Annotated in this window: 104 protein-coding genes (2 of these 104 cut by a window edge); 48 read left to right on the top strand and 56 right to left on the bottom strand. The window is 61.1% G+C overall.

Annotated features, from left to right (window positions below):
* Positions 1–1,020 carry the 5' portion of a pyridoxal phosphate-dependent aminotransferase gene (locus HER32_RS19530; protein ID WP_168683081.1) on the bottom strand. 237 nt of this gene lie to the left of the window's left edge, so 1,020 of the gene's 1,257 nt are visible here — the first part of the coding sequence; it begins with the start codon at positions 1,018–1,020; its stop codon lies beyond the left edge, outside the window.
* Between the two features lie 206 nt (positions 1,021–1,226).
* Here HER32_RS19530 and tsaE point away from each other — a divergent pair, with 206 nt between their 5' ends.
* Both tsaE and HER32_RS19540 read left to right on the top strand, forming a co-directional pair.
* Complete coding sequence (gene tsaE / locus HER32_RS19535) at positions 1,227–1,646, top strand: tRNA (adenosine(37)-N6)-threonylcarbamoyltransferase complex ATPase subunit type 1 TsaE (RefSeq protein ID WP_168683082.1); 420 nt, start codon at positions 1,227–1,229, stop codon at positions 1,644–1,646.
* A gap of 89 nt (positions 1,647–1,735) precedes the next feature.
* Positions 1,736–2,962 carry an alanine dehydrogenase gene (locus tag HER32_RS19540; protein WP_149071535.1) on the top strand — a complete coding sequence of 409 codons (1,227 nt, stop codon included), beginning with the start codon at positions 1,736–1,738 and terminating at the stop codon, positions 2,960–2,962.
* A gap of 240 nt (positions 2,963–3,202) precedes the next feature.
* Here HER32_RS19540 and HER32_RS19545 read toward each other — a convergent pair whose 3' ends face one another.
* The gene (locus HER32_RS19545; RefSeq protein WP_168683083.1) at positions 3,203–4,126 is read right to left on the bottom strand and encodes a flavin reductase family protein; all 924 of its coding nucleotides are present in this window, start codon (positions 4,124–4,126) and stop codon (positions 3,203–3,205) included.
* A 194-nt stretch (positions 4,127–4,320) separates the two neighbouring features.
* Between HER32_RS19545 and HER32_RS19550 the strand changes: the two genes are divergently transcribed.
* From HER32_RS19550 to HER32_RS19565, 4 genes are all read left to right on the top strand, one after another.
* A complete protein-coding gene (locus HER32_RS19550) occupies positions 4,321–5,352 on the top strand; it encodes an SPFH domain-containing protein (protein ID WP_149071537.1) in 1,032 nt (343 codons plus the stop codon).
* The gene (locus tag HER32_RS19555) at positions 5,349–6,275 is read left to right on the top strand and encodes an NAD(+)/NADH kinase (protein ID WP_168683084.1); all 927 of its coding nucleotides are present in this window, start codon (positions 5,349–5,351) and stop codon (positions 6,273–6,275) included. Before HER32_RS19550 ends, HER32_RS19555 begins: the two co-directional genes overlap by 4 nt.
* Before the next feature lie 168 nt (positions 6,276–6,443).
* Positions 6,444–6,995 (top strand): RNA 2'-phosphotransferase, encoded by a 552-nt coding sequence (locus HER32_RS19560; RefSeq protein WP_168683085.1) that lies wholly within the window; start codon positions 6,444–6,446, stop codon positions 6,993–6,995.
* Positions 6,992–7,921 (top strand): M28 family peptidase, encoded by a 930-nt coding sequence (locus HER32_RS19565; RefSeq protein ID WP_168683086.1) that lies wholly within the window; start codon positions 6,992–6,994, stop codon positions 7,919–7,921. Before HER32_RS19560 ends, HER32_RS19565 begins: the two co-directional genes overlap by 4 nt.
* Positions 7,922–8,117: 196 nt before the next feature.
* On the opposite strand, the gene HER32_RS19570 is transcribed toward HER32_RS19565, so the two are convergent.
* Positions 8,118–9,866: a sensor histidine kinase gene (locus tag HER32_RS19570; RefSeq protein WP_168683087.1), complete on the bottom strand. Its 1,749-nt coding sequence runs from the start codon at positions 9,864–9,866 to the stop codon at positions 8,118–8,120.
* Between the two features lie 320 nt (positions 9,867–10,186).
* Positions 10,187–10,789 carry a hypothetical protein gene (locus HER32_RS19575; protein WP_168683088.1) on the bottom strand — a complete coding sequence of 201 codons (603 nt, stop codon included), beginning with the start codon at positions 10,787–10,789 and terminating at the stop codon, positions 10,187–10,189.
* An 88-nt stretch (positions 10,790–10,877) separates the two neighbouring features.
* On the opposite strand from HER32_RS19575, the gene HER32_RS19580 reads away from it, so the two are divergent.
* The 7 genes from HER32_RS19580 (at position 10,878) to acs (ending at position 20,287) form a co-directional block, all read left to right on the top strand.
* Positions 10,878–11,300, top strand: coding sequence for an IS1 family transposase (locus tag HER32_RS19580; protein ID WP_168683089.1), 423 nt, complete (start codon positions 10,878–10,880; stop codon positions 11,298–11,300).
* A 138-nt stretch (positions 11,301–11,438) separates the two neighbouring features.
* Positions 11,439–12,965, top strand: coding sequence for a hypothetical protein (locus HER32_RS19585; protein WP_232066319.1), 1,527 nt, complete (start codon positions 11,439–11,441; stop codon positions 12,963–12,965).
* A 51-nt stretch (positions 12,966–13,016) separates the two neighbouring features.
* A complete protein-coding gene (locus tag HER32_RS19590; RefSeq protein WP_168683090.1) occupies positions 13,017–14,522 on the top strand; it encodes an MFS transporter in 1,506 nt (501 codons plus the stop codon).
* Between the two features lie 168 nt (positions 14,523–14,690).
* Complete coding sequence (locus HER32_RS19595) at positions 14,691–14,915, top strand: hypothetical protein (RefSeq protein WP_149071544.1); 225 nt, start codon at positions 14,691–14,693, stop codon at positions 14,913–14,915.
* A gap of 117 nt (positions 14,916–15,032) precedes the next feature.
* Positions 15,033–17,792, top strand: coding sequence for a sensor histidine kinase (locus tag HER32_RS19600; protein WP_168683091.1), 2,760 nt, complete (start codon positions 15,033–15,035; stop codon positions 17,790–17,792).
* Positions 17,793–17,917: 125 nt separating this feature from the next.
* Positions 17,918–18,313: a response regulator transcription factor gene (locus tag HER32_RS19605; protein ID WP_149071546.1), complete on the top strand. Its 396-nt coding sequence runs from the start codon at positions 17,918–17,920 to the stop codon at positions 18,311–18,313.
* A gap of 48 nt (positions 18,314–18,361) precedes the next feature.
* Entirely contained in the window at positions 18,362–20,287 is a 1,926-nt protein-coding gene (gene acs, locus HER32_RS19610; protein ID WP_168683092.1) for an acetate--CoA ligase, read from the top strand.
* Between the two features lie 82 nt (positions 20,288–20,369).
* Here the strand turns inward: acs and HER32_RS19615 are convergent, their stop codons facing one another.
* From HER32_RS19615 to fahA, 4 genes are all read right to left on the bottom strand, one after another.
* Positions 20,370–20,912 (bottom strand): hypothetical protein, encoded by a 543-nt coding sequence (locus tag HER32_RS19615; RefSeq protein ID WP_149071548.1) that lies wholly within the window; start codon positions 20,910–20,912, stop codon positions 20,370–20,372.
* Between the two features lie 29 nt (positions 20,913–20,941).
* A complete protein-coding gene (locus tag HER32_RS19620; protein WP_168683093.1) occupies positions 20,942–22,081 on the bottom strand; it encodes a zinc-dependent alcohol dehydrogenase in 1,140 nt (379 codons plus the stop codon).
* A gap of 322 nt (positions 22,082–22,403) precedes the next feature.
* Complete coding sequence (locus HER32_RS19625) at positions 22,404–23,171, bottom strand: hypothetical protein (RefSeq protein ID WP_149071550.1); 768 nt, start codon at positions 23,169–23,171, stop codon at positions 22,404–22,406.
* A gap of 467 nt (positions 23,172–23,638) precedes the next feature.
* On the bottom strand, positions 23,639–24,922 hold the full coding sequence (gene fahA / locus HER32_RS19630; protein WP_168683094.1) for a fumarylacetoacetase: 1,284 nt from the start codon (positions 24,920–24,922) through the stop codon (positions 23,639–23,641).
* Between the two features lie 225 nt (positions 24,923–25,147).
* On the opposite strand from fahA, the gene HER32_RS19635 reads away from it, so the two are divergent.
* A complete protein-coding gene (locus HER32_RS19635) occupies positions 25,148–25,702 on the top strand; it encodes a hypothetical protein (RefSeq protein WP_149071552.1) in 555 nt (184 codons plus the stop codon).
* A gap of 277 nt (positions 25,703–25,979) precedes the next feature.
* Here HER32_RS19635 and HER32_RS19640 read toward each other — a convergent pair whose 3' ends face one another.
* Positions 25,980–26,651 carry a MarR family winged helix-turn-helix transcriptional regulator gene (locus HER32_RS19640; RefSeq protein WP_149071553.1) on the bottom strand — a complete coding sequence of 224 codons (672 nt, stop codon included), beginning with the start codon at positions 26,649–26,651 and terminating at the stop codon, positions 25,980–25,982.
* 114 nt (positions 26,652–26,765) lie between these two features.
* Here HER32_RS19640 and HER32_RS19645 point away from each other — a divergent pair, with 114 nt between their 5' ends.
* Positions 26,766–29,219: a TonB-dependent receptor gene (locus HER32_RS19645; RefSeq protein ID WP_168683095.1), complete on the top strand. Its 2,454-nt coding sequence runs from the start codon at positions 26,766–26,768 to the stop codon at positions 29,217–29,219.
* Positions 29,220–29,364: 145 nt separating this feature from the next.
* Here the strand turns inward: HER32_RS19645 and adhP are convergent, their stop codons facing one another.
* On the bottom strand, positions 29,365–30,396 hold the full coding sequence (gene adhP / locus HER32_RS19650) for an alcohol dehydrogenase AdhP (protein WP_197748852.1): 1,032 nt from the start codon (positions 30,394–30,396) through the stop codon (positions 29,365–29,367).
* Between the two features lie 52 nt (positions 30,397–30,448).
* Positions 30,449–31,276 carry a universal stress protein gene (locus HER32_RS19655; RefSeq protein WP_168683096.1) on the bottom strand — a complete coding sequence of 276 codons (828 nt, stop codon included), beginning with the start codon at positions 31,274–31,276 and terminating at the stop codon, positions 30,449–30,451.
* A gap of 339 nt (positions 31,277–31,615) precedes the next feature.
* Between HER32_RS19655 and HER32_RS19660 the strand changes: the two genes are divergently transcribed.
* The 3 genes from HER32_RS19660 to HER32_RS19670 all read left to right on the top strand — a co-directional run bounded on the left by HER32_RS19660 (position 31,616) and on the right by HER32_RS19670 (position 35,339).
* Positions 31,616–32,599 carry a 2-hydroxyacid dehydrogenase gene (locus HER32_RS19660; RefSeq protein ID WP_168683097.1) on the top strand — a complete coding sequence of 328 codons (984 nt, stop codon included), beginning with the start codon at positions 31,616–31,618 and terminating at the stop codon, positions 32,597–32,599.
* 115 nt (positions 32,600–32,714) lie between these two features.
* Complete coding sequence (locus HER32_RS19665; RefSeq protein ID WP_149071557.1) at positions 32,715–34,145, top strand: murein L,D-transpeptidase; 1,431 nt, start codon at positions 32,715–32,717, stop codon at positions 34,143–34,145.
* A gap of 372 nt (positions 34,146–34,517) precedes the next feature.
* Positions 34,518–35,339 carry a universal stress protein gene (locus tag HER32_RS19670; protein WP_168683098.1) on the top strand — a complete coding sequence of 274 codons (822 nt, stop codon included), beginning with the start codon at positions 34,518–34,520 and terminating at the stop codon, positions 35,337–35,339.
* Between the two features lie 97 nt (positions 35,340–35,436).
* On the opposite strand, the gene HER32_RS19675 is transcribed toward HER32_RS19670, so the two are convergent.
* From HER32_RS19675 to HER32_RS19695, 5 genes are all read right to left on the bottom strand, one after another.
* Positions 35,437–35,772, bottom strand: a complete 336-nt coding sequence (locus HER32_RS19675; protein ID WP_149071559.1) for a NifU family protein — start codon at positions 35,770–35,772, stop codon at positions 35,437–35,439.
* A gap of 230 nt (positions 35,773–36,002) precedes the next feature.
* A complete protein-coding gene (locus HER32_RS19680; protein WP_149071560.1) occupies positions 36,003–37,106 on the bottom strand; it encodes an Mrp/NBP35 family ATP-binding protein in 1,104 nt (367 codons plus the stop codon).
* 147 nt (positions 37,107–37,253) lie between these two features.
* The gene (locus HER32_RS19685) at positions 37,254–37,952 is read right to left on the bottom strand and encodes a LytR/AlgR family response regulator transcription factor (protein ID WP_149071561.1); all 699 of its coding nucleotides are present in this window, start codon (positions 37,950–37,952) and stop codon (positions 37,254–37,256) included.
* The gene (locus HER32_RS19690; protein WP_168683099.1) at positions 37,949–39,121 is read right to left on the bottom strand and encodes a sensor histidine kinase; all 1,173 of its coding nucleotides are present in this window, start codon (positions 39,119–39,121) and stop codon (positions 37,949–37,951) included. The genes HER32_RS19685 and HER32_RS19690 overlap by 4 nt, the downstream gene beginning before the upstream one ends.
* Positions 39,102–40,232 (bottom strand): histidine kinase, encoded by a 1,131-nt coding sequence (locus HER32_RS19695; protein ID WP_168683100.1) that lies wholly within the window; start codon positions 40,230–40,232, stop codon positions 39,102–39,104. The genes HER32_RS19690 and HER32_RS19695 overlap by 20 nt, the downstream gene beginning before the upstream one ends.
* A 129-nt stretch (positions 40,233–40,361) precedes the next feature.
* Here HER32_RS19695 and HER32_RS19700 point away from each other — a divergent pair, with 129 nt between their 5' ends.
* From HER32_RS19700 to HER32_RS19715, 4 genes are all read left to right on the top strand, one after another.
* The gene (locus HER32_RS19700) at positions 40,362–41,657 is read left to right on the top strand and encodes a hypothetical protein (protein WP_168683101.1); all 1,296 of its coding nucleotides are present in this window, start codon (positions 40,362–40,364) and stop codon (positions 41,655–41,657) included.
* Positions 41,658–41,808: 151 nt separating this feature from the next.
* The gene (locus HER32_RS19705; RefSeq protein ID WP_168683102.1) at positions 41,809–42,822 is read left to right on the top strand and encodes an LLM class flavin-dependent oxidoreductase; all 1,014 of its coding nucleotides are present in this window, start codon (positions 41,809–41,811) and stop codon (positions 42,820–42,822) included.
* A 230-nt stretch (positions 42,823–43,052) separates the two neighbouring features.
* Positions 43,053–45,143, top strand: coding sequence for a DNA primase (gene dnaG / locus HER32_RS19710; protein ID WP_232066320.1), 2,091 nt, complete (start codon positions 43,053–43,055; stop codon positions 45,141–45,143).
* Between the two features lie 152 nt (positions 45,144–45,295).
* The gene (locus HER32_RS19715) at positions 45,296–46,315 is read left to right on the top strand and encodes a potassium channel family protein (RefSeq protein ID WP_149071566.1); all 1,020 of its coding nucleotides are present in this window, start codon (positions 45,296–45,298) and stop codon (positions 46,313–46,315) included.
* A gap of 4 nt (positions 46,316–46,319) precedes the next feature.
* Here the strand turns inward: HER32_RS19715 and HER32_RS19720 are convergent, their stop codons facing one another.
* Positions 46,320–47,051, bottom strand: coding sequence for a hypothetical protein (locus HER32_RS19720; protein WP_149071567.1), 732 nt, complete (start codon positions 47,049–47,051; stop codon positions 46,320–46,322).
* A 128-nt stretch (positions 47,052–47,179) separates the two neighbouring features.
* Here HER32_RS19720 and HER32_RS19725 point away from each other — a divergent pair, with 128 nt between their 5' ends.
* Both HER32_RS19725 and HER32_RS19730 read left to right on the top strand, forming a co-directional pair.
* Complete coding sequence (locus HER32_RS19725) at positions 47,180–48,400, top strand: glycosyltransferase family 4 protein (protein ID WP_168683103.1); 1,221 nt, start codon at positions 47,180–47,182, stop codon at positions 48,398–48,400.
* Positions 48,394–49,596, top strand: coding sequence for a glycosyltransferase (locus HER32_RS19730; RefSeq protein WP_168683104.1), 1,203 nt, complete (start codon positions 48,394–48,396; stop codon positions 49,594–49,596). Before HER32_RS19725 ends, HER32_RS19730 begins: the two co-directional genes overlap by 7 nt.
* Before the next feature lie 267 nt (positions 49,597–49,863).
* On the opposite strand, the gene HER32_RS19735 is transcribed toward HER32_RS19730, so the two are convergent.
* Entirely contained in the window at positions 49,864–50,490 is a 627-nt protein-coding gene (locus tag HER32_RS19735; RefSeq protein WP_149071570.1) for a hypothetical protein, read from the bottom strand.
* A 218-nt stretch (positions 50,491–50,708) separates the two neighbouring features.
* On the opposite strand from HER32_RS19735, the gene proC reads away from it, so the two are divergent.
* Together proC and HER32_RS19745 are read left to right on the top strand one after the other, a co-directional pair.
* On the top strand, positions 50,709–51,512 hold the full coding sequence (proC, locus tag HER32_RS19740; RefSeq protein ID WP_168683338.1) for a pyrroline-5-carboxylate reductase: 804 nt from the start codon (positions 50,709–50,711) through the stop codon (positions 51,510–51,512).
* A gap of 165 nt (positions 51,513–51,677) precedes the next feature.
* Positions 51,678–52,892 carry a bifunctional 3,4-dihydroxy-2-butanone-4-phosphate synthase/GTP cyclohydrolase II gene (locus HER32_RS19745; protein WP_168683105.1) on the top strand — a complete coding sequence of 405 codons (1,215 nt, stop codon included), beginning with the start codon at positions 51,678–51,680 and terminating at the stop codon, positions 52,890–52,892.
* Between the two features lie 166 nt (positions 52,893–53,058).
* On the opposite strand, the gene HER32_RS19750 is transcribed toward HER32_RS19745, so the two are convergent.
* The 6 genes from HER32_RS19750 to HER32_RS19775 all read right to left on the bottom strand — a co-directional run bounded on the left by HER32_RS19750 (position 53,059) and on the right by HER32_RS19775 (position 59,001).
* Positions 53,059–53,823, bottom strand: a complete 765-nt coding sequence (locus HER32_RS19750; protein ID WP_168683106.1) for an ABC transporter permease — start codon at positions 53,821–53,823, stop codon at positions 53,059–53,061.
* 96 nt (positions 53,824–53,919) lie between these two features.
* Positions 53,920–54,813, bottom strand: coding sequence for an ABC transporter ATP-binding protein (locus tag HER32_RS19755; RefSeq protein WP_149071573.1), 894 nt, complete (start codon positions 54,811–54,813; stop codon positions 53,920–53,922).
* A 50-nt stretch (positions 54,814–54,863) separates the two neighbouring features.
* Positions 54,864–55,760 carry a class I SAM-dependent methyltransferase gene (locus HER32_RS19760; protein ID WP_168683107.1) on the bottom strand — a complete coding sequence of 299 codons (897 nt, stop codon included), beginning with the start codon at positions 55,758–55,760 and terminating at the stop codon, positions 54,864–54,866.
* Between the two features lie 198 nt (positions 55,761–55,958).
* Positions 55,959–57,752, bottom strand: coding sequence for a M14 family metallopeptidase (locus HER32_RS19765; RefSeq protein ID WP_168683108.1), 1,794 nt, complete (start codon positions 57,750–57,752; stop codon positions 55,959–55,961).
* Between the two features lie 65 nt (positions 57,753–57,817).
* Positions 57,818–58,252: a DoxX family protein gene (locus HER32_RS19770; RefSeq protein ID WP_149071576.1), complete on the bottom strand. Its 435-nt coding sequence runs from the start codon at positions 58,250–58,252 to the stop codon at positions 57,818–57,820.
* Between the two features lie 101 nt (positions 58,253–58,353).
* On the bottom strand, positions 58,354–59,001 hold the full coding sequence (locus HER32_RS19775) for a hypothetical protein (protein WP_168683109.1): 648 nt from the start codon (positions 58,999–59,001) through the stop codon (positions 58,354–58,356).
* A 107-nt stretch (positions 59,002–59,108) separates the two neighbouring features.
* Between HER32_RS19775 and surE the strand changes: the two genes are divergently transcribed.
* The gene (surE, locus tag HER32_RS19780; RefSeq protein ID WP_373281620.1) at positions 59,109–59,972 is read left to right on the top strand and encodes a 5'/3'-nucleotidase SurE; all 864 of its coding nucleotides are present in this window, start codon (positions 59,109–59,111) and stop codon (positions 59,970–59,972) included.
* 23 nt (positions 59,973–59,995) lie between these two features.
* On the opposite strand, the gene HER32_RS19785 is transcribed toward surE, so the two are convergent.
* From HER32_RS19785 to HER32_RS19800, 4 genes are all read right to left on the bottom strand, one after another.
* A complete protein-coding gene (locus tag HER32_RS19785; RefSeq protein WP_168683110.1) occupies positions 59,996–60,205 on the bottom strand; it encodes a hypothetical protein in 210 nt (69 codons plus the stop codon).
* 70 nt (positions 60,206–60,275) lie between these two features.
* On the bottom strand, positions 60,276–61,619 hold the full coding sequence (locus HER32_RS19790; protein ID WP_168683111.1) for a sensor histidine kinase: 1,344 nt from the start codon (positions 61,617–61,619) through the stop codon (positions 60,276–60,278).
* 164 nt (positions 61,620–61,783) lie between these two features.
* Complete coding sequence (locus HER32_RS19795; RefSeq protein ID WP_168683112.1) at positions 61,784–63,382, bottom strand: serine hydrolase; 1,599 nt, start codon at positions 63,380–63,382, stop codon at positions 61,784–61,786.
* A gap of 205 nt (positions 63,383–63,587) precedes the next feature.
* Entirely contained in the window at positions 63,588–64,271 is a 684-nt protein-coding gene (locus HER32_RS19800; protein WP_168683113.1) for a response regulator transcription factor, read from the bottom strand.
* Positions 64,272–64,418: 147 nt separating this feature from the next.
* On the opposite strand from HER32_RS19800, the gene HER32_RS19805 reads away from it, so the two are divergent.
* From HER32_RS19805 to HER32_RS19820, 4 genes are all read left to right on the top strand, one after another.
* Positions 64,419–65,423: a DUF1028 domain-containing protein gene (locus tag HER32_RS19805; protein ID WP_168683114.1), complete on the top strand. Its 1,005-nt coding sequence runs from the start codon at positions 64,419–64,421 to the stop codon at positions 65,421–65,423.
* Positions 65,424–65,430: 7 nt separating this feature from the next.
* Complete coding sequence (locus HER32_RS19810; RefSeq protein WP_168683115.1) at positions 65,431–65,961, top strand: histidine phosphatase family protein; 531 nt, start codon at positions 65,431–65,433, stop codon at positions 65,959–65,961.
* Between the two features lie 90 nt (positions 65,962–66,051).
* Positions 66,052–67,443, top strand: a complete 1,392-nt coding sequence (locus tag HER32_RS19815; protein ID WP_168683116.1) for a M28 family peptidase — start codon at positions 66,052–66,054, stop codon at positions 67,441–67,443.
* Between the two features lie 105 nt (positions 67,444–67,548).
* On the top strand, positions 67,549–68,100 hold the full coding sequence (locus tag HER32_RS19820) for a 2'-5' RNA ligase family protein (protein WP_168683117.1): 552 nt from the start codon (positions 67,549–67,551) through the stop codon (positions 68,098–68,100).
* 131 nt (positions 68,101–68,231) lie between these two features.
* On the opposite strand, the gene HER32_RS19825 is transcribed toward HER32_RS19820, so the two are convergent.
* Positions 68,232–68,468, bottom strand: coding sequence for a hypothetical protein (locus HER32_RS19825; RefSeq protein ID WP_149071586.1), 237 nt, complete (start codon positions 68,466–68,468; stop codon positions 68,232–68,234).
* 469 nt (positions 68,469–68,937) lie between these two features.
* Here HER32_RS19825 and HER32_RS19830 point away from each other — a divergent pair, with 469 nt between their 5' ends.
* From HER32_RS19830 to HER32_RS19840, 3 genes are all read left to right on the top strand, one after another.
* A complete protein-coding gene (locus HER32_RS19830) occupies positions 68,938–70,641 on the top strand; it encodes a S8 family serine peptidase (protein WP_168683118.1) in 1,704 nt (567 codons plus the stop codon).
* A complete protein-coding gene (locus HER32_RS19835; RefSeq protein ID WP_168683119.1) occupies positions 70,638–71,348 on the top strand; it encodes a hypothetical protein in 711 nt (236 codons plus the stop codon). The genes HER32_RS19830 and HER32_RS19835 overlap by 4 nt, the downstream gene beginning before the upstream one ends.
* 173 nt (positions 71,349–71,521) lie before the next feature.
* Positions 71,522–72,121 carry a hypothetical protein gene (locus HER32_RS19840; RefSeq protein WP_168683120.1) on the top strand — a complete coding sequence of 200 codons (600 nt, stop codon included), beginning with the start codon at positions 71,522–71,524 and terminating at the stop codon, positions 72,119–72,121.
* Positions 72,122–72,318: 197 nt separating this feature from the next.
* On the opposite strand, the gene HER32_RS19845 is transcribed toward HER32_RS19840, so the two are convergent.
* Positions 72,319–73,668, bottom strand: a complete 1,350-nt coding sequence (locus HER32_RS19845; RefSeq protein WP_168683121.1) for a M23 family metallopeptidase — start codon at positions 73,666–73,668, stop codon at positions 72,319–72,321.
* A 164-nt stretch (positions 73,669–73,832) separates the two neighbouring features.
* On the opposite strand from HER32_RS19845, the gene HER32_RS19850 reads away from it, so the two are divergent.
* From HER32_RS19850 to HER32_RS19865, 4 genes are all read left to right on the top strand, one after another.
* A complete protein-coding gene (locus HER32_RS19850; RefSeq protein ID WP_168683122.1) occupies positions 73,833–74,594 on the top strand; it encodes a helix-turn-helix domain-containing protein in 762 nt (253 codons plus the stop codon).
* A 125-nt stretch (positions 74,595–74,719) separates the two neighbouring features.
* On the top strand, positions 74,720–75,697 hold the full coding sequence (locus HER32_RS19855) for a hypothetical protein (protein ID WP_168683123.1): 978 nt from the start codon (positions 74,720–74,722) through the stop codon (positions 75,695–75,697).
* A 128-nt stretch (positions 75,698–75,825) separates the two neighbouring features.
* Positions 75,826–76,677, top strand: a complete 852-nt coding sequence (locus HER32_RS19860) for a hydroxymethylglutaryl-CoA lyase (RefSeq protein ID WP_168683124.1) — start codon at positions 75,826–75,828, stop codon at positions 76,675–76,677.
* A 137-nt stretch (positions 76,678–76,814) separates the two neighbouring features.
* Positions 76,815–77,552 (top strand): (Fe-S)-binding protein, encoded by a 738-nt coding sequence (locus HER32_RS19865; protein WP_197748853.1) that lies wholly within the window; start codon positions 76,815–76,817, stop codon positions 77,550–77,552.
* A 128-nt stretch (positions 77,553–77,680) separates the two neighbouring features.
* On the opposite strand, the gene dapA is transcribed toward HER32_RS19865, so the two are convergent.
* A complete protein-coding gene (gene dapA, locus HER32_RS19870; RefSeq protein ID WP_168683125.1) occupies positions 77,681–78,547 on the bottom strand; it encodes a 4-hydroxy-tetrahydrodipicolinate synthase in 867 nt (288 codons plus the stop codon).
* 129 nt (positions 78,548–78,676) lie between these two features.
* Here dapA and HER32_RS19875 point away from each other — a divergent pair, with 129 nt between their 5' ends.
* Complete coding sequence (locus HER32_RS19875; RefSeq protein ID WP_168683126.1) at positions 78,677–79,591, top strand: polysaccharide deacetylase family protein; 915 nt, start codon at positions 78,677–78,679, stop codon at positions 79,589–79,591.
* Positions 79,592–79,827: 236 nt separating this feature from the next.
* On the opposite strand, the gene HER32_RS19880 is transcribed toward HER32_RS19875, so the two are convergent.
* The 4 genes from HER32_RS19880 to HER32_RS19895 all read right to left on the bottom strand — a co-directional run bounded on the left by HER32_RS19880 (position 79,828) and on the right by HER32_RS19895 (position 83,972).
* On the bottom strand, positions 79,828–80,229 hold the full coding sequence (locus tag HER32_RS19880; protein WP_168683127.1) for a rhodanese-like domain-containing protein: 402 nt from the start codon (positions 80,227–80,229) through the stop codon (positions 79,828–79,830).
* 51 nt (positions 80,230–80,280) lie between these two features.
* Positions 80,281–82,428 carry an NAD-dependent DNA ligase LigA gene (gene ligA / locus HER32_RS19885; RefSeq protein ID WP_168683128.1) on the bottom strand — a complete coding sequence of 716 codons (2,148 nt, stop codon included), beginning with the start codon at positions 82,426–82,428 and terminating at the stop codon, positions 80,281–80,283.
* Between the two features lie 125 nt (positions 82,429–82,553).
* Positions 82,554–83,060 carry a DUF4920 domain-containing protein gene (locus HER32_RS19890; protein ID WP_149071598.1) on the bottom strand — a complete coding sequence of 169 codons (507 nt, stop codon included), beginning with the start codon at positions 83,058–83,060 and terminating at the stop codon, positions 82,554–82,556.
* A 78-nt stretch (positions 83,061–83,138) separates the two neighbouring features.
* A complete protein-coding gene (locus HER32_RS19895; protein WP_149071599.1) occupies positions 83,139–83,972 on the bottom strand; it encodes a hypothetical protein in 834 nt (277 codons plus the stop codon).
* Positions 83,973–84,154: 182 nt separating this feature from the next.
* Between HER32_RS19895 and HER32_RS19900 the strand changes: the two genes are divergently transcribed.
* The 3 genes from HER32_RS19900 (at position 84,155) to HER32_RS19910 (ending at position 85,528) form a co-directional block, all read left to right on the top strand.
* The gene (locus HER32_RS19900; protein ID WP_149071600.1) at positions 84,155–84,403 is read left to right on the top strand and encodes a hypothetical protein; all 249 of its coding nucleotides are present in this window, start codon (positions 84,155–84,157) and stop codon (positions 84,401–84,403) included.
* Positions 84,396–84,737, top strand: coding sequence for a hypothetical protein (locus HER32_RS19905; RefSeq protein WP_168683129.1), 342 nt, complete (start codon positions 84,396–84,398; stop codon positions 84,735–84,737). The genes HER32_RS19900 and HER32_RS19905 overlap by 8 nt, the downstream gene beginning before the upstream one ends.
* A gap of 137 nt (positions 84,738–84,874) precedes the next feature.
* A complete protein-coding gene (locus HER32_RS19910; RefSeq protein ID WP_232066321.1) occupies positions 84,875–85,528 on the top strand; it encodes a heme-copper oxidase subunit III in 654 nt (217 codons plus the stop codon).
* Positions 85,529–85,608: 80 nt separating this feature from the next.
* Here the strand turns inward: HER32_RS19910 and HER32_RS19915 are convergent, their stop codons facing one another.
* On the bottom strand, positions 85,609–87,831 hold the full coding sequence (locus tag HER32_RS19915; protein WP_168683130.1) for a gliding motility-associated C-terminal domain-containing protein: 2,223 nt from the start codon (positions 87,829–87,831) through the stop codon (positions 85,609–85,611).
* 134 nt (positions 87,832–87,965) lie between these two features.
* Here HER32_RS19915 and HER32_RS19920 point away from each other — a divergent pair, with 134 nt between their 5' ends.
* Positions 87,966–89,975: a M1 family aminopeptidase gene (locus tag HER32_RS19920; RefSeq protein ID WP_168683131.1), complete on the top strand. Its 2,010-nt coding sequence runs from the start codon at positions 87,966–87,968 to the stop codon at positions 89,973–89,975.
* A 52-nt stretch (positions 89,976–90,027) separates the two neighbouring features.
* On the opposite strand, the gene HER32_RS19925 is transcribed toward HER32_RS19920, so the two are convergent.
* Positions 90,028–90,651 carry a hypothetical protein gene (locus tag HER32_RS19925; protein ID WP_168683132.1) on the bottom strand — a complete coding sequence of 208 codons (624 nt, stop codon included), beginning with the start codon at positions 90,649–90,651 and terminating at the stop codon, positions 90,028–90,030.
* Positions 90,652–90,768: 117 nt separating this feature from the next.
* On the opposite strand from HER32_RS19925, the gene HER32_RS19930 reads away from it, so the two are divergent.
* Positions 90,769–91,242 carry a hypothetical protein gene (locus HER32_RS19930; RefSeq protein ID WP_168683133.1) on the top strand — a complete coding sequence of 158 codons (474 nt, stop codon included), beginning with the start codon at positions 90,769–90,771 and terminating at the stop codon, positions 91,240–91,242.
* A 10-nt stretch (positions 91,243–91,252) separates the two neighbouring features.
* Here the strand turns inward: HER32_RS19930 and HER32_RS19935 are convergent, their stop codons facing one another.
* The 3 genes from HER32_RS19935 to HER32_RS19945 all read right to left on the bottom strand — a co-directional run bounded on the left by HER32_RS19935 (position 91,253) and on the right by HER32_RS19945 (position 93,476).
* Positions 91,253–91,687, bottom strand: a complete 435-nt coding sequence (locus HER32_RS19935; RefSeq protein WP_168683134.1) for a DUF2147 domain-containing protein — start codon at positions 91,685–91,687, stop codon at positions 91,253–91,255.
* 110 nt (positions 91,688–91,797) lie between these two features.
* Complete coding sequence (locus HER32_RS19940) at positions 91,798–92,238, bottom strand: DUF2147 domain-containing protein (protein WP_168683135.1); 441 nt, start codon at positions 92,236–92,238, stop codon at positions 91,798–91,800.
* Positions 92,239–92,873: 635 nt separating this feature from the next.
* Positions 92,874–93,476, bottom strand: a complete 603-nt coding sequence (locus HER32_RS19945; RefSeq protein WP_168683136.1) for a C40 family peptidase — start codon at positions 93,474–93,476, stop codon at positions 92,874–92,876.
* Positions 93,477–93,659: 183 nt separating this feature from the next.
* Between HER32_RS19945 and HER32_RS19950 the strand changes: the two genes are divergently transcribed.
* Complete coding sequence (locus HER32_RS19950) at positions 93,660–95,462, top strand: M61 family metallopeptidase (RefSeq protein WP_232066322.1); 1,803 nt, start codon at positions 93,660–93,662, stop codon at positions 95,460–95,462.
* A gap of 83 nt (positions 95,463–95,545) precedes the next feature.
* Here HER32_RS19950 and HER32_RS19955 read toward each other — a convergent pair whose 3' ends face one another.
* From HER32_RS19955 to HER32_RS19990, 8 genes are all read right to left on the bottom strand, one after another.
* Entirely contained in the window at positions 95,546–97,129 is a 1,584-nt protein-coding gene (locus HER32_RS19955) for a S8 family peptidase (protein WP_168683137.1), read from the bottom strand.
* Positions 97,130–97,313: 184 nt separating this feature from the next.
* Positions 97,314–99,248, bottom strand: a complete 1,935-nt coding sequence (locus HER32_RS19960) for a KUP/HAK/KT family potassium transporter (protein ID WP_149071610.1) — start codon at positions 99,246–99,248, stop codon at positions 97,314–97,316.
* 99 nt (positions 99,249–99,347) lie between these two features.
* A complete protein-coding gene (locus tag HER32_RS19965; protein ID WP_168683138.1) occupies positions 99,348–99,857 on the bottom strand; it encodes a hypothetical protein in 510 nt (169 codons plus the stop codon).
* An 83-nt stretch (positions 99,858–99,940) separates the two neighbouring features.
* The gene (locus tag HER32_RS19970) at positions 99,941–100,573 is read right to left on the bottom strand and encodes an FKBP-type peptidyl-prolyl cis-trans isomerase (RefSeq protein ID WP_168683139.1); all 633 of its coding nucleotides are present in this window, start codon (positions 100,571–100,573) and stop codon (positions 99,941–99,943) included.
* A 262-nt stretch (positions 100,574–100,835) separates the two neighbouring features.
* Positions 100,836–100,973 (bottom strand): hypothetical protein, encoded by a 138-nt coding sequence (locus HER32_RS19975; protein WP_168683140.1) that lies wholly within the window; start codon positions 100,971–100,973, stop codon positions 100,836–100,838.
* Positions 100,974–101,129: 156 nt separating this feature from the next.
* Complete coding sequence (locus tag HER32_RS19980; protein WP_149071613.1) at positions 101,130–101,843, bottom strand: class I SAM-dependent methyltransferase; 714 nt, start codon at positions 101,841–101,843, stop codon at positions 101,130–101,132.
* A gap of 120 nt (positions 101,844–101,963) precedes the next feature.
* Positions 101,964–103,055, bottom strand: a complete 1,092-nt coding sequence (locus tag HER32_RS19985; protein WP_168683141.1) for an OmpA family protein — start codon at positions 103,053–103,055, stop codon at positions 101,964–101,966.
* Positions 103,056–103,149: 94 nt separating this feature from the next.
* Positions 103,150–103,596, bottom strand: coding sequence for a DinB family protein (locus tag HER32_RS19990; RefSeq protein ID WP_168683142.1), 447 nt, complete (start codon positions 103,594–103,596; stop codon positions 103,150–103,152).
* 281 nt (positions 103,597–103,877) lie between these two features.
* Between HER32_RS19990 and HER32_RS19995 the strand changes: the two genes are divergently transcribed.
* Positions 103,878–104,375, top strand: coding sequence for a DoxX family protein (locus HER32_RS19995; protein WP_168683143.1), 498 nt, complete (start codon positions 103,878–103,880; stop codon positions 104,373–104,375).
* Entirely contained in the window at positions 104,362–104,742 is a 381-nt protein-coding gene (locus HER32_RS20000) for a hypothetical protein (protein WP_168683144.1), read from the top strand. The genes HER32_RS19995 and HER32_RS20000 overlap by 14 nt, the downstream gene beginning before the upstream one ends.
* A gap of 29 nt (positions 104,743–104,771) precedes the next feature.
* On the opposite strand, the gene HER32_RS20005 is transcribed toward HER32_RS20000, so the two are convergent.
* On the bottom strand, positions 104,772–106,595 hold the full coding sequence (locus tag HER32_RS20005; protein ID WP_168683145.1) for a peptidoglycan D,D-transpeptidase FtsI family protein: 1,824 nt from the start codon (positions 106,593–106,595) through the stop codon (positions 104,772–104,774).
* A 163-nt stretch (positions 106,596–106,758) separates the two neighbouring features.
* Here HER32_RS20005 and HER32_RS20010 point away from each other — a divergent pair, with 163 nt between their 5' ends.
* A complete protein-coding gene (locus tag HER32_RS20010) occupies positions 106,759–107,892 on the top strand; it encodes a M50 family metallopeptidase (protein WP_168683146.1) in 1,134 nt (377 codons plus the stop codon).
* 108 nt (positions 107,893–108,000) lie between these two features.
* On the opposite strand, the gene HER32_RS20015 is transcribed toward HER32_RS20010, so the two are convergent.
* The 7 genes from HER32_RS20015 to HER32_RS20045 all read right to left on the bottom strand — a co-directional run.
* A complete protein-coding gene (locus HER32_RS20015) occupies positions 108,001–109,071 on the bottom strand; it encodes a DUF3667 domain-containing protein (RefSeq protein WP_168683147.1) in 1,071 nt (356 codons plus the stop codon).
* An 87-nt stretch (positions 109,072–109,158) separates the two neighbouring features.
* Entirely contained in the window at positions 109,159–110,112 is a 954-nt protein-coding gene (locus tag HER32_RS20020; RefSeq protein WP_168683148.1) for a hypothetical protein, read from the bottom strand.
* A gap of 364 nt (positions 110,113–110,476) precedes the next feature.
* A complete protein-coding gene (locus tag HER32_RS20025; protein ID WP_168683149.1) occupies positions 110,477–111,010 on the bottom strand; it encodes a GNAT family N-acetyltransferase in 534 nt (177 codons plus the stop codon).
* Positions 111,011–111,291: 281 nt separating this feature from the next.
* A complete protein-coding gene (locus tag HER32_RS20030; RefSeq protein WP_168683150.1) occupies positions 111,292–111,759 on the bottom strand; it encodes a DUF6843 domain-containing protein in 468 nt (155 codons plus the stop codon).
* A gap of 315 nt (positions 111,760–112,074) precedes the next feature.
* Entirely contained in the window at positions 112,075–112,884 is an 810-nt protein-coding gene (locus HER32_RS20035; RefSeq protein ID WP_168683151.1) for a hypothetical protein, read from the bottom strand.
* A 284-nt stretch (positions 112,885–113,168) separates the two neighbouring features.
* A complete protein-coding gene (locus tag HER32_RS20040; RefSeq protein WP_168683152.1) occupies positions 113,169–113,744 on the bottom strand; it encodes a hypothetical protein in 576 nt (191 codons plus the stop codon).
* A gap of 181 nt (positions 113,745–113,925) precedes the next feature.
* Positions 113,926–113,968, bottom strand: partial view of a DUF1493 family protein gene (locus HER32_RS20045; RefSeq protein ID WP_168683153.1) — the 3' portion only. The gene runs 455 nt beyond the window's last position; the window shows 43 of its 498 coding nt (coding positions 456–498); its start codon lies off the right edge, out of view; it ends in the stop codon at positions 113,926–113,928.

Genomic DNA, 113,968 nt, shown 5'->3' on the forward strand with positions numbered 1-113,968 from the left:
GTAAATAGCGCCCATGGGCACCACGGCCTGCACGGGGTAGCCCTGCTGCTGCAGGTCCTGAAAGCCCTGGTAAAGTGCCTCCAGGCTGGCCTGCACGCGCTGGCGGAAGTCCCCGAGGAAGGCATCCACCTCGGGCTGCCGGGGCAGATAGGCGGCGGTAGCCACCTGCTCGGCCTTGGGCGCCCAGGCGCCCACGTGACCCAGAATGGCCTTCATCTTGTCAATAATAACCGACGGACCAAACGCGTAACCTACCCGTACGCCCGTAGCCGCGAGGCACTTGGAAATACCGTCGATGTAGATGACGTAGTCGCGCAGCTCGGGGCGCAGGTTCACGGGGTCGTAGTGGGCGGTGTTGCCGAAGGTCAGCAGCCAGTAAATTTGGTCGTACATAATGTACAAGGGCTTTTCGTCGGGGCCCCGCCGCTTATTTTCGGCAATTACCAGGTCGCAGATTTCCTCCAGGTCGGTTTTGGAGAAAACGGTGCCGGTGGGATTAAGCGGGGAGCAGAGGGCCAGCAGGGTAGCCCCGGCCAAATGAGGTGCCACTTCGGCCGCCGAGGGCATGAAGTTGTTTTCGGGGGAGGTAGCCACCATCAGCCCTTCAGCGCCGGAGAGGTGGCAGTAGTGGTTGTTGTTCCAGGAGGGCACCGGAAACACCACTTTATCGCCGGGGTCGATGAGGGCCAGGTAGGTGGCGTAGATAAGCGGGCGGGAGCCGCCGGCCACCAGAATGTCGTTGGGCGAGTACTGCAGGCCCAGGCGGGCTTCCAGGAAGCGGCTCACGCTCTGGCGCAGCTCGGCCACGCCGTTGGCGGGTGGGTAGTTGGTGTTGTGGGCGGCGTAGGCTCCGGTGATTTCGGCGGCCAGCGCGTCGGGAATGGGGAAAATACCGGGGTCGAAGTCGCCAATGGTGAGGTTGCAGATCTGCTCCCCCTTGCGAATCATGTCGTTTACTTCGTTGCCGATTTTGATGATTTCGGAGCCGATAAGGCTGCCCGCCATCCGGGAAACTTGCATGGGTTGGTGTGGTTATGGTCGGCTAAAGGTAATAGGTGAGGCGGTGATAGGTGACTAGGTGACACGGCGTGGTACCGCATGGCCGCTGGGGCGGCCGCCAGGTGGGAAGCTGGCTTCTATCCGTCGGCGGGCAGACGCACCCGCGGCGCGGGCTAAGTCTGCCGCCAGGTAGCACCTGTCACCTGTCACTCATTACCTTTGCCCGTATGTTGAGAGTTGACATTCCAGATGTAGCGGCGCTACCCGCGGCGGCGGCGCAGGTGCGGGCATTCCTGGCGGGGCACTCTATCGTCTGCTTCGAGGGCGAGATGGGCGCGGGCAAAACCACGTTCATTAAAGCCCTGTGCGCCAGCCTGGGCGTGCGGGAAGAAGTAAGCAGCCCCACGTTTTCCTTGGTGAATGAGTACCGCGACGCCCAGGACCGGCCCATCTACCACTTCGACTTCTACCGGCTGAATTCCCCCGAAGAGGCCCTGGAAATAGGCGCGTTGGAGTACTTTGATTCTGGCTATCTTTGCCTGATCGAGTGGCCCAGCCGCATCGAGCCGTTGCTGCCGAACGACCGGCTGCTTCTTACGCTTTCCGTCACCGGACCCTCTGCGAGGGAATTAATAATTACTAATTAAGAATGAAGAATTGCCCTGCACTTACGGACTGTGGGCGGGGCAATGCGTTCATAAGTAATTACTAATTGTTAATTACTAATTACTACAAGATGCCCGAAGCAGTACCCCCTGGATTTGAGGCGTTGGCCGCGAGCCGCGCGTATTTCACGCAGGAATCCATGCTGGCCGTGGAAACGCGCAAGCGCCGGCTGTTTATCGGGCTTCCCCGCGAAACGTCTCTGCAGGAAAACCGCATCTGCCTCACGCCCGAGGCCGTGAAGCACCTGGTGGAGGAAGGCCACGAGGTCGTCATCGAAAGCGGGGCCGGGGAGCCCAGCAAGTATTCCGACCACAACTACTCCGAAGCCGGGGCCTCCATTGCCTACACCCCCAAGGAAGTGTATGAGGCGGACTTGGTGCTGAAAGTGGCCCCGCCCACCGCCGAGGAAATAGACTTGCTCCGGCCCAACCAGACGCTGATTTCGGCCCTGCAGTTTGGCTCCCTCTCGGCGGAGTACATTACCGGTATCCTGCGCAAGAAAGTCAACGCTATCAGCTTTGAGCTGATCAAAGACCCCTCCGGGGCCCGGCCCGTGGTGCGGGCCATGTCGGAAATTGCGGGCTCTACCGTGATGCTGGTGGCCGCCGAGTACCTGGCCCGCTCCAATGAGGGCAAGGGCGTGATTCTGGGCGGTATCACGGGCGTACCGCCTTCGCAAGTGGTCATTCTGGGGGCGGGCACCGTGGCCGAGTACGCCGCCCGCGCCGCTACGGGTCTGGGTGCTGAGGTGAAGGTGTTCGATAATCACCTCTACAAGCTGCGTCGCCTCAAGCAAAACCTGGGTATTCAGCTGTACACCAGCACCCTGGATACCTACACGCTCAATCAGCAGATCCGCCGCGCCGACGTGGTGATTGGGGCGCTGAATGCCGAGGAAGGCCGCATTCCCTTCATGGTGCCGGAGGATGTGGTTGCTAGCATGTCGCCGGGCTCCGTCATCATCGACGTGAGCATCGACCAGGGTGGCTGCTTCGAAACCTCCGAAATGACCAGCCATAGTAAGCCGGTGTACCGCAAGTACGACGTGGTGCACTACTGCGTGCCCAACATTGCCTCCCGCGTGCCCCGCACGGCTACCAACGCCCTGAGCAACATTTTCACGCCCATTCTGCAGGAAATCAGCCAGCACGGCGGCATCAACGAGGTGCTGTTTACGAACGAGCATTTCCGCTCCGGCGTGTACGCCTACAAAGGCTCCCTCACCAACTCCGTTATTGCCAAGAAATTCAATATGCGCTATAAGGAGCTGGGTCTGATGATTGCCGTGCGGAATTAGAACCACGGATTCGGGCGGATTTTTCGGATTTCACGGATTTTGTGGACGGCACGGCGGGTGTCCGGTAGCGGCTGCCATGCAGCCATTGCTCCGCTCGGGTCGTGCGCCTGCTCCGCTCAGGCCGTGCGGAGCAAGCGCACGACCCGAGCGGAGCAACGAGGATAGGCCCCTGATTGCTTCAGTCGTCGCACCTGAAGCAATCAGGGGCCTATCCTGAAGCAATGGGTATGGTAAGTCTACCTATTCTGCCGAGGCAGCCACCAGCAGCACCTTCCACGCATCCAGCACCTGGCCAGCTTCCAGCAACTGCTTTCCGAGTTTCATTAGGGCGGCTTGTTGCGCGGCAGCATCCGGCAAATGCAGAATGGCCTGCACCAGTGGCTCCTGGCGGTAGGCTTGCACTTCCTCGGGGGTAGGCAGGGCGTGGGCTTCGATGTTGGCGAGGCGGCCCAGGTTGTTGCCGGTGAGGATATCGGAGTGGCGGATATGGGCCGGGAGCTGGTCGAAGCCGATGCCGAGGTTGCGGTTGGGCTTAGGTACTTCAAACAGGGTCTGGGCCGAGCGGCTGTACCAGTCGCCGCCGAGGCGGGCCACCGCGTCGAGCTTTACGGGGTCGATGCCGATGCCGGAGGGCAGGATGATGTCTTCGCGGAAGTGCGCCAGCACTACCCGGCACAGCACCAGGTTGCCGGCCCCGTTATTTTGGCCCAGCTCAATCACCTGCTCCACTACGCACTCGAAGGCGGCCGGGGCTTCCAGCACCCGGGGCGGGCGCACCTGCTGGCTCGCCACTTCGGTAAAGCCGGCCTTTACAAATTCATTTACGCCCTTGGCGTACTCCGTACTGGCCAGTGACATTTGCTCCACCATGGCGTAGTCGCAGATGTGTACCACGCACTCGGCTACCTCGCGCACGTTCTGCAGGGTATGCTTCTGGGAGTTGTCGCGCACCCGGTTGGCGGGCGAGAAGGCCAGGATGGGCGGGTTGGAGCCAAAGCAGTTAAAGAAGCTATAGGGGCTCAGGTTTACGCGGCCTTCGGCATCTACGGTACTCACAAACGCCACCGGACGCGGGGCTACGGCGCCCACCATAAATGGGTGCCAGTCGGAGGGCGAGAGGTCGGAGGGCGTGATGCTGCGGAAAGGGGTGGGAGGGGTGGACATGGGGTGGAAGCAAGAATGAGATGCCAAAGGTCAGCGTTTGCGGGCAAACAGCGGGCAGGCGAAAAAGGAAATCCGGCGCACATGCCGAAGCGTGCCAGCGGAAAGATTTGCGGCGGTTGACGCCCGTCACACGGCAAGACTTCTGAACTATAGATACTTTTACCGCTGCGCCATCTGCACTAACCAGCCTCGCTATGTTCGGAATAAACCACATTAAGTTTGACTCCATGACCTATGCCATTCACTACAAGAATGGCCGGATAGCGAAAGAAGGGCGGGGGTTGTCGTTCTATTATTTCGGGCCCAACAGCTCCATCGTAGCCATTCCGATGGGCAGCAACGACCTGCCCTTTATCTTCAACGAAACCACCCACGACTACCAGACGGTTTCCATCCAGGGGCAGATTACCTACAAAGCCGGCAACCCCAAGCAACTGGCCGAGCAGCTCGACTTTACGGTGGACAGCCGCGGCGTGTACAAGAAAAACGACCTGGAAAAGCTGCACCAGCGCATCATCAACGAGGCCCAGACGGCTACTGCCACCTTCGTGCAGAGCCTGGGGCTGAAGGACGCCATGCGTGCCGCCAAAGCCATTGAAGTAAACATTGCCGAAGGACTGGCCGCATCCAAGGCCATTATGCTGCTCGGTATTGAGGTGCTGAGCGTGAATATTCTGGCCGTGAAAGCCACCCCGGAAATGGGCCGCGCCCTGGAAACCGAAACTCGCGAGAAGATTCAGCAGGAAGCCGACCAGGCCGTGTTTGAGCGCCGCAACTTTGCCGTGGAGCAGGAGCGCAAAATCCGGGAAAGTGAGCTGAACACCGAAATAGCGGTGGAGGAGAAGAACAAGCAGATTGCCGAGAAGAAAACCGAGGGCGAGATGCAGAAGGCCGAAAGCACCCGCAAGCTGCGCGAAATGCAAGTGCAGGCCGATATTTCGGTGGAGGAGCAGCGCAAGCTCCTGATTGAGCAGAACGCGGAAAACCAGCGCAAGGAAGCCGAAACCCGGGGCTACGTGCTGGAAACTACCCTGCGGCCCTACAAGGATATGGACTGGCGCCTGCTGGTGGCCCTCAGCAACAACCCCGACCCGAAGTTCAACATTGCCCTGGCCTTCCGCGAACTGGCCGAAAACGCGGGCAAAATCGGGAACCTCAACATCTCCCCCGATTTACTGGATTCCCTGCTGAACGATTCTGACAAGCCCCAGCCCGGCCGCCGATGAGCCTCGACTACGCCATTCTGGTACGCAACAAAACGCGCCTGGAGCAGCTCATGGAGCGTTTCAACACCAAGGCGCAGGCCAAGTTCTACATCGAAAGTGTGGGGGGCGAGTTTGCCGAGTACGAGGCCGAAAATGCCCGTTTCCAGGAGTCGTTTTCCCTGGTGCAGCGCCGCCTGTCGTCGGTAATCAAGAACAAGGTAGTCGACCGGGCCTACCTTCCGTCGTTTTTGTTTAACCCCAAGCAGCTGGTAGTAGTGGTGGGGCAGGACGGGCTGGTAGCCAACACGGCCAAGTACGTGGGCGGCATTCCCATCATTGCCGTCAACCCCGACCAGGAGCGCAACGATGGGGTGCTGCTGCCCTTCACGCCCCAGGACTTTCTGCCGGCCGTGGAGCGCGTCATGGCCAACCGGTTTCGGGTGCGGGAAGCTACGCTGGCCGAAGCCCGCCTCCACGATGGGCAGCGCCTGCTGGCTTTCAACGACCTGTTCATCGGGGCCGCCTCGCACGTGTCGGCCCGCTACCGCATTGCGTATGAAGAGGCGCAGGAGCAGCATTCTTCGTCGGGCATCATCGTGTCCACCAAATCGGGCTCGACGGGCTGGCTGAGCTCGGTATTCAACATGACGGCCGGTATGAGCCGCTTCCTGGAAGATGACGAAGAAGCCCTGCCGCGGCCGGTGCTGACGGAGGAAGAGCTGATGTTTGTGGTGCGGGAGCCATTTCAGAGCAAACGCACCCAGGCCGGGCTGACGGCGGGCCTGCTGGATACGACAACACCCCTACGCGTGGAATCGATGATGCCCACGAACGGCGTCATCTTCTCCGATGGCGTCGAAACCGACTTCTTGCAGTTCAATTCCGGCGCTATTGCCACTATCGGGGTGGCGCCGGAAAAAGCGCGGCTGGTTTTGAAGAGCTAACCGTTGCCAATTGCTTTACCTCCTGAGGTTACGCAGTAGCTGCCGAAGCCTCTGCTTCGGGTTTCGAGTTTCTGGTTTGTTCCTGACGTTCAACTAGAAACTCGAAACCAGAAACCCGAAACAGATACTGGATGCCTCACTGCGTAACCTCAGTTACTTCCATTCATTATGCAGAATACCCAGCTAAGCAAACTCCTGAGCTATGCCCTTCGCCACCGCCCCGACGAGCTGGGCCTCACCCTCGACGCCCAGGGCTGGGTGCCGGTAACTGACCTCCTGACAGCCCTGCAAACCCGCGATGCCCGCATTTCTCTGAGCCAGTTGCAGGCAGTAGTAGCCTCCAACGACAAAAAGCGGTTTGCCTTTTCCGGAGATGGCCAGTTGCTGCGGGCCAGCCAGGGCCACTCCGTGGAGGTTGACCTGGGGCTAGAACCCGTGGTGCCACCCGCAACCCTGTACCACGGCACCGCCACCCGGTTTGTAGCCAGCATCTTGGCCGAGGGGCTGCGGCCGGGCAGCCGCCAGCATGTGCACCTCTCTCCCGACCGCGCCACCGCCGAAGCCGTAGGCCGGCGGCACGGCAAGCCCGCTATTCTGCTGGTAGCGGCCGGGGCTATGCACGAGGCCGGAATACCGTTCTACCAATCAGCCAACGGCGTGTGGCTGACGGCCGCCGTGCCACCGCAGTATCTGCAGCCGGAGCCGCCTGAAAGCATATGAAGCGGCTACTGACGTTAGCCGGGCTAGGCCTGCTGGCTGCTTCGGCAGCGGCGCAGCCTTCTGCCGGTTCGGCGGCCGATACAGCCCGGCTGCGCCGCCACATTGTCGCGCTTACATCCACGCCCGAGCCGCGCAACTATCTGCACCTGGCTAGCCTCAACCAGGCTGCCGACTATATTAAAGCTGAGCTGACTGCCGCCGGGGCCCGCCCTGCCGAGCAGACGTACACCGTGCAAGGCCGCGTGTATCGCAATATCCTGGGTTCGTTTGGGCCAGCTGAGGGGCCGCGCCTCATCCTGGGGGCGCACTACGACGTGTTCGGGGAGCAGCCCGGCGCCGACGACAACGGCAGCGGGGTAGCGGCCCTGTTGGAAGTGGCCCACCTGCTGGGCCAGCAGGCGGCGCTGCCTTACCGGGTGGATGTAGTAGCCTATACCCTGGAAGAGCCACCGTTTTTTCGCACCAAGAACATGGGCAGCTACGTGCACGCTCAGGCTTTGCACGAAGCAGGCGTGGCGGTGCGGGGCATGGTGGCGCTGGAAACCCTCGGGTATTTCGACGACCAAAAGCATACCCAGGACTATCCACAGTCACCCCTGAAATGGCTATATGGCAACAGAGGTAACTACGTAACGGTAGCTCAGAAATTCGGGAACGGCCGGTTTGGGCGGCAGTTTGCCCGTCGTTACCGGGGAGCTGCTGCCTTGCCCGTGAAGCGCTTCAAAGCCCCGGCCTGGCTGCCCGGCATCGACTTCTCCGACCACCTCAACTACTGGCATTTCGGCTACCCGGCTGTACTGCTCACCGACACGGCTTTCTACCGCAACAAGCACTACCACCGGCGCAGTGATACGCTGGACCGACTGGATATGCGCCGCTTGGGTTTGGCCGTGGATGCTCTGCTGGCGGTGGTACTGCAACCTTAACTGCTAGGATGCGCCGACCAAACAACGAATGGCGCCGGTTAGCGGTAATAGGGCCAGTGGAAAATAGACCTGGGGCCGCCGGCACGCTGGGTATTCTAGCCTCAGTCTGCCAGCGGTGGGGGCTCCGCTCAGCCAGGTATAGGGCAGATGAAGCGGAGGAAACCGGGCCGTGGGTACTTCTTCAGGAGTCAGAAGCTCAAGCCGATGGCGCATTGGGTAGGCTTACCGTGAAGGTAGTGCCAACACCAGGGGTGCTACTTACATCCAGCTTCCCACCGCGCTGCTGAATAATACTTTGAATCATGTGCAGGCCTAGGCCCACCCCCTCGCCCTCGGCCGTGAGGCGGGTGAAGGGCTGAAACAGCCGGTCCCGGTCCCGGGCCAGGTCGATACCGCGGCCATTGTCGGTCACCGTAAGCACCACTAGGTTATCCTGCCGATGGGTGCGTACTTCAATTACCGGGCGCCGCTCCGGGGCGCGGTACTTCAGGGCGTTGTGAACCAGGTTTTTCAGGATGCTTTCCAGGTAAATGCGCGGGTAATAGATGCTGGGTGCAGCCTGGAAATCGGCCGTGAGCTGCCCATATTGCTGGTGCAGGAGCTCGGCTACTTCGGCTTGCACCGTGGCAAATACGTCGGCAAAGGCCACGCCTTCCGGGGCGGAGGCCGCCGCCCCGTGCTGGGTGTGCAGCACCTGCAGCAGGCCCTGCACCGTGTCGGCGAGGCGGGTAGCCTCCTGATCCAGCAAAGTCAGGACGTGGTCCCGCACCGGCTCCGATGACTCCTCGTGGTACACCTCCAGCAGGCTACGCAAATTCGTGGATGGCCCCTTCAGGTCGTGGGCCACGATGTGCACAAAAGAGTCCAGGGCCGTGTTGGCCTCGCGCAGGGCCTGGTTTAGGCGCTGGGCCTCGTAGGCAGCATCGGCTCGCGCCAGGGCCCGGCCGGCGTAGTCGGCTACCAGGTTGAAAAAGGCCCGGTATGCCTCGTCCAGGGGGCGGCGGGCGCTCAGGCCCACAATCAGCACGGTCGTAGCGGCGCTTCCCGGCAGGCCATTGTGCAAGGGCAGGAGCAGGGCACCCGAAGGCTGCTCGGGCCACTCCCCCGTAGGCCAGGAGCCAAAACGCTCGGTCAGGTTCTCGACCAGCAGAGGCGCACTGCGGCGCACGGCTTCGGCCAGTGGCCAGCCCGGGGAAGAAAAGTCGGGCACCAGCGGGAGGGCGGCCGGGGCCGCGGGCTCCCCGGCAGGCAGGCCAAACCAGGCCCGCAGCTGGGCATGGGAAGCGGCGGGCTCGTGCGTATAGAGCAGGGCAAAAGGTATGTCGGCCGCGTTGGTGGCCAGGGCACCAATGACGTGCTGGGCCGCTTCGGCCGGCAGAGCCGACAAAGCCGTTTGGGCCGTGAGGTGGCTAAGGAGCGCCAGGCGCCGGTGCTGAAGCACGGTAGCAGTGGTTTCCAGCGCCGTTACGAAAATACCGGCCACTACGCCGGCTTCGTTGTAAATGGGGCTGTGGGAGAAGGTGAAGTACGCCTCCTCGACCGTGCCCCGGCGGTTGGGCAATACCAGGCTGTTTTCGAAGTAGGTAGTCTGCCCGGCCAGCACGGGCTGGAAAATATCCAGCAGAAAGGGCCACATCTCCCGCCACCACGGCTCGGCAGGCTGGCCTAGGGCGCCAGGGTGCTTGCCTTGCAGAATGGTAGCGTACCCATCATTATAGAAGTGCACAAGCTGGGGGCCCCAGTGCACCATCATCGGAAACTGCGAGCCAAGCATAATGCTCACGGCCGTGCGCAGACTTTGAGGCCAGGTGCGCACGGGGCCAAGCAGCGTCTGGGACCAATCCAGCTGCCGAATACGGGCGCCCATTTCCCCGCCGCCGGGAAACAGGCGCGCTAGTAGCTCCGCTTCCGGTAGCAGTTCGTTGGACTCAGCTGACAAAGGCATAAGGCTAGTACGCGAAGCGTCGCATGGATGAGTGCCGCCCCGTGGGCGCGGTAGCTCAAATATACCCCAACTATTTTTTGCCTGGGGTTTCCGCAGTCGGGAAAGCCCTTGGCATATGGTTCCCAGGCAGAGTTCCGAGTTGCGTTGGGGGTAGGTAACGCCCCAGGTTCACCCAGCTAAGCAGCACCCCGGACGAAGAAAAACTACTCTTGGTACTCAGTTGCGGTGGCCCCGCCGGCTTTGCGCCGCTGCGCCGCTGAATAGCGCCTAAGGTCCTCCACTGCCTGCAACTACCCCGGTGGCCACGCTGCACCAGCCGCTTAAGCGGGGTGGCTGGGTGTGGGTAGCGTACCCACCCATACCCAGCCGGTTTGCACTAGTAGGTACTCCTGCCCATCAGGGGTCTGGTAGGGCCGGTGCGGCTTGCGAAGCACCCAGGCGGGCCAGCTGGTGGGGTAATCAAACCGGTCGAGCATGGCTTCCCAGTGGTGGGTGCGCCAGGAAAGCTGCCCGGCGCCGGGTAGCTGCTGGTACTCCGGTGGCAGGGGAGGGCCCTCCGGCACGGCGTCGCCGAAACCCGTAGCGTACCACCTGATGCGTTCCTGCACGCCGGCTACTACCTGGGAGCTGTGCGCAAAATCGGGCGAAACCAGCCAAACCGCCAGATAATAGGACTCGGGCTGGTTGTGAAGCTGTTGATTCCAGGCCAGGAAAGTGTCCAGTAAGTACTGCGCCGCTACCTGACGTACCGCTTTGGGCGGCTGCCGCTGGTGCCAGTGCCAGGGACCAAGGCCTAGTTTTTCATATTCATAATGCCAACGCTTCAGGCTGGCAGGATTCAACGCAGCGGTACCTTGCTGGTAGCGTTGCTCGAGCCCGGCAAAGCGGCGGCGCTTGCCACGGATCTTTTTAGAAGCCGGCATAGAAGGATGATTAGTAGATTATTTGCTAAAATACTATATCTTTACTAAATACCTATAGCTAGTAGGTAAGCCCTTACTCACCCGCCTCATGTCCCAACTGCGCTGCCCCAAATGCGAATCGATGGAAGCTACAAAAAGTGGCGTGGTAGGGGAGCGGCAGCGCTACAAGTGCAAGAATTGCGGCTACCACTACTCGGTAGCCAAGGCGGGCAAGGAAACCAATCCGTACTACGTGATTAAAGCCCTGCAGCTGTTTATAGAAGGCGTAAGCTACCGCGAAATCGAGCGGTTGCTGGGCGTGAGCCACGTATCGGTCATGAATTGGGTGAAGAAGTACGGGGTGAAGGCTCCCCGCCAGATCGGCTACTACCCCACGTATAAAATACTTAACCAGAAAGAGTTGGCGGAGTTTTTTCAGAAGCCCGAAAACCTGAAAAGCGCTGGCCTGATGGTAACGGAGCTGGGCGATAAGTACATGATGATCCGGTGGGAGCGGTTCCGGCAGGCCTAAGCCTATAGCGGTTAGCAGAACTATAGCTGGGGTGTGGCTTCCAGCGGGGGATTTTTCTACTTGGTGGTACCAGTCCGGCACCCCAAGGCGGTGGCGGTTGGCCCCGCCGAACTTTCCCTCACCGCAATTCCCCCAACCATGCAAAACGTCCGTTATGCGCTGGCTTTGAGCACCCTGCTCACGGCTACCGCCGCCACGGCTCAGATTCAGCCCGTGCCGCCGGCCCAGCCGGCCCCGCCCCCCGCCGCGCCGGCTGTGCCACCCACTCCGGCTGCCCCCACCGAATCGGTACCGTACGGGGCGGGCATGAAGGTGAACATCTCGCCCGATGGCTCGAAGTACGTGCGCTTTATCACCTGGCACCAGGTGTGGTCGCGCTGGACGAAGAACAACACCGGTACGCTGCGCGCCCCCGGCAAGCCCCAGGATAGTCAGGTGGACTTCGCGCTGCGCCGCTCGCGTTTTATTGTGCTTTCGCAGCTGAACCCGCGCTTTCTGGTGTACACGCACCTAGGGATTAATAACCAGACAGCCGTGAGTGGGGGCACCGCGCCCACCACCGACGGCAAGAAGCCGCAGCTGTTTGTGCACGAAGCCGTGGTGGAATACAAGGTAAACCAATACCTGAACCTGGGCGCCGGCATGCACTACCAGAACGGCCTCTCGCGCATGACGCGCTCCAGCACCATCAACTACCTCACGCTGGATGCCCCGCTCACCAACTGGCCCACCATCGAAACCATCGACCAGTTTGCCCGCGGCATTGGCGTGTACGGCAAAGGCCGCATCGGCAAGCTGGACTACGCGCTGTCAGTAAATGAGTCGTTTCTGACCAACCAGACGGGGGCCTTCAGCACTCCTCTGGGCCTGGGTACCACCGCCACCACCGGCACCGCCCCCGACCAGGTGACCACCAGCACCGGCAACAACACGGCTCAGTACAATCCCCAGGGAACCAACCACATTTACCAGGGCTATTTCAGCTACGAGTTTCTGGAGCAGGAAGGCAACCTGCTGCCCTTCAACGTGGGCACCTACCTGGGCGCCCGGCGCATATTCAACATTGGGGCCGGCTTCTTCTATAACAAAGACGGCATGGTGTCGCGCCCCACGGGCAGCGTAGTGAGCGTGCCCGGCACGGCTTTCACCCCGGCGCAGACTGCGGCTATTGGTACGGAAAAGCACGACATTGCCCTGTTCTCGGCGGACGTGTTTTTTGATACGCCCCTCAACAAGGAGACGGGCACGGCCTTCACGCTCTACGGCGTGTACTACAACTACAACATGGGCCCCAACCACGTGCGCTTTATCGGGGCGGCCAACCCCGGCTATGGGGCCGATGCCCGCCGCGGCAACGCCGTGCCACAGTCGGGCACGGGCAACGTGGGCTACGTGCAGGCCGGCTACCTGCTGCCCAAAAATCTGCTCGGCCCCAAGGTGCGCGTGCAGCCCTACGCTTCCCACCTGCTGGCTGGGTACGAGGGCCTGAAAACCAGCACCGGCGAGCAAAAGAACGTGAACATCTTCGATGCCGGCGCCAACTTCTACGTGGACGGGCACAACGCCAAGTTCACCCTCAACTACCGCCACCGCCCCGACTTCACGAACGTGAACGACGTGCAGTACCGGCCCGAAATCACCCTGCAGACGCAGGTTTCCTTGTAAGCCCCTCGGCCCAGCTGTCAACCGAACCTTTCACTCCAACCCGTAATTCCCATGAACCAGCACTTACCCCAGCGCGACGCGGCGGCCTACGCCGGTGCCGCGCCCGTGGGCAGCCCCGTCGCCGACGAGGCCGTGACCCACGACAACAACACCGTTTCGTCCAGCAAAATCTGGCAGGTGATTACCGCCTCGTCGGTGGGCACCGTCATCGAGTGGTACGACTTCTACATCTTCGGGTCGCTGGCCGCCATTATCGGGCCAGTGCTGTTTGGGCACCAGGGCAAGCTGGAAGATTCCCTGCTGGGGGCGCTGGCCGTGTTTGGGGCGGGCTTTGTGGTGCGGCCGTTCGGGGCCTTGTTTTTCGGCCGCATTGGCGACATGATCGGGCGCAAGTACACCTTCCTGGTCACGCTGCTGATTATGGGTGGGGCCACCTTCGTGACGGGTCTGATTCCCAGCTATGATTCCATTGGCATTGCCGCGCCCCTCATTGTGGTGGTGCTACGTTTGCTGCAGGGCCTGGCCCTGGGCGGCGAGTACGGCGGGGCCGCTACCTATGTGGCCGAGCACGCTCCCGACAAAAAGCGGGGCTACTTCACCAGCTTTATCCAGATTACGGCCACTGGCGGGCTGATCCTGAGCATTTCGGTGATTGTGATTACGCGCAAGATCATGGGCGAGGAGGCCTTCAAGGAGTGGGGCTGGCGCGTGCCCTTCCTGCTCTCGGGCCTGCTGGTTATTGCTTCTTACTACATCCGCCGCAAGCTGCACGAGTCGCCGCTGTTTGCCAAGGCCAAAGCCACTGGCACCACCAGCACCAATCCGCTGCGCGACTCCTTCGTGAACCCCGTAAACCGCCGCCTGGTGCTTATTGCCCTGTTCGGCGTGACCATGGGTCAGGGCGTCATTTTCTACACCAGCCAGTTTCAGGCCTATTCCTTCATGAATAATACCCTGAAGATGGACTTGGTAGACTCCAGCACCATTCTGGTAACGGCTATGCTGCTGGCTACGCCGCTGTTCGTGTACTTCGGCTCCCTGTCCGACCGCATCGGCCGCAAGCGCATCATCATGACGGGTATGATCTGCGGGGCGCTGTTCACCATTCCGCTGTTCTACGGCATCAAGGCCTTTGCCGGGCCGCTCACCGAAATTACCCCGGCCACCGTGGATGCCGCCGGCAAAGCCGTGCCCGCCGTGATGAAGGCCCTGACGCCCAACATCCCCGCCATGATTGCCCTGACGTTTATCCTCGTGCTGTTCGTGACGATGGTATACGGCCCGATTGCGGCTTATCTGGTAGAGCTGTTTCCCACCAAAGTGCGCTACACCAGCCTGTCGGTGCCTTACCACATTGGCAATGGCGTATTCGGGGGATTTGTGCCGCTGGTGGCCACCTGGATAGGCGTGTGGGCCACCACCCAGCCCGAGGGCACTTTCGCCAAGGACCACAGCAGCCTGATCGGGCTGGCCTACCCGGTGCTGGTGGCTTTCATCTGCTTCGTGATTGGCGTAATCTATATGCGCGATGTGCGCAACGTGCGCATCATGGACTAGCGGTGAAAAAGTGAATTTGTGAGAAAGTGAAGTCCGTCGTGTCGCTGGCCCGGCGGACTTCGCATGAATCGGATGCCGCGCTGCGGTTTGCCGAAACCCGATAGTACGGGATGATTGTGTAGTATAGCCTCCAAACCCGCGAGTCAGCAACGCTCAACCCCCCTACGTATGCCACCCATTTCTCCCCAGGAACAGCCGGAGCAGCGGCGCGGGCAGCGCCTGCTGTTTGTGGGGCTGCTGTTTGCGGTGCTGCTCAACTTTCCCTTCCTGGCGGTCTTCGACCACGATGGGCGGGTGGCGGGTATCCCGGTACTCTACCTCTACGTGCTGCTGGCCTGGAGTGCGCTGGTACTCGCTACAGCCTGGCTGGTAAGGGCGCCGAAGAATCAGTAATTCCTGATCAGTAAAACAGAATTCATCAGGGAATAGAAAAGGAATAATTTCTCTGGCCTGCCTGCTGCTCTTTGCTGAATTACTAATTGCTAATTACCCATTCCTAATTCTCACCACATGCCCACGCTGCTGGTTCTTGGCTTTTCCTTCGGTTACCTCGCCCTGCTGTTTGGGGTGGCGTACGCGGCGGAGCGCCGGTCGGCGGCCCGGCGCAGCCTGGTGAGCAACCCCTACGTGTACGCCCTGAGCATGGCCGTGTACTGCACCGCCTGGACGTACTACGGCTCGGTGGGGCGGGCCGCGCACTTCGGGCTGGAGTTTGTGGGTATTTACCTGGGGCCCACGCTCATGGCCCCGGCTACCTGGCTGGTGCTGCGCAAAATCATCCGCATCTGCCGGCGCCAGCGCCTCACCTCCATTGCCGATTTTATTTCCGCCCGCTACGGGAAAAGTGCCTCCCTGGGCGCCCTGGTGACGGTGGTGTGCGTGCTGGGGGTAGTGCCCTACATTGCCCTGCAAATCAAGGCCATTGCGGCTTCTTTCGACATTCTGACCCGGCCGGCTGCTAGCCTGAGCCAGCCCCTGCACACGGCGTCGGCGGTGGGCTCGGCCCTGTACACCACCGTGGCGCTGGCGTTTTTTACCATCATCTTCGGGGTGCGGTCCATTGAGGCCACCGAGCGGCACGAGGGCATGGTGCTGGCCGTGGCCCTGGAAAGCCTGGTGAAGCTGGTGGCTTTTCTGGCTGCCGGCTTGTTCGTCACCTACGGCCTGTTCGGGGGCTTTGCCGATGTGTTCGAGCGGGCCGCGGCCCTGCCCGAGCTGCGCCGCCTGTTTACGCTGGAAGGGGCCGGTACCACACCGGGACAGTGGTTTACCTTGCTGCTGCTGAGCATGGCCGCCATTCTGCTCTTACCGCGCCAGTTTCAGGTGTCGGTAGTAGAGAACGTAAACGAAAACCACCTGCGCAAAGCCATGTGGTTGTTTCCACTTTACCTGATCATCATCAACCTATTTGTGCTGCCCCTGGCGTTTGGGGGCCGCCTGCTCGACGGCGACGGGCACTTCGACGCCGATACGTTTGTACTGGCCCTGCCCCTGCAGGCGGGGCACCCCTGGCTGGCGCTGCTCATTTACCTGGGCGGGCTGTCGGCGGCCAGCAGCATGATTATCGTGGAAACCATTGCCCTGAGCGTGATGATGAGCAACCACCTGCTCATGCCCCTGCTGGTGCGCGTGCCCGCGGCCCGTGCCGAGGGCGCCCGGTGGTTTGCCTACTTGGGGCAGGTAGCCCTGCACAGCCGCCGCCTGGCCGTGGTGCTGGTGCTGCTGCTGGCCTACGGCTACTACGCCGTGGTGGGTCACCTGCTGCCGCTCGTCAACATTGGGCTGGTGTCGTTTGCGGCGGTGGCGCAGTTTGTGCCGGTGGTGCTGGGCGGGCTCTACTGGAAAGGCGGCACCCGCCAGGGGGCTACCGCCGGCATTCTGGCCGGGTTCATCATCTGGTTTTTTACTTTGGTATTGCCCACGCTGGTGGGGCCTGGCATGCTGCCCGCCGACCTGCTCAGCCGCGGCCTGCTGGGGCAAAGCTGGCTGCGGCCCTTTGCCTTGTTCGGGCTCGACGGCCTGGATTATCTCTCGCACGGCTTGTTCTGGAGCTGGTTTTTCAACCTGGGCCTCTACGTGGGCGTTTCCCTGGGGCGGCAGCCTTCGGCCCTGGAGCAGCGCCAGGCCGAGGTGTTCGTGGACGTTTTCCGGCACGGGGCCAGCTTCGAAGGCCCGGCTGGCTGGCACAGCGCCGCGCCCTTGCCCGACGTGCGGGAGCTGCTGGCCGGGTTCCTGGGTAAAAAGCGGGCTAACCAAGCCCTGAAGGCGTTTCAGGACCGGTTCCCCGGGGCGCATGCCACGGATACCGTAGCCCCACCCCAGGCCGACCCGCGCCTGCTGGCTTATGCCGAGCAGCTGCTGGCCGGCTCCATCGGCCCGGCCTCGGCCCGGCTGCTGCTGCGTTCTTCGGTGGGGGTGGAAGACATCAGCTTCGACAACGTAGTGGGCATTCTCAAGGAAAGCCAGCAGCTGCTGGAAGCCAACCGCCAGCTCCAAAAGCAGCAGCGCCAGCTCCAGCGCCTTACCCAGGAGTTGCAGGCGGCCTACGACCAGCTGCAGGAGCTGGACCAGCACAAGGATGAGTTTCTGTACACCGTTACCCACGAGCTGCGCACCCCGCTTACCAGCATCCGGGCCCTGGCCGAAATCCTGACCGACAACCCCGATCTGGACGAGGAGGAGCGGCAACGGTTTCTGCTCACCATCACCCGGGAGTCGGAGCGGCTGGGGCGTCTGATTACGCTGGTGCTGGATTTGGAAAAGTACGAGTCGGGCAAGGCTACGCTGGAGTTGGCACCCGTTGCTATGGCCGATGTGGTTACCGACGCCCTGGACGCCGTGGGTCAGCTGCTGCGCGACAAGCACATTCAACTGCGCGTGACCATCCCGCCCGATTTGCCCCCGCTGCCGGGCGACCAGGACCGGCTGATGCAGGTGCTGGTGAATCTGCTGAGCAACGCCGTGAAGTCCTGCCGGGCCGATGGCTCGGGTAGCATTGCGGTAGCCGTGGAGGCGGGGCCTGACTTGCTGCGCCTCTCGGTGCAGGACAACGGCAAGGGCATCGACCCGGAGTTTCACCAGCTTATCTTCGACAAGTTCTTCCAGGCCCGCCATCAAACTATGCGCAAGCCCGAAGGCTCGGGGCTGGGCCTGGCCATCACCAAAAAGATAGTGGAGCTGCACGCCGGCCGCATCTGGGTGGAAAGCCAGCCCGGCCACGGCGCCTGCTTTTCGGTGGAGCTGCCCGTTTCAATGAAAAATGAGGAATGAACAATGAACAATGAACAATAAACAATGAAGCAGCTGCTCTCACCACCTTCGGCCTCCGCGCCTTAACTTCTCGCTTCTAATTCTTCATTCCTCGCTCCTCATTCTTCATTCTTCACTCCCCGAAGATGGTTCCGCATATTCTCATTGTCGACGACGAGCCCAACATCGTCATGTCCCTGGAATTTCTGATGCGCAAAGCCGGCTATACCATCAGCATTGCCCGCAACGGCACCGAAGCCCTGGAGGCTATTGACCGAACGGCTTTCGACGTGGTGCTGCTGGATATTATGATGCCCGACGTGGATGGCTACCAGGTGTGCCGCACCCTGCGCCAGCGCCCCGACCGCACCGCCACCCGCGTTATCTTCCTCTCGGCCAAAAGCAAAGAGGCCGACATTCAAAAAGGCTACGATGCCGGCGCCGACCTGTATCTGCCCAAGCCCTTCAGCACCCGCCAGTTGATGGACAAAGTGAAGGACCTGCTAAACCCCGGAGCCGGCACCAAGCCGCTGAACCAGTAGCTGGCCTTGCTCACCCATTTCACTAACTCCTCACATTTCTTCTTTCCCATGCCCGACACCTCGCCCAAACACCCGCGCATCCGCAGCATCGAAGGCTACCACGAAGCCTACTACCTCAGCATTCATCACCCCGAAGAGTTCTGGGCCTCGGTGGCGGCGCCCTTTACCTGGCGCCGTAAGTGGGATAAGGTGTTCACCTCCGATATGCCAGCCGGCCGCAACGAGTGGTTTGCTGGGGCCCGCCTCAACATCACCGAAAACTGCCTGGACCGCCACCTGGCCACCCGCGGCAATAAGCTGGCCCTGATCTGGGAGCCCAACGACCCCAAGGAGCGTCACCTGCGCCTCACGTACCGGGAACTGCACCAGCGCGTGTGCCAGTTTGCCAACGTGCTGCACAACAACGGCGTGGAGAAGGGCGACCGGGTGTGCCTTTACATGCCCATGATTCCGGAACTGGCCGTTGCCGTACTGGCCTGCGCCCGTATTGGGGCAGTACACTCCGTCATCTTTGCCGGCTTCTCCGCCACGGCCATTGCCGACCGCGTGAATGATGCCCGGGCTTCGGTAGTCATTACGGCCGATGGCCTGAACCGCGGCACCAAGCAGATTCCGGTGAAGCGGGTGGTAGACGAAGCCCTGGAGCTATGCCCCTCCGTGCGCCGCGTGCTGGTAGTGGAGCACCTGGGCTGGCCCGTGCAGATGGAGGAGGGCCGCGACGTATGGTACCATGAGGAGGCCGAAGGTGTGGCCAAAACCTGCTCGGCCGAGGAAATGAGCGCCGAGGACCCGCTGTTTATCCTCTACACCTCGGGCAGCACCGGCAAGCCCAAGGGCGTGGTGCACAGCACTGCCGGCTACATGGTGTGGACGGACTACACCTTCCGCAACGTGTTCCAGATCGAGGAAAACGACATTTACTGGTGCACCGCCGATGTGGGCTGGGTGACGGGGCATTCGTACCTGCTCTACGGGCCGCTGCTGGCCGGCAGCACTTCCCTTATGTTCGAGGGTATTCCCACTTACCCCGACGCCGGCCGCTTCTGGGAAGTTATCGATAAGCACTCCGTCAGCATTTTTTACACGGCGCCCACAGCCATCCGCAGCCTGATGGCCGCCCCGCTTGACAACGTTCTGAGCTACTCCCTGGATTCGCTGCGGGTGCTGGGCTCGGTAGGGGAGCCCATCAACGAAGAAGCCTGGTACTGGTACTACCAGCACGTGGGCAAGGAGCGGTGCCCCATCGTGGATACCTGGTGGCAGACGGAAACCGGCGGCATTATGATTTCGGCCCTGGCCGGCATTACGCCCAGCAAGCCCACGCACGCCGGGTGGCCCATGCCGGGCGTATTGCCCGTGCTACTCACCCAGGAAGGCCAGGAAATTGAGGGCAACGACAAAGAGGGCTACCTCGCCATCAAGCAAAGCTGGCCGGCCATTATCCGTACCACCTACGGTGACCATGAGCGCGCCGTGCAAACCTATTTTACCCCATACCAGGGCTATTACTTTACCGGCGACGGCGCCCGGCGCGACGAGAACGGGCTGTACCGCATCATTGGGCGCGTGGATGACGTCATCAATGTGAGCGGGCACCGCTTCGGCACGGCGGAAATCGAGAATGCCATCAACCAGAACGCCAACGTGGTGGAAAGTGCCGTGGTAGGCTTTCCGCACGATGTAAAAGGTCAGGGCATTTACGCCTACGTCATCTGCCGCCCCGGCGCCTGCGACACCACCACGGACAAGTCGCACGTGGAGGCCAGCATCATCGAAACCATTGTGGCCGAAATCGGGAAGATTGCCAAGCCCGACAAAATTCAGATTGTAACGGGGCTGCCCAAAACCCGGTCGGGCAAAATCATGCGCCGCATTCTGCGTAAGGTGGCGGAGGGCGACACCAGCAACCTGGGCGACACGTCCACGCTGCTGGACCCTGCCGTGGTCGACGAAATTATCGGGGGAAGAAAGTAACCACCTGCCCAGCAAAAAGCCCGAGCGGAGGAATCCGTTCGGGCTTTTTCGGTTGTAGCGCCAAGGCTTGGCTAGCCACAGGTTACAGAGCGTTGTAGCCCCGCTGGTAGCCTTTGCGCTTAGCGGGCTTCTTGTCGCCGGAGCTTAGCAGCACCACCGTGCCCGCCGCCAGGGCAGCCACGGTAGCCAGCTTCAGAATCAGGCTGGTGCGGTTGTGCTTCCACTCGACGGGGTAACCTTTCTCGGCGTAGATGTTGGGCACGGTGCCGTGGATCAGGTCGTCGATAATGCCTTCCACTACGTTTACGCGGTCGGCCAGCACCAGGGGCAGCCAGTGCCGGTAGCGGTTTTCGCTGTAGTGAAAGGCCACCCGGCGAATCATGCCGCTAAGGCCGCTTGGCGGTACGGTAGTCCCATACACGGCCGATACGTTGGGCCGCTCAATGGAGCGTAGCTTCTCGGTATCATCGTGCTGCAGGGTGGGGCGGTGCTTGCTGTCAGGATCCTGGCCTACATTCATGCGGGTCCGCATGGGGTAGGTAGGGTCGTTTTTGGGGTCGGCATCCACACCCCAGCCCGGAATCTGCTTGGGGTCGATGGGGGTATTGATTACGTTGGTTTCCATGGGGTCAGTCGGCGTTTCGGGTTGGCAGATTAGGGTATCAGCACCGGTTTGATGCAGTTGTCCAGCTTAGCGGAGAACATGCGGTAGCCGTCGGCCACCTCAGCCAGCGGAATGCGGTGGGTAATCAGCCCTTTGGGGTTGAGCGTCCCGTTCTGCACGTGCTGAATCAGGCGGGGCAGCAGCCGCTTTACCGAGGCTTGGTTGGCCCGGATGGTGAGGCCCTTGTTGAGCACGTTGCCAATGGGAATGAGGTTGTCGGTAGGGCCGTAAACGCCCACAATCGACACCACGCCCCCTTTTTTCACCGAGTTGATGGCCCAGTGGACGGCCGTGGCCGAGCCGGCCTGCAGCAGGAGCTTGCGCCCGGTAATAGTTTGCATGGCGTTGCCGGCAGCTTCAGCGCCCACGGCGTCAATTACGCAGTCGGCCCCAATCCAGTCAGTAATCTTCTTGATGAACACCACCGGGTCGCCAATTTCCTCGAAGTTGTACGCCTCGCAGTAGGAATAATTGCGCGCAAACTCCAGGCGGTATTCTTCCTTGTCGATGATGATGACCCGACCAGCCCCAAACAGCCAGGCGCAGCGGGCCGCCATAATGCCCACCGGGCCGGCGCCAAACACCACCACCGTGTCGCCGGTCTGAATGCCGGCCATTTCCGCGGCCTGGTAGCCCGTGGGCACCACGTCGGTGAGCAGCACGGCATCGTCCAGGTCCATGCCCTCCGGAATGATGGTGGGCCCTACGTTGGAGTAAGGAACGCGGGCGTATTCCGCCTGGCCGCCGTCGTAGCCGCCGGCCGTATGCGAGTAGCCAAAAATGGCGCCTACGGCCGTAGCTTCGGTGTTGGACTCGTGGCAGTTGCCGAACATGCCCTGCCGACAAAAGTGACACTCGCCGCAGGCAATGTTGAAGGGCACAAGAACCCGGTCACCAACTTTCACTTTGGTGACTTCCGAGCCTACTTCTACTACTTCTCCCACAAACTCGTGGCCGAAGGTGGTACCTACCCGGGTATCGGGCACGTTGCCGTTGTAGAGGTGCAGGTCGGAGCCGCAGATGCAGGTACGCAGCACCTTAACGATGGAATCCTGGGGATGCTTGATTTCCGGCATGGGTTTCTGCACGGCGCGGACCCGCTTCGGGCCTCGGTAATCCATAGCTAACATATTTCTCCGGATTTAGGGTTTGGTTGGTGGGAGGGAAGGCCGGCTACCGGCAGTTTCGGGAGGAAATCTGCGCCGCGGCTGGCCCCAGATTAGTACTACCCTCCCAGCAGAAGGTTGCTACTGTTCAGCTTAGCAGGAAACGGATTAAGTGCGTTTCGAAGCCATAGTAAGTAGGAAGCTCTTTAAATAGTGTGTTGACTACTAGTTATATACTTGATAAGGCTTGCTGGGTCAACAGCAGGTGCTGCGCCCGGCAACCAAAAAAATGCCCCGCGCTGGCGGAGGCGCGGGGCGGGTACTACCTGGAATGGGGTGGGCCTTGCTACAGATTGTAGAGCAGCTCCCGGGCATTGTAGTCGGGCACGCCGCGCGTGTAAGGCGGATAAAACTGCCCGTGGCGGGAATACAGGCCGTACACGTAAAAGGACTTGCCGTTGTAGAACTCGTCGTAGCCGGGCTCGAGGCGCATAGCCCAGCGCACGTGCTGGCCAGCCTCCGACAGGGCCGCTAAATCCTCGAAAGAATAAGGCCGGCGCTGTTTATCCACGGCCAGCCAGGGAATGTTGGAGTCAACAATCATCCACCCTTTCGCCGTCAGCACTTCCAGCGTTGCGTGGCTTGGGGAGCCCGGCCGAAACAGCTCCTTCCAGAGAGGAGTGGAAGGAACATCGGCATAAACGGAGACATGGCGGGTTTTGAAGCCCAGGCTCATGTAGATCTTTTCCAGCACGCGGCTGCGCGAGTAGCAAAGGCCTTTTTGGCTGAGATATAAATCTTTGGGTTCCCGGGACTGGGCCACCGGAATGCTTTCGGCCAGCTCGGTGCGGGCCATTACCGCGTGCTGGACGCTTTGCAGCAGGCTGAGCTGCTCGGCGTACGACAGGCGCGCCGCTTTGGGCTCGGGTGAGGTGCGCAGGAATTTCTCAATGTAGGTGATGTCCTCGTGCGTGAGCGACTTATCCACGTTGTAGTAGTGAAAAGTGCCCACGGCTAGCACCACGGCCGCTACCAGCCCGGGCCAGTAGCGTTTCAGGCCTTTTTTCTTTACCCCCGAGGGCAGCGCACTTGGCTTAACCAGAAGAGATGTCATGAGAAACAGTACTTAAGTCAAGTGTAGAAAAGCTGCGCAAAGATATAGTTCTATTGCCGAATAAGCCGGCCAGGGTAAGAAAGGCGTAAATGCCTTAGCAAGGCTATTAGAAATGAACGTAGATAACTTTGAATATAATGAGATGAATATTTTATTTAATATTGAAATAAGCCAGCTGCCAGGCTGCGAATGAAGAGTGGTGACATGCCAACAAACCCCTTAGGGCATTGTTTGCCGGGGAAAGTCAAGTACCCGTATTTTACACCGGCCCCACTCGAATCAGCATGGGGCTGGTGTATATGTAGAAAAAGTGCAAAAACAGGTTTTGGTGACTCTGGCGCCGCGCACTCCCGCCCATGGCCTTCGGCCCGAGGCGCGACATCTTCTGGGTACAAGCAAATGGGCCAGGGAACGGGCTGGGATGGGATACCGAAGTAACTTCTACTCCCGATAGGCCTGGCAGGAGGTTACCCCTGCGCCGCCGGCAGCACCTTGCCCGTTACTTCGCCAAAGCCAATGCGCAGCCCGTCTTTTTCGCAGTAGCCGCGCATGGTTACCCGGTCGCCGTCCAGCAGGAACTTGCGCTCCGAGCCGTCAGCCAGGGGCACGGGGCGGGTACCGCGCCACCCCAGCTCCAGCATCGAGCCCAGGGAGTCGGGCGTGGGGCCCGAGATGGTGCCGGAGGCGTACAGGTCGCCCACTTCCAGGTTGCAGCCATTGGAAGCCTGGTGCGTGAGCTGCTGGGCCATGCTCCAGTACATCAGCCCGAAATTGGTGCGCGAAACGGTAGTCTCCGGGCCGTTTTCAGGCTGAATGGCGACTTCCAGGTGCACATCGAAGTTGTGCTTGTCCAGCTGGCGTAGGTAGAGCAGGGGCTCCGGCTCCTGCACGGGGCCCGCCACCCGGAAGGGCTCCAGGGCGTCTAATGTGACCACCCACGGCGACACGCTGCTGCCGAAGCTTTTCCCCAGGAACGGCCCCAGCGGCACGTATTCCCAGCTCTGAATATCGCGGGCGCTCCAGTCGTTGAATAGCACCAGCCCAAAGATGTGGTCTTCGGCGTACTGCACCGGCACCGTGTCGCCGAGCTGGGTGCTTTTGCCGACGATGAAGCCTACTTCCAGCTCAAAGTCCAGCTGCTGCGAGGGGCCAAACGTGGGCGCGGCGGCATCCGGAGCCTTGCGCTGGCCGTTGGGCCGCCGGATATCCGTGCCCGACACCACAATGGACGACGCCCGCCCGTGGTAGCCGATGGGAATGTGGCGCCAGTTGGGCAGCAGGGCGTTGGCCGGGTCGCGGAACATGATGCCCACGTTGGTGGCGTGCTCGATGCTGCTGTAGAAGTCGGTGTAGTTGTGCGGTTTGACGGGGCGTAGCATCTGCACTTCCTGCTGGCGCAACAGGCACTCCCGCATCACCTCATCCGAGCGCAGAGCGGTATTGTCGTGGCGCAGCAGCTCCGAAACGCGCTGGCGCACGGCCCGCCAGGCCGGCCGGCCCAGGGCAATAAACTGGTTGAGGGAACGGCGGCGAAACACCTTGGGCATTTTGGCCCCCAGCTCCAGGTCATCAAAAAAGCCGAACTGGGCTACGGCGTACAAATCCAGCACGTACTCGCCAATAGCTACCCCCAGCCGCGGGCCGCGCTCCTCGGTTTCGAACACGCCAAAGGGTAGGTTCTGAATGGGAAAGTCGCTGCCGGGCGCAATATCAATCCAGGAGTGCAGGGCGGGGTCGTTGGGGTTAGCCATTCGGGAAGGGTGGTTGGTAGTAGCAAGGGCAAAGGTAGTGGCGGCGGCGGAATGCAGCCGGGAGGTGGAATCCTATGAAGGCGCTATCTTACGGCCGTAGCTCCCGCCACGTATTGCTGCAGGCGTTACGGGAGGATTTGTTTCGGTTAGAGGATACCCGTTGGAGCTATTGCCGAAACCGGGAAGGGATTTGGTTTTGGGGATATAAATGTTAATGATAATAATATGATAACACATCCTACACATAACATATCAGCCGAAAAAGCGACTGACTTGCTAAAAGACGGACTAAATTTAATTGACTTTTATATTGACGGAGAAATTAAAATAGAAACAAATGATACTTGGGAGAAAGAAGTTGTATTTGAGAATTGTATTATAGAATATTTTTCGGGTAGTGTCACTCATTTCGACAAGCCTGTGAGACTTGTAAACTGCCATTTCAAAAAATGCCAATTCGTTTTTACATACTTTTTAGGCGGTCTGATAGTTGATAATTGCACATTTGACAATTATTTGGACTTTCAAGCTGGCGGACATAATAAGATAGGCAACCCTCTTATTATTACGAATAACGAATTCAAAGGCTTTGTAAACTTCTTTGATTGTTGGTATGAAAACGAAGTGATAATTAGCAACAATAAATTTCACAATGGGACAAACTTGTTTGGTAATCCATTTAACATCCCTGTGACGTTTGATAAAAAACCAATTGTCAAAGATAATTTTGGGCAACTTGACTTAGATAATGAGGGGGGAGTGAGTAACGAAATGACATAAACATTAACCGAGACAATAACTACTGCCGCTAACAGGCGTTGGCCAAAAAGCGGTTTCAGCGCTTAAATGAAGTTTTGTGATGGCAGATACTTAAATGCTTCGAATTCTGCTTCTTCGCCAAGCTGCAAACGGTTAACCAAACAAGTATAATGCCCCGTCCCAACCGGAAAACCGGCAGGAGCGGGGCGTTGCTGTATAGATTTAAGCGAACCTGCCGAACTGGGGCGGCTGGCTGATACAGGGAGCGGTTAGAAGCACTTAAACACAACGCGTCGCCTTAGGCCTCGGGCGGGGTGGGTAGCCACTGGAGCAGCTGATCGAAGCTTTCCGGGCGCGGAGCCGTGTAGATGGGGTGGTGAAAAGCGTGCAGCTTTTCCAGCAAGGCCAGCAGTTGCCGACGCTCTACGGGCGTAAGGTCGCCGGCAATGAGCTGGGAGGCCTGCTCCATGCGCCCAAATACCTGCCAGAGCACGCTCCGGCCCGCTTCGGTGAGCGTGAGCAGCTTGCGGCGGCGGTCGGTGGCGTGGGGCTGCTCCTGCACCAGGCCGCGGGCCAGCAGGCGCTTAATCACCTCGGTGCCCGAGGCTTTTTCATGCACGTTGAGGGCCACCATCTCGGTTTTCGTCAGGGGCTGGTGGCCGAGCACCGTGGCCAGGTAAGAAAAATCGTCGGCCGTGAGCAGGGGAGTGCCCGCCAGCCCCAGCCGGATGTAGGAGCGGGCGTAGCGGTTCAGGAAAATGAGCAAGCGGCCAATCTCGGCCTCTACCGACATGGCCGGTGCGCCCGTGACTGTAGCTCGAGGCGTAGGCGCCACGGGCGGCGTTCCGGCCGTTTGGGCCTGCAGCCAGGCACTGAAGTCGGCCAGCGTAGCGCGTTCCGGGGTAGCCGGTCTGGCTTGCTCGTACGCCGCTACCTGGTCCAGCAGCTCTTTAAGAAATGAATAATCCATCACACGCAAGCAACAAGGTAGTAAGGCAAAAAGTGTGAAGAAATCGGAAGTAGTATGAAAACATATCTGGCTGAGCGAAGTTAGGAGGATATCAAACAAATAAAGTCGGGTGTCATGCTAATTCGCTACTGTCTGTTTTTTCTTTTGTTGGCGGTGAGTACGGCCGGTTTCGGTCAGGCCACCGGCGTGCTGGGCGGCACCGTGCGCGACCGAAGCACCCAGCAGCTCCTGCCCGGGGTAACCTTGGTGCTGGAGGGTACCTCCCTGGGTACGGCCACCGACGCGGAGGGGCGTTTCCGGCTGACGGATATCCCCACGGGCAGCTATAACGTGCGGGCGTCTTTCCTGGGTTACGAGCCGCTGCTGCGCGCAAACGTGGTCATCAGCTCCGGTAACGCCAACATCCTGAGCCTGGAGCTGACGCCCGCGGCCCAGCAGCTGGGCGAAGTGCAGGTAACGGCCAACCGCTCCGTGCGGGTGGCTACCGCCGAAACGCCCCTGAGCGTGCAGCGCCTGAGCGTGGAGGAAATCAAGAGCAACCCGGGCGGCAACTTCGACATTTCGAAGGTGGTGCAAACCCTGCCCGGCGTGGGCGGCGGGGGCGCGGGTGGCACCGCCGGCTTCCGCAACGACATCATCATCCGGGGTGGGGCGCCCAACGAAAACGTGTATTACCTCGACGGCATTGAAGTGCCCGTTATCAACCACTTCCAGACCCAGGGCTCCTCGGGCGGCCCCACAGGCCTACTCAACGTGTCGTTTATTGAGGAGGTAACGCTGAGCACCTCCGCCTTCGAGGCGCGCTACGACAATGCCTTGTCCTCGGTGCTGCAGTTTCGGCAGCGGGAGGGCAACCCCGAGCGGGTGCAGGGCAACGTGCGCCTGAGCGGCACCGAAGTGGCCGGCACGCTGGAAGGGCCCCTGGCCAAAAACACCACCTTCCTGGCCTCGGTGCGCCGCTCCTACCTGCAGTTGCTGTTCCAGGCCCTCGACCTGCCCATCCGGCCTAACTACTGGGATGCCCAGTTCAAGGTAAGCACCCGCCTCTCGCCCAAAACCACCCTCACGGCCCTGGGCGTAGGGGCCATCGACCATTTCGAACTGGCCGTGCCCAAAAAGGCGTCCCCCGAAAGTGAGTACACCCTGCGCAACACGCCCACCATCGACCAGTGGAACTATACCCTGGGCGTATCCCTGCGCCAGCTGCTGGACCGGGGCTACCTCAACGTGGCCTTAAGCCGCACCCAGCTCGACAACCAGTTGGACCGGTTTGAGGGCGGTACGGCCTTTGCCGGCGACGAAAGCCGGCGGGTGCTGCTCACGCGCTCCGGCGAAACCGAAACCAAGCTGCGCGCCGACGTGAACAAATCGGTGGGCAAGTGGCAGTACGCCTACGGGGCCGTGGGCCAGCTGATTCACTACGACTCCCGTTACTTCAACCGCCTGCGCCGGGCCGTGCTGGCTCCCGATGGCACCGAGCAACAGCCCGCCGTGGACGTGCGGTTTCAAACGGACCTCGACTTTGCCCGCTTCGGGGTGTTTGCCCAGCTCACGCGGCCCTTCCTGCCCGGCGACCGGCTCACCCTCTCGGCCGGGGTGCGCGCCGATGGCAACACCTTCACCGAGCAGGGCGCCAACCTGCTGCGCACGTTCTCGCCGCGCCTTTCGGCCTCCTACGCCCTGGCTCCGCGCTGGAACCTGAACGCCTCGGTGGGCCGCTACTACAAAATCCCGCCCTCCACGCTGCTGGGCTTCCGCGACGCCGCCGGCCGCCAGGTCAACCAATCGAACCGCTATATCGGCAGCACGCACTATGTAGCCGGGGCCGAGTGGCTGCCGGGCCCGGCTACCCGCTTCACGCTGGAAGGCTTCTGGAAGCAGTACGACCATTACCCCGTCAGCGTGCGGGACGGCATCAGCCTGGCCAACCTGGGCGGCGACTTTGCCGCCCTGGGCAACGAGGCCGTGACGAGCACCGGCCGGGGCCGGGCCTTTGGGGGGGAGTTCTTTTTCCAGCAGAAACTCACCAACAACCTGTTTGCCGTGGCTTCCTACACGCTGTTCCGCAGCGAGTTCAGCGGGGGCGATGGCCGCTACCGTCCCTCGGCCTGGGACACCCGCCACCTGGCCTCGGTGCTGCTGGGGCGCAAGTTTAAGCGGGGCTGGGAAATGGGCCTGAAGTACCGCTTCGCCGGCGGAGCGCCCTACACGCCCTTCGATGCGGCGGCCTCCCAGCAGAACTACCTCACCCTGGGCCAGGGCGTGCTCGATTATTCGCAGCTGAATACCCAGCGCCTGAAGAGCTTTCAGCAGTTTGATTTCCGCCTCGACAAGAAAATCAACTGGCGCCGCGTCACGCTCGACCTGTTCCTGGACGTGCAGAATGCCTTTGTGCTGCCCACGCCCGCCGCCGAGAGCTACACCTTCCAGCGCACCGCCGATAACTCCGGCTTCGTGACCACCGACGGCCAGCCCGTGCGCGAAGACGGCGCCAACGCCGTGCCCACGCTGCTCAACAACAGCGACGCGACCGTACTGCCTACCATCGGGTTTATCGTAGAGTTTTAACCCCTTCCGCAGCCGCCGGAGGCTGCCTTCCCGGCGGGACTAGTTTTCAAACCGACGGCTACGGGCTTTGCACAGAAGAATCCCCGAGTGAGATGGACCATGCGCTCCAAATCACTCGGGGATTTTTCACTTAGGGCCCGAAAAATCAGGCCTCCATGTCCAGCACAATCCGGCCGTTAATCCGGCCCGCGCTCAGGTCGGCCAGCACCTGGTTGATGTTCTCCAGCCGTTCGGTCTGAAAGTGCACCTGCACTTTGCCGGCTGCGGCAAACGCCAGACTTTCGACCAAATCCTGGCGGGTGCCCACAATGGAGCCCCGCACGGTTTTGCGGGCCAGCACCACGTCAAAAATATTCAGGTCGAAGCCGCCCGGGGGCAGGCCCACCAGGGCCAGGGTGCCGCGCCGGCGCAGCATGCCCACGCCCTGGGCAAAGGCCGCCTGCGACACGGCCGTCACCAGCACGCCGTGGGCCCCGCCCAGCTGCTGCTGCACAACCTCCACCGGGTCGTGGGTGGCGGCGTTGACCACCAGGTCGGCGCCCACGCTCTGGGCCAGGCGCAGCTTGTCTTCCTGCACATCCACGGCGGCTACCAGCATGCCCATGGCTTTGGCGTATTGCACCGCCAGATGGCCCAGGCCCCCGATACCGGAAATAACCACCCACTGCCCGGGCTTTACCTCGGTTTCCTTCAGGCCTTTGTACACCGTCACGCCCGCGCACAGAATGGGGGCCGCCTGCTGAAACGACAGGGAATCGGGAAGCAGGCCTACGTAGGCGGGGTCGGCCAGTACGTACTCCGCGTAGCTGCCCTGCACCGAGTAGCCCGTGTTCTGCTGGCTGGGGCACAGCGTTTCCCAGCCCGAGTAGCAGTGCTCACAGTGCCCGCAGGCCGTGTACAGCCACGGGATGCCCACCCGGTCGCCCTCTTTTACCTGGGTCACGCCTTCCCCCACGGCCACCACGGTGCCCACGCCTTCGTGCCCCGGAATCAGGGGGAGGGTGGCTTTCACGGGCCAGTCGCCGTTGAGGGCGTGCAAATCGGTATGGCAGACCCCGCAGGCTGCTACTTTTACCAAAATGCGGCCAGCCGTGACCTGAGGCACCGGCACTTGTTCGATTTGCAGCGGCTGGCCGTAGGCGCGGGCCACGGCGGCTTTCATGGTGAGAGGCAACATATGCGTGGGTTTTGGGGGAAAGGTGACGTCAGCAGGGGATAGGCGGGTGGAGCTATTCGGTGGCGGGCAGCACCAGCACCGGCAGGGCACTGTGCAGCAGCACGTGGGCCGTGACGCTGTGATGAAACAGCTGGCCCAAAAAGCTGCGGGGCCGGGCTACCACCATCACCAGGTCGAAATCCTCGGGCCGGGCCGCCTGCAGAATGCCCTCACCGGGGTGGTGGTGCACCACCGTGCGGGTGCGCACCGCCTTGGGCAGCTCCACGGCCAGGCCCGTTTGCACCGCCGAATCCCAGATGGCCGGGTCGGGCGCGGCTTCTGCGGCCGCTACGGGGGCTACGTGCACGATGGTCAGCTCCGCGTGCAAGGCCGCCAGCAGGTGGCGGATAGCCCCGGCGTGGGCTCCCAGGGAAAACGACTCCCCATCCACGGCCAGCAGCACCCGCCGCGGGGGCGTGGTTGTAACCAGGGTATGGGGCACCACCAGCATGGGGTAGGGGGCCGTGCGCAGAATATCCAGCGAAGTGGTCTGAATCAGCTCGTCGGGCAGGTCGGAATAATCGGGGCGGCCCAGGACCACCAGCGTAGGGTGGTGACGGCTCACGGCGTCGGCCAGGGCGTAGGCCACCTGGCCGTGGCCTACCTCGGCCACCACGGGCACGGCCAGGTTACCGGCTACGCTATTCAGGGCCAGGGCAATGGCTTCCTGGCTTAGGTTGGAAAGCTGTCCGGTGAACATTTCCGGGTCCAGCACCGAGTCGCGGCGCACGTGCAGGAGCACCAACCGGGCCCCGATTTCGCCCGCCAGGTTGCTAGCGTAGTCCAGGGCACGGTCGGCTGCCTGAAAGAAGTCGGTGAGGATGAGCAAGGAAGCAACCATGGCAGGGATAAGGTGAAGGTCTGCCACAAAGGACCATGCTTACCTCTTGCCGGAGCATGCCGAAGGTCAGCTTTGCGCATGACTTTTATCATGCCGCCCGCCTGCCCCGCCCCTTAGGCGCAGGCGGGTATTACTGTACTAGGAGTCATTCTGCTGAAATTCAGAAAGATATGATGCGTTTTGATGTTGAGCCGGGCCCCTATGCGAGCCGCAGGCTGCCGGAGCCGGGTTGGTTTAGCGGCAGACGGCTGGCGAAACGTCCTGCTATTTTCGGGGGCTGCCGGGTGGGGGTGGGTTTTTCGCACCCGGCCAACTGCCGCAGCCCTTACCTTTAGCGTCATGCAGGTTTCCATCTACAGCGTCCGGGGCTACGAGCTACCCTTTCTGAGCCAAGCCCTGGACGAAGACCACTCCGTCCGCTGGCTTACGGAGGCCCTGGGCCCGGCCACGGTGGAGCTGGCCCGGGGCACGGAGGCCGTGGTCCTGTTTACCAATGATACGGCCGATGCTGCCGTGCTCGAACAGCTGGCCGCCCTGGGTGTGCGCTACGTGGCCGTGCGGGCCGCTGGGCACGACCAGGTAGATGTGGAGGCGGCCCGCCGCCTGGGCTTGCGCGTGAGCTACGTGCCCGAGTATTCCCCTTATGCCATTGCCGAGCACGCCGTGGCTCTTATGCTGGCCCTGAACCGCCAGCTCCGCCGGGCAGATGCCCAGGCCCGCCAAGCCGACTTTCGTCTCGACTCGCTGGTAGGGTTTGATTTGCATGGCAAAACGGTGGGGCTGGTGGGCTGCGGCCGCATTGGCGGGGTGCTGGCCCGCATCCTGCACGGCTTCGGCTGCCACCTGCTGGCCCACGACCTGGCCCCCGACCCCGAGCTGATCCGGCGCTACCACCTGCGGTACGTGTCATTATCCGAGCTGTGTGCGGCCGCCGATATCATTAGCCTGCACGCGCCCCTGACGCCGGCCACGCACTACCTATTTTCCGCCTCGCAACTGGCCCTGCTCAAGCCGGGTGCCATGCTCATCAACACGGGCCGGGGTGGCCTGCTTGACACCCGCGCCGCCCTGGCGGCGCTGCAGTCCGGGCACCTGGGCTACCTGGGGCTGGATGTGTATGAGCACGAAAAAGGGCTGTTCTTCGCCGACCATTCCCGGGACGCGCCCGACCCGCTGCTGGCGGCGCTGCTCAACCACCCTAACGTGCTCATCACCGGGCACCAGGGGTTTCTCACGCGCGAGGCCCTCACCAACATTGCCACCACCACGGCCGCCAGCCTGGCGGCCTGGGCCCGTAACGAGCCCGCCGCGCACGAGCTGTAGTTGCCGCGTAGCACCCTAGTCATTTCACCGGTTTAATTTCCATCTGGCCGTGCTTGTTTCCGTTGTTTTGCGGTATTGCTGGTGTTTTTTGCCGCTCCTGAATTTGCCGCGTTGTGTGCCGGCCTCTTCTGGCGCCGGGGCGCCGGCCCGGCCCGGAGTAACCCGCCCGCTTTCCCCGGAGCCAGCCGTGTCGTCCCTCATCCAAGCCCTGCTCGACACCACCCGCAGCGGCACCGCGGGTGCCCGCGACCAAGGACTGAAGCTGCAGGCCGGCTCCCTGGTGCGCACGTTCTACGGCTCCACGTATCAGCCAGCCTGGACGGTGCCGGCCGATAGCACTACCCCAGGGGCACGGGCAGCCTTAACGGTGCTGGCCGGGGCCGCCGCGCATGGCCTGCCCCCGGAGGGGTACCACACGCCACTGCTGCGGGGCCTGCGCGACTCGCTTTTCCGCCGGGTGGTGCCGGAGCGGCGGCCCTGGCAGCAAGCCCGGCTGGAAGTATATCTGACTGATGCCGTGCTGCGCTTTATGCGGGACGTCAGCCGCGGGCGCCTGCGCCCATACACCCTTTCGGCGGCGGAAACCGCTGCGGGCCAGTCCCGCCAGCCGGCCCTGGAGCTGCGGGCCGCCCTGCAGGCGGCTAGTCCGACCGGGGCAGTACCCGCGGCTATGCTGGCCGGCCAGCCGGCCCACCGCGAATACCGGCAGCTACAGCAGGCGCTGGCCCGGTGGCTGGCCCGCCCTGTCGCGCCCGATTCGGTGAACGGGCACCGCCGGCAGTACGAGCAGGCAGCCCTCAACCTGGAGCGGTGGCGTTGGGATGCCTTGCCGGCCGACTCAGCCTACATCTTCATCAATATTCCGGCCTATGAGCTTCAGCTCGTCGCCCAGGACTCGGTACAGCGCCGGCATCGGGTGATAGTAGGCAAGCCCGAAACGCCCACGCCCACGCTCAGCAGCCGCATCAGCCACTTTACCCTGGCCCCCGACTGGTACGTGCCCCGCTCCATTGCCACCAGGGAAATGCTGCCCCACCTGTGGGCCGACCCGGGCTACCTGGCCCGCAACGGTCTTACCCTCTACGATGCCCGGGGCCGTCCGCTGGATGCCACCCGCATCAACTGGCATCAGGTCACGGCGCGCAACTTTTCCTACGTAATCCGCCAGTCGGCTGGGTGTGACAATGCGCTGGGCAACATTGTATTCCGGTTTGCCAATCCCTACGCGGTGTATCTGCACGATACGCCCCAGCGCCAGCTGTTCAACCGCTCCACCCGGGCCCTGAGCCACGGCTGCATCCGGGTGGAGCAGCCCCTGGTGCTGGCGGCCTACCTGCTGCGCCGCGAACACCGCCAGGTGGAGCTGCCGACCGAAGCCGAGTGCGCCCGCCAGCCGCGGCCGCACGACGTGCGCCTGCTCCGGCCCCTGCCCCTGCACGTGCGCTATGCCACCTGCGTGGCCGAAAACGGCCGCCTGCGCTTTCTGCCCGACATCTACCGCCGGGACGAAGCGCTGCGCCGGGCTCTGTTTCCCGCCGGAGGCTAGGGGTTCGGGCGCGGGCTGCTCAAGGCAAGGGTGATAAAAGTCATGTGATAAGCCAATGCTCATCAAGGCACTGGCCCATGGGCTAGGCGTTATTTGCTCCTGCTCTTCAGCCTGGCCGGCAGCGGCCTTCACCTAACCTTCCTTTCGTCATGCTCACGCCCTCGGTTTTGTTTCCAGTCCTTTTGCTGGCCGCGCTGGCCCTGGCCAGCGCTTACCTGCGCGGCACCCATCAGCGGCCCGCCCGCTAAGCTTTGCCCAACGCGCCGGTCTGGCTTCTGCCCACGCCGCCTGCGGGTTCAGCTAGTGTCCGGGCCGGCAGCCCCCGGAAAACTGGCCGCCTTTGGTCCTTTTTCTCCTCTCATCCCCATTGTCATGGCACCCTCGCTCGTTGTGCTCACCGATTTTTTTGCCGTTTCCAACCGTGCCCTTTCCTACGCGGCCGGGTTGGCCGTGCCCTTGCACGCCCAACTGGTGCTGCTGCACGTGCGCCATGACGGTCTGCTGGCCCCGGAAACGTACTCTTCCCTGCATACCTGGCAGGGAGAGCGTCAAACTACCCAGGCATTGCAGCAGTTGGCGGCAGAGCAGCCCGTGCCAGCTGAGGTCGACATTTCTGGGGAGCTGCTACCCGAGGCGGTGGCTGCCGCCGTGCGCCAGCACCAGCCGCTGTTGCTGGTGCTGGGCCAGCCCGGGGCCTCTACCGTGCCGCCGGAGGAAATTACTGCCACTGCCCTGGAGCTGTTGCGTCATGTTCCCTACCCGTTGTTGGTGGTGCCAACGGTAGGGTGGGACGTATTTCCACCCCGGCGCTTCCTGCTGGCCCTCGACGGGCAACCATTTCGGTTGTTTCCCCAGCCAGATGTACTGCGGCAGCTGCTGGCCGCTACTGCGGGCACCCTGGCGGCCGTGCAGGTAGCCGGCGCTGAGGCAGCATCCGCCGACCCGGGCGCGGTACTAGAGACCATCCGGGTAAATAGCCTGGTTGATGAACTGCCGGTAGGCAAGGTATATACGGTGGCGCAAAGCAACGTAGCCGAGGGTATACTGCAGGAAGCCAGCCGGCAGGCAGCCGATGTAGTGGTAGTAGTGGCGCGGCGTCACAGCTTGCTGGGTAGTCTGTTTCACCACAGCGTCACGGCCCAGCTGCTGCGGGAGTGCCCGGTGCCGGTGCTGCTGCTCCCGGCAGAAGACTAACCGCCCGGTGCCGCGCAGCGCTGCCAAACGACCGCGCCCCGCTCTTGCCGGGAAAACCGGTAGGAGCGGGGCGCGGCGGCAGAAACTGAACGCGGTTTTAGAACTGTGGAGTGGGCACCGGGGTGGGCGACACGGGGTGGCCGGTCTGGCCGGCGGGCTGCTCGCTCATGGGCGTAAGGTTCACGGCTTCCACGGCGCGGATTTCGGGCACGGCTTTCTTTACCGATTCCTCTACGCCGGCTTTCAGCGTCATCGGCGACATGGGGCAGGTACCGCAGGCGCCCAGCAGCTCCAGGCGGAGCACCATATCCGGGGTAATGTCCAGCACGCGCACGTTGCCCCCGTCGGCGGCCAGATAGGGCCGGATGGTATCCAGGGCCTGTTCGATGCGGGGCAGGAGCGGATGGGCTTCTACGGCGGCAGATAGTGTCATGAATCGATGAATTAAGCGAAATATAGGCTGAGGCCGCAGCTTTCGGAAGATCAGCAGCGGGGCTACGGCCACAAAGGTAGGGCATTCGGTTGACGCAAACAGTAAACCGGCCGGAACGCGCAGAAGTTCAGGGAAAGGCGTGAAGGGCAGCACGTGAGCAACAGACCGTCCTGCTTCATCTGGCGTCCGCGAAGGCGAAGCAGGACGGTCTGTTGCTCACGTGCTGCTGGCTACGACTTCATTTCCACAACATTGGTTTTCGGGGCCATGGCGTTGCGGATGCTTACCTGGCGGGCCAGGTCTTCGGCCAGCTGCGCGAACACTACCGCAGAGGGCGTGTTTTCCTGCAGGATGGCCGGCGTGCCCAGGTCGCCATTTTCGCGGATGCTCTGTACCAGCGGAATCTGGCCCAGCAGCGGCACCTGGTGCTTTTCGGCCAGGGCCACGCCGCCGCCTTCCCCAAAGATATAATACTTGTTATCGGGCAGCTCGGCGGGCGTAAACCAGGCCATGTTTTCCACAATGCCCAGCACCGGCACGTTGATCTGGGGCAGGCGGAACATCTGCAGGCCCTTCTCGGCGTCGGCCAGGGCTACGGCCTGCGGGGTAGTCACGATGAGTGAGCCGGTTACGGGTACCGTCTGCACCATGGTCAGGTGAATGTCGGAAGTTCCGGGAGGCATGTCCAGCAGCAGGTAGTCCAGCTCGCCCCAGTCTACTTCCGTGATAAACTGCTTGAGGGCCGAGGAAGCCATGGGGCCGCGCCACACAATAGCTGACTCGGCCGGAGCCAGGAAGCCAATGCTCATCAGCTTCACGCCGTGGGCCACCACGGGCTGAATAAAGTTTTTGCCGTCGGGGCCCTGGAACACGTGGGGCCGCTCGTTCATCACCCCGAACATGAGGGGCATGCTGGGGCCGCTGATATCCGCATCGACGAGGCCCACTTTGGCGCCGGTTTTCGCCAGGGCAATGGCCAGGTTGGCCGTGACGGTGCTTTTGCCCACGCCGCCCTTGCCCGAGGCAATGGCAATGATGTTTTTCACGCCGGGCAGCAGGTCGCGGTTCTGGCGCATAGTGGTCACGCGCGAGGTCATCACAATCACCACCTCCGCCTCGGCGTCCACCATCGTGTGGATGGCCCGCTCGCAGGCATCGTGGATGAGCTGTTTGAGGGGGCAGGCCGGGGTGGTAAGCACCACCGTGAAGGAAACGGTGCGGCCAGTAATCTGCACGTCCTCAATCATGTTGAGCGTGACGAGGTCTTTGCCCAGGTCGGGCTCCTCCACGTAGCTCAGGGCCTTGAGGACGGCTTCTTTGGTAATGGGTGCCATGGGATATAATCAGCGAAGAAAGTGCGGATGCAAAGCGCAAAGATAACCCGGAAACCGGGGCGGCGGTTGCACAACATGGTTTCCCTAGAATGTCATTCCGCACAGCCCGCGAGATTCCGCGGACTGCTCGGAACAACGAACGAACCTCTATAGCCCGAACTGCGCCAGCAGAGCCTCCTTGTACTGCTTGCCGACGGGCAGCTTTTCGGGCAGGTCGTACAGTTCTACCTCGTTGCCGCTGATGGCCCGGATGGCGTCGAGGCGCACGATGTAGGACTTCTGGATGCGGATGAAGCGGCTGGGCGGTAGCTGGTCTTCCACCCGGCTCATGCGCAGGTAAGTGATGATCATCTGATTTTTGAGCACGAGGCGGATGTAGTCCTTCATGCCCTCGATGTAGTAGATTTCCTCGAACAGCACCCGGCGCAGGGAGTGGCCCTCCTTCACGAACAGAAACTGCGGCGCGGCAGCCACCGGGGCGGGCGGGCGGCTGCCCACCACGGCCAGGGCCTTGTTCACGGCCTTCATAAAGCGCGGAAACGACACGGGCTTCACCACGTAATCGAGGGCGTCGAGCTCGTAGCCTTCCAGGGCGTGGTGGGGCGAGGCCGTGACGAAGATGACGTAGGGCGGATTGTGCAACGAGCGAATGAACTCCAGGCCGTTGACCTGGGGCATGTTGATGTCGGAAAACAGCAGGTCGATGCGCTGCTGCCGGAGCACCTCCAGGGCCTCGAAAACATGCTCGCAGCTGGCTACCAGGTGCAGGCCGGGCATCTGGGCCACGTAGCCCTGCAGCAGCTCGCGGGCAAAAGGCTCGTCGTCGATAATCAGGCAGTTAATCATAAAGTCGGGGAGATGGGCAGGAGGGAAGCCCCGGCGGAAACCGCGGCGGCGGCCGAAGCCAGGCGCAGGGCCAGCACTACGTGGTAGGTGTGGGTTTCGGGGTCCTGGACGAGGTGGAGCTGGTAGTCCTGGGGCAGATAGTGCAGAGCCAGGCGCTTCTGCACGTTGGCAATGCCCACGCCGCCCACCTCGCGGCGCGGGGCCTGAGGGCTGTAGCTGTTGCGCACCTCCAAGTGCAGCCAGCCCTCGGCGGCCGTGAGCGAAATGGCCACCCAGGAGGCATCGAGGCTGCTATCGACGCCGTGCTTGAAGGCGTTTTCCACGAAGGGAAAGAACAGCAGCGGCGTGACGCGGTAGGCCGCCAGCTGCCCGGTTTGCTGGTAGTCGATGCGCACCTTCTGGCCGTAGCGCAGCCGCTCCAGCTGCAGGTACGCTTCCAGAAACTCCACCTCCCGCGCCAGCGGCACCAGCGCCGCCTCCGATTCAAACACCGTGTAGTGCAGCAGTTGGGTGAGGTGCTGCACCATATCGGGGGCGCGCTTGTCCTGCTTCACCACCATCATGTACAGGTTGTTGAGGGTGTTGAACAGGAAGTGCGGATTCACCTGGGCTTTCAGGAAATTCACTTCCAGGTGCAGGTTTTCGCGCTCCAGGCGCAGGCTGTGGTTGCTGCTGTGGAGCACAAACCGCAGGAAGCGCAGCAGAATAGGCGGCACCACCGTCACGGCAAAATCGTTGAGGCCCATGCTCACGCTGCGCCACGAAAACACCCCGGCCCAGAAGCTGCCGTCGAGGAAGCGGTGCGCGTAGCTGTAGAGGTCCGCGGAAATCAGACCGGCGCGGTCCAGCAGGGCGTAGCAGGCGTAGGAGCACAGCGCCCAGAAGTAGTAAATGGCCACCAGCCCCAGAGCCGTGAGCAGCCAGCGCCGCCGCAGCAAAACGCGCGGCAGCAGTACCTCCGCGAAGAAGTAGTAGCTGCCCATGGTGGCCACCGTATCCTTCAGTACAAAGGCCCAGGTTACCACTGGCGGCTGCCCGAAGCTGCGGAACACGTAGTATTCAAAGCCCACAAACAGCAGCCACCAAGCCGCGTGCCGCAGCAGCCGGCCGCCCGGCGTGGCGAAAAACCGGCTGGCCCGGGCGCGGGTATCAGCGGGAAGCAGGCGCATCGGGCGGGAGCTGGAGGTGGAGGCGCAGGTGCACGCGGTGGGCATCTTCGGTGAGAGCCACGGTGTGCCGGCCAGGGTAGAGCAGGGCCAGGCGGCGCAGGGCGGCCTGCACGGCCGCATCGGGACGGTAAGTGAGGGGCAGGGCCGCGGCGCTGGTGCGGGTAAGAGTGAAGGTTACGGCCGCGGGCTGCACCGCTACGGTGCTGTGCAGGGTGACGGCGGTGCCGGGCGGGGCGGCGTCGAGGCCGGCGCAGAGGCGCTCCAGCAAGGGGTGCAGCAGCAGCGGCGCCAGCTGCTGCGGGCCGGGCAGGCCGGTGGTTTCGTGGGTGATGCGCACGGTAGCGGGGCGGCGCAGACGCTCCAGGGCCAGGTAATCGGCCAGGAATTCCAGCTCCCGGCTGAGCAGCACCCGCTCGGTATCGGTTTCGTAGAGCGTGTAGCGCATCAGGTCGGCCAGGTGCAGCACCATATCGGGGGCGCGGGCGTCGCGGGTGCGGGTGAGCTGGTGCAGGCTGCCGAGGGTGTGGAACAGAAACTGCGGGTTGATCTGCGACTTGAGGTAGCCCAGCTCCAGGCGCAGGTGGTTGCGCTCCAGCTGCAGCCGGCGGCGGTCTACCACCAGCGCGTAGGCCAGAAAGCTGATCAGCACCGGAAACAGACAGATGGCCAGCAGCCCGAAAAACACGTTCAGCTGCTGCCCAGGGCTGAGGAGCGCGGCCCGGAACCCTTCCACGTAAAACCCGTGCAGGGTGCGCCGCAACCCCGGCGAAATCGGCGCATACGCTTCGGCCAGTCGGGTGCCGGCATACATCCAGAACTGAAAGGCATAGAGCAGGGCTACCCCGCCCAGCAGGGCCCGGCCGTAGTGCCCGCGCAGCAGCCAGCGCGGAATAATCAGGTACACTAGGGCATTGAACAGCAGCACTGCGTAGCCCATCTGCAGCCCCACCAGCGGCCAGATGGGGCCGTCGAAATGGAAGTTGGGGCGGCGGTTCCAGGCCACGTAGAACCCGGCCAGCACCAGCCACAGCAGTGCCTGCAGCAGCAGGGTAGTGGTGCGGGCACCCAGGACCGGCCAGCGCCCGGCGGCCCCCAAATCAGATTCAGGCATAGCAAAACGGCAGACCAAGTCGGGCTTTGGTGGTGTGGGGGCCGCGCTTGGTCGAAGAAACTTCGGGAGCCTAAAGCTCCGGAATTTCTTTGTTCCAGAATCTACCGCTCGCCAACTAAATCTTCGCTCATGCGCTGCTCCTTCCGCCTCCCGCTCTGTTTCGTTCCTGCCGCCGCTACCACCCGTCGCCTACGCCTGGCCGCCGGCCTGACCCTGGCTGGCCTGCTCAGCCTGCCCGCCCAGGCCCAGACGGCTCCCGCCGCGCCCGATACCGCTTTCCAGCGTCTCTTGGTCAAAAACCAGTTTCCCCTTACCCCAACCGCCACCCAACTGAGCGGCTCCGGCTGGGAAAAGCTGCGCCAGGATATCGAGAAAAGTACGCTGGTGCTGGTGGGCGAAGGTCACGGCATGGCCCAGGTGCCGCTGTTTACCCAGGCCGTAGCCCAGGTGCTCAAGCCGAAGGTATACGTGGCCGAAATCGACAAGTACCAGGCCCGCGACCTGCACCGCCTGGCTGCCCAGCCCGGCCTGCCCACTGCCTTCACCCGGCAGCATCCCATGGAGTTGTCGTTCTACAGCTGGGTGGAGGAGTTTGAGCTGGCCCGGACGCTACGGGCGCAGAATGCCGCTTTCGTGGGGGTGGAGCAGGTGGGCGGGGCCACCCCCGGCCGCCTGTTCGGCCTTATGGCAGAGCAGGTGAGAAGCAAGAAGGCCAAAGCCTACCTGCTGCGCCTGGCCGCCAAGTTTCAGGCCCAGGACCGCGCCGATATGCTACTGGGCTCCTACGAGCACACCACCGTCAATACCATCCGCCCCGCCACCCTCGACAGCCTGCGCGCCTTCACCCGGACCGAAAGCCTGGAGGTGCGCCAGATGCTGCAGGATTTTGAAGCCAGTTCCGCCATTTTCAAAACCAACGCGGCGGGCCAGCCCGGCGCCCACCGGGCCCGCATCAACCTGATGAAGAGCAACTTGCTGCAGGAGCTGCAGCCCTACACCGCCACCGGGCAGCCGCTGCCGCCCATGCTGTTCAAGTTCGGCGCCTACCACGCCGGGCGGGGCCGCAGCATCTGGGGCGACATGTACGACGTGGGCAACCTGGCCATGAATCTGGCCGACGTACACGACCAAAAGAGCCTGCACATCTTTGTTATCGGCAAGCAGGGAATCCAGAACGGCGGCAGTAACCCCGACGATTTCAGCAAGAACGTGGCGCCGTATTCCTACGCCGAGGAAGACATGATCAAGCCCTTCGCCGCCGCTACCCCCGCCGCCGGGCCCTGGCAGGTGTTCGATGTGCGCCCCCTGCGCCGGGCCATCCTGCGCCAAGGCCTGAAAATAGCCAACCCGGAGCTCGAAGCCACCATCCTGGGCTACGACTACGTGGTTATCATTCCCGAAACCACGGCTAGCCACAACTTTTAGCCCCAGTAGCGCGAGCCGTGCGGTTTGCGCTACTGGCGTTGTGAGCAGATGCACGATGGCGAGACGCAATACTTAGTATCTCGACATCGTCCCGCGCATTGTCAGTTGCCAGGCAGTAGCTTTAGCGCTGACAATCGACAACTCCCTACCTATGCAGCTTGGTATCGACAGCTTCGCCGCGGCCCCTACGGGGGGTACCGCCTCCGACAACGCCACGGCCCTGGGCCAGCTCCTGGAGCGCATTGAGCGGGCCGACCAGGTAGGCCTGGATTTCTTCGGTATCGGGGAGCATCACCGCCGGGAGTTCCTCGACTCGGCCCCGGCCGTGATTCTGGGTGCGGCGGCGGCCCGCACCCGCCGCATCCGGCTGGGTAGCGCCGTGGCCGTGCTCAGCGCCGCCGACCCCGTGCGGGTGTTCCAGCAGTTTGCCACCCTCGATTTGCTCAGCCACGGCCGGGCCGAGCTGGTAGTGGGCCGCGGCTCCTTCACCGAAGCCTTCCCGCTCTTCGGCCTGAACCTGCACGACTACGACGCCTTGTTCGAAGAAAAGCTGGCGTTGCTGCTCCAGATCCGCGACCAGGAGCAGGTGAGTTGGAGCGGGCGGTTCCGGCCGGCCCTCACGGGGCAGGCCGTGTACCCGCGGCCCATGCAGGCGCAGCTGCCCATCTGGCGCGGGGTGGGCGGCACGCCCGAGTCGTTTGTGCGGGCCGGGGCCATGGGGCTGCCGCTGATGGTAGCCATTATTGGGGGCGAAACCCACCGCTTCCGCCCCCTCGTGGACCTCTACCGGGAGGCTGGCAAGCAGGCCGGCTTTGCGCCCGAGCAGCTGCAAGTGGGCCTGCACTCCCTGGGCTACGTGGCCGAAACCACCGAGCAGGCCGTGGCCGACTACTACCCCGGCTACGCCCGCACCTTCACCCGCATTGGCCGGGAGCGGGGCTGGCCGCCCGTCACGCCCGGCCACTTCGAAGCCCAGCGTGGCCCGCGCGGAGCCCTGCTGGTGGGCAACCCCGAGGAAGTAGCCGCCAAGATCCGGCGCCACGCCGAAGCCCTGGGCGGCGTAAGCCGCGTCACCTTTCAGATGGACAACGCCGACCTGGCCCCTGAAAAGCTCCTGCGCGCCATTGAGCTGCTGGGTGAGCGGGTGAAGCCGTTGTTGGGGTAAACGGGGGAAGGGTTGAACGATTACTCAGAACGTCATGCTGAGCCAGGCCGAAGCGTCTCGCTCGGCTGACTTTGCAGTGGTAATTCAGCCGAAGCGGTAAAGATGCTTCGGCTTTGCTCAGCATGACGTTAGGCTTGGTAGCAGGTCTTGCTCGGCACAACGGGTTATTTCTCTGCCACTCGGCCGCGGTTCCTGCCTACCTTTGGGGGTTCCGTTCTGCTGCTACCCTGTTGCCCCGTACTGCCTTGGCTCGTATCCCGAAAGAAACCGTTGATCAGATTATCCACCACGCCGACATCGTGGAAGTGGTGGGCGACTTTGTGAGCCTCAAGCGCAAGGGGCAGAACATGTGGGCCTGCTGCCCGTTTCACCACGAAAAGTCGCCGAGCTTCTCGGTGGCCCCGGCCAAGGGGTTGTACAAGTGCTTCGGGTGCGGCAAGGCCGGCGGGGTGGTACAGTTCATCATGGATATTGAGGGCACCAGCTACGTGGAGGCCCTGAAGTACCTGGCCAAGAAATACGGCATCGATGTAGAGGAGGAAGAAAAGACCCCCGAGCAGCAGCTGGCCCAAAACGATAAGGACTCCCAGTATATCGTCTCGAACTGGGCCAAGGACCACTACCACCGCCTCCTGCTCAACACCGACGAAGGCCAGGGTATTGGGCTGAGCTACCTGCGCCAGCGCGGCCTCAACCAGACCACCATCAAAACGTTCGAGCTGGGCTACTCGCTCGACCAGTGGGACGACCTGCTGAAATCGGCCACGGCGGCGGGCTTCGAGCAGAAATACCTGGAAAAGACCGGCCTCATCATCCGCCGCGACGACGACCAGGGCCAGGACACGGGCCGCCGCTACGACCGGTTCCGGGGCCGGGTGATGTTCCCGATTCACAACGTGTCGGGCCGCGTCATTGGCTTTGGGGCGCGCACGCTCAAGCCCAACGATAAGTCAGCCAAGTACTTGAACTCGCCGGAGTCGGACATCTACCACAAGTCCGATGTGCTGTACGGCCTTTACCAAGGGCGGCAGGCCATCCGCAGCGAGGAGCTGTGCTACCTGGTAGAAGGCTACCTCGACGTGCTGAGCCTGCACCAGGGCGACATCAAAAACGTGGTAGCCTCCTCGGGGACCTCCCTCACCGACGGGCAGATTCGCCTACTCAAGCGCTACACCGACAACGTGACGGTGCTCTACGACGGCGACGCGGCCGGCATCCGAGCTTCGCTGCGGGGCATCGACATGCTGCTGGAAGGCGGCCTGAACGTGCGCGTAGTGCTGTTCCCCGATGGCGACGACCCCGACTCCTATATTCGCAAAGTCGGGGACCAGCGTTTCCGGGAGCACCTGGAAGGGGCCAGCCAGGACTTCATTCAGTTCAAAACCGAGCTGGTAAGCCGCGAGGCCGCCCACGACCCAGTGAAGAAGGCCGAGGCCATCCGGGACGTGCTGCAAAGCATTGCTAAGGTGCCCGACCCCATTAAGCGGCAGGTGTTCCTGCAGCAGACGTCCCAGTCGTTCGGCATCGACGAGCAGGTGCTCATCACCGAGTACAACAAGCTGGTGCGCAACGCCAGCCAGAAGGCCCCCGGCGGCCAGAGCAGCAGTGGCGGGGCGGGCGGGTCCGCAAGCAATAGTGCTCAGCCAAGAGCCAGCAACCAATCAGCCTCCAGTCCTCGCCAGCTGAGCCCCGAGGAAGAAGCCGAAGCCCTCATGTACGGGGCCTCGCCGGACGACCTGATGGGCGGGGGCGGCGACCTGACGACGCTAACCCGGGAAGACCTGGAGCCCGTACCCGATGTGCTGCAGCAGTGCGAGCGGGAACTGGTGCGCCTGCTGGTGCTTTACGCCGCCCAGCCCTTGTCGCCGGACGTGGCGGTGGCCCAATACCTGCTGGCCCAGCTGGAGGAAACACCCTTGCGCACGCCCATCTACGCCGACGTGCTGCACGTGTGCCAGCAGGAAATGGAGCAGGGCCGCTGGCCCGAAGTGCGCACCCTCATCCAGCACAGCCGCTCCGATATCCGCGCCCTCATCGGCGACCTGGCCACGGAGCGCTACGAGCTCAGCCCAAACTGGACCACCCACCAGATTTACGTGCCCCGGGAGCTGGATCTGATTCAGGAAGCCTGCGACAACGCCATCCTGCGCCTGAAAAAGGAGATTGTGCAGCGGGAGCTGAACAGCTTGCAAAAGGAGCTGCGCGATGCCCGCGACCCGGCCGTCGTCGATAAAATTCTGGAAGCCCTCATGCTTTACAAGCGCCTCGACAACGAGCTGGCCGCTCACCTCGGTACCGTTATTCCGCGCAACGTGGGGTAAAGGTGAAGTTGTGAAATGGCTGGTGCCGGATATCGGTAGCCAATTTAGCCCGTCATGCTTCGGCTCTGCCTCTGCGTGACAGGCGTTATCTAACTTCACCCTTCAGTCATTAGCACTTCAGCACATTCTTCACACTAGCACACAGTAGATACATGTGGAAGCGCTTTAACCTGAGCCGATTTGTACTGGCAGTGACGCTGTCGATGTTCAGCCTGGCCAGCGGCGTGGTGGGTTTTATGCTGATTGAGGACTACGGGTTTCTCGATGCGGTGTACATGACGATGACCACCATTTCGACGGTGGGCTTTGGGGAAATACACCCTTTTTCGCCGGCAGGGCGGGCGTTTGTATCGGTTTACATTTTCTTCAACCTGCTGGTCATTGCCTACCTCGTATCGGTGCTGACAACCTATATCTTCGACGGCGAACTGCGCAACCTATTCAAGATGTTTAAAACCGACCAGGAAATCCGAAGCTACGCCGGCCACATCATCGTGTGCGGCTTTGGGCGCAACGGCAGCAAAGCCTACCACGATTTGCGGGCCAATGGGGCCCGGGTAGTCATTGTGGAGCAGGACGAGTCGTTGCTGAAAGCCGCCGCAGAAACCAGTCAGGAAGGCATTCCGGCCGTGTTTGGCGACGCTACCGCCGACGAAACCCTGCGCGCGGCGGGCATCAGCCGGGCCCGCGCCCTCATCACGGCCCTGCCCAAGGATGCCGACAACGTATTCGTGGCTCTCACGGCCCGGGAGCTGAACCCCAACATCAAAATCATTGCCCGCGCCTCCCTCAAAACCAGCGAGGCCAAGCTCCTGCGCGCCGGCGCCGACTCGGTGGTGATGCCCGACGAAATCGGGGGCTCGCACATGGCCAACCTGGTGGTGCGCCCCGAGGTTATCCGCTTCCTGGATATGATTTCGGGCCTCGGTCCCGACAAGCTGCGCCTGGAAGAAATGCGCTTCGACGAAATCCGGAGCGAGTTTCAGGGCCGCAGCATCCGGGAGCTGGACATTCGTTCCCGCAGCGGGGCCACCGTCATCGGCCTCAAGCAAAGCACCGGCGAGCTGCTGGTGAGCCCTAACGCCGACATCCGCCCTGCCCTGGGTGACGTGCTGCTCTTGCTAGGCACCGAGGAGCAAATTCACACGCTGATCGGGCAATTCCGGGCGTAGGGCCTTAGGATATCCAGGTTCCTATAGCTTGCTTGATGTGCCAGCGCCCGCCTAATTTTTCAACGAACAAAACCTCCCCGTAACCGCACTTGCTACCACAATGCCAACCATAAGCTAATAGGGCTTGGTTTTGGGTTTTACTGAATACGATTTTGGAAATCGTAAGCACTCCAACTCCTTTCTCTGGGCGATAAGGACGGTGCTCTTCGTACGAGAGGATTCTGGCAGTACATAGCTGAAAATTATCTGGCTGTATACTATTCTGTACACTATTGAGGCTATCTAACGCAGCTTGTTCCTGCTGTGGAGCAATGGCTTTTATCCAATTGCCGATTCTACTGCCCGGTGCATAAGCAGAGAAACGGTTGGGTAAATCGGCTATCTGATAGATACTCTGGGATGACGTGTTCAGATAATAGGTTTTAAACCGAGCAGAGTCCTGGAAAAGCCGGTTATGAAAAATAGCCTCCTGGTTATGTAGCCAGACTGAATCATGATGAGAAGGCTCATTGGGCCAGTTTCCGGCGTAGACTTCCTGAAAATGCCGCCAAACAAATTTTCTATCTTCATCAGGGAGATACCCACGTCCGAGTTGTTTTTCTATTATTTCAATCAGCACATCATTGTACAGCTGCTTGATCGGGTCGGTGTGCGTGGTAGGGCACTGGCGGAACTTCGGTTCACAACCGGCAAAACTCAGCAGCGCGAATAGCAGGAGGGTAGTAACAGGCCGCATACCGTTTGATGGGATACAAGGGTGTGACGGACTGGTAACGGGCAGCCTGTTGATTCTGGTGTGGCAACTAGCAAAAGTCGACCGTTGCCGCATATCTGCTAGCTTTGCCGGCCCCTTACCTTTGCCCCGTGCGTATCCTGCAGCTCTGTCCGCGCGTCCCGTTTCCGCCCCACGATGGGGGCGCCATTGCCATGTACGACGTGGCCGCGGGCCTTTCTCAGGCCGGTCACGAGGTTACGGTGCTGGCCGCTAACACGCCCAAGCACCGTCAGCCGGCTACTGCTCTCAGCCACTTGCCCGCGGTGTGCCTCGTCACCGTGGACGTAGATACGCGCCTTTCGCCCTGGAAAGCCCTGCGCAACTTGGCAGTGGGCAAAGTGCCCTACAACGTGGAGCGGTTCATCAGCCCGGCCCTCACGGAGAAGCTGCGCGAGCTGCTCACCACGGAATCCTTCGACGTAGTGCAGATTGAGGGCACCTTCGTGGCCTGGTACGTGGACGTGGTGCGCCAGGCTGCCCCGCAGGTACCGGTGGTGCTCCGGGCCCACAACCTGGAATACAATATCTGGGAAATGCTGGCCGGGCGGGAGCGAAACCCACTGAAAAAGTGGTACCTGCACCACCTGGCCCGCGGCCTGCGTACCTTCGAGCACCGCTACCTTCCGCGCTTCACGGCTGTAGCAGCCATCACCGAGCCCGACCAGCAGCGTCTGCGGGCCGTAGGCTGCCCGGAGCCGGTGGCGTTCGTACCCGCCGGCGTCGACCTAACCCGCTTTCAGCCCGAGCCCGCCGTGCTGCCCCAGCCGCGCACGTTGTGCATGATTGGCTCCCTGAACTGGCTGCCCAACCTCGAAGGCCTCGATTGGTTTCTAACCCACGTGTGGCCCCGCCTGACGGAGCGCCTGCCCGAGCTGGAGCTGCACGTAGCGGGCACCGGCATGCCTGAGCGCCTGCGTCAGCTGCGCCTGCCCGGCGTGACCATGCACGGCTTCGTGGAGTCGGCGGCCGACTTTATGCGGGCCTATGAGCTGATGCTGGTGCCGCTGCTTTCGGGTGGGGGCATGCGGGTGAAGATTATTGAGGGTATGGCCCTAGGAAAAGGCATCCTGAGCACGGCCCTGGGGGCCGAGGGCATCCACTGCCGCCCCGGCCACGACATCCTGCTGGCCGACGACCCCGAGGAATGGGTGCGCCTGCTGGAAGACTACTACCACGGCCGCCTCGATGTGGCCGGCATTGGCGCCCGGGCGGCCCAGGCCGCGGCCGAGCTGTACGACAACCGCCGGGTGGTAGCGCGGTTTGAGCAGCTGTACCAGCAAGTAGCCGCCCAGCGGCCGGTTTCATGCTAGACGCGGTGCTTATCGGTGCCTTCTGGCTGGCCCTGCTGCTGGTGGCCCATACCTACGTGCTGTTTCCGCTGCTGCTGAGCTGGCGGGCCCGGGGCCGGCACCACAACGTGCAGGTGTACACGCCCCACGACGAGGAGCTGCCCCAGGTGGACATCCTACTGGCTGCCCACAACGAGGAGCAGGTTATCGAAGAGAAAATCCGCTCCACCTTCGCCTCTACCTACCCACTCGATAAGCTCACCCTGCACATCGGCTCCGATAACTCCACGGACCGCACCCACGCGCTGGTGGAAAGACTGCAGGCCCAATACCCCGGCATGCGCCTGCGCGTGTTTGGGCAGCGCACCGGCAAGCCGGGCATCATCGAGGCGCTGGCCCAGGAAACCACCGCGCCGGTGCTGGTGCTTACGGATGCCAACGTGTTCTTCGTGCCCGATACCATTTACCAGCTAGTAAAGCACTTCCGGGCACCGCAGGTAGGTTTGGTAGGCGGCAATATCCTGAACCCCGAGCACCGGCAGGAAGGCATATCGGGCCAGGAAAAAGCGTACCTGGAGCGCGAAAACCTTATCAAATACCAGGAAGGCGTGGTGTGGGGCGCTATGATTGGCGCCTTCGGGGGCTGCTTTGCAGTGCGCCGCAGGTGCTTTCACGCTGCCCCAGCCTCGTTTCTGGTAGATGACTTCTACACCTCCATGGCTGTGCTGCGCGACGGATACCAGGCCCTCAACGAGCTGGACGCGGTGTGCTACGAAGATGTGTCGGACCGACTACCGGAGGAATTCCGGCGCAAGGCCCGCATTTCCACCGGCAACTTCCAGAACCTGCGCGAGTTCTGGCAGCTGCTCTGGCCGCCGTGGCGGGGGCTGAGCTATGCTTTCTGGTCGCACAAGGTGCTGCGCTGGCTCACGCCGCTGCTGTTGTTGCTGATGTTGCTTGCCAGCGCGGCGCTGGTGCTGCGCGGGGCGGGCTGGTTTTACCAGTTACTACTGCTGGGCCAGGTAGGGCTGCCGCTCCTGCTCCTGCTCGACGCGGGCCTGCGCCGCGGCAACCGTCATGCCCGCCTGCTGCGCTTTATCACGCACTTCTACAGCATGAACGCCGCCCTGCTGGTGGGTCTTTGGCGTTACCTGCGCGGGGCCGGCCCCGCTACCTGGCAGCCTACCCAACGCTTCCAGCAGGCGGGGGGTAAGTGAGTTATCAGGCGTAATCGAACGCTGTAGAGACGCATACTTGCGTCTTGCCGTTGAACGGCCGAAACGCGCCAGATAAGAAGTTTCCGAAATCGGATTGTCAACGGAGCTAACGACAAGACGCAAGTATGCGTCTCTACAGCGTTCATCTATCATTCAACGGCGGAGAATCCGGCTGTTACGGCAGTGCAGGAATACGCCACCAAAAAGCAGGGCGCAGATGGGAAACCCATCTGCGCCCTGCTTTTTGTTAGGCTTGGTCAACCAGCTTTACATTTTAGCCAATTTGTCCAGGGCAATCTGCTTGGCGACGGACTCAACCAGCGCCAAGTCTTTTTGCTTGTCGGCTTCAATCTTCACGAGGAAGCGCCCACCCAGCGTAAGCGTGAGTTCGGCCCGGCCATCTTTCTTGTGGAAGTTTTCCATGCCCGAAGCCCCCTCAATGCCCAGGGAGGTGGATTTAACCAGTTCTTCGTCGTTTTCGCTTTCCATGCCCAGCGCAAACATGGCTGCCGCGCCCTGGTACAGGTCGTGGGCGCCGTTGTAGTCCATCAGCTCAGTTTTGATGGTCACGCTGTCCTTGGTGAACTCGCGGCTGGCCGTTGAGAAAGCAATGCTGCCCATCTTCGTCGACTGGCCTTCAGGGTTGCCGGCGGTAAAGCCGCTGATGCTGGTGGGCAGGTAGGTTTGCAGCTCTTTGTAGGGCAGGGAAAGGGTGTCGCCGCGCTTTTCGCGCTCCTCGCGTTGGGCCTTGGCTGCATCCAGGGTGTTTTCGATGTTTTCGCCGGCGTCCTTGAGCTTGGCCAGGTTGTCGTAGGTTTCCTTGGTTTTCTGGGCCTGTTCGCAGGCCGAAGTCAGCAGGGCCCCGCCGAGCACGAGGTAGGTAAGTTTTTTCATAGGGGAAAGAAAGAGAAATCAGTACGGCTCAAAAGTAGCTGGTATTTCCAAACTATAGCAGGGCATGAATATACAGTTCAGCTCCGGCAGCTTGCTGCTTGGAAATCGTAGGGGCCGAACGGGCAAGGAGGGTGCTTTCCGGTTTCCTGCTTATGTTGTCGGCCGCAGCAGGGGCACATAGGCCGCTGCTTTATCCTAGTTCGAGCTTCATGAAAAACCTGCGAATAGCCATTCTGGGCTGCGGCAATATGGGCCTGGCCTTCGCCAAGTCGTTTCTCCACTACAACCTGGTGGAGCGCCAGGATTTGCTGCTGCTGGGCCGGCACGCCGACCACTGCCAGCGCCTGCGCGAAGCCCACCCCGGCCTGCCCACCGGGGAGCTGGATGCTCAGGTAGGTACCTACGACATGGTGCTGGTAGCCGTGAAGCCCCAGGATTTTGGCCGGGTGGCCGAGTCGCTTCGGGACGTGCTGCAGCCCGAGCAGGTGGTGCTGTCCATCATGGCCGGTATTCCCATTGCCCGCCTGCAGCGCCAGCTCCGGCACCAGGCCGTGATGCGCGCCATGCCCAACACGCCCGCGCTGCTGGGCATGGGCATCACTGGTTTTTCGGCCGCCCCGGAAATCGACCGGCTCCGCCTGCACCAGGTGGAGAACCTGCTGAACGCCACCGGCCGCTCCTTGTTTTTGGAAGATGAGAGCATGCTCGACGCTGTAACGGCCGTGAGCGGCAGCGGCCCGGCCTACTTCTTCTACATCGTGCAGGCCATGATTGACGCGGGGCGCCAGCTGGGCTTTTCCGATTCGGTGGCTTCGCTGCTGGTCAAGCAAACCATGCTGGGCGCCTACCACCTGCTCAACAACTCCGAAAAAAGCCTGCCCGAGCTAATTGCCAACGTAGCGTCGAAGGGTGGGACCACGGAGGCTGCCCTCCGGGCCTTTCAGGCGGGAAACCTCACCGAAACCCTGGCCGCCGGCATTCAGGCTGCCCAGGTGCGCGCCACCGAGCTGGCCCGGGAGTAAGCCGCGAAGGAATGAATTATATAGGGCGCCCATGTCACCCGTGCGCCATTTCGTAACTTCGCGGCGCCGATGCGGTTTGTAGCGGCAGCAGGCGTTTAGCGGGGCGCCGCGCGGTTCTACACCATCCGTAGAATCCGTTTAAAAAATCCGTAAAATCCGAGTTCCATGCTGGATTCTATTGAAGATGCCATTGCCGATATCCGGGCCGGCAAAGTAGTCGTGGTCGTTGACGACGAGGACCGCGAAAACGAGGGCGACTTTATTTGCGCGGCCCGCTGCGCCACGCCCGAGGTTATCAACTTCATGGCCACCCATGGCCGCGGCCTGGTGTGCGCCCCGCTCATCGAGCAGCGCTGCGAAGAGCTGGGCCTGGAGCTGATGGTAGGCCGCAACACGGCCCTGCACGCCACGCCCTTCACCGTGAGCATCGACCTGCTGAAAAACGGCGTGACCACCGGCATTTCGGCCTCCGACCGCAGCAAAACCATTCTGGCCCTTATCGACCCCGAAACCAAGCCCGAGGAGCTGGGCAAGCCCGGCCACATTTTCCCGCTGAAAGCCCGCAAGGAAGGCGTGCTGCGCCGCGCTGGCCACACCGAAGCCGCCATCGACCTGGCGCGGCTGGCGGGCTTCGAGCCGGCCGGGGTGCTGGTGGAGATTCTCAAGGAAGACGGCGAAATGGCCCGCCTCCCCGAGCTGCGCGAAGTAGCCAAGCGCTGGGACTTGAAGCTGATTTCGGTACAGGACCTGATCAAATACCGCCTCGAAAAGGAAAGCCTCATTCAGCGCGAGCTGTCCGTGAAGCTGCCCACTGAGCACGGTGACTTCGACCTGGTTGCCTACACCCAGCAGTCGACCAACGCCCAGCACCTGGCCCTGGTGAAGGGCGACATCTCGGGCCCCGAGCCGATGCTTGTGCGCGTGCACAGCTCCTGCGTGACGGGCGACATCTTCGGCTCCTGCCGCTGCGACTGTGGCCCCCAACTGCACCAGGCTATGGAGCAGATTGAGCGCGAAGGCCGCGGCGTGCTGGTGTACATGAACCAGGAAGGCCGGGGCATTGGCCTGCTCAACAAGCTGCGCGCCTACCAGCTGCAGGAGCAGGGCCGCGACACGGTGGAAGCCAACCTGGACCTGGGCTTCCAGATGGATGAGCGTGACTACGGCGTAGGAGCCCAGATCCTGCGCGACCTGGGCGTGAGCCAGATGCGGCTGCTCACCAACAACCCCCGCAAGCGCACCGGCCTCATCGGCTACGGCCTTGAAATAGTGGAAACCGTGCCCATCGAAATCGAAGCCAACGTGCACAACGAGCGGTACCTGACCACCAAGCGCGACAAGCTGGGCCACACCATCCTCAGCAAGCTACGTCCGGCCTAGTGCTTCGCTAAAGCCTGGGCCGACTTGTAGCACGCCGACGGCAAAGCTTGGTTGGCCGCTTACAGATAGGAACAGCCTGTTGAACCATACGAAAAGAGGGTTGCCCTATGCGGGCAACCCTCTTTTTATGCTTTTTGAATTAATTCTTTCGTCTAAGAACGGTTGCTTATAAGTCGCGGCGTAGCAGCAGGTAGCTCAGGCCCCAGAATAAGGCTATGTAAGCCAGGGCAAAGGGCAGGGCCTGCGTGGGAAGCAAAGTGCCGCTGGGGCCGGCCACGGTATCCAGCAGCTCCTGCCCGGGGGTAGGCGTGAGGCTGCCGAGCAGCTTGCCCGGAAAATAGCGGTCCAGTGAGTCCGGAACCTGGGACCGTACCAGGGGCTCGACTACCCAGCTATACAGCAGAAAGGCAATGATGGCCAAACCACTTTTGCGCAGGGCAAAGGCCAGCAGCGCGGCCAGGCTCAGATAGCCCAAAGCCTGCACCCCGTAGAGCCCCACGGCCCCCAGCTCGGCCGTGATGGCACCCGGGGCGGCCTCCGGTCCGCGGGTGAGGCCGAAGAATAAGCCCACGCCTAGCACCACCAGCGTGGCGTAGCCCGTCAGCCCCAGCGCCACGCCCATCTTGCTTTGCACCAGCTCGGCCCGGGAGGCTCCGTTGAGCACCTGCTGGCGAAACGTGCGGAACTGAAACTCGTCGGCAATGAGAATGATGAGCAGAATCCCCAGCAGCAGGTTGAAATAGCTGGCCACGTACGTGAGCTTGCCCCACACGCCTGGAAACGCATACAGCGTATTGCCCAGGGCCTGCCCATTGATGACGGTACCACTGCTCATACCCACAAAGCCCGCCAGCAGCACGGCATAAAGTGCCAGCAGAATCCAGACGGTGCGGTAGGGCAGGAGCTTGCGAAGTTCAGCGCGGAAAAGCATAAGGGAAAGAGAAAAACAGAAGAGCTGACGGGCCTGCTGGCTGAACAAACGGCAGCAGCTGTGCCTTAGCCGAAATGGTGTGTGGGAGTTGGTCTGCTAGCTCGTTAGAGCCAGGAACTGACTTTCCAGGCTGCGGTGGCGGAGTTCCAGCCCCGCCAGCACGATGCCCTGCCGGAAAAGGGCCTCATTCAGGGCCGCCGGGTCGTGGGCCGAATCCAGGACGACACTCACCCGGCCTTCGGCTTCGGCCTGCACATCCGATATCCAGGGTAGTTGGGCCAGGGCTTCGCGGAGAGCTTGCAGAGAACTGGCGGGGCCGGGGCGCAGCACTACCCGGTCGGCGCTGGTGAGAATGTCACGCACGGCCCCGGCGGCACGTAGCTGTCCGCGTTGCAGCACCGCCACGTGGGTGCACACTTTTTCTATCTCATCGAGCAGGTGGCTGGCCAGAATGATGGTTTTGCCCTCGGCGGCCAGGCGTTGCACCAGCGTCCGTACCTCGGCAATGCCCTGCGGGTCGAGGCCGTTGGTGGGTTCATCCAGCACCAGTACTTCGGGCTGGCCCAGGAGCGTGGAAGCCAGAGCCAGGCGCTGCTTCATGCCCAGGGAAAACCCCTGAAAAGCGTCGTGCTGGCGGTTGCGCAGCCCAACGGTTTCGAGCACTTCGTCTAGCTGGCTGGTTGGGGCACGCTTTACTTCAGCCACCACTTGCAGGTTCTGGCGGGCCGAGAGGTAGGGATAAAAATTGGGCGTTTCGAGCAGCACGCCCACGCGGCGCTTACTGGCCGCCGACAGCGCCTGCCCAAACCACCGTACCGCGCCGGCCGTGGGGTTCAGCACTCCCAGGGCCAACCCCAGCGTGGTAGTTTTACCCGAGCCATTGGGCCCCAGTAGGCCATACACGCTGCCCGCCGGTACGTGCAGGGTCAGGTCACGCAGGGCTTCGGTGCCGCCGTAGCGCTTGGAAAGGTGGTCGAGTTCAAGTACCATAAGGCTAATGGGTGGCGCTTCGCTAACGTGGAAAAGGTTCTGAAGCCCGCCTACATGCCCAGCCGCCGCTTCAGGGCCGGCAGCAAATGAGCCGGCCGGAAGCGCTGCGCCAGCTCGGCTATCAGCACCTGGTAAGGTAGCTTGGCTGCCTGGTCCTGGGGGGTAAGCTCTGCCGGCAAAAAAGGCGAGGAAGGAATGGACTGGTAAGTAATGGTGGCCGGTTGGGCTGGATTAGGCTGCGCCCGTCGGCCGCTGGCTAGGATAGCCTTGCGCGAAGGCCATTCAGGAGCGGGAACCGGAAAGCGCAGCAGCTCCAGGTGCTCGAAGTGGGGCGCCATGAGGCGCAGCAAGTGGTCAGGATGAGGGGAAATCAGCTGCTTGTGCAGCTGCCCGGTTTCGTACTCGTGCCAGTCCCATACGGAGGCAACCATCCGCGTCAGCCCGCCAAAGCCGATAACCACCTCCTCGTATTTGGGCATCGGCCGGCTCATGTCCTCCCCATCGATGACGGGCAGGTAGACGTGCCCACCGGGCTGGGTCCAGGCAATGAGGTTGGCCACTACCTGCTCGACTTCCGCCACGGAGTCGACGTAGATGTAGGCGCCCCACATGCAGGACACCAGGGACCAAGCCTCCCGCCATTCGGGGTGGGCATCACGAAAGTCGCCTTCTTGCAGAAACAGCGCGTCGGGGTTGGCGCGCTGGGCCTCGCCGAGCATCCCCGGCGACTTGTCGAGGCCCGCTCGGGGTACACCGGGAAACTGGCTGAGCATATAGCCCGTGCCACAGCCTACATCGAGCCAGCGGGCTCCTTCTCCCAGCAAAGGGCGCAGGGCGGCCAACTCGCCCTCTACGGTTTCTCGAGCGTACGAAGGCAGTATAAACCGTTCGTTGTAAGTAGCTGCATACGCAGCATCGTATACTTCCAGGAGGGCTTCAGGTTTCATGGGCAAGGAGAAACGTACAGGTTAAACAACGCGAAAGAGCGTCCAATACCGGATAGCGCTGGTTTGGCCAAGGTAGCGCCTTTCCTTGATGTTGTTGTCTGACCGGGCCGGTAAGCCAACCGGAAATGGCCGGTACAAGAAAAGCGGCCTGGCAAAGTCCGGCAGGCCGGGCGCCGGTAAGCGCGGGGGCCAGGCGGCTTAATCGCCCGTCGTGTTCAGGGCGCCGCCCTGCCAGCGCACCACCGGGTAGCGCAGGTGGGAAGGCTCGTAGTAGGGCGAGTGGCGATATACAAACTCCAACTGGGCACTGGCGCTTTTGGCGAAGGCCGGGTCAGCTTTCTTCCGCTCCTCCAGCTGCTGGCGCAGTTTAGGGTCGCGGCGGAGCAGGTCGGCGGCCACATCTTCGAATACGTAGTCGGAGAAGTGTTCTTTTTGCTGCAGCACGCTGTCGAAGAAGCCCCAGGCAAAAAACGAGTCGGTGGCCTGGGGCTCCAGCGTTTCGATGGCAAACCGGCGGTGGGGCTGGTCGAGGCTCACCACGTAGTCGCCGCGGTAAAAGCGCTGCTTCTGCTGCTCTTGGCGCACCTGTAGGCGGCTGTGCAGGTAGTGGCCCTCGTAGGGGCGGGGCACGGTGGCAAAGTCGCCTAAGTAATATACTTCGGCTGTAAGGGTGGTGTCGCGCGACAGGCGGCGCAGTTGCACGCCCCCGCGCCGCAGCCGCTCGGCTACTTCCCCCCAGGCCTGGGGCAGCACGTAGGCTTGCGGGGCCTGCACCTGCACGGCGGGCCGGAAGGTATTAAAGTACTTTACCGGTTTGGTGTACGGGGCCTTCTGGTCGTAGTAGAGGCGGGGCAGGCCGCTGACCTCACTGGCTTTGGTGCGGCCCTCATAGCCGCGGAACTGGAGGGTCTCGGCGCGGGTGGTGTCCAGCTGCCACACCAGCGGGAAGGTTTGCTGGGCGGCAGTCTGGCGGTTGGCCTCGGCCCGGGCCTTGCCCAGCTCCTCCGCGCTCAGGTGCAGCTGCTGGAGCAGCAGATACAGAAAGTCGTAGGTGGCTTTTACGCGGGGCCGGTAGGCCTTCAGCATATGGGTTTCGGTGATAAACCCAATGGTGTTGAACAGGGCCGCGTAGCCGGAAGAATAGCGCGGGGTTTCCAGAAAACCCTGCAGGCCCCGGGCATCGGGGGTGCGGCCCTCAAAGTCTACGTAGGGCGTCAGGGGCCATTGGCGCTGCTCCATGCCCTGGTAGAGGGAGGGCAGCAGGCGGCCGGTGAGGTAGGCACTCAAGGCCGGGTGCAGCTTGTCTTTCTGCGTGGCAATGAGCGTCATCGTATACTGGTAGTCGGCGCCGTTGGAGGTGTGCGTGTCCACGAACACCTCGGGCTGCCATTTCTGAATCAGGTCGGCAAACGACTGCGCATTGCGCGAGTCTTGCTTTACGTAGTCGCGGTTCAGGTCGAGGTTACGGGCATTGCCCCGGAAACCGAAGCTTTCCGGCCCGTTCTGGTTGGCGCGGGAAGTGGAGTTGCGGTTCAGGGCCCCATCCACGTTGTAAATAGGAATGATGACGACCGTGAGGTGGTCGAGCAGGGGCCGCAGCGCCGGCTCCCGCACCAGGTCGCGGGCCAGCATCATGGAAGCATCAATACCTTCTGGCTCGCCGGGGTGAATACCATTCTGAATAAGCACCACCTGGCGCTTGGCCGCCCGGGTGCCCACGGGGTCATTCTGGCCGTCGGCCGAAATAACGACTTCGTGCAGGGGCCGGCCCGAGTCAGTGGTGCCTGCCCGGCGCATGGTTACTTCCGCGTACCTGGTATCCAGGCGCTGGTAATAGTCGATGCACTCCTGGTAAGTAGCGGTGGTGTTGCCATTGCCTTTCTCGAAAGGTGTAAGCCAGTCAGCAGCTGCTACGGAACTAGTTGGTTGAGGAAAGGGAACGGTGGCAGTCGGGGAGCCCGCCAGCAGGGCGGCAAGTAATACTGAAAACATAGTGGAAGGGAAAGCGCCGAAAAAATTGAGCTTCGGCGCACAGCGGGGCAAAATACCCGGATAGGCTAGTAGCGGCGGCGGGGTGCCGGAAACAGGGCTTGGTCGAGGCTGTAGCGGCCGGGGCCCACAAAGAGCAGCCCCGCAAACACAAACGCCGACTCGAGGGCGTGGGAGTAGCCGGAAAACCCTTCGCCCTGGCTGAGGTGGCTAATGGTGGCCATGATCATGGTGCAGAGTAAGAGCAGGCAGGCCACCCGGAAAAACAACCCCAGCGCCAGCAGCTGCCCGCCCACGGCCTCCGCAACGGCCGCCAGGAAGCCCCAGAAAGCCGGCGCGAAATGGATACCCAGCGTCCCCATGGTTTCGCCCAGTGAAGTCCAGTTTTCCGGACCGCCGATGAGCTTGGGGTAGCCGTGGATGGTGAACATTACGCCCAGTCCTACCCGCAGCAGCAACAGCCCAAAATCCTGTAAGCGGTAGATGTTGGAAAAGAATTTCATAGGGAAATACGACCGGCGGAACGGTGGGAAGAGCGAGGTGGGAAGCCGGCGCGGCCAAAGTACACGTTTTAGGGCGGAATGCCGCGCCGTGCCCCACAAGCCTAGCGGAAAAGTAATACCCCGCGGATGGGCGTGGCGGGGGGCAGGTCGCGGGGCTGTCGGGGCACGCGGTCCAGGTCCTTGCCATCCAACTGCCAGGACATGCGCACCTCGTCGGAAACGGCTACCAGCCCGGCGTCGGCCAGCTCCACCGTGTTGATACCGTAGCGGGAGCGGGCCAACCCAACCGGGGAGCCCACGCCCACGCCCTCGGCCGTGCGGTAGTGGGGGCTGGTTACCTGCACGCGCCAGAGGCGGTAGCCTTCTTCCTCGTCGCCGACCAGCTCCAGCAGCAGGGGCGGGGCCGTGGGGTGCTCGGGGTCCTGCAGCTCATACCCGGGGTAATCGATGCCTTCCAGCTGCCGGGTAGAGCGGCGCAGCAGGTGGGCCGGAACCAACTCCCGCAGCACACTTTCCCGCATGTTGAGGCGCAACATACCCACCCGGCCGGGAGCCAGCAGGTGCAGAGAGTCGGGCGCGGGGGGCAGGGCGGCGGGGGCTGGGGTAGGCGTCGGCGGCATCTGCTGGGGCGTGACAACGCCGGGCTGGGTTGCCGTGGAGGCAGGGCGGCGGGAGGCAGATTCTTCGCAGCCGATGAGCAGCGCGCCCACCGCCAGCGCCGCGGCCAGGAAGGTCAGGGTAGATTTCACGCCCCAACATACGCACCGGTTGGCACGTTGTTGATACCAGGGTAGCGGACCAGGCCTGCCTGCGTTCTACCTTTGCTTCGTCTTTTTTGCCTTACCTACTGATGCTCATGCCTGACTCCGCCGCTAAGCCCCTGATTCTGATAACCAACGACGACGGCATCACGGCGCCCGGCATTGCTACTCTGGTGCGCGTGATGCGCCGCCTGGGCGAAGTGGTGGTGGTAGCGCCTAACTCCCCGCAGTCGGGCATGGGCCACGCCATCACCATCGGCCACCCGCTGCGCCTTGACCGCAGCACCATTTTTGCCGATATTGAGGCCTACGAATGCAGCGGCACTCCCGCCGACTGCGTGAAGCTGGCCAAGCACCACGTCCTGAAAGACCGGCGCCCCGACCTGGTGGTATCCGGTATCAACCACGGCTCCAACTCCTCGGTAAATGTGCTCTACTCGGGTACGATGTCGGCTGCCATTGAAGCCGCTATTGAAGGGCTGCCGGCCATTGGCTTTTCGCTGTGTGAGTATGGGCACAACGCCCGGTTTGCCCACACCGAGGAGTGGGTAGAGCACATAGCCCGGCAGGCGCTGGCCCAGGGCATTCCGGCGGGCGTGGCCCTGAACGTGAATATTCCCAAGGTTTCCGACACGCCCATTGCGGGTATCCGCCTTTGCCGGCAGGCCCGGGCCAAGTGGCAGGAAGAGTTTGACCTGCGCCACGACCCATATAACCGCCCCTACTACTGGCTGCGCGGCGCCTTCGTCAACCACGATCAGGGCGAAGACACCGATGAGTGGGCGCTGGCGCACAACTTCGTATCGGTGGTGCCCTGCCAGTTCGACCTGACGGCCTATCGGGGCCTGGCGCAGTTGGAGGAGCAGTGGCAGCTGCACCTGCCCGGTCACCCCGAGCCTGCTTCGTTGCCGCCGGCCCGGCCCATTCAGCCCGAGGACTACGGTGTGGTGAACCCCTGACACTGCCGGCCCGGGGCCGGTGGTTAGGAGGTGTGATGCGGCCGACCTACGTGCTTGCGGGGGTGGAGCGGGCCCGGGTGCTTGCGCACCATGGGAATATGGCGCACGAGGGGGCGCGGGAGATGCCCGGCCGTGGGGCGGGCGTATTCCAGGCTCAGGGCCAGCCCCAGCAGTGCTAGCAGGAGCAGGGCCGGGGCCAGCAGCAGGAAAGAAGATTTGGGGAAACGCGCCACGGGTGGGAGGCAGGAAAAGGCCAGAGGCCCGAATATGCAAGGGGCTCTATGAAATCAGCATGAAGCTGGTTTATAGCTCTTCCGAACCAAACGTCAGGACAAACGTGGTACCCTGGTCTACCATTGATTCTACGGTGAGCGTGGCTTCGTGGAAAGCCGCAATGGTGCGGGCAATGGGCAGCCCCAGGCCGTAGCCCTCGGGTGCCCCGGTACCGCCGGCAAAGCGCCGGAACCGGTCAAACAAGTGAGGCAGGTTTTCGGGCGCAATGCCCGGCCCCGTATCCTGCACGCGTACCGCGTAGCCCCCGTTGGCCGTGGGCCGCCCCAGCACCGCAATGCTACCACCGGTACGGTTGTACTTCACGGCGTTGCTGAGCAGGTTGAGCAGCAGCGTGAAAAGCAAGGTGCGGTTGGCCCGCGGCACTACGTACTCGGGCTGCAGGTCCACCGTCAGGCTGATGTCGCGCTGCTGCAGCCGGTCGTCCAGCTCTTCGGCTACTTCGGCCAGCACCGAGGCCAGGGGCACGGCCTCGTCGCGCAGGTAGCGGGCATTTTCAATGTTGGCAATCAGCAACAGGGTTTTTACCGTGTTACGCAGTCGGTACAACGTCCGCTGCGACTCCACAATCTTGAGCGAGTGGGCCTCAGGCAGCGTGGCGTCCTGCAGCATGTTCTCGAAGCGTGACTGCAGCACGCTCACCGGGGTGAGCAGCTCGTGGGAGACGTTCGACATAAACTCGCGCTCCTTGGCAAAGGCCGATTCCAGGGCCCGCATCATGGTGTTCAAGCTGTCGTCGAGCCGCCGGAAGTCGGTGGTGGATGTCGTAACCGGCTCAAATGTGAAAGCCGATGGATGACGTACCCCGCGTAGCTTTCGGGTTATCAGGTAGCGCAGGGGGCGCAGCAGGTAATGGGCAAATACCGCGTCGGTGCCAATGGTAAGCGCGGCCCCTACTACCAGCACCCACAGGGCCATGCGGCGCAGGGTGGCCGTGAGCAGCTCCACCGTAGCCAGGCTGCTGCCTATTTCAAGGCGGTACGTACGCTGGTCAGGTCCCAGAAAAGTGTAGCTCAGAATCCGGAAATCCTCGATTTCCTTTTCCACTTGGCGGGGCTCATCAAAAATCCGCTCGTTGGGTACGGCGGCCGTGGTTGTTTCGGGGGTGATGGAAATGTACTCCTGCTTCAGGATGTTGTAGTCGGCGTAGGCTTCGCTCTGCTTTTCGCGCACGAAGGCTACCAGCCCGTCGCGGCGGATAAGGGCCAGCATTTCCTCTTTTTTCTGGTGCAGGTGCTGGTCGGTGTGGGAGTTGGCCACACGCCCCACAATGGGCGGAATCACCAGGGCGCCCAGCACCACCAGCAGCAGCTTGGACAGGGCATTGAACAGGGCCAGCTTGGCTTCTAAGCGCACGGGAAAGAGAAAGTGAAGAGGTAGTGCTTTTCATCCGGCCGTCCTGTGGAGCGGAGTCGAAGCATTGCTCCCGCTTCGTTGTAGCGCTGTCTGATTTGCCAGAGGTAGCGCTGCTTCGACTTCGCTCAGCGGGACAGTGCACGGAGGAAATCAATCCAAAACTTCTACGGTTGCGTGGTAACTTCCACGCGCTGCAGATCCAGGTCCTGGAAGTCGTAGCTGAAATCGGTGAGCGGGGAAATGGGCTTCATCTTGAAGCCGGTGGCCCGGCCCTGCTCGTCGAAGGTAAAGGAGGCAAAGGCATCGGCGTTGAAGCTGCGCTCCTTCCAGCGCACCACGTAGGTATTGCCGCGGTAGGGCAGCACCTGGCCCAGCAGGCGCGGGGCGCGCACGGAGCGCAGCCACAGCTGGGGGCCCTGGGCCGTGAGGGTCACGTCGCCCAGCCAGGCATCGTGGTAGCGGCCGGCCAGCGGGGCGTAGTCGGGGCGCTTGGGGGCGGCTTTCTGGGCGGCGGCTACCTGCTTCCACACGGCGGCAGTAGCCAGCATGTCGGCGCCCTGCGCCTTGCTCATGCGGTCTGCCATTTCCTGCACGCGGTCCAGGCCCTGCACGCCCAGGTAGTGGTCTTCGATGTGGTTGCTGACGGCGGTGAAGGCCGCGCCGCTTTCCTGGTTGGTCAGCACAATGATGCCCAGCCGCAGTTCCGGTACCAGCAGCACTTTTGTTACCATCCCAATCTCGCCACCGGTGTGCGATACTTCCTTGTAGCCGCGCACGTCGCGCAGAAACCAGCCCAGGCCGTAAGCTGCGAAGTGCGTATTGTAGGGCGAAGGCGCCGCGCTGACGGGCAGAATCGTCTGGGGCGTCCACAGCTCGCGCTGGGTGGTGGGCTTGAGCAGCGAAGCCGGGGCGCCAGGGCCGCCGAGCAGCATCAGGGCCCACTTGCTCAAGTCATTTACGCTGCTGTACATGCCCCCGGCGGGCCCGATGAGCGTGTTCAGGTCGCGGCGCACTACCTGCACCTTGCCCTCCACCGGCCCGTGCCCGTCGATAACGTTGGTGCGGTCGGGCAGGCGGGCGTAGAGGGTGGCGCTGCGGCTCATGCCCAGGGGCTTGAGCAGGCGCGTTTCCACGAAATCGGTCCAGGGCTGCCCGGATACGCGGGCTACGATTTCGCCGGCTACCAGGTAGAGGTTGTTGTCGTAGTCGTACTTGCTGCGAAACGACGACACTGGCTTGAAGTAGCGCAGGTTATGAATGACGTCCTTGATGGTGAAGTCGGCCGAGTCGGGAAACATCATCAAATCCCCGGCGCCCAGGCCCAGGCCGCTGCGGTGCGTGAGCAGGTCGCGCACCGTAAACTCGGCCGTCACGTAGGGGTCGTACATGCGGAACTCCGGGATGTGGTCGGTCACCTTGTCGTCCCAGCGCAGCTTGCCTTCCTCCACCAGCAGCCCCAGGGCCGCCGCCGTAAAGGCCTTGGTATTGGAGGCAATGCCGAACAGCGTGTTGGCATCCATGGGCGCTTTGGTAGCCAGGGAGCTGACGCCGTAGCCCTTGGCCACCACCACCTGCCCGTCCTTTACCACCGCCACGGCTATGCCAGGCACATCAAAGGCCTTGAGGGTGCGGTTGACCACGGCATCCAGGGCGGCCTGGTCGAGGGGCGGAGTAGTGGCGGGCGAAGCAGGCGCCTGGGCGGCAACGGGCTGCGCAAGCAGGAGCAGGCCCAGCAAACTGCCGAGCAAGGAAAGTCGGTACATCAGGAAAAGCAAAAAGGATGGGCAAGACTCCGGCAGACCGGGCCGGCAAAGTAGCGGGTTTTTCGCCAGCGCAACAGTTTCCCGCACGATGTAGAGACGCGACACTTCACGTCTCCACGTTGAACGGTAATCGTTGGAACTGCTCGGACGACAAGACGCGAAGTGTCGCGTCTCCACATCAACCTGGCTGAACTCACCTATTCGCTCATTCACTCTTGGCCCGGTAGCCGATGCCGCGCACGGTTTCGAGGAAGTCGGCGGGGGAGTACTGGGCCAGCTTTTTGCGCAGGTTTTTGATGTGCACGTCGATGTAGTTGGAGTCGGAATCGTCTTCCAGCACGTTGCCCCACAGATGCTCCCCCAGCTGCAGGCGCGTGAGCACGCGGCCCCGGTGCAGCAGCAAGTAGTGCAGCAGGTCGAATTCCTTTTTGGTTAGGTTGATTTCCTGCTCCTGGTAGCGCAGGGTGCGCCCGGTGGCATCGAGCACGAAGCCGGGACCGAAGGTCAGCTCTTGGCGCTTGAGCCCGAACTTGCGGCGCACAATGGCCTGCATGCGGCTGGTGAGCTCCAGCAAAGAAAAGGGCTTGGGCAGGTAGTCATCGGCGCCCAGGTCGAGGCCCCGGATCCGGTCGTCGAGGGCACCACGGGCCGTGAGGATGATGAAGGCCGCTTCCTGCCGCTCATTCTGGCGGGCTTCGCGCAGCAGCTGCAGCCCGTCGCCGTCGGGCAGGCCCAGGTCCAGCAGCACGAAGTCGTAGCTGTTGACGTAGATTTTCTCCGAGGCCTCGGCGTAGGTGTAGGCCGAATCGACCAGGTATTGGGCCTCGCGCAAAAACTGGCGCACTTCGTTGTGGAGGCTTTTTTCGTCTTCGACGAGCAGAACGTGCATGGGGTACAGGCTAGGTGGGTGGGCGGGTAGCGGCCGGGCTACCCTTGCAACATACGCACCCCGTGCGTGAAATGTAGATGAAGCCCCCGGCCGAAAGTGCCGCCGAAGGCTTTATCTTCCCGCCGCACATTTATCTCTGTAAAGCTTATGCGCTTTTTTCGATGGGTTCTGGCCGCGGCCTTGCTGACCGGACCAGCAGCTTTCTGGCCCGCGGCCGCCCAGGTGTACACCCAATCCGACCCGCTGGCCCACACTTTTTCCATCGTGGCCCGCGACCCGAAAACCGGCGACCTGGCCGTGGCCGTGCAAAGCCACTGGTTTTCGGTGGGCACCAGCGTATCCTGGGCCGAGGCCGGGGTGGGGGCCATTGCCACCCAGTCGTTCACCAACAAATCCTTCGGCCCGCGCGGACTGGCGCTGCTGAAAAGCGGCAAAACGGCCCAGCAAACCCTGGATGAGCTGCTGCGCACCGACGAAGGCCGCGACGTGCGCCAGGTAGCCGTAGTGGATAGCAAAGGCAACGTAGCCGTGCACACCGGCGCCAAGTGCATTGATATGGCCGGGCAGCAAACCGGGGCGCAGTTCTCGGTACAGGCCAATATGATGCTCACCGACGAAGTGCCCGGCGCCATGGCCCGCGCCTACGAGCAGGGCGCCGCGCTGCCCTTTCCCGAGCGGGTGCTGGCGGCCCTCGACGCGGCCCAGGCCGCGGGCGGCGACGTGCGGGGGCGGCAGTCGGCGGCGTTGCTGGTGGTACGTGCCCAGACCAGCACCGCGCCTTGGGACGACCGGCTCATCGACCTTCGCGTGGACGATGCCGCCGACCCTCTGAAGGAGCTGCGCCGTCTTTTGCAGCTGCACCGCGCCTACGAGCACATGAATGCCGGCGACCTGGCCGTAGAGAAAAACGACGTGCCCGGCGCTATTCGCGAGTACGAAGCCGCCGAAAAGCTTTTCCCCGACAACCTGGAAATGCGCTACTGGCACGCCATCAGCCTGGCCAACAAGCAGCAGGTACCGGCTGCCCTCAAGCTGCTGCGTCCCATTTTCAAGCAGGACCCCAACTGGCGCACCCTCACCCAGCGCTTGCCCAAAGTAGGCCTGCTGACCGTGAGCGAGGCGGAGCTCCAGCAAATCCTGACCTTAAAATAGCCCCCGAATGCTACCCAAGAACGTTCTGACTTTGCTGGCGAGTCTGCTGATGCTGGCCGGCTGCGCCACCTCACACACCTCGCCTACCGTGGTGTACATCGTGCGCCACGCCGAAAAAGAACTTGCGCCCGGCCTCTCCAACCCGCCGCTGACCCCCGCCGGCCAACAGCGCGCCCAGGCCCTGCGCGACACGCTGGGCAAGCTGCCGCTCGCGGGTATCTTCTCCACGAACACCACGCGCACCTACACCACGGCCGAGCCACTGGCCGTTCTAAAGAAACAGCCGATTCTGCCCTACGATGCCAAACAGCTGCCCGCTCTGGCCGCCCGCATCCGGCGTGACTACCGGGGGCGTACCGTGCTGGTGGTTGGCCACTCCAATACCATTCTCGAAACTGCCGAAGCTCTGGGGGCCCGTCGCCCCGTACCCACCATCGGCGACGATGAGTACCACTACTTGCTGCAAGTCACCCTCCCCGCCGATACCACCCAAACTCCCAGCGCTGTAGCCCGGCGGTATGGGGCGGGCAGGCCCTAAAGCGTATGCCAGGTTGCCTTTTACGTGCAACAGTTGTCCTCGGCTGGTTACTTTAGGGCCACGACTTTTACTTTTCTTACTTCTCCTTTGATGCAATTTTTACGTGCTACCCTGGCCGCTGGCCTGCTGCTGGCGGGCCTCGCGCTGCCCGCCGCCGCTCAGTCCAGCACCGCCAAAACCGACTCCCTCAACATCCGCAAGCTCTACGATGAAGCCCTGCTGCGCGGGCAGAGCTACGAGAACCTGCGCTACCTCACCGGGCAGATTGGCGGCCGCCTGAGCGGCTCGCCCCAGGCCGAGCAGGCCGTACAATGGGGCAAGCAGGTGATGGAAAAAATGGGCCTCGACCGGGTATACCTGCAGGAGGTGATGGTGCCGCACTGGGAGCGGGGCGCCAAAGAAAAGGCCGAAGCCAAACCCGGCAAGGGCAAGCCCGTGAGTTTTAATGTGTGCGCCCTGGGCGGCTCGGTGGGCACCAACGGCAAGCTGAAGGCGCAGGTGGTGGAAGTGCAGAGCCTACAGGAGCTGCGCGCCTTGCCGGCCGAGCAGGTGAAGGGCAAAATCGTGTTCTTCAACCGGCCCATGAACCCCACCTATATCGAAACGGGCCGGGCCTACAGCGAAGCCGGCGACCAGCGCCGCAGTGGGGCCGCCGAAGCGGCCAAGCGCGGGGCCATTGGGGCGCTGGTACGCAGCCTCTCCCTGGCCCACGACGACTTCCCGCACACGGGCACCATGCGCTACGAAGACGGCGTGACCCGCGTGCCCGCCGCCGCCCTCAGCACCAACGGCGCCGACCAGCTAAGTGCTCTGCTGAAAGCCAACCCCACGCTCACCTTCGAGCTGGAAATGAGCTGCCGCGAGCTGCCCGACGTGAAAAGCTACAATGTGGTAGGCGAAATCAAAGGCTCGAAATACCCCAACGAAATCATTACCGTAGGTGGCCACCTCGACTCCTGGGACCTGGCCCAGGGCGCCCACGACGACGGCACGGGCTGCGTGCAAAGCATGGAAGTGCTGCGCCTGCTGAAAGCCACTGGTCTGCGACCCGAGCGCACGGTGCGCGCCGTACTCTTCATGAACGAGGAGAATGGCAACCGCGGCGGCCTGAAATACGCCGAGCTGGCCAAAGCGGCCGGGGAGCAGCACCTAGCCGCTATGGAGTCGGATGGAGGAGGGTTTACCCCGCGTGGCTTCGGCATTGAGGGGCCGGCAGCCACCGTGCGCCAGCTGCAGCAGTGGCAGCCGTTGTTTCAACCCTACGGCAGTGGCGAAATTGCCCCCGGCCATGGCGGTACGGACATCGGCCCCCTGAAAGACCAGGCCAAAGTGCTGATTGGCTACGAGTGCGACTCCCAACGCTACTTCGACATCCACCACACCGCCGCCGATACCTTCGATAAAGTAAACCGTCGGGAGCTGGAGCTCGGCAATGCCAGCATGGCGGCTTTGGTGTACCTGCTCAGTAAGTACGGGCTGTAAAAGGCAAAAGTCCGCCGTCCGAAAGGCCCGGTTCCCAACTATCCTTGCAACAGGACGTTGGCAACCGGGCCTTTCTCTTTTTTCATTACAACGTAACAAGCTGCTATGCCAATACCGGTCCTGTATTTATTGGCTATTGTGCCGCCCGAGCCAGTGCTGGGGCAGGTGTGGGCGCTCAAGCAGGAAGTACACCACCTGACCGGGAGCCGCAATGCCATTCGGTTACGCCCGCACATTACGCTCTGGCCGCCGCTGCACCGGCCCGCCACCTTTGCCCAGGAGGTGTACCCCGTCCTCAGCGCTTTTGCGGCGCAGCAGAAAGATTTTGCCGTGACGCTCAGAAACTTCGATTGGTTTGAAAACCGCACGCTGTTTGTCCGGGTTGAAACGAAAATTATTCTGCAGGAATTTAATGCGCGCCTGTCGAAATGGTGTCGAGACAAAGGCGTTGAAATTCCGCCGGAGAAACAACCGTTTACCCCGCACATGACCCTGGCTACCCGCGACCTGCCGGCTGATCAGATAAATACGCTCCGGCAACTTTTTGCCGCGCGGGTTTATTCAGCTACGTTTCCGGTAGCTGGTCTCACGCTATTCCGGCATTCAGGTACTGCCTGGGAAATTGCGGCAGAGTTTTCACTTACTCTCCAAAACTAATTTTGCCGCGCAGCTTATCCGGTCAAATTGCGGCGCTTAGCGCCATTTATATTCCTGCTGCGTTGCAGTGCAAACATGAAAAAACCTCGTACGGCCAGAGCAGTACGAGGTTTTTCTATGGGAGGCGTAAACTAAGCCGCTGCTTCCGACTTGCGTGGGCGGCCTGGGCGCTTGCCCGTGCCTGTAGAAGCCGCGCGGGGCTTACGCTCCTTCGTAGCGGGCTTGAAGCCGGGTTCCAGCATCGTATTGATTTCCGCAATCAGGTCCGCCACCTTGGCCATGTTCTTACGAATCTGGCCAAGTACAGCTTGGTTTTCCTCGGCGTTAGCCAGAATCTGTTGCAGCTTATTGAGGTCGGCAGTTGCCATGTGCTAGGGAGTTTTAAGAAGTAAACAAGGAAATGAAGAATTCTGGCTCAAAGGTGATGCAAAAATAACCATGAGACAACTACCTATTCGATAATACGGAAATTTGGTTTTGATTAAATCATTTTTAATGCAAATAAAACGTTGACTATCTGAAATACCGCTCAAAACTGCCAGTAAGTGGCTGCAACGCAGGCTTACAAATGTTCGGGTGGTTATGGAGGGTAAGAATAGATTATTGCTCGCATAATTTCCCGGGGTTACCCGACGGGCTATTTTATTTTGCGGGAAATTTAGCGGGGAAATACGGCGCATAGTCCGGCCGTTTTTGTTTTCGTGCATACAAAATCTAACCCAGACTGGTCGGGCCGGCGGCGCCAATTGGTACGCTGTCTACCGGTTGCGCTGCCCACCCCTAACGCGTACCTTCGCGGCCCCGCGCTCTACCAGGAGGCGGTAGGTCTTCCCGCTGATGCACCATTATCAGGCGTTTATCAGAAACGTAAAAAGAATAGCTGTTGCGCTGTGCCTGGCGTTAGTTGCGCGGCCCGCCAGCGCGCAACGCACTTCGGCGGCTGCCGAGCCCTATTGGGTGTTGCTGGGTGATAAAAAAGGGACTACCCTCGATGCCCGGCGTTATTTTACCCCGGCTGCCCAACGTCGGCGCCAGCGCCAGCACCTACCCGCCGCCGATAGCACCGACTTTCCCGTGCGGGCTGATTATGTGCAGGCCATCCGGCAGCGCGCAGATACCCTCACCTTTGTGAGCCGGTGGTTTAATGCCGTAGCGTGCCGGGCTACGCCAGCCCAGGTAGCTGCCCTGCAGCGGCTGCCCGGCGTGCGGGCCGTTGTTCGTCGCACGGTAAGCAACACCCCCGACGCTCAGCCTGCCGTGGTGGCCCCCGCTCCCCTGACCGGTCTCGACCTGCAGCTGGCCCGGCAGCAGACGGCTGCTCTGGGCCTGGGGGCCCTGCACCAGGCCCAGCTGACGGGCAAAGGCCTGCGCATTGCCATTTTCGACGTAGGCTTTTCCGGCACCGATACCCATGCGGCCTTTGCCCACCTGCGCAACAGCCAGCGGGTGGTAAGCACCTGGGATTTTATCCGGCAACGCCCTTTTGTGTATGACTACGGCACGCACGGCACGCAGGTGCTGTCGTGCCTGGCGGGGCAGCTGCCCGATGGCACCGGGCTGGGCGTCGCGCAGGATGCCGAGTTTCTGCTGGCCCGCACGGAGCGTGAGTACAGTGAGCGGTACAGTGAGGAGGAAGCCTGGCTGGCCGCCGTAGAGTGGGCCGACCGGAACGGGGCCGATATCATCAATTCGTCGTTGGGCTACACGGAGCGGCGCTATTTTCGGGAGCAGATGAATGGCCGAACCAGCCTGGTAGCCCGCGCCGCCGCGCTGGCCGTGCGCAAGGGCATGCTGGTGGTATGCGCCGCCGGCAACGACGGCGACGACCTCCGCTGGGGCATCGTAGGTACCCCGGCCGACCAGGACTCAGTGCTTTCCGTGGGCGGTATCGACCCGGCTACCTGGCTGCCCGAGTCCTTTTCTTCGCGGGGCCCCACCGCCAACCGGCACCTGAAGCCCAACGTGGTAGCCTTCGGGGAGGCCATTACGGCGGTGCCGGGCGGCTACGAGCGCACCGAAGGTACCTCTTTTGCCAGCCCGTTGGTAGCCGGGCTGGCCGCCTGCCTTTGGCAGCAGCAGCGTCAGCTCTCGGTGATGCAGCTTTTCCAGGCCCTGCAGCAGGCCGGTAGCCTATATCCGTACTTCGACTACGCCCAGGGCTACGGCTGCCCAACCGCTGCCCGCGCGTTGGCGCCGGCAGCCTCAGCCCCCAGCCCTACCTTTGACTTTGTGCGCACCGACTCAACGTTGCGGGTGGTGATACGGGAACAGCCAGCCGCAGGGCCGCTGCCCTATGAGGAAATAGCCGCCGCAGTGACTAGCACAGCAGTAGACGAAGAGCCGCTTTTGCCGGCTCAGGCAAAGGCACCTGCTTACCTCTACCTGCACGTAGCCGATGCCCGCGGCGTGCTGCGCACCTACGAGGTGCGGGAGGTTACCCAGCGCGTAGTGGCGCAGGTACAGCTGTCGGCACTGCTTCCTCAAGACGTGGTGCGCGTTGCCTTCAACGGCTACACTCATTCGTATACCGTGCAGCCATGAGAAGTATCTTTTTGCTGGCCCTTGGCTTGGGCCTGTGGAGTGCCCTGCCGGTGGCCGCTCAGCGGGTGCTGCTGCAGGGGAATGTGGCGGCGGATACGGCTGTTCAGCGCACGGGGCCTAACCGGGCCCGCTACGGACACCTGTACGTGGGCTACGCCGTGGCACTGGGCAGTAGTTCGGCCGCGGCGCCCGTTAGTCGGGCAAAATCCGGGGAGCTTTTTCTGGGCTGGCGGCAGAAATGGCGTCTCAGCCAAACGGCAGCCGTCGGTTTGGGCACTCAGTACAGCCGCCTGGCCTATCGGCTCACTCAGCAAGCCAGCAAGCAGGTGCCCACGGCTACCCTGCACAACCGGGAAAGCCTGGTGTGGCAACAACTGCAGGCCGAGCCCTTCGTGCGGCTGAACTTCGGGGCGCGGGGCAACGTCATTGGGCGCTACCTCGACCTGGGAGGCTGGGGAAGCTGGGCGTTTGCTACCCTGCATACTTACAAAGACAAACCCGGCGCTGCGGCCAAAACCGTGAAGGTGACCGAACAAGGCCTGCCTTATGCTGCGCGGTGGGCTTATGGCGCCAGCCTGCGCCTGGGTTCGGGGCGCTACGCCCTCGTGGCCCGGCGCCGCTTTTCCGAGCCGTGGCGCGGGACGGCCGTAGCTGCCTGGTCCGATCTTCCCCGCTGGACGGTAGGATTGGATTTTGGCTGGCTGTGATGCCAGGTACTTAGGTTAACTTCCCGCCCTCTTTACCGTATGTGCCCCTAGAATGCAGCGGGCGGGCTACTCTGCCGGCTGTTCAACTAGCTGCAGTCAGCACTTCCCGGGGCAAATTCCCCACATAGTACATTACCCGGTTATTCTTTGCCCGACGCCGTTTCGCTCTTCCCATGAAAAAACTGCTCCTTCCCGTGTCCTTCATCCTGTTGCTGCTGCAGGCTTCCTGCATCACCACGGAGCGTGAATCGGCCACGTCTAAAAATGCCGACCGGGTGTTTTCGCCTACGCCCGAAGGCCAGCGCGCCCGCCTGACGCCTACCAGCGTGCTCAACTCCGTGCGCACTGCCCACGAGTTTTCCGACCCCAAAGCCAAGGACCGGTTTGTGCTGCTCCTGCAGGGTACCAAAATTATCAGTAGCAAAGCCCGCTTCCTGATCATTTCCAGCAAAGGCGACACCCTCCGCAATGAGGTGATGCCGGCCCTGGCTCTACTCAATGAGCGGGATTTAGAAGACCCACAGGCTGCTACCGTTCGTGACAAGGAAATTGCCATTCTCAAATCGATGAACAATTTCTTTAGCGAGGATAAATTTACGTCCCCGGCCGTGCCCCGCACCATGGAAGCCGCCACAGTAGACGACCAGGAAGCCTGGCAGGCCGTGCGCGAAGACAACCGCTCCGTGGGGTTCGACTACACGGCGGCCGGTGGCCGGGAACGTCGCTTGGCGTATGCTCGCAAGCTGAACAAAACGGTGATTGTAGCGGAGTAACAGCTGCCTTCGGAACCTGAGAAAAAAGAAAAGCTCCAGCTGTAAGGCTGGAGCTTCTGTATGAAATAGGGAGAGGCCACGGGGAGGCGAGGGCAGGAATAGGGGCAGCTTTTACCAACTAAAGCTGCCCCATACTTCTCCAGTTCACCGCAGCCAAGGTAACTGGCCGTAAGTGAAGATGCGGTGAAGAAAAAGGGCTATGACTTTCGTTGGTTCTGAGGGAGCCAACCGAGTAGGCCGGCCTCGTTGCGCACCAGCCAGTAGCCTCCAAACGCACCCAACACAGCCACGGCACTACGTGCGGGTAAGGCATTGAGTGCCGGAGCCCCGGCTTTGGGCCAGGCCAACAAATCGGCTGCCGCAGGTACGGTTTCGCGGCGCAGGGGCTCAGCGGCCGGTGTTACCGCACGGGTGAGAAGGTAGCCAACTTGACCGTCAGGCTGTTCCACGCGGTACCAGTCGGCCTGGGCGCCCAGTACATAAAGGGCAGTAGCGCGGGGCAACGAGGTTAGCTTTTCGGCTTTGGCAGCGGGACTGCGGCGCAGGTCGGTGGCTTGGTCGCGCACGCGCACCCACTGGCCCAGCCGCGCGGACAAGCTGCGTGGGGCCGCCGGTGCGGCATCGGCGCGGCGCACGAAGGGGTAAGGGTCCACGGCCCCGCGGCCGGCGCGGTACACGCCAAAGTGCAGGTGGGGCTGGGTGGTGCGGGCATTGCCGGTGTTGCCCACCAGCCCCAGCGTGTCGCCCATGCGTACCTGCTGGCCGGGCTGCACCAGTTGCCGGTCGAGGTGGGCGTAGTAGAGGTGCTGGCCGTGGGCAGCATCGGCCAGCCACACCACTTTGCCACCCCGTGGCGTTTCATTTACGCGGGTGATATAGCCGGTTGCGGCCGCCACCACCGGCGTACCGCGTCTGGCAAAGATGTCGATGCCCTCGTGCAAGCGGGCACCCTGGTCGCGTTCGGCCCCCCAGAAGGAACCCACGGCCACATCGTTCTTGCCCTGCACCGGGAAGGAAAGGGAAGGAGTGCGCTGTATGCGCAACGTGTAGCGGCCGGTGCGCAGCAGCTCGGGCTGCACGCGCAGCAGGTGCTGCCGGTCGTCTTCCACCACGTAGCTAAAGGAAAGGGTGGTCGTGTCGGCCGATGCCAGGTGGGTGGGTGCGGCGCGGTCGGGCTGCAGCTCGAAGGCGTCCAGAAACACGTGGGCCTGGGTGCCGGGCGCAATGGCCAGACTTACGCGCACGGTTTCGCCGGCGCGCACGGCGTAGCGGTAGGAGGCGGCAGTGGCGCGCTCGGCCCGGAAGTAACCGGTTTCCTCAAAAGGCAGCGTCACAACCAGCGAGTCACGCAGGACCTGATCGGCGGCGGCCAGCCAGTCGCGACCGAGCGCAGTACCATCGAGGCCGGCCTGCCGCAGGCGGCGGGCGTAGGTTTCGTGAGGGGTGGTGGGCTGGTGAAAGATGCCCTGCAGGGTTTGCTGCTTGCCGCAGGCCGCCAGCACAAGGAAAACAAACAAATAGAGCGCGGAGCGCAGAGAAAACGGCATAGACGAAGTTCGATTCTACTTAAAACCCCGATTTGTGCCGGGTAGTTCGCCGGGAGGCTGAACTAGGAAAAGCAGCCGTGCACACGCAGTTCTCAGGCACGCCGGTGAAACGCGGGTGCGGAAAACCGTATTATTGCCTTGTTTTCGCTGTTCTGATTTTGCTTATGTTTTCCCCTGCCCGCATTGTTGCTATCCGCAAAAGCAAAGGTTTTTCTCAGGAGATGCTGGCGGAGCAGGCAGGGGTAGGCCTGCGGACTATTCAGCGAGTAGAGCAAGGTGAAACCATACCCCGGGGGCACACGCTGCAGGCCCTGGCGACGGCGCTGGGTGTGTCATTGGAGGACTTGCGTGCGGAGCCGGAGCGTGTAGCAACCCCAGCGGCTGAAGTTCCTTCGGCTGAATTCACACCCAGAATAACTGTACCGAAACTGCCCGAGCCTCTGGCCGGGCTAAATCAGGAGTTGAGCCAGACGGATGCGCTGGTGAGTGCCTCGGAGCCAACTCCGCAAACTGCGCTGGTAACTACACCGCCCGGGCCGATTGTCACGCACTACAGTCCGTTGCGGCCCGACCCGGAGTTTCTGCAGCTCCTCAACCTGAGTGCCCTGAGCTTGCTGGTGCTGCCCTTGCTCAACATCATCGTCCCATTTGTGCTTTGGCGTAGAAGGCGGCATACTATCCTGCACGCGGCGGAAGTGGGGCGGCGGGTGCTGGGCTTTCAGATTCTGTGGCAAGTGGGCAGCTTCTTCGCTTATACCTTACTGATGGTGGGCTACCAGGTAGCGCATGCGCTGGATATGCCGCTGTGGCGCGGCGGGTATTTGGCGGTTTTTATCGGGTCGTATCTGCTCAATGTACTGACTGTAGTGTACTACGCCGGGCGGCTGCGGCGGGGTGATTTAACTATTTATCGAGTCAGGCTCTAAACGTAAGTTTCTGCTAAAAAGCGGGTTGTAGTTAATGGCGGGAAAATGGCGGCAAAATGACGCAGGGGCTGGCAACGAAACCGGCTAGGTTTGCCTCCGTCTTCTAACCTTCTCTTTTTCTCGCTATGAAAACGCTTGCCAAAATCCTGCTCTCCGTTGTCGTGTTGCTCGTCGTGAGCGGTATTGGTGGCTACTTCTACATGAAGCAGAAGTTTGCCCCGCCCGCCAACCAGCTCACCGTAGCGGGCCTGCCCGCCTCCGGCGACCTGCGCTGGTGGGCCGATACCACGGCCAAGCCGGCCATTCCGCACGCTGGGCTGCTGGTGCCCGTCCGGCTGCCCAACTGCCCCCGCACGTGCTTTTTGCAGGTCGATACCGGTGCTCCCTATACTGTGCTGTACGCTAACCAGCTGGATACCCTCACCCGACACTACCCCAGCTTGGGTACCAGCCTCAAGCTCCAGGGAAACGTGGTACCTGAATTCCGCTTTACCATGGGTGGTGCTCAGGTGACGGTTGGCAACACCAAGGTGCTGCTTCAAGGAGCTGGCACGCTGCCCGCCGACAGCCTTGCACCATACATCATCGGCTCCCTCGGTACCGACGCCTTGGACGGCCGCGTGCTGATACTTGACTACGCCGCTGGCCATTTCACGCTGAGCAACGAAGTGCCTGCTCCGCTGGCTGCCCGCGCCACCTTTGCGCCGCTGGCGTTCAAAGAGCGCCGCGTGCTGCTGGATGCCACTCTCGACGACAAACCCCGTCAGCTGCTATTTGACTCGGGGACCAGCGCCTATAACCTGCTCACCAGCCAGGACAACTGGCAAGAAATGGCCACGCCCGGCGCCCCCGTTCGTACCGATACCACCAATTCCTGGGGCAAAAAACTGCTGCTCTATACCGTACCCACTGCGGCCAAATTCCGCTTCGGCTCCGCGGAAGTTCCGCTGGGCACCGTCACGTACATGACCGGCATGAACCTGATGCAGGAAACCCTGATGCGCTTTTCGGGTATGGATGGCATGCTGGGCAACGAGCCTTTCGTGGGCGGCGCGCTGATTCTGGATGTGAAGGGTGGCCGCTACGGCATCGTGCGCAGCTAACCTTTGTGTGGCCCGTGCGGTTACGGCAGAGGCCCTACAAAGAAAGCCCGGACTGGAAAGTTCGGGCTTTCCCGGCTGCGTTGTCAGGGTAGATTCTACCTTTACGCTCCACCCATTTCCCGCCGCCTATGAAACTCGTTGAATGCCCCCGCGACGCCATGCAGGGCTGGACTACGTTCATTCCTACCACCCAGAAAACCGCCTACCTCAACGCCCTGCTGCGGGTGGGGTTCGACACCCTGGACTTCGGCTCGTTCGTCTCGCCCAAAGCTATTCCGCAACTCGCCGACACGGCGGAGGTATTGGAAGGATTGGACCTAAGCCAGTCAGGTACGCGGCTGCTGGCTATTGTGGCTAACCTGCGCGGGGCCGAAACCGCCGCCCAGCATCCGCAGATCCGCTACATCGGCTTTCCGCTCTCGGTGTCCGAGACGTTTCAGCAGCGCAATACCAACAAAAGCATCACCCAGGCCCTCGACGACGTAGCCCGCATGCAGGAACTGTGCGTCCGCACCGGGCAGGAGCAGGTAGTGTACCTGAGTATGGGCTTCGGTAACCCCTACGGCGACGCCTGGAGCCCCGCTGTGTTGGGCGACTTCACCCAAAAGCTCGATGCCCTGGGCGTGGGCATTGTGGCCTTGTCGGATACCATTGGGGCTAGCACGCCCGCCACCATTGCCCCGCCGTTCCGGGAGCTTTCGGCTGCGTTTCCGCACATCGAGTTTGGGGCCCACCTGCATACCACTCCCGATACCTGGCGCGAGAAAGTGCAGGCCGCCTACGAGGCCGGGTGCCGCCGCTTCGACGGCGCCCTGGGCGGCTACGGCGGCTGCCCCATGGCTGCCGATGCCCTCACCGGAAACATGCCCACTGAGCGGCTCATCGAATATTCTCGGCAAGCTGGGGAGGAACTCCACCTGAACCTAGAGGCCCTAGCCGAAGCGGAAGGGCTGAATCAGCAGATTTTTGCCGGGCATTAGCCGTACTTTGCACACAAAATCGACTGTTATCCTGAGCGGAGCGAAGTACCTTAGTGCGTTTGAACGACATGTTCTGACGTGCTAAGGTCCTTCGCTCCGCTCAGGATGACAGATGTTTTCGTCAGATTCTGCCTGCCATGCCCATTGCCGTCGACCTGTTTATTCCCTGCTTTGTAGACCAGATTTTCCCGCACACGGCCCTGAACATGGTGAAAGTGCTGGAGGCCGTGGGCTGCGAGGTGCATTACAACGCCAACCAAACCTGCTGCGGGCAGCCCGCCTACAACGCGGGCTATAAAGCCGAAGCCTGCACCGTAGCCCGCAAGTTTCTGCACGACTTCCCGGCCGGCGCATCCGACCGCTACGTAGTGAGTCCCTCGGCTTCGTGCGTGGGTATGGTGCGCAACGCCTACGCCGAGCTGTTTGAGGGCACCGACGACCAACCCCGCTACTACGGCCTGCAGCGCCGCATTTTCGAGCTAACCGAATTCCTGGTGGACGTGCTGGGCATTACTGAGATACCCGGCTCTGCGCTGACGGGCCAGTACACCTACCACGACTCCTGCTCGGCCCTGCGCGAGTGCGGTATCAAGGAAGCGCCACGGCTGTTGCTGGATGCTGTAACTGGCCTGGAGCGGCTGGAAATGGCCGAAAATGAAACCTGCTGCGGCTTCGGTGGCACCTTTGCCGTGAAGTTCGAGGCTATTTCGGTGGCCATGGCCCAGCAAAAGGTGGAGCATGCCTTGGCCACGGGCGCCCAATACATTATCAGCACCGACACGAGCTGCCTGATGCACCTCGACGCTTACATCCGCCGCGAAAACAAGCCCATCAAAACCCTCCACGTAGCCGACGCCCTGGCCAGCGGATGGTAAAATTGTCTTGCTTCGGCTTGCTTGAAAAGTATCGGGAAGCCCAAACACAACAACGCCTCGGTTATCTAGCCGAGGCGTTGTTGTGTTTATAAACTACTGCACTGCGGGCAATTACATTCCATTAGTGACTAGAGGAGCTTCTGCACACGCTCCTTTAAGCCTTCGGAAGCTTCGACCAACGGCAGGCGGACGGCGGGGGAGCAGAGGCCCAGGCTGGCCAGCGCGGCCTTCACGCCTACGGGGTTGCTTTCCTCGTACATCAGCGGGTTGATTTCGAGGAAGTCGAAGAGCAGCTTGCTGGCCTTGGGGAAGTCACCGGCCAGGGCGGCGCGGGTCATGTCGCAGAACCGTTTGGGGAAGGCATTGGCCAGTACCGAAATCACGCCCACGGCCCCGAAAGAAACCAAGGCGGTGGTCATCAGGTCGTCGCCGCTGATGAGCAGGAAGCCGTGGGGCTTGCCCTTGGCAATGGCCATGCATTGCTCCAGGTTGCCGCTGGCCTCCTTGATACCCAAGATGTTGGGGTGTTGGGCCAGGCGCAGGGTGGTAGCCGCCGTCATGTTGGACATGGTGCGGCCCGGCACGTTATAAAGGATGATGGGCAGGGGAGAGGCTTCGGCCAGGCGAAGGTAGTGCTGAATGATGCCCGCCTGACTGGGCTTGTTGTAGGCTGGGCTAACCGACAGAATAGCTGAGACGCCCGCCAGATCAGTGGTGCGCAGCTGCTGCTCCACGGCCGCCGTATCGTTGCCTCCAATACCGTAGACCAGCGGCACGCGGCCCTTGGTTTGCTGGCGCACCACGTCCAGAATGCCGCGGCGCTCCTCGGCCGTGAGCGTGGGCGACTCGGCCGTGGTGCCGTTGATGACCAGGTATTCGGCTCCGCCCTCAATAATAAAATCTACGAGCCGACGCAGAGCCGGGTAGTCGATGGCGTGGTCGGAGGCGGTGAACGGGGTAACCAGGGCCACGCCGGTACCGTGTAGTTTGTCCATGCGGAGAATAAGCTGTTGTTTTGTAGAGGGGGACGAGCCGCCGCGAAGGTACGCAAAGCCCGGCTTCCCGCCATTTCTCCCTTTTCGCCTGACGTCCGGCCAAGCCCTGCCGCTCGTTGAACTTTGTCCATGATTCGCTTCCGCACCCCGCTTACCCTGGCTTCGGCCTCCCTGGCCGCCGGCCTGTTGCTTTCCAGCTGCGAAACCAAGCCCGCTACTACTTCGGAAAACCCCACGGCCGCGGCAGTGCCCGCCGACTCCGCCGCCACGGCTGCCCCCGCTGCCCCGGTTGATGCTACCACCAAGGCCCCTAGCCCCGGCGAAATTCCGGCGGCCCAGCGCGCCGATGCCGCCGCTATCCTGGCCCGGCCGCAGGTGCCCATCCTGTGCTACCACCAGATCCGCGACTGGCGCGCCAAAGACTCAAAAGGTGCTAAGGATTACATAGTTCCAGTAGCCCAGTTCAAGGCGCAGATGAAGATGCTGGCCGACTCCGGCTACCACACCATTCTGCCCGATCAGCTTTACGCCTACCTCACCACCGGGGCCAAACTGCCGAGCAAGCCCATCATGCTCACCTTCGACGATACCGACCTCGACCAGTTCACGGTGGCCAAGCCCACGCTGGATAAGTATGGCTACAAGGCGGTGTATTTTATTATGACCGTGAGCCTGGGCCGCCCTAACTACATGAGCAAGGCACAGGTGAAACAGCTTTCCGACGAAGGCAACATCATCGGCTCCCACACTTGGGACCACCACAACGTGAAGAAGTACGAAGGCCAAGACTGGGTGACCCAGATCGAGAAGCCTACCAAAACTCTGGAGGAAATTACCGGCAAAAAGATCAACTACTTCGCTTATCCCTTCGGCTTGTGGCGCCCCGAGTCCATTCCCGAGCTGAAAAAGCGGGGTATGGACGCCGCCTTCATTCTGGCTGAGAAGCGCGACCAGCAGGACCCGCTCTACACCATCCGCCGCATTATTGCCAGCGGGTACTGGAGCCCCCGCACGCTGCACAACAGCATCGTGCAGAGTTTCTAAACCACGGATTCGCGCGGATTAGACGGATTGCACGGATTTTGTGGACGATTCGCGCTACTCTGTTTGTCATCCGGAACGCAGGGAAGGACCTTCTCACGTTACAGCAAGATGCGCTGGTGTGAGAAGGTCCTTCCCTGCGTTCAGGATGACAAACACTAAAAAAGCCTCGCTGCGTGCAAGGCTTTTTTAGTGTTTAGACAGCAGAAGGAGCCGTCCGCAAAATCCGTGCAATCCGTCTAATCCGCGCGAATCCGTGGTTTCGTTGTTTGCAAGTCTTTCAGCGCCCCGGCATTTACCACTTTCCGTACCCCCTGCTGGCGCATGAGGGCAGCCGCTTTGCTGCTGCGGTTGCCGCTGGCGCAATACAAAAGGTAGGTCTGCGTAGTATCGAGTTGAGCTACCTGCTGGGCAAAGTCGGCGGCTTTGAAGTTAATATTTCGGGCCCCCGCGAGGTGACCGGCAGCATACTCCTCGGGGGTGCGCACGTCCAGGACTACTACCTGGCGTTTGCGGATAAGTTTAGCCGCCTTGGCCGGGGTAACGTCGGGTGGAGGCGGAGCGGGTGCCTGCGCCAGTGCTACTTTACCCGTGAGAAGGGCCACCAGCACCCAGAGTAATCCGGCACGAAGAAGTTTCATAAGGAAGGGTGAAGTGGAAGGAGTCTACCAGCGGTGCTGCCTGGGTAAAGTCTAAAACAGCGAAGTCTGCCCGTTGGTGCCAACCGGGGGCTGCGGCCCACGTTGCGGCGCTGCCTCCGCGCCGGACGTGAGGCTGTCAGTAGGCTCGGACGCTGAAGCCGCGGGTTCCTCGCCCGTGGGCAGCATGGCCAGCAGCTCGGCTTCCGAAATGATGGGTACTTTCAGCTCAGTGGCTTTTTCGCGCTTGGCAGGACCCATTTTGTCGCCGGCTACCAGGAAAGAAAGCTTCTTGCTGATGGAGCCCGTGATTTTGCCGCCGTGCAGCTGAATGAGTTCCTGCAGCTCCTCCCGGCTGTGCTCGGCAAATACGCCCGAAAGCACAAAGGTTTGCCCAGCCAGCCGGTCACTTTTTGCCTGGGGAACTTCGCCGGTAAGGGCTAGCTGGACGCCTGCCGCCCGCAGCCGCTCAACCAGGTCGCGGTTTTCGGGCTGCCCAAACCACGCGGCCACCGATTCAGCAATGACGCCACCCACTTCTGGCACGGCCGCCAGCTCGGCCCCCGAGGCTGCCGCCAGCGCGTCGATGGTGCGGTAGTGGTAGGCTAGCTTCTCGGCTACGGTTTCGCCCACGTAGCGGATACCCAGCCCATAGAGCACTCTATCAAACGGCACCTGCTGGCTTTGCGCCAGCCCGGCAACCAGCCGCTGCACCGATTTTTCGCCCAGGCGCTCCAGCTGGGCCAGCTCGGCGGCCTTGGCGGGCAGGTCGTAGAGGGAAGCTGCGTCCGTCACCAACCCTAAGTCAAAGAAACGACCGACGGTTTCGGCGCCCAGGCCGTCGATGTTCAGCGCCTTGCGCGAAACGTAGTGCTCCAGCTTGGCTTTCAGCTGGGGCGGGCAGCCCCGGTCATTTGGGCAGCGGAAGTGTGCTTCACCCTCGGGCCGCACCAGCGGCGTGCCACAGGCCGGGCACTCGGTGGGGTAAACAATGGGTTCGGCCTGGGCGGGCCGGGCGGCTACATCCACGCCCGTAATCTTGGGAATGATTTCCCCGCCTTTTTCCACAAAAACGGTGTCGCCCACGCGCAGGTCGAGGGCGGCAATCTGGTTGGCGTTGTGCACCGAAGCGCGCTTGACGATGGTGCCGGCCAGGGGCACGGGCGTGAGTAAGGCTACGGGCGTGACGGCCCCGGTGCGCCCTACCTGGTACTGAATGCCCAGGAGTTGGGAGCGGGCAGCCTCGGCCGGGTACTTGTACGCAATGGCCCAGCGTGGACTTTTAGCCGTGAAGCCCAGCACTTCCTGCTGCTGCAGGTCGTCTACTTTTATCACGATGCCATCGGTAGCTACCGGCAACTCGAACCGCGCTTTCTCCCACTGATGAATGAAGTTTAGTACTTCTTCGATGGACCCGCACAAGCGCCAGGTATCGGATACTGGCAGGCCCCACTGCTTCAGGGCGGCGAGGGCGGCGCTGTGGGTGGGAAAATCGGTGCGGCGCGGGCTAAGGTAGCTGTAGGCGTAGAAGCGCAGCCGGCGGTTGGCCACCTGAGCCGAGTCCTGGAGCTTGAGCGTGCCCGAGGCGGCGTTGCGCGGGTTGGCCAGCAGGGCTTCGCCATTTTGCTCACGCTCCTGGTTCAGGTCGTTGAAAACGGAAAGCGGCATGAAGATTTCACCGCGCACCTCAAAATCCTGGGGTTGGCCGGGTGCCGGGCGCAGGTGCAAAGGCAGGGTTTTGATGGTGCGCACGTTGCTGGTTACCACGTCGCCGCGGGTACCGTCGCCGCGCGTGACGCCGCGCGTGAGCTGGCCATTCTCGTAGGTCAGGCTCATGGCCACGCCATCGAACTTCAGCTCACACACATACTGGTAGGAGGCACCTTCGAGGCCCCGGCGGACCCGCTCATCAAACTCCCGCAAGTCGGCCTCAGAATAGGTGTTGGCCAGGCTGAGCATGGGAAAACGGTGCTCCACCGTAGGAAACTGTTTGGTGATGGTGCCGCCCACGCGCTGGGTAGGCGAGTTGGCTAAGGCCAGTTCGGGGTACTGCCGCTCCAGCTCCTGCAACTCCCGCAGCAGGGCATCAAACTCCTGGTCCGATACCTCGGAAATATCGTTCTGGTAATACTGGTAGTTGAGGTGGTGCAGCTGCTCGGTGAGGCGCTGGATTTTCTGCTGTATGGCGCTCAAGTCGGACATAGAAATGGAAGGCAAGGGGCGGCGGGATAAGTCTGCAAGTACGGCAACCACGCGGTTACGGCCCAAAAAAAGAAGGGCCCACCAAAGCGGTGGGCCCTTCTTTTAGAAAAACAGAGTAGCAAGCGTTAACGCACCAGCACGCCGTCGGCCATAAAGCTGAGCTGAGTTTCGGGCTTGGTAATGGCGGCAATTTCCTTGGCCGATTTGCCCCCATCCTTGGCATAATGCTGGAGCTCATCCACGGGCACTTCGCGGCGGTGTGCCCAGCCTTCTACCACCACGGTTTTGCCGGCTATATCCTTGGGCACAAAGAAGGCGTAGTCGCGGAACCGCACGCGCATGGTTTGCTTTTCGGGCAGCTGCATGGTCAGCCAGCAGCCCTTGGCCTGGCACACGGCGTCGGTGGTACCTACCAGCTTCACGCGGGCCGAGTCGCGAGAACCCAGCAGCTTGGGCAGCTCAGCCACGGCTACGGCACCATCCGCGGTAATGGTTTCACCAAAAGTGTTGGCGGGCTTTTCGGGCTGGGGTGCGGTGGCCGCATCAGGCTTGGTGGTTTCCTGGGTAGTAGTCGGGCCCGACTGGCAGGCAGCCAGGAAGAGTCCCAGCAAGTAAATGGGCAAGCGTTTCATATCGACGGGCAAGAAGCAGATGCAGCCAGCAAGTTAAGATAAAACCCGGTTGCGCTCAATACCCCTGCTTAGAGCGTATTAAAGCGTACGGCGGGCCAGTACGCTGGTGCTCTGGAGCTTGTTGTTCTTGTCGTACACCTCCGTGCGGATCAAACCCACGCTCGGGTTGTAAAAATCCACGACGCGCTGCGTAGTCCGGCGGACGATGTCGGGTTTGGGCTGCACGGCGGCTTCCCGCTCCGATTCTACTTTATAGCAGGCAAAGGAGCCCGCCGGCACCGTTATCGTCTCCTGAGCGCCCACCACGCGCCGGTTCTGTACCCGCGTGTACACCTTGGCAATGTCTACCGCCGAGCTGCGTACTTCCGTTACGATACCGCCCGTAGGCAGACGGGTACCGGCGGCGGGCTGGTGCGGCCAGGCAATAGGCGTAGGCGCATCCGTGAAATACCGGTCGCGAAAGGAGCGGAGGTTGTCGAACTCCAGCTCGGCGGTGCCATCCGTAAAGGCCGTATCCTGGCGGCAGCGGAAGGTGAGGTCCTGCTGATGAAGCAGCTTGCCGTCGGCATCGTAGCGGCCGCTCTTCAGGAGTACCGTAGTGGTTTTTACCGTGCCTTTTTTGTTGGTTTCTTCCCCAAACCCAACCACGCGCTGGCGCAGCTCACCCAGGGCCTTGCCGTTGGCGTCAGTAAGCGCATAAAGCAGCTCGCTGGAGCTGGTCAGCCCAAAGGGGTGAGCACAGTCGGGGGCCGCGCCCGAAGCCACGGGGGCCGCAGAAGCTGGGGCGGCAGCGACCGGGCTGGCTTGCGCAGGCGTGCCGGCTTCGGGCCGGGTAGCGGAGGAACTAGCGGAAGAGCAGGCGGCACCAAAGAGCAAAAAAGCCGGTGCAAGCAGGGAGAAACGAGCGTACATGGGTAGCAGGATAAAGCGCAGCTTTGCTGGCATTGCCCCACATACGCAAATCCCGCTATTTGGATAAAGCTCCTCGGTAGAGAGTAACTTCCCCGGGGTAGGTTGCGTTTGCTGCTGGCAGGCCGTAGTTTGCACCCCCGCGGCACAGGGCCGCCTTTCCACCCGATTTACCTCCCTCTTGTATGGCTGACTCTTCCGCTGCCTCCGCTAACTGGGCCGACATGGCCGCTTCCCTGCTTTCGAAACTCTCCGGGGGCGTGGAGCTGGGGTGCACCTTCGACCAAATGGAAGTGCAAGTGCCCAACGCCCAGAACCCCCAGGGGGCCCCCAGCACCTGGCGCATCAACGGCTCGGTGCGCATCCGTACCCGTGGCGAAAACCCACCCGCCGCCACCCCGCCCGCCGCTCCAAAACCCGCACAACTTGGCTAAGGGCCTTGATATCGAAGCCCGGCTGGTCATTTCCCGTGGCCGCGACGATATTCAGATTGCGGCCTCAGGAACCTACCTCATCGTGAATATTCCCAGCCAGCGGGTGCTTGATGAGTTGACGGCCGGCGACAAAACGGCGGCACCCAAAACGCCCAAGCCCCCCGGCACGCCCAACGCCTTACAGCAACTGAACATGCTGGCGCTACGCCTCGGCTTGGTGCTGGACTTGCGGGTGGCCGGCAAAACCTACGTGACCTTCGGGACGGGACGTAGCCCCAAGATTACGTTCAACGCTGTGCTGGGCAAAATAGGCTCTTTTTTTCGTAGTGAATAACCGAAAAATACCATAGCCCCGGCCTGGTTTTTACGTATCTTGGCAGGTAAGCCCACGCTGGAAAAAAAAGGTTTTGGTCCGAATCAAAATGCTGGTCGGCAGGGTTACGAGTAAGTACGCCTTTTGCTGCGTTTCCCATGAGCCCCGAACAACCCGACAAGCATCGTCCCAACACCGTAGGCGCCGGACAGCCCGCCTCTACTTTTTCCCGTATGGAGCGCGTCCCGCCGCTGCTCCTTATTCTGTATCTGAGCATTGGCGCGGTAGGCGTCCTGTTTGCCGTGCTGCTTGGGGCCTACCTGTACACGCGTCTGCGCAGTGGTATTCCACTTGGGCTTTATGCGCTGCCGCGGGTGTTTTCCCTGAGCACCATTGCCCTGCTGCTCAGTAGCTATACCCTCAGCCAGGCTCCGCGCCTTTACCAGGCTGATAACCTGCCTGGGTTGGTGCGCTGCCTTGGCGCCACGCTGCTGCTCGGGCTTCTTTTCACGGGCTTGCAGGCCCTGGGCTGGCAGCAGTTGTTGGTGGGCGGCGCAACGTTCACCGGGGAAGCCAGTGCCACGTACATCTACCTGCTTTCGGCCCTGCACGTGGTGCACTTGCTGGGCGGGGTGCTGTTTCTTATGTCGTTGCTCTGGCGTGCCCACCATGCCAGCCGGGATGGGGTGCGCACCCTGTTTTTTATCCGGAACCCGTACCGCCGTTTGCAGCTTCGGATGCTGGGAATTTACTGGCACTTCATTGATGGTCTCTGGCTGGTGATGTTCGGGCTCTTCCTGTTTTTTTACTAATTGGCCAGCATTAAAACAATGCCTCTCCACCCAAGCTGCCAGCTGAGTGGGGAGGCATTGTTTTAATCATAGGTTGGCGCTTACCGGGCAATGGTGATGGTGCCCTTAAACCGCGTCTTGTTGGTAAACTCGATGAGGTAATAGTACACGCCTTCCGGCAGGCCGCCGCCGTCCCAACTGAAGCTGCGGTTTTGGGAGCGGTACACCTGGGTACCCCAGCGGTTGAAGATTTTGATGTCGCCAAACCGGTTATTGCAGAGGTCGGGCGGCAGCACGTTGCCGAGTTCAAACCGGTTGTTTTTACCGTCGGCGTTGGGGGTGAAAATATTGGGCGGTAGGAAAGCCGGGGAAGCCGGCCGCAACACTTCAAAGCGTACCGTCTGTTGCCGCGGCTGGGGCCGGCAGGTGCTTTCCTGCAAGGTAAACGTCACCTCCAGAGGCTGGTTCTCCAGGGCGGCGCAGGTGGCCTCCCAGCGGAAGGTGCCGGTCGCTTTGCCCCGGCCATCCTGGTGCGTAAACTGCATGCCCATGCTGGCCAGGTCCATGTTCTTGCCGGCGGCCGTCATGGTCAGGTCATTGGGGTCGGCGTCGGTGCCCAGTAGGGTAGCCTCGTAGATGCCGCCCAGGGGCAGCGTAACAACTACCGGCGGTGCCTCCGGCACCGGGGAGGAAGTCGGGAAGGTAGAAGTGAGTTCCGGGGCCTCGTTTTCGTATTCTACCACAATGGGTATGACAAGCCGCTGGGTCTGGACGGCGTAACATTCCGAGGTGGATGTGAGCAGGAATTCAAATTCGTGCAGGCCCCGGTCGATGGCGGCGCACGGAACCGTCCAGGAAAAGTCTCCACGCACTTCTCCGGCGGACGTTGTAAGGCCGAGCGTGGCGCCCAGCGGAGCGGCCTCAAAGCCCAAGCCCCGCATGGTAAGGCTAAGCTGGTCCTGGTCCGGGTCCTGGCCGATGGCGGCAAAGTTTACCACGTCGCCGGGGTGCACCCGCAGCGGCAACTGCGCCGTAGTCAGTAAGGTGGGTGGCTGATCGGGCGGCGCGGCGGCGGAGAAGGCTACGCGGACAGTATCCAGCTTAGGCAGACTGCAGCCGTTGTCTGCTACAATAAATTCGAGCTGGTAGACTTTGCCCTGGGTATTGAAACACTTGGGAAAGCACACCGTGGAAACCAGCACATCGGGGTTGCCCGGCGAGCGGACAGTACCCGTGGTGACGGTGGGCGTGGGCAGCTTCTCGGAAAAGTTGACGGCCCGCATACTTAACTTGAGGCGAGAGGCGGCATCGGGGTCGGTAAAACGCAGCTGAAAGCACCGGGCTTCGCCGGCTGCAAATGCCAGGGTGCCCGTGGGCGTGTGCGGCAGCACCTGGCCCTGGGCCTCTACCTGCAGCTGGGGTGACTGGTTACGCGGACAATTGATGATGAGCATCTGAAAATCCCGGCGCACTTCCCCGATTTTCACCCCGTTGCGGTATTCCGAGCACTTGATGCCAAAAACGAACAGCCCCAGCTCCGTGGGGAGTACTTCGAGGCGGCCCGTCTGGGCATCGATGCGCAGGTTGGGCGTGCCGGGAATCTGCTTATCCTCGCTCAGGCCAGTTCGCCACCGCACGAGGGAGTAGGGGGCGGAGGCCGGCCGGTCGGGTTTGGGGTCCCCGGAGGTGCTGTGCCCATTCAGCGGCGTCACCATCTCATATACCAGCTGGTCGCCATCCGGGTCCTGGCCACCAAAATCATAGTAGAACAGCTCCCCTTTGCAAGCGTAGTCGCTCAGAGGGGGAAATAAACTGGGGCTGGAATTGCGGAAGGCTTCGCCGTTCGCCTGCACCACGCCCGGAAACTCTACGAGAAATGCTTGCCCGGCGGCGCCGGGGTTCTGAATGTTGGCAATTACCCGGTTGCGGCAGCACCGCTCCACGGTAGCATAGTAGCCATTGAGGCTGCGATACTGCTTGCGGTGCAGCACCAGCTCACGGGCGTATATCAGCCGCCGCGTGGTAAGGCTGGCATTTGAGCACGCAGGGTCTGAGTAATCAACCAGGGTATTCTGCAGCAGGGGCAGGGGCAACTCCTCCACAAAGCGGTTAGTGCCTTTCTCGTAGATAGCGGCCGTCAGGCTCTGATCCAGCGCCCCAGGGTCCCCATTCACGGCATCGAAATACACGACTAGGTTGAGCACGTACGTACTGTCCCGCAAGTGCTGCATTCCCATTTCGCCCCCCACAATATGTGTCGCGTAGCTGCGGCCTGGAAGTAGCAGCAGGCAGCAAGCCCACACCAGCAGTATCAGTCGAATCATGCCCTTGCAGTTGGTAGAATACAAAGCAAGATAAGAGGTTCCGCTGCTGGGTACACCATTGGTTTTTCAGAACCCAGAAAGTTTAGTGCGTATTTTGGCGGCACATATCCTGGATGTAATTCCCCTGCCCACCCATGAAACAAACCCTACTGTATTTGCTGGCCCTGCTGCTGCCTGCTCCCTTGGCCCTGGCGCAGCTGGCTACGCCCGCCCCCGCCACTGCCAATCTGAACGTTAGTACCGCCGACCTCTGCGCCGCTTCCCACGTGCGCCAGGCTCTGCGCCAGCCTGCCACCACCATTGCGCACCGCCAGCAAATGGACCGCTACGATGTGAAATACTACAAGCTGGATCTGAGCCTGGAAAACAACTCCCGCAACGTGGCGGGCCATACGTGGATGCGGGCGCGCAACGGCAACACCACGCTGGAGACCATGGCTTTCGAGCTTTTCTCTACTTACGTCATCGACTCGGTGGTAGTGAACAAGCAGAAGGCCACCAGTATCCAGCGGGCCAGCGGCGACGTAACGGCCACCCTGAAAACGGCTGTAGCCCCCAACACGCTCTTCGACGCGCGCATTTACTACCATGGCACGGCGCCTAATACCGCCAACCAAGTGCTGGCCGGCAATGCCCTGGATACCAGCCTGACCCCAGCCGGGACCAGCGTGACGTGGAGCCTGAGTGAGCCGTTCAACGCCTACGAGTGGTTTCCCTGCAAGCAGGTGCTCACCGACAAAGCCGACTCCTCGGATGTGTGGGTAACTACCGCCAAGGTTAATAAAGTGGGCTCGAACGGGGTATTGGAGCGGGTCACGCCTATCTCCGCCACCAAGCACCGCTACGAGTGGAAGTCGCGCCACCCCATTGCCTACTACCTCATTTCGGTGGCCGTATCGCCCTACGTGGAGTACGTGAACTACGCCCAGCTGGCCAGTGGCCGTAAAGTGCCGGTGCTGCACTATGTGTATAACCAGAGCACGCTGGACGCCAATAAAACGGAAATAGACCGCACCCCCGGCTTTATCGAAAATTTCTCCAGCCTGATCATCGACTATCCCTTCGCCGACGAGAAGTATGGCCACTCCATGGCCCCGATTGGGGGAGGCATGGAGCACCAGACCATGACCACCCAGGACCGGTTCACCTTCACGCTCACGGCCCACGAGCTGTTTCACCAGTGGTTCGGCGACAACGTGACGTGTGCTTCCTGGGAAGATATCTGGCTGAACGAAGGCTTTGCTTCTTATGGGGAGTACCTGTCCCTGGCCCGGTTTTCCTCGCCGGCCGCCGCCCGCCTCTGGATGGACGATGCGCACACGCGCGCCATGGCCAGCGCCGGGGGCTCCGTACGGGTGCCCGATACCACCAGCGTGGGTCGTATCTTCAGCTCCCGGCTAAGCTACAAGAAAGGGGCCGCCGTTGTGCATATGCTGCGCTACCTCGTGCAGGACGACGCCAAGTTCTTCGGCGCCCTGCGCACCTACCAGACTACCTTCGCCGACAGTACCGCCCGCACCTCCGACCTGCAGAAAATATTTGAGGAGGCCACGGGCCGCTCCCTGACGGACTTCTTTGCCCAATGGTACGCTGGGGAAGGCTACCCCACGTTTGCGGCCGAGTGGAAGCAGGCCGGTGGCAACCTGCAGATTCGTACCACGGAAACCGTTTCAGCCCCGTTCATCACGCCCTTCTTCGATACCGAGTTGGACTACCGCATCACTACCAGTGCGGGCAGCCAGACCATCCGGCTGCGCCAAAGCAAGGCCGTAAGTGAGTTTGTGGTGCCCATCACTGGCACCGTAGTAAGCATAGAGCTGGACCCCAACCAGTGGGTACTGAACGGGGCGGGCTCCGTAGTGCGCAACGACAACCTGGTGCTGGCTACCCGGGGCCACGCGGCCACGCGGCCGGTGCTGGTGTACCCCAACCCGTGCGAGGAGTCACTGGCGGTGCAAGACCTGCCGGCAGGCCAGTGGCGGGCCGAAGTAACCGACGCGCTTGGCCGGGTAGTGGTGCGACAAGGAATATCGGCTACCCGGGCCCAGGTAACTACCCAGGCGCTGGCGCCTGGTCTCTACCACCTCACGCTCACGGCCGAGAAGGGGGATGAGGTACGCCGGGCTCGGTTTGTGCGCCGCTAGCACGCACAACTGCGCGCATGAAAAAGCCCGGCCTGTTAGGGGCCGGGCTTTTTTATGCGCGGTAGTAGCTTTTGATTCTTGCCTGGGTAGCCTCGGTGGGGGGCGGCTGGTTGAACACGGTATCCAGCAGTTCGGCAAAGGGACGGGGCGTAGTAAAAATTTCGTCCTGAAAGGGGTTGCTGAAAAAACGGATAAACCCCGGCTGCCCGTTGATGAGTACCAGGTCGACGACGACGTTGCCGAAATGCTGCTGGCAGCGCCCCGTGTGAGTGCAGCTGCGGGGCTTCGGCTTCAGAAAGTGCTTAAGAACCGTTTCCGTGTACTCCGGATGATGGCGCACACGCTGGTCGGAGGTAGAGGCATTGTAGCCCAGGGGCAGGGTTTGCTCGGCAATGTAATCGAAGAAGTGCCGGAAGTTGCCAGGCCCGATAGACGGGTCGTAAAACAGGATGGCGCCTTCCCGGCTATCCTCCTGCAGCAGCTGGACCCGCAGGCCCGTCCGCGAGAGGTGGGCTTTGCGAAAGTGGTAAGCTTTATAGTAGGGCTCCAGCCAGTTTAAGTACATCTGGTCCCGTACCCACTGCACATGGCGTTGCTCCTCCTTGGCCGTGCGAACCAGGGGGCGCCAGCTGTCGGTAGCCGGAGAAGGAAATAAACGTTGAAGGAAAGAAGACAAGGAGTAGCGTGTTTCCGGAAAAAACATGGAGTAGCTAAAATAGTTTCTATAATGTCAGTGTAACCTCGTGCACTTGCCCCCGTTTTACATTCTTCAACCTTTCCTGAGGAAGTAGTTATGGCAACAACAGTACGCTCCCGTCAGCAGCTAAAACGGGCCTTGCTGGCAGAATGTGTGCACCTGCAGCAGCAAAAAGTGCATCATGCCCAGCAGGCAATGGAACAAGCGCAGGAAAGTGCCAATGAGCAGCCCAGCGCCAGCGAAGACAAGTTTGAGTCGTTTCGGGAGGCCTGCCACATCCAGCGGGAGCTGTTTGCCCGCCACTGGCAGGAGGCACAGCGCAACTTGCAGGTGCTGCAGCGCCTGCCCGACATAGCGGTGCCGGCTGGCAGCATCGGCCTGGGTGCCGTGGTGGTAACCAACCGGTACACGTATTTCATTGCCGTCAGTCTGGGCGAAATTCAGCTTGAGGGGGAGAAATACTGCGTGATGTCGCCTTTTTCCCCGTTGTTTCTGGCCATGGCCCCCCATGCCGTGGGCGACACCTTCTCGTTTCGGGGGCAGAGCTACTCTATCCAGAAGGTATTCTAGCGCGGCCGCCTCAGGGCAGGCGTTTCCAGCGGTGGGCACTACCAATGAAAGAGAAGCCGATGTAGCCTTTCACTTCCAGCACATCTTTCTGCAGCATGCGCAGGTTGCAGGAGTACGTGCGCCCATTCGTGGGGTCGTAGATACTGCCATTGGTCCAGCGCTCCTCGCCATCGTAGCGAAAATGCTGCATAATCACGAGGCCTTGCAGAGGTTTGCTGCGCCGCTCGGGGTCGGGGTTGTGGGCATCGGTGAGGGGCTGGCCCGTCGGCGTAGCCGCAGTGCGCAGCCACACCAGCTTGCCGCATATTTCTTCTCCGCAGCGGTAAAGCTCCACGTGGGTTTCGCCCTGGTCATCGGCCCAGACACCGAGCGGGGAATACTGCTGCGAAGCAGCCGGCACCACCGCCGCCACCCATAAGAGCAGAGAGAACAAAAGCGTTTTCACAAGCTGGCCGATAAAACGTGAGCTGACACCGGGTGGGCCCGCCAAGATAAAAAAATAGCGACGCCCGGGCAGAGCGTCGCTACGAAAATGGGGAAGGGAAGGTTCCCGGACTATTTCACCCGCGTCCAGTTCTGGGAGCGGCCAATCAGCGAAAAGCCAATGTAGCCTTTTACCTCCATGCTGTTGGCGCTATTCATTTTCATGTAGCAGGAGTACGTTTTGCCGCTTTCCGGGTCGTAGATTTTACCGTCGTCCCATTTGTTGTCATCATCGTACTCGAAGCCCTGCATGAACACGAGGCCTAAGCGAGGACGGTTCCGCAGCTTGGGGTCGGGGTTCTGGGAGTCGGTTTTGGGTTTGCCGGTTTTAGGGTCGTTAGGCACGGTTAGCGTTACAATCTTGCCACATAGCTTATTACCGCACTGATAGATTTCAAACGTGGCTTTTTTGTCCTCGTTGGTCCAAATACCTAGTGGGGACAGTTTCTGGGCTGAAGCCAGCGAAGAAAGGCCTAACACCAGGGCCAGACAGAGGAAGAGTACTTTTTTCATGAAGAGGGGGAAGATGGGTTTTGGGGAAAATATAAGGAAACTCTACTACAACGTAAGCAAAAACCAGGGCTTTGCTGGGTGGGGTGTTTGCAAGTTTGGGACCAACCCTGCGCGCAGAGTCACTAGCCAAAAAAAAAGCTGCTGATCCTCAGGTGACTGTCCTTAAAATTGCATTAAGACCCTAAAAAAAGGCTATTTCGTTTTGAACCTTCGGGTGGGTTTTTAACTTTACCAATCAGTAGTGAGTACTACGGCTCCGGCCAAGCAGCCCTAAGGTGCTGGGAAGCGCGGTCGGGGAGATGTCGAACGTAAAGAAAGGAGGTACACAATGTCTAGTAGTCCCAAACAAATCCTGCCAAGCCTGTCGAATGTAGTCCGCCTCACCGCCGGACGCGCTTAACAACAGCTTTCGCGCGGAAAACAGCCCCATTTGGCTTTTTCCCGCATTCTGGCAAGGTCTTACACAAAGATGACGGGGCTGTACCCCAGACTCGCCGCTTGGTAAGATTTGAAGGATTAGATGCCCGGTTCGCCCAGCAGCCCTTTTGAAGGAACTGCATAGGCGGCCGGGCATCGTTCGTTTGTGCCAGGCTGCGAACTAGTGGCAGCTAATGGAGAAACCAGGTCTCCAAGCCCTACAACACGCGCCGGATGGCCATGAAGCGCCGCTCATAGTCGGTGTTTTCCACTTCGCTGATTTTCACTCCCGACTCCCGGCGCGCCGATGACGAGTGAATAAAGCGAATAGGCTCCCCCTTTTTAGAAAGCACGATGCCCGCGTGCCCCGGGGTAATGGAGGTGCTTGCTGTGCCCGTAAACACCACAATATCCCCGCGCTGGGCTTCGGTACGGGGTACTTCCCGACCCGTAGCAATAAGTAAGGCGGTAGAATGGGGCACTATAATGCCGTAGCGGGCATACACATAGCTCACAAAGCCGGAGCAGTCGAAGCCCGTTTCGGGTTTGATGCCGGCGTATAGATAAGGCGTGCCCAGCTGCTGCAGGGCAAAGCGCACAATACTATCGGCTTTGGCCGGAGCCCCGGCGGGTAGGCTGGCACGCCGTTTAGGGGGCGTAGCGAAGAAAAAGGCCGTATCAGTAGCCGCCCGGCGCTCAGCTACAACCTGTATCGGGGTAGCTTCCTGCAGCTGCTTTGGTGCTGACGTACGCCCCCGGAACAGCCAGGTGCCCAGAATGGCGGCAGCCAGGACGAAGAAAACACTCCATACAATACGCATTGGGAAAAGGCCGCCGAGATATGACCGACTGCCTGCGTAACTAACGGCGCAGCTTTGCTGCGGGTTCGTAAAATGCCCTGCGGGGCAGGCATCAGGCGCGTAGGAGCTAAAAAAACCGCCTAATTTGCAACCCTGGCGTTCTGGTTCCGTCCGCTAGCCAATCTTCTCTCTTACCCTTTTTTCATGCTCCACCGTTTTCGCTTTAGCTTTTTCCTGCTCTTTGGGCTGCTGGCGCCCGCAGTAGCCACGCTGGCGGCACCCACGCTGCGCTACACGCTGGCGATGCCGGCGCCCCAAACCCACTACTTCGAAGTTGATGTTCAGCTAAGTGGCTTCAGCAAAGCCTACACCGATGTGAAGCTGCCCGTATGGGCGCCCGGCTCGTATCTGGTGCGCGAATTTGCCAAGAACGTAGAAGGCTTTGAGGCCCGCGCCGGTGCCAATAAGCTGACCGTCGAGAAAATCAACAAGAACACTTGGCGCGTTTTTCACCCCAAAGCCAAGGACTTCAAGGTGCACTACCGCGTGTATGCCTACGAACTGTCGGTGCGGACCAGCTTCCTGGACGCCTCGCACGGGTACGTCAATGGCACCAGCGTATTCATGTACCCTGCTGAAAACAAAGACTTGGCCAGCACCCTCACCGTGCAACCCGCTCCGGGTTGGACGCAGGTGAGTACTAGCTTGCTGCCGGCCGCTGGGGGCGTACCTCTCACGTTCCGGTCTTCGTCCTACGATGAACTGGCCGATTCTCCCATCGAAATCGGTAACCAAAAGGTGCTGCAGTTTACGGCTAACGGTACCCCACATACCGTAGCCATGTACGGCGCCGCCCAATACGACGAGGGCCGCCTGCTGGCCGATTTGCAGCGGGTATGTGAGGAAGCGCACCGCGTGGTGGGCCAGAACCCGCTGGACCGCTACGTGTTCATCGTGCATAACATTGAGCGGGGCACGGGTGGTCTGGAGCATTTGTACTCGACCACGCTGTCGGTTTCGCGCAATGCCTATAGCACGGAAGCCGGCTACAAGGGTTTCCTAGGCCTCGTTGCCCACGAGTACTTTCACCTCTGGAACGTCAAGCGTATCCGCCCCGTGGCCCTCGGCCCGTTTGATTATGACCGCGAGAACTACACGCACATGCTGTGGGTGAGTGAAGGCTTCACGGAGTATTTCTCGAACCTGATAGTGCAGCGCGCCGGCTACAATACGCCCCAAGGCTACCTGGCCGATCTGTCGAACAGCATTACGCGGGTGGAAAATACTCCGGGCAACAAGGTGCAGCCCGTATCTGAATCCAGCTTCGATGCCTGGATCAAGTACTACCGCCGGACCGAAAACTCCAATAACTCCGAAATCAGCTACTATGACAAAGGCGAACTGGTAGGTGCCATGCTGGACCTGATGATCATTCACGAAACCAAGGCCCAGAAAAGCCTCGACGACGTGATGCGCTACCTGTATACGCGCTATTACCAGCAGCTAAAGCGCGGGTTTACCGATGCTGAGTTCCAGGATGCCGTGGCGAAAGTGGCGGGCCGTCGTTTCGACGAGTTCTTCCGCACCCGCGTGTACGATGTGCAGACTCTGGACTATCAGACTACCCTCGGTTATGCCGGACTGAAGCTGGTGACCACGCCCGCGACGCAAGACGCAGCCCTGGGTGCCGAGTTTGGCACTACCGGCGGAAAAATCACCGTGCGCACCGTAGCCCGCGACGGCAGCGCCTGGCAAGGCGGCCTGAACGTGAATGATGAAGTGCTGGCTCTGGATGGCGGCCGTATCTCCGACGACCCCAACAAGCTGCTCACGGGCCGCGCCCCTGGCAGTGTGGTACGCATGCTGGTCGTGCGCGAAGGACGCGTGCAGGAAATTACTTTTCCCTTGCTGCCCAGCGCCGCCCAGCGCTACCGCATTGAGTCGGCTGGGAATGCCACGGCCGAGCAGCAAGCGGTATTAAACAAATGGCTGCCCGTACGAAATTAACGAACCACAGTCAATAAGCAAAAAGGCCGACTACGTAAGTAGCCGGCCTTTTTCGTGCCGCTTGGGAACCAATGGAGGAGCGGTTAAAGCGGCTGCGCGCCCAGGGCTGCGGCTACATTTACCCGGCCCCAGCCGAAGGAGGAGCTGCGGGCCGCGCGGTTGCTGCTGGCCGCTACCAGTCGTCCCATAATTTGTGTCCGGGTTTCGTTGGGGTACTGGGCCCACACCAGCGCGGCCATGCCCGCCATGCTGGCCGTAGCCACCGATGAGCCGCCCACGGTGGAAGGAGCATCACCACTCTGAGCCAGCGTTAAAGCGCGCAGGTTGTTGCTGCGGCGCTGCATCACCACGGTGAATTCCACGTCGGAGCCCACGTGGCACTCATCACAGCGCGTAGCCAGGTCGTCTTTTACGCCCGTTACGGCTACGGCCTCAGTAAGTGAGGCCGGGTAGATGACCCCAACCCAGCCCGCCGACCAATCAAAGGAAGTGCCCGCGGCGCAGAAAATAAGTTTTCCCTTGCCGTAGGCGTAGCGGATGGCGTCCGTCATCTGGGAAGAGGACGTTAGGCGCCCCATGCTCATGCTGATGATGCGAACATCCGCGCGGTTGGCGGCCAGCAGAAAGGCGTTGGCAACGCCTTGCACCTCGCGGCTGGCATCCAGGAAGACGTCCTCGGCGGCCCGGATGGTTATCAGGTTGGCATTGTAGGCTACCCCCACAGCGTTGCCATCCGTACCGCGCGGAGCCGCGGCTGCCCCGGCCATGCTGGTGCCATGTCCGCAGCCGTCGTTCGGGGTTTCGGCGCTGCCATAGGGAATGCCGAAGATGGAGTTGCGGGGCAGCGTAACGAGGCGTTCCACGGTGCGCCCCGAACTCAGGCCCTGGTTGAAGGCCGAGCCCAGGTTTTCCTGCGCATCGGAAGAGCCCGTATCAATGACCACCAGCTTGATGCCGCTGCCCGTGCTTTGGCTCCAGGCACTCCGGATACCGTGGTACTGGTCGGCCTGGTGCCAGGAGGACTTGCTGCCATTGCTCAACACAGTGTAGTCGGCGCCTTCCAGCAGCCCGGCCGTTGCTGTGTTGCTACCACAGCCGGAGGAGCTGAGGGTGGAGGCGGTGCCGCGCGCGGCGGCCCGGGTGCTGCCGGGCTCATAGCCCATGGGCTCGGCGTAGCGCACCAGCCCCGAGGCCCGCAACCGGCGGATGGTGCCAAGCTCCTGCACACGGACCGTGACAACGGGCAAGGCATTCGGCTCAAACACCAGCAGCTTTTCCAGGGTCAGGTCCGGCTGGGTTTTGCGTTCCTCGGCCAGAATAAGATCCAGCACCTGCTGACGGGCCGCCTCCCAGCGGGGGAGAAGGCGGGCATCGGCGGGCAGGCTGTGCGCCCCTTCCCGGCCCAGGGGCTGGTACCCCACGGAAAGCACGTGGTCGGAGCGCAGCAGGGCACTCCACACCACGTTGGCCGGGGCTTGGTTCCAGTTGTAGGATCCTGTTTTCCGGAGCTGCGTCCAAATTTCGTTGTCCAGCTGCTGGCTGGTCAGGGCCGTGGTGGGCTCGGCAGTGGGTTGGGGCTCGAGCCGGGCTTGGTCGGCCTCGTGCTGACAGCCGGTAAGCAGCAGCGCTACAAGCGCCGCAGGAGCTAGGGTAAGACTACGCATCATGGGGGTGGGTTTGGTTGAGAAGAGCGTTGAAAGAATAAGGGAAACAAAATCTTGCTTAAATTCAACTATAAACCGGTGTAACACTTTGGCATTTACGCCGGATACGCCCTGCCCAGCAGCCGAAAAAGCCCCGCTGACGCTCAGCGGGGCTTTTTCGGCATGCCTACTATGTATGGTTTGGGTACTACTGCACGCGCTGCAGCGACACTTCCCGCACCGGCGTAATCACCAGCGGCACCTTTTCTACTTTCACGGAGGAAGTGTCCAGCCCAAAGTACTTGTCTTCGGAGGCAATAAACTGCTTGATGTAGAAGTACGCCTGCATCACCAGCTTTTCCACCCAGGGAAAGTCATTTTCTACCGACAGGAATTTCTCCAGCACCACAAAGCGGAAGTCGCCGGTAACGTGCTGCTTGCTGAGGGATTCGTAGCGGGAGGTAATATCCACTTCCTTGTTGCGCACCAGGTCTTCCACCACTTTGCGGAAGTACAGGTTGATGCGCTGCTCCACCCGGAAACCCAGCCGGAAGGTGATGCGGAATACGTCGTCGGGAGCCAGCTCCGTCACTTTGTACTCCATGGTATACGGCTCATCCGTGGTATCCACGTGCACGAACCAGTAGATATCGGCCCGCTTGGGGCGCTTCTGGAAGATGGAGTAGATGATCTTCGACTCGATTTCCGACTGTCGCTCGGCCGAGGACATAAATACCAGGTGGGTGGCGTACTTGGAAATGGATTCGTCGTTGCTGAGCTCCTTCAGGGCGTCGATATACGGCTCAATCTTCACGAACTCCGTGAGGCGGCGCTTGATGAAGTAGGCACGCAGCCACACGTACATCACCAAAATCAAGCACAGGCTGATGGCTACCGACACCCAGCCCCCGTGCGGGAACTTGATCAGGTTGGCAATCAGGAACGAACCTTCAATCAGCCCGTACACCATTAGAAACAGCCCCACCAGGGGCAGGGGCACCCGCTTGGCCCGCAGCCACATGGACAGCAGCAGCGTGGTCATGAGCATGGTGATGGTAATGGCCAGGCCGTAGGCGGCTTCCATGTGCTCGGAGCGCTGGAAGTATAGCACCACGGCAATGCACCCGAGCAGGAGCAGGCGGTTCATACTGGGCACGTACAACTGGCCTTTTACATTGGTGGGGTAGTTGAGGCGCACCTTGGGCCACATGTTCAGGCGAATAGCCTCGGCCACCAGTGTAAACGAGCCCGTGATAAGGGCCTGGGAGGCAATGATGGCCGCAATAGTGGCAATGCCAATGCCGATGAGCAGAAACCACTCGGGCATGAGGGAGTAGAAGGGGTTGCGGCCGGCCAGCTTTTCACCGGCGTGGGCCATTAGCCAGCCGCCCTGCCCAAAGTAGTTGAGCAGCAGGCAAAGCTTCACAAACATCCAGCTGATGCGGATATTGCCCTTGCCGCAGTGGCCCAGGTCGGAGTATAGCGCCTCGGCCCCGGTGGTACACAGGAACACCGCGCCCAGCAGCCAGAACCCGCCCGGGGTGTTCACCAGCAGGTTGTAGGCGTAATAAGGGTTGGCGGCTTTCAGGATTTCCGGGTGATGCACAATGCCGTACACGCCCAGCACGGCCAGCATCGAAAACCACAAAAACATAATGGGCCCGAAGGCTTTGCCAACAATCTGGGTGCCGAAGCTCTGCAGCAGAAACAACCCACAGAGAATGGCAATAACGATGTACATGGTAGGAATGCCCGGGTACACCGCTTCCAGGCCTTCAATGGCCGAAGAAACGGAAATAGGCGGGGTGATGACGCCATCGGCCAGCAGAGCCGCACCGCCCACAATGGCCACGGCCGACAGCCAGGCCCCACGCCGCCTTACCAGGGCATAAAGGGAGAATATGCCGCCTTCCCCGTTGTTGTCGGCGTTCAACGTGAGCAGCACGTACTTGATGGTGGTTTGCAGGGTCAGCGTCCAGAGTACGCAGGAAATGCCACCGTACACCAAATCCTGGGTGATGACGTCGGGCACAATGGCTTTCATCACGTACAGCGGAGACGTGCCGATGTCGCCGTAGATAATGCCCAGCGCAATCAGTAAACCCGCCGTGGATATGGCGGAGTGTCCGTGTTTGTCGTTCATACGGCGCAAAAAGTGGAATAGGGGCTATGCGAAAAAGCGCCCAAAGGTAGGCAAGGAAGCCGCAGTGGTGCAGCACCTTTTCAGAAAGAACAGTAGAGGTTACTCGCCCTCAGGCGGGGAAGGAGGTAGCGCCGCCAGCCGGGCGGCTTCTTCGGCGGCCCAGGCTTCGGCTGCCGCCTGCGCGGCCTCGTCGTGGCGGGCTTGGATGCGGCGGTTGAGTTCGGCAATAATCGGGTGCCAGGATTCGGCGGCGCCGGGCAGGGAAAAATACGCGGCCTCCCGGGCCAGGCGGTACAGGCGCAGGCGGTTGGTACCCCGCTGACCTATAATAAAAAGGACTGCTCCCAGAACAAGCCCAAGGACGGCGGGCGTGGTGCGCAGCCAGAACTGCAGGTACCCCAGCGCAACTAGCGTAAAGACAAACCCACCCAGCAGGTACCACAGCAGCCAGCGCACGGGCTGGAGCTCGGCCCGTTCCAGCTCCAGCAGCAGAAACGTCTGGCTGTGTACGCGCACCCGGTCGTGGCTTAAAGTCAGCCGGCCATCGGGGCTATGCAGCTCTGGGGCACGGTCGGGCGGAGGAGTAGCAGTAAGTTCCGGCTCAGACATGGCACGTGTAGGCCCCGGTTGGGCAGTGCTGGTAGTCGTCCAGCGCGGCGAAATGCCGCTTGAGCCAACCGGGGCCGAATACACTAGTTGTTTACTTTCAGCAGCTCCACGTCAAAGATCAACGTCGAGTCGGGGCCGATGTCGCGGCCGGCGCCCCGCTTGCCGTAGGCCATGTCCGACGGGATGTAGAGGCGCCACTTCGAGCCTTCCGACATCAATTGCAGAGCCTCTGTCCAGCCGGCAATTACCTGGTTTACGCCAAACGTGGCGGGCTGCCCGCGCTGGTAGGAGGAGTCGAACACGTTGCCGTTCAGCAGGGTGCCATGGTAGTGCGTGGTCACCTGGGAGCGGGGGCCGGGCTTTTTGCCCGAGCCTTCCGTCAGCACTTCGTACTGCAGGCCGCTGGGCAGGGTGGTTACGCCGGGCTTGTTTTTGTTTTCATTCAGGAAGGCTTCGCCTTCCGCTTTGTTCTTGCTCATGGCAGAGGGGTCTTGGTTATCGTCTTCGGATTCGGCGCCGCCAAACTGGGCTTGCAGTTGCTGCATAGCGGCCTCAATTTGCTGGGGGCTGAGCTGGCTGGGCTGGCCGGCCAGGGCTTCCTTCATGCTGGAAGCCAGCACGTCGACGTTCAGATCGAGGCCCTGCTCAGAGAAGTTGCGGGCCATATCGCGCCCGATGATGTAGCTGATTTGCTCTTTCAAGCCGGTCAGATCCATAGATTCACAAGGTTGTGCCGGTGTAGGCTACGCTGGCGGCTTCATTAGGCCAGGGCCGTCTACACGGGCGGTGAGTAAAACAAGTGCAAGCACCCCCGCAGAGGTACTTCGGTGTGAAGTACCGAAAACCGCTGAGAATGGATGCGGTTTTTTTTTCAGGCCCGGCGTAAGCTGCTGATTCTGACCAGCGGTTTGTTTGCCCGTAAACCAAACAAACCCCACGAAAGGTGGGGTTTGAGGCAAGCGGGGCGCAAAAGAGAGCTTAGCAGAAGTGAAGCTCTTCCTCGTCGTGCAGGTCAAAAAACAGGTTCAGGTCGCGTACCTGGGCAGCAAGCAGGCCCAACGAGCCCAGGCCTCCCAGCAACAACAGCGAAGAAACGGCGGCAGTGCTCTTTTTCATGGCAAGTAAGGTAGTGTTGTGTAAATCAGTTTGTTGGTTGCAAAGGTAATACGCAGTTGTGAATGAATTGTTATGCAAGCATACTTAATTTATGATGCGTGTCAGTAGAACGCTACTCCTTCGCGCTTACAAACAGAGCAATATTGCCATGCAATCTTACGCAGCCGGATAGTCTTGATTTTCGGTTAATACCAGCAGGGAATACCCTCCGAGGGTTTTGGTACAGAACTTCGGATGCACGGCGTAGAGTCCTTCCCGCAGCCAGTGCAGCACGTGTTCCTTGCGGGTCTTGTTTTTGTAGACCGGCTCCGTGTACCGCTTGGCAACAACCTTAAAGCCGTACTCAGCCAGCACGCTCAGGATAAAGTCTTCCGTGAAATTGTGAATATGGCCTACCCGGGCTTTTGATTCCAGCAGCATCTGCTCCCGCAGCAACGACCACACCGACATATCCAGCGGAATATGAAACAGGGTGTAACGGGCCTTGCCCACGATGCCGCGCAGAAAGGCGAAATAGTCGGTGAGGTGCTCCAGCACGTCGATGACCAGCAGCAGGTCGAAGGGGGCCGGGAGTGTAGCCTGCGTCAGGTCGAGGTGCTCGAAGCGCAGTTGGGGAGTGGCTTTTGGCTGGGCAATGGCCAAGGCATCCAGGGAAATGTCGTAGCCCACAAACTGCGTGGCCGGGGGCATGTGCCGGGCCAGCTGCACCAGAATTTCTCCGCTGCCGCAGCCTACTTCGGCCACCGTTTGGTAGGGAACCGGGTGGTGGCGCAGCAGGCTAAGTATCCGCTCAGCTTTAAAAGGAGCATCCTCCTCGTGCCAGGTGGGGTTGTGGGAGAGGTAGGTAGCGTCGTTGTAAATATCTTTCATGCTTGGCAGAATGGCCTGGCAAAGTACGGCAGCGCTCGGCACAACCAGGCTGGTTCTTGGGGGTACCCCGGAGGAAAGCTACGGAGGCCCCTTCTCCTTATCATCCCCGGCCGTGAGGGGCTACTTTATTGTATTGACTTCTACCCGGCGGTTGCGGGCGTCGGGAGAGGGGTAGAGGGGGCGGGCGTCGCCGTAGCCAATGGTGCTGACCCGCTCGGGCGCTACACCGGCTTTCACCAAGTAGGCTTTCACGGCTTCGGCCCGCTGCTCCGAAAGCACCAAGTTTTTCTCTGGTTCGCCCAGGCGGTCGGTGTGGCCGGCTACCTGAAGTTTGAGGTCGGGGCGGGCCAGCAGCTCCGCGGCCAGCTGGGCCAGGGCTGGCTGGGCCCCGGGCAGCAGCTCAGCCGTGCCCTGCCGGAACAAAACTGTGGGCAGCACCAGGGGCGTGGCCGAGAGCAGGGGGGCGGGGCGCGTAGTATCGGGAGTGGCCGAAGCAGGCGGCGAAACCGGAGCGGGTGAGGAATCTGGCGCAGGTGAAGGCGCAGGTTTGGGTTGAGTGGCAACGGTACCGTTTACTCGCACGGTAATAGGCACTACCGCGCTTTCGGGGGTGCGGTAATAGCCCTGCACTAGGTAAAACGTGGTGGTTTTGCTGAGTTTGGTGCGGTAGGTGTTACCCGTGGTCAGGGGCTGTTTTAGGCTGGCGTCGGCGTACCAGCGCACGTCCCGGCCCGATACGCGAATGGTCGTTTGGGTGGCCGCAGGCACCGACGCTGCCGATTTCAGCTTCACCCGATACAGCGAGAAAGAGCCATGGTCGCAAGTGCCTACCGGGTCGTAGGTGGCGCGGCCGGTTAGCTTTTCCTGGGCTGCGTCATACGTAAACGTGATGGCGCCTGCGCACCAGTAGCTAAAAGGCGTGGCGCCCGTTTCATTGAGCTTGCGCAGGTGTTCGAGGCGGAACCCGTTAGCGTTGGCAGTGGCCCGTACCTGAAAGGTAACGGTAGTGCCGGGCTGGGCGCCCACTTCCTGGTAGAGTACGCCAAACAGCCCGCTGCCTTTGCCCCGCTGGAGTCGGAGCACGGTTGGCCAGTTGGCCTCCGGTGTTTTGGCATCCACCTCCACGCCCTGCCAGATTCCCGTCAGATCCTGCCCGGTAGCCGTTCCCGCCAGCACCAGCAGAAGCATTAGTCCACACAAGAAGCCTTTCATACCGCTAAATAAACTGGATTTGGCCATACAGTCCAGCGCACTGACTAATGGAGCCACCCCACCGATAAGCGTGCTACGGCCGTTGTTTGGCTGTTTACGCGTCCAGCAGGCGGCGGTGGTAGTTTACCTGGCCGAGATGGTAAGCCAAGTGGGTAGCCAGGTGCACCAGAAAGTACTCCGTCGTCATGGGGGCATCAAACACCACCTGGGGGTAGATTTGCTGAACATCGGCTTCGGACAAGCGCCCTAGACTTTGGTCAACCAGCAGGCGGGTTTCCGCAAGCTGCGCCAGCAGCTCCGCCCGAGGCACGTAGCGGGCCGAAAACTCCAGGCTCCGCTGGCGCACGTAGGCCGCCCCACCCAGTTCGGCGCCAATGTACGTTTTGAGGTTGCCTATAAGGTGCAGGCAAAGGTTGCCGGCTGAGTTGGCAATGGCTTTATCGATTAGCCAGAGGTTTTGCTCGTTCTGGTAAAGAGTCACTTCCTCTTGTAGGCGAAGTAAGTCCCGGCTGAAAAGCCGGCGTAACGTTTCGGTTAGCATGCTGCAAACATAGAAAAACCCAGGTAGGGCCAAGTCGCTGTATGCTTAATGCAAGAGGTAAGCTGCGGCGGAGCGAAGGGGAAAAGGGTGTGGGGGCTAGCGGCTGAGCCAGGAGGGCCGGCGCAAATGCGCGAAATGCGTCCCATATCGGCTGGGAGCAAGTGTCAATATATGAATTGGAGCACCGGGCCACCGGCCGTTGGCGTGCTTTGGCTCACTTCCCGGTCACCATGGCCCATGAAGCCTGCTCCTGTCCTTCCTTCACCGCTTATCTTTTTTCTATGGTCCGTCTACTACGTTTTCTTGTTGAACCTCTCGTGCTGCCGCGCTGGTGGCAGGATGCGCTGCTGCTCTTGCCCCGGCTGGTATGCGGCTACCTGCTGGCCTTCGAGTTTGGGGCCGTAAAGTTCGGGCTGCCCTGGTCCCCGCCCGACCACAGCCTGGGGCTGTTTGAAGTAGCCTTCTGGTTTCCCGGCGACGTAGCGTCCTACGGTGGTCTCTTTGCGGTGCTGCCCGGCTTTTTTGCCTGGATGGGCGCCTTTAGTGAAGCCGTGGGCGGGCTACTGCTGGCCCTGGGGCTGGGTACCCGGGTGTCGGCCTTCCTGATTATCTGCACCATGCTGGTCGCCATTTTTATGCAGCAAATCCAGCAGGGGATGTGGAACACGCTGCCCGCGGCTGGCTTTCTGTGGGCCGCTCTGCCCGGGCTGGTGCTGGGCTCCGGCCGCTTCGGCCTCGATTATATACTAGCCAAACCCCGCCGCCATGAACACGTCTAGACTTTCACTATGGCTCAGCCTGGGTTTTTTGCTGCCCGCCTGCGTGCAGCCCGCCCACAACAAAACGGTGGTATACCTGCTCGATGTGCGCGGTATCCCCAATGTGCAGCAGGTAGGCCTGCGGGGCCGCGACAACCCCCTGAGCTGGGACCAGGACCTGCCTCTCACACCAGTTGGAAACGATAGTAGCCTCTACCGCACCGTGGTCACCACCCGAACCGGCTACCTGGTTACGGAGGTGAAGTTCACCGTTAACGGCGAGTTCGAGCTTCAACAGGCCGACAACCGCCGCATTGCGTTTGGTGCCCCCGGCGACACCGTGGTGTACCGCGCCCGGTTCAACGTAGCGGGCAGCCTCAAACCGTAGAGTTGGAAGCGGCGGGCTGCTAAATCGCGCTAGTCTTGCTTGGCCCGATTGATGATGCGCCGTTCCCAGTGCTTCCGCTTGGGCGCGATGTAGCCGCGCAGGTGCTTTTCCATCACCATCACGGCGCAGGGTGCGGCCGCAGTGGCCCCAAAACCGCCATTCTCCAGGTACACGGCTACGGCAATTTTGGGATTAGTAGCCGGAGCGAAGCCCACGAAGGCAGCATGGTCGTCGCCCTCGTCGTTCTGCACGGTGCCGGTTTTGCCAGCTACCGTAATGCCCACGTCAGCCAAGCTGGAGGCGTCAGCGGTGCCCCCGCGCTGCATCACAGCTACCATGCCGGGAATGAGGGCCGCAAAGTGGGCGCTGTCGATGAGGGTATGGTGCTTGACGGTGAAGCGCGGCAAGGGGCCATGTTCTCCAACACGGCGCACCAGGTGCGGGGTGTAGTACCAGCCCCGGTTGGCTACGATGGCGGCCATGTTAGCCATCTGCAACCCGGTAAGGTTGATTTCGCCCTGGCCGATGCTGAGGGAATAGATGGAGCGGTAGGTCCAGCGGCGGGTGCGGCGGGCTTTATCGTAGTACGCGGGCGTGGGCAGGAAGCCGGGAGCCTCCCGGGGCAGGTCTACGCCCAGCACGGAGTCCAGGCCGAAGGAGCGCACGTAGCGGCGCCACTGGGCCAGGTTGAGGTGACGGGCCGCCACGGTATCCTGAGCCAGGGAGTCGGGCACGTGGTTGATAACGTTCTGCATCACCTGGTAGAAGTAGGGGTTGCAGCTGTACTTGAGGCCCGCGGTGAGGGTTTTGGCTTTGGGGTGGTCGTGCACGCAGCTTACCAGGGACTGGTCGCAGCGGAAGCCGGTAGCCGGGGTGATGGCGCCCAGCTGCAGGGCCACGGCCGCATTCACCAGCTTAAACACCGAGCCGGGCGGGTTGGCGAGCATGGCCGGGCGGTTGAGTAAGGGCATGTCTTCGTGCTCCAGCAGCTCCGCGCGGACGCCCGCCTGGTCGGGGGCTGTGAGGGTAGCCGCCGGGTATACCGGCGCCGACACGTAGGCCAGGATTTCGCCGGTGCGCGGGTCGAGGGCGACAAGGTAGCCTTTGCGCCCGCCCATTAGCTTTTCGGCGTAGGCCTGCAGCTTCACGTCCAGGGTCAGGTGCAGGTCCTGGCCTTGCTGGAAGAGGGTGTCTTTGGCCCAGGAGCCGTGCTGCCGGCCCTGCTTGTCGAGCAGAGGGTGCAGGTAGCCGCGGTGGCCGTTGAGCAGGCCGTTGTAGTACGTTTCCAGGCCGCCGTTGCGCAGGCGGTAGAAGCGGCCCCGGCTGGTGCGCCGGGCCTGGCGCAGAAAAGGCTGGGCCTCGGCGTAGAGGTAGCCCAGGGCCGGGGCGCCCGCGGGCGAAGTATAAATGCGCTGGCGGCGCTGGATGAGGGCAAGGGTGGGCCAGGCGGCGCTGTCCTGGCGCACCCGGGCCACCTCGGCCGTGGTCAGCCGCAGCTGCACGCCCGAACTGGGGTGGGCTCCGGGGTAGGGCAGGGTCTCGGCAATGCGGCGGCGCACGGTGGTCGAGTCCCAGCCCAGCAGCACCCCCAGGGCCAGGGTGTCGAGGGGGTAGCGGCGCGGCAGCTTTAGCAGAAACTGGGAGCGGGTATCCACTAGCACCGAGTCGTGGCGGTCGAGAATGCGGCCGCGCTGGGGCAGGTCGGGCAGGATGATGCGCTTGGCCGTGTAGCGTATGCGCACATCCTGACTTGCACCGGGAACGTCGGTAGGCTGATCGGGAGATGAGCACGCTGCTAGCGCCAGTAGCAGCGCTACCAGACTATTTCCCCACTTCGAGATAACCGTACGCATGCAGTAAAGCTATACAATTGCCGGATGGTGGAGCCGGGCGTTAACCCTGGGTGCCGCTTTTTACCTGGGGCATACTGCTGGGCGAGAAGGAGCGAGGCTACTATATTTGAGGAGCTGCCGGAAGGCCACGCTGATTCGCACATTTCGATCTGACCCATTTGGTATGAAAAAACTCAAGCCACTCCTGCTGGGCCTGGCGCTGGGCGCGCTCGGTGGAGGTATTGGGTTCTGGGGTGCCCGCCAGGGCCTGAAGCTGCCCGCCACGGCCCACTGGAGCAAGGGGCAGGTGCTGGGGCTGCTGGCCTTGCTGCCGGTAGCGTGGCTGGTGGCCGTGGGCCTGCACGAGCTGGGGCACGCCCTGGCTGGGCGCCTGCAGGGCTTCCGGCTACACTGGCTGACGGTGGGGCCGCTGATGTGGCGCCGCCAGCCCTCGGGCCGCCTGCGCTTTGAGTGGAACCGCAACCTGAATACGGCCGGCGGCCTGGTCCTGAGTGTGCCACCCGACGACGTGCGGCTGCGCGAGCGGTTCCGGGTGTTTACGCTGGGTGGCCCGCTGGGCAGCTTGTTCTGGGCGGCCCTGGCGCTGGGGTTGTTTGCTTTGCTGCCCGTGTCCAGCCAAAGCACCTTGCCGGCTGTGGCTGTGGCCGTGAGCGGAGCCATTTCCGTGCTGCTATTTGTTTTCACGCTGCTGCCTTTTCAGGCCGGTGGATTTGCCAGTGACGGGATGCGCTTGCTCAACCTGAGTCGCCCGGGTCCGAAGCAGGAGCTGGAAGTGGCCATGCTCACGGCCACCATTCGCAGCATGGCCGGGGTACGCCCCCAGGAGTTGAGCCGTCCAGCCCTCGAAGCCGCCGATGCCCTTCAGGTAGAGCATTCCTACAAAGCCTACGTGGCCTACTACCTCTACCAATACCACCTTGACGCTGGCGACCCGGCCGCGGCTGGGCTGTACCTGGCCCGCTACCGCGCCCACCTGGACCAGCAGCCGGTGGCCCTGCAAGCCAGCGGCTGGCTGGAGGCCGCGTTTTTCAGCGCGGCCTACGAGCACGACGCCCAGGCGGCGCGCACCTACCAGGCCCGGGCCGTGGTCAACGCCCACACGCCCACCGAGCAGCCGTTTCGGGTAGAGGCTGCCTTGGCCCGCCTGGAAGGTAACGCGGAGCGGGCCCGCACCCAAGCTGAAGCTGCCCTGCGCGAGCTGCCACGCACCCTAAGCCAGGGCAGTGCCCGCCTCTACGAGGACTGGCTGCGGGAGACGCTACGCTGGGCGGAGCAAGCAGCTGCCGTAAGCGCGTAGTCAGCTCTGCGGCAGCTTATGGTAGAGGGGTAGAGCTGAACGTTTAGCCCTGGACCAGAGGCGGTGTAACCCTGGTTGGTTGCGTGTGGGCTTAGCCCAATGCAAGGCTTACACCAGCACCATGCTCAACCCCAGCGCCCCCATCAGCCCAAAGGCAATGATAAGGCTGTAGAGCCCGAGCAGGAAAACGAACTTCAACGCGGTTTTCAGCCAGTTCTGCTGGTAAGCCTTGCGCAGGGCCACGGCTAGGTAAACAGCGAGCAGGGGCAGCACCAGCAGGACGGCCTTGGAGGGGACGTGGGCAAACAGGCTCAGCACCATCATCAGGGAAAACAGCAAAAAGGCAAAGCAGTGCACATGAATGGCAAACATCAAATGAGCCAGGTAGTACTGCTTGCGGCGCACGTACAGCAGCTTCAACAGAAGGGCAAACACGGGCATGAGCACGAACATCATCAGCGAAATACCGCGTACGAACTGATGGGAAATATCCTGCTCCGACGACTGCATCACGCGCCGGCCCTGCCGCGCTATAAAACGCCCCAGAAACGAAGGTTCCTGGCCGTGGCGGCGCAGCAGCTCATCGAGCTGGGCGGAGGAATATTCTGGCAGCTCCCGCCATTCCTGCGGGGTGTAGAGTATGCCATTCCACCGGCGGTAGTCCACAGTGTCGCTGTTCACATCGGTATTCACGATGCCGTTGAGGACAGATACGTGCCGAGTATTGCGCAGCATGCGCTTGACCTGGACGGAATCAGCAGAGGCTAGCTGGCCTGCCAGGCGTATGGAATCGGCTCGGTACTGGATGCTGGTCTGCCGGACTCGTTGGCCCAACGTGCGTATTTCGCCGTGCTCCGGGGCGTGCAGGGCCACCGAAAGCAGCAGGAAAAACACAAAGCTGATGAACACATACAGGCGCACGGGCGGCACGTAGGCCACGCGCTTGCCTTCCCAGAAATGGCGCGTGAGGGCCCCCGGCGCAAACAGCAGCTGACGCATAGTGCGGAACACCTTGCCATCGAAGTGGAATAGGCCTTCGAGCACCTCTTCGGCTACGTGTCCAAAGGAGAGGTCGAGGGGGTGGTTTTGCTGGCCGCAGTCGGGGCAGTAGTTTTCGGCCGCCTTGAAGTCGTGGCCGCAATTGGCGCAGGAGGGTAGCTTATGGGCGGAGTGCGCCATTGCAGAGAGAGGTAAGGAAGTCGGTGCGGTAGGGCGGCGCAAAGTAAGCATCCGGCCACCGGATTCAAGCCGTGCGCAAAGACTGGGTTACTCCTCGGTATCAGCCGATGCTTTGGGGCCGCCCCCGAACATGAGTGCCATGGCTTGCACCCCAATCTGCATAGCGTCTTTGGCATAATCGAGCACGGGTGCCGTGGTAGCTACTTTTAGCTCCTGATCGGTGACGGGCCGGACCTGCACGGTGGCAAACTCATACCGCAGCTGCTGCTTACGCTCCTTATCGAAGTACACCACCAGCCGGGTGATGCCGTGGGCCTGGTTGACGTACACCGGGTGGGCGAAATTCAGGCTCTGCGGAATCTGCGGGGAAGTCCACACATCCAGGGCAACGGGCTTGTTCCCCAACTGGCCGGGGCCATCCGGCTTGGCTCCCTCGGCGCCGGGCTTGAGCGTGTACGTGGTCTTCTGACTGGGGTAGCCCGCTACCAGCACCGTTTCGGGTGTGGTGCGCAGGGTGTAGTCCACATCCGTTACCACAATGCTCTGCCAGGTTCTTTCCACTGAGGCGGCATCGTAGGTGTAGTTTACGTTCTGAGGCGTCGACTGCGAAGCCATGCGCAGCAGGCCTTTGTTGGTGGCGAGGTTGAAGTAGTTTTCGAGGTGATAGGTGAGGGCATCGGTGGTGGCGCGGGCTTCCTTGCCCCGGCAGTAGATGGTGCCCTTGCGCGGCAGCATCATGGCCCCGATGGTCAAAGCCGGGCTGAGGGTGGCCGCTGCGGCTTGAAGCTGCTGTTGTTCCGCCGCCGTGAGGCGCCCGGCCAGTTGCTGCAGTTGCCCCTGGATGTTGCCCTTAGCCGGATCTACCTGGCTGAGCAGCTTATCATACGGGTTGCCAGGCAACGATACGCGGGTGGTGATAACGCCTTGGGTGAAATTAGCCACCGGAGCAGAGGCAGCGGTAGGAGCAGGGCTGTAGCCCGCCGCTGCCAGCAGCACCGTGAACGGAAGAAGAGACCAGGCAAAGGAGCGAGTAAGGCGCATAGGGGAGAGGATAGGTTCTGATACCCCCAAAACTATAGATAAAATCAAGGTATAGTCCCGTAGCGCGTTTTAAGCCGCAGTAGCAGGACGGGTGGGAAAGGCAATGGAGAGGACGCAGGAAAGCCTGCATGGTTAGGGAAGGAAGAAAATGAATCCGGCCCGTACCTCGGAGAGAGGGGCGGGCCGGTTTGGTTCTAGGGTCCGATAAGATAGAACGGGTACCACGCTGACCAATTGACTCCGCGCGGCGCGGTACCGGCTGGCCGCTGGGGCGGTTATGGGCGGCTGGGGCTTCCCGTCAGGAATGGGTCACAATTACGCATCTAGCGCGGGGCAAAATTGTGCTAAACCTCCCCGTTGGATGTTATGCTGAGCGCAGGTTAGCTGTTAATTTGAATAGTATAAGATTTTCGTCAGAAATACTTTCTCTAGTGAAATTCAATTTTTCTAGAAGTCTTGTTGATTCCTGATTTTCAAAGTGCGTATGAGCTTCTATAGCGCTTAGCCCAAGGTCATTAAACCCGAAGTCAACTACTTTTGTGGCTGCTTCATGCATTATTCCCTTTCCCTGAAAGTCTGGTAGTAATTCGTAGCCAATTTCCGCCGTGTTATTATCTTCGGAAAAGCTAAATAAGCAAATTGTCCCAACTGGTTTCTCATCATCGCCCAGCGTAATGGCCCAGTAAATGGCATCGTTCCGTTGAACGCTTTCATTGATAGCCCGGATGAAGACCTGGGCATCCTGCATTGATTCGCTGGGCTTTCTACCAAGGTATTTGTTTACCTGCTCGTTTGAACGCACGCTAAATATTGCTTCGTCATCACTGCTTCTGAGTTGCCTCAAAGTCAGCCTTGCTGTTTTTATAACCGGGAACGGAGTAAAGCTTTTGCCCATCATTGCTTACTAAGAACTGGTGAGAAAATCAGGTTTGAGCAAGAAAAAGAGCCAAGAGCTTGCGAGGGGTCTTGCTGTGCTCTCGGGTGCCTTTGCCCGACGCAAGTTTAGCGCAGTCTAACTCATGACTGGCCTTATCGAAGGCTGGGCATCTACCAACAGCACGATTAGGATGCCCGGACGACTCCGAGCGGAGCGGCACCGGCTGGCCGCTCGGGCGGCTTCGGAGGCTGTACCTTTACCTCAAGGATAGTTACGAGGTACGGCTGCACGGATCGGGTTAGTTAATTAACTATCGCAGGAATACTATTGTCAAGTGGGTTTACTTCTGTAAGGCTATCTGGCAAGGCGAAGTTAAAAGGTCTGTTTGTAACATAAAATGATTCTACAGCGTGCCATTCATTGTTTATTAATATAGAAGTATGGTACGGCTCGTGAATAAATGTTTTACCTTTTTCTATACTCTTAAGCTCTGTTAGACTGTCCTTTGAATAGTAAAAGAATTTTTTGGTATAGAAGCCATTCATTCCTTTTCCCTCAATGTAGTATTTTGTTAGGTCACTGGTTAAAATAAGTATTTCTGTTTTTCCGGATGTTTTATGGAAAGATTTTCCTTTGGCTTCGTAGATAATATTAATCCAGCCTTTGTAATTATTTGGTATAAAATAGTATCTATCAACTGTTGGATTTCGGCAACTATACAATGCTGAAAATGAAACCATGATTAGAATAACTGTAATAGGGAACTTCATCTGCTTGCTTTGGAGGTTCGATTTATTTCTATGAGGCCTATGCTGCTGTGTGCCCCCAAACTGGCGCGAGTTTAGGCGTAGCCGTAACGCATGCAAAACTATGCCGGGAGGCTGGGCCTCCTCCGTTAGAACAAGCCACGACACGCCCGAAGCGCGCCGCCCGGACTACTCCAAGCGGTGCGGCTTCAACTTGCCGCGTTCCGACAGTGGAGGTACAACCTCCACGTCAAGGCAGGTCACGAGTTACGGCTGCGCCTAAACTTGCGCCAGTTTGGGGAGCTTTGTGATTGATTCCCCATGAACAATGATTCTGAGCTATTGATAATACTCGTATTCATATGTCTTGGCAAATTGGGGTTTAGCCTCTAAGTCATACTCCACCGTTTTTGTCAATTCTTTCCGCTGGTTGTAATACTCTGTTCTTAAGAGGGACTTTGTGTTTGCCCCTGTGCTACTATAGGTAATTTTTTTATTACCATTCTTATCTGTCTTTACTGTAGGCCCAAGAGGCAGTGTGTTGACGGCGAAGACGTCTGCTTGTATAACCTGACCCTTTTCATTCTTCGTGTATTCCCAGATTTCCCTTTGTTCGTCGTCCCTTTCGCCGTTAAAAAACCGGAACATACTGGACCGAATTAACCAGCCGCTGGCGTCGTATTGGTACTCGTAGTCATAGATGGGCTCTTTGCGCTCGTTCACAATACGGTGAGCTACTTCTTTCCCCTGAGCGTCGTAGGTACAGTAAGATGCGTAGTCGAACCTTTCCTTTACCATAAAAGGCCGTTTCTCCCCGCGACGGTAAATGTAGCTACTACCGGGCATCCACTTTTTGAGGTACTTGTTATACCAAGTTTCTGCTTGCAGGGTAGAATCACGATTGAGTTTATAAACACTTAATCCAACCGTGTCACCTTCATACCCCAAAGAAAGCTTACGTTTCAATTCGCCGTTGGGATAGAACTCGCATTTGACTACCATCCACTTGGCTCTTCCCTGTGTAGTTGTATCGGCCCATGCTTTCCAGGTTGTCACACTTTTCGTTTTGCGTAGCGCAGGCTTTGGGGTACTAAAACCCGTCAATAGCAACAACATTAAGCATCCGGCGAGCAAGTCCGTTTTCTTCATAAGTGATTTCGCGTAGCTACCTCGTTTTCTGGCCCTATCCAGCACGCTAAACTGTGTAAGAGTAGGTGAAATTGTCTCATCAGCAATTATCGGGTTCTAATACTGCCCGCCCCCGCGCCCCCGCCGCCTCTTGCTGTGGCGAGGGAGGTGGCAGAAGCTGCTTTAGCCACGTCGCGTAATAGGTGCCGATTATGAACGACTCCCTGCTCTCCTGATATTCAGAAGGTAGGGCGTCGAAATGTTTTGAATTGCAATAGTTGAGATTGATGTTTCGCACTTGTACATCATCTTTTACCGTACTCTAGTTGCTCAGATACTGGCTTGGATGGATAAAGTTTTGTGAAAAACTTTCCGCCTTTCTGATTTTCATACTCCAACAGTATATAGTCAATATTTTTACCCGACGATAATTCGCGCTCTATTTGCTCTCGCTTACTAACCTCAGCTTGATATGTAGCACGTTTTTTAATATCAAATTGAATGCGTTGATGACCTAGTAATGGTTGTGTATTATCTATCTGTTGCCGATTGAAAGGCGATAAAGCACCTGAAATCATGATGCCCCCGGTAATATTATAGGATACATGAGGCGAGTTATTAGTGATAAAAATTGAATGAGAAAAATCACCCTGATAAATGCCGATGGCATTGGGCCGAGTGTATAACTCATGCTCTGGTACAGACTTGTCAATGAAACCTTGGAATCCACTTGAGTACGAGCCAGACTCCATCCGGATTGCGAGTTTGGGTTGATTAAATTTTGCCAACCATCCAGACAAAAAGGGAATGCCAGCACGGCTTATCAGGCCTAGTATTGTGGTAGAAAGGCTCATTGAGGAATCTTGAGGAGTTGGCTCCATTTTAAATAAAAATTAATTGGAAAGGATTAGGTGCGTCTTAGCCCCTACATATTCCGCCGGTACTGCCCAACAACCTCAAATAGCGCATTCGTAACCTGCCCAGCGAGCAGAACTTCACGTTTCCATTAGCTCCTCGAAGAGCTTGCCGTTCTGGATAGCGACTTGTTGGAGTGGCTGTGAGCTATACCAGCACGAAACGTACCCGCTCCCGTTTCACGAAGTGT

This window comes from Hymenobacter sp. BT18 (assembly GCF_012273015.1).
Taxonomy (GTDB): Bacteria; Bacteroidota; Bacteroidia; order Cytophagales; family Hymenobacteraceae; genus Hymenobacter; species Hymenobacter lutimineralis.

Coding starts and splice junctions, on each gene's coding strand:
- HER32_RS19995 (WP_168683143.1), top strand. CDS start 103,878: ATGGTCCGTCTACTACGTTTTCTTGTTGAACCTCTCGTGCTGCCGCGC.
- HER32_RS19600 (WP_168683091.1), top strand. CDS start 15,033: ATGCCCACGCTGCTGGTTCTTGGCTTTTCCTTCGGTTACCTCGCCCTG.
- HER32_RS19550 (WP_149071537.1), top strand. CDS start 4,321: ATGTTCGGAATAAACCACATTAAGTTTGACTCCATGACCTATGCCATT.
- HER32_RS19805 (WP_168683114.1), top strand. CDS start 64,419: ATGCGCTTTTTTCGATGGGTTCTGGCCGCGGCCTTGCTGACCGGACCA.
- HER32_RS19895 (WP_149071599.1), bottom strand. CDS start 83,972: ATGTACGCTCGTTTCTCCCTGCTTGCACCGGCTTTTTTGCTCTTTGGT.
- HER32_RS19620 (WP_168683093.1), bottom strand. CDS start 22,081: ATGTTAGCTATGGATTACCGAGGCCCGAAGCGGGTCCGCGCCGTGCAG.
- HER32_RS20010 (WP_168683146.1), top strand. CDS start 106,759: ATGAAAAAACTCAAGCCACTCCTGCTGGGCCTGGCGCTGGGCGCGCTC.
- HER32_RS19770 (WP_149071576.1), bottom strand. CDS start 58,252: ATGAAATTCTTTTCCAACATCTACCGCTTACAGGATTTTGGGCTGTTG.
- HER32_RS19950 (WP_232066322.1), top strand. CDS start 93,660: ATGCTCCACCGTTTTCGCTTTAGCTTTTTCCTGCTCTTTGGGCTGCTG.
- HER32_RS20030 (WP_168683150.1), bottom strand. CDS start 111,759: ATGAAGTTCCCTATTACAGTTATTCTAATCATGGTTTCATTTTCAGCA.
- acs (WP_168683092.1), top strand. CDS start 18,362: ATGCCCGACACCTCGCCCAAACACCCGCGCATCCGCAGCATCGAAGGC.
- HER32_RS19715 (WP_149071566.1), top strand. CDS start 45,296: ATGTGGAAGCGCTTTAACCTGAGCCGATTTGTACTGGCAGTGACGCTG.
- HER32_RS19880 (WP_168683127.1), bottom strand. CDS start 80,229: ATGAAACTTCTTCGTGCCGGATTACTCTGGGTGCTGGTGGCCCTTCTC.
- HER32_RS19860 (WP_168683124.1), top strand. CDS start 75,826: ATGAAACTCGTTGAATGCCCCCGCGACGCCATGCAGGGCTGGACTACG.
- HER32_RS19660 (WP_168683097.1), top strand. CDS start 31,616: ATGCAGGTTTCCATCTACAGCGTCCGGGGCTACGAGCTACCCTTTCTG.
- fahA (WP_168683094.1), bottom strand. CDS start 24,922: ATGGCTAACCCCAACGACCCCGCCCTGCACTCCTGGATTGATATTGCG.
- HER32_RS19690 (WP_168683099.1), bottom strand. CDS start 39,121: ATGCGCCTGCTTCCCGCTGATACCCGCGCCCGGGCCAGCCGGTTTTTC.
- HER32_RS19645 (WP_168683095.1), top strand. CDS start 26,766: ATGCTAATTCGCTACTGTCTGTTTTTTCTTTTGTTGGCGGTGAGTACG.
- HER32_RS19575 (WP_168683088.1), bottom strand. CDS start 10,789: ATGCCGGCTTCTAAAAAGATCCGTGGCAAGCGCCGCCGCTTTGCCGGG.
- HER32_RS19990 (WP_168683142.1), bottom strand. CDS start 103,596: ATGCTAACCGAAACGTTACGCCGGCTTTTCAGCCGGGACTTACTTCGC.
- dapA (WP_168683125.1), bottom strand. CDS start 78,547: ATGGACAAACTACACGGTACCGGCGTGGCCCTGGTTACCCCGTTCACC.
- HER32_RS19855 (WP_168683123.1), top strand. CDS start 74,720: ATGAAAACGCTTGCCAAAATCCTGCTCTCCGTTGTCGTGTTGCTCGTC.
- HER32_RS19750 (WP_168683106.1), bottom strand. CDS start 53,823: ATGCTTTTCCGCGCTGAACTTCGCAAGCTCCTGCCCTACCGCACCGTC.
- HER32_RS19955 (WP_168683137.1), bottom strand. CDS start 97,129: ATGATGCGTAGTCTTACCCTAGCTCCTGCGGCGCTTGTAGCGCTGCTG.
- HER32_RS19820 (WP_168683117.1), top strand. CDS start 67,549: ATGCCAATACCGGTCCTGTATTTATTGGCTATTGTGCCGCCCGAGCCA.
- HER32_RS19540 (WP_149071535.1), top strand. CDS start 1,736: ATGCCCGAAGCAGTACCCCCTGGATTTGAGGCGTTGGCCGCGAGCCGC.
- HER32_RS19640 (WP_149071553.1), bottom strand. CDS start 26,651: ATGGATTATTCATTTCTTAAAGAGCTGCTGGACCAGGTAGCGGCGTAC.
- HER32_RS19695 (WP_168683100.1), bottom strand. CDS start 40,232: ATGCCTGAATCTGATTTGGGGGCCGCCGGGCGCTGGCCGGTCCTGGGT.
- HER32_RS19680 (WP_149071560.1), bottom strand. CDS start 37,106: ATGGCACCCATTACCAAAGAAGCCGTCCTCAAGGCCCTGAGCTACGTG.
- HER32_RS19960 (WP_149071610.1), bottom strand. CDS start 99,248: ATGAACGACAAACACGGACACTCCGCCATATCCACGGCGGGTTTACTG.
- HER32_RS19795 (WP_168683112.1), bottom strand. CDS start 63,382: ATGTACCGACTTTCCTTGCTCGGCAGTTTGCTGGGCCTGCTCCTGCTT.
- HER32_RS19945 (WP_168683136.1), bottom strand. CDS start 93,476: ATGCGTATTGTATGGAGTGTTTTCTTCGTCCTGGCTGCCGCCATTCTG.
- HER32_RS19910 (WP_232066321.1), top strand. CDS start 84,875: ATGAGCCCCGAACAACCCGACAAGCATCGTCCCAACACCGTAGGCGCC.
- HER32_RS19655 (WP_168683096.1), bottom strand. CDS start 31,276: ATGGTTGCTTCCTTGCTCATCCTCACCGACTTCTTTCAGGCAGCCGAC.
- HER32_RS19730 (WP_168683104.1), top strand. CDS start 48,394: ATGCTAGACGCGGTGCTTATCGGTGCCTTCTGGCTGGCCCTGCTGCTG.
- surE (WP_373281620.1), top strand. CDS start 59,109: ATGCCTGACTCCGCCGCTAAGCCCCTGATTCTGATAACCAACGACGAC.
- tsaE (WP_168683082.1), top strand. CDS start 1,227: ATGTTGAGAGTTGACATTCCAGATGTAGCGGCGCTACCCGCGGCGGCG.
- HER32_RS19830 (WP_168683118.1), top strand. CDS start 68,938: ATGCACCATTATCAGGCGTTTATCAGAAACGTAAAAAGAATAGCTGTT.
- HER32_RS19915 (WP_168683130.1), bottom strand. CDS start 87,831: ATGATTCGACTGATACTGCTGGTGTGGGCTTGCTGCCTGCTGCTACTT.
- HER32_RS19900 (WP_149071600.1), top strand. CDS start 84,155: ATGGCTGACTCTTCCGCTGCCTCCGCTAACTGGGCCGACATGGCCGCT.
- HER32_RS19560 (WP_168683085.1), top strand. CDS start 6,444: ATGCAGAATACCCAGCTAAGCAAACTCCTGAGCTATGCCCTTCGCCAC.
- HER32_RS19670 (WP_168683098.1), top strand. CDS start 34,518: ATGGCACCCTCGCTCGTTGTGCTCACCGATTTTTTTGCCGTTTCCAAC.
- HER32_RS19815 (WP_168683116.1), top strand. CDS start 66,052: ATGCAATTTTTACGTGCTACCCTGGCCGCTGGCCTGCTGCTGGCGGGC.
- HER32_RS19755 (WP_149071573.1), bottom strand. CDS start 54,813: ATGGTACTTGAACTCGACCACCTTTCCAAGCGCTACGGCGGCACCGAA.
- HER32_RS19595 (WP_149071544.1), top strand. CDS start 14,691: ATGCCACCCATTTCTCCCCAGGAACAGCCGGAGCAGCGGCGCGGGCAG.
- HER32_RS19570 (WP_168683087.1), bottom strand. CDS start 9,866: ATGCCTTTGTCAGCTGAGTCCAACGAACTGCTACCGGAAGCGGAGCTA.
- HER32_RS20025 (WP_168683149.1), bottom strand. CDS start 111,010: ATGATGGGCAAAAGCTTTACTCCGTTCCCGGTTATAAAAACAGCAAGG.
- HER32_RS19700 (WP_168683101.1), top strand. CDS start 40,362: ATGCGCTGCTCCTTCCGCCTCCCGCTCTGTTTCGTTCCTGCCGCCGCT.
- HER32_RS19810 (WP_168683115.1), top strand. CDS start 65,431: ATGCTACCCAAGAACGTTCTGACTTTGCTGGCGAGTCTGCTGATGCTG.
- HER32_RS19625 (WP_149071550.1), bottom strand. CDS start 23,171: ATGACATCTCTTCTGGTTAAGCCAAGTGCGCTGCCCTCGGGGGTAAAG.
- HER32_RS20020 (WP_168683148.1), bottom strand. CDS start 110,112: ATGCGCCTTACTCGCTCCTTTGCCTGGTCTCTTCTTCCGTTCACGGTG.
- HER32_RS20015 (WP_168683147.1), bottom strand. CDS start 109,071: ATGGCGCACTCCGCCCATAAGCTACCCTCCTGCGCCAATTGCGGCCAC.
- HER32_RS19615 (WP_149071548.1), bottom strand. CDS start 20,912: ATGGAAACCAACGTAATCAATACCCCCATCGACCCCAAGCAGATTCCG.
- HER32_RS19555 (WP_168683084.1), top strand. CDS start 5,349: ATGAGCCTCGACTACGCCATTCTGGTACGCAACAAAACGCGCCTGGAG.
- HER32_RS19835 (WP_168683119.1), top strand. CDS start 70,638: ATGAGAAGTATCTTTTTGCTGGCCCTTGGCTTGGGCCTGTGGAGTGCC.
- HER32_RS19685 (WP_149071561.1), bottom strand. CDS start 37,952: ATGATTAACTGCCTGATTATCGACGACGAGCCTTTTGCCCGCGAGCTG.
- HER32_RS19605 (WP_149071546.1), top strand. CDS start 17,918: ATGGTTCCGCATATTCTCATTGTCGACGACGAGCCCAACATCGTCATG.
- ligA (WP_168683128.1), bottom strand. CDS start 82,428: ATGTCCGACTTGAGCGCCATACAGCAGAAAATCCAGCGCCTCACCGAG.
- HER32_RS19705 (WP_168683102.1), top strand. CDS start 41,809: ATGCAGCTTGGTATCGACAGCTTCGCCGCGGCCCCTACGGGGGGTACC.
- adhP (WP_197748852.1), bottom strand. CDS start 30,396: ATGTTGCCTCTCACCATGAAAGCCGCCGTGGCCCGCGCCTACGGCCAG.
- HER32_RS19875 (WP_168683126.1), top strand. CDS start 78,677: ATGATTCGCTTCCGCACCCCGCTTACCCTGGCTTCGGCCTCCCTGGCC.
- HER32_RS19675 (WP_149071559.1), bottom strand. CDS start 35,772: ATGACACTATCTGCCGCCGTAGAAGCCCATCCGCTCCTGCCCCGCATC.
- HER32_RS19980 (WP_149071613.1), bottom strand. CDS start 101,843: ATGAAAGATATTTACAACGACGCTACCTACCTCTCCCACAACCCCACC.
- HER32_RS19970 (WP_168683139.1), bottom strand. CDS start 100,573: ATGGATCTGACCGGCTTGAAAGAGCAAATCAGCTACATCATCGGGCGC.
- HER32_RS19850 (WP_168683122.1), top strand. CDS start 73,833: ATGTTTTCCCCTGCCCGCATTGTTGCTATCCGCAAAAGCAAAGGTTTT.
- HER32_RS19890 (WP_149071598.1), bottom strand. CDS start 83,060: ATGAAACGCTTGCCCATTTACTTGCTGGGACTCTTCCTGGCTGCCTGC.
- HER32_RS19865 (WP_197748853.1), top strand. CDS start 76,815: ATGCCCATTGCCGTCGACCTGTTTATTCCCTGCTTTGTAGACCAGATT.
- HER32_RS19930 (WP_168683133.1), top strand. CDS start 90,769: ATGGCAACAACAGTACGCTCCCGTCAGCAGCTAAAACGGGCCTTGCTG.
- HER32_RS19965 (WP_168683138.1), bottom strand. CDS start 99,857: ATGTCTGAGCCGGAACTTACTGCTACTCCTCCGCCCGACCGTGCCCCA.
- HER32_RS19985 (WP_168683141.1), bottom strand. CDS start 103,055: ATGAAAGGCTTCTTGTGTGGACTAATGCTTCTGCTGGTGCTGGCGGGA.
- HER32_RS19580 (WP_168683089.1), top strand. CDS start 10,878: ATGTCCCAACTGCGCTGCCCCAAATGCGAATCGATGGAAGCTACAAAA.
- HER32_RS19765 (WP_168683108.1), bottom strand. CDS start 57,752: ATGTTTTCAGTATTACTTGCCGCCCTGCTGGCGGGCTCCCCGACTGCC.
- HER32_RS19760 (WP_168683107.1), bottom strand. CDS start 55,760: ATGAAACCTGAAGCCCTCCTGGAAGTATACGATGCTGCGTATGCAGCT.
- HER32_RS19975 (WP_168683140.1), bottom strand. CDS start 100,973: ATGAAAAAGAGCACTGCCGCCGTTTCTTCGCTGTTGTTGCTGGGAGGC.
- HER32_RS19585 (WP_232066319.1), top strand. CDS start 11,439: ATGCAAAACGTCCGTTATGCGCTGGCTTTGAGCACCCTGCTCACGGCT.
- HER32_RS19745 (WP_168683105.1), top strand. CDS start 51,678: ATGCTGGATTCTATTGAAGATGCCATTGCCGATATCCGGGCCGGCAAA.
- HER32_RS19840 (WP_168683120.1), top strand. CDS start 71,522: ATGAAAAAACTGCTCCTTCCCGTGTCCTTCATCCTGTTGCTGCTGCAG.
- HER32_RS20000 (WP_168683144.1), top strand. CDS start 104,362: ATGAACACGTCTAGACTTTCACTATGGCTCAGCCTGGGTTTTTTGCTG.
- HER32_RS19735 (WP_149071570.1), bottom strand. CDS start 50,490: ATGAAAAAACTTACCTACCTCGTGCTCGGCGGGGCCCTGCTGACTTCG.
- HER32_RS19545 (WP_168683083.1), bottom strand. CDS start 4,126: ATGTCCACCCCTCCCACCCCTTTCCGCAGCATCACGCCCTCCGACCTC.
- HER32_RS19590 (WP_168683090.1), top strand. CDS start 13,017: ATGAACCAGCACTTACCCCAGCGCGACGCGGCGGCCTACGCCGGTGCC.
- HER32_RS19940 (WP_168683135.1), bottom strand. CDS start 92,238: ATGAAAAAAGTACTCTTCCTCTGTCTGGCCCTGGTGTTAGGCCTTTCT.
- HER32_RS20040 (WP_168683152.1), bottom strand. CDS start 113,744: ATGGAGCCAACTCCTCAAGATTCCTCAATGAGCCTTTCTACCACAATA.
- HER32_RS19825 (WP_149071586.1), bottom strand. CDS start 68,468: ATGGCAACTGCCGACCTCAATAAGCTGCAACAGATTCTGGCTAACGCC.
- HER32_RS19845 (WP_168683121.1), bottom strand. CDS start 73,668: ATGCCGTTTTCTCTGCGCTCCGCGCTCTATTTGTTTGTTTTCCTTGTG.
- HER32_RS19920 (WP_168683131.1), top strand. CDS start 87,966: ATGAAACAAACCCTACTGTATTTGCTGGCCCTGCTGCTGCCTGCTCCC.
- HER32_RS19720 (WP_149071567.1), bottom strand. CDS start 47,051: ATGCGGCCTGTTACTACCCTCCTGCTATTCGCGCTGCTGAGTTTTGCC.
- HER32_RS19800 (WP_168683113.1), bottom strand. CDS start 64,271: ATGCACGTTCTGCTCGTCGAAGACGAAAAAAGCCTCCACAACGAAGTG.
- HER32_RS19565 (WP_168683086.1), top strand. CDS start 6,992: ATGAAGCGGCTACTGACGTTAGCCGGGCTAGGCCTGCTGGCTGCTTCG.
- HER32_RS19635 (WP_149071552.1), top strand. CDS start 25,148: ATGATAACACATCCTACACATAACATATCAGCCGAAAAAGCGACTGAC.
- HER32_RS20005 (WP_168683145.1), bottom strand. CDS start 106,595: ATGCGTACGGTTATCTCGAAGTGGGGAAATAGTCTGGTAGCGCTGCTA.
- HER32_RS20035 (WP_168683151.1), bottom strand. CDS start 112,884: ATGAAGAAAACGGACTTGCTCGCCGGATGCTTAATGTTGTTGCTATTG.